Source organism: Nocardia anaemiae NBRC 100462 (genome assembly GCF_001612725.1).
Lineage (GTDB): Bacteria > Actinomycetota > Actinomycetes > Mycobacteriales > Mycobacteriaceae > Nocardia > Nocardia anaemiae.
On record NZ_BDAZ01000001.1, the window covers coordinates 1 to 115,343 of the forward strand.

Consider the following 115,343-nt stretch of genomic DNA (forward strand, 5'->3'; position numbering starts at 1 on the left):
AGCTAGCCGAGCACGCTACAGCAGCCAGGAACAGCGGCGAAGACCGTGCGTCTGGCGGGATAACGATGTCAGGCGTATAGCGGGTGGCGGCCCCGGTGCCCGGGAAACCCTCGCAGCTGCACGCTCCCCGAAATCGAGGCGACTGCCTTCACCCGTTGGCACGCTCTTGGCACACCGGGAAAACCGTACAACGTACGAAGATCTCCGAAAAGCCGCTGACCTGGGAAAGTGGAGCCGCCTGGGGGAATCGAACCCCCGACCTTTTCATTACGAGTGAAGCGCTCTACCGACTGAGCTAAGGCGGCGTGCCTTTCGGCCACGCGAGTCTATCGTCTCGGATGTCGGATCACGAAAACTGCAGGTCAACGCAGCGCATCGACAGACCTGACGGCTGTGTCCGACCAGCTCTTGGTCGGGCACACACCCGCAGAATCGAGCATCGAGATGGGTCGAACCACAACCATTTCACTATGGGTGAAGCGCTCTACCGACTGAGCTACGGCGGCGCGGCGACCCTATCGTTTCGGCAGCCGGACGGCGAAAACAGGTGGTCAGCGGCAGAATCGTCCGCCGACTTACACCGTCGGCTAGCGCCGTATTCGACGGTCCACAGCGACTCCGGAACAGCCTTGTCGGAACATCAAGCGGCGATTTCGGTAAAAGGTCGGCAACGGACCATAGTCCGCCAGCCGCTATTGCAAGAGCGCCGCGGCGACCGGAGCGGGCGATCCGGCGGTAGGTTTCGGTGGCATCCGTGTCGAGACTTCCACTCCTGCCTACAGCCACAGCCACCACCCAGTGGCCTGCAGCTTCAACTGATTTGGACGAAAACAACCCGGACTCGACTACCAGGTGGTCATCTCCACCTCGCACAAGCTCGGGGCGATGGGCGATGGGCGAAGCGGCTGCGCGAGCACCTCGGCCCGGGCCAGCACGAGGATTTCGTATTCGATGTGCTGTTCGTCGACGAGGCGTGGCAACTTCCGCATCATCTGTTCGACAAGGTCGCGAAGATAGCGCCGATCACGGCCGGGGTCGGCGACGTGGGGCAGCTGCCGCCTTTGAGGATCGGCACGAATCCGTGGCGCGGCGACCCCGGCTACAACCCCTACCGCGCCTCGCCCACCGATTTCGATGGGGACGAGCGCACTTGGTCGGTGGAGCTTCCGGCGGTGTGGCGACCGGCCGCCGGTCACCTCGATCTGTGGCGGGCGTTCTATCCCGAGTGGGCTGAGCTCGACTGTGTGGCGGCTCCGGGTGATCGGGCTCTGGTCGTCGGCGAGGGGTTGTCCGCGCCGGTCGCCCAGATCTGGCAGCAGGTCGGAACCGGCCTGCCGGACCCCGAGGCGGCGGATATCGACCTTCCGCTGATGCAGGCGTTGGGACTCTGGCAGTCACTACCGAGAAGGACTGAGGCAAGTGGTCACAAAACAGCCGTTGTGTCGCCGCCTTGGCGGGCAACCGTGCTGCGGCCAGCGCGGACTGGTCGGCCGGTAGGTCACCGATCGTCTGTAGGTTCGGCCTCGACCTCGCTGCTCAATCGCACCAGCGCGATCCACGACCGGTTGGTTCGATCGAGGCTGTGATACAGCGGCGCGCGCGATCCGCTGCGCGGCAGTTCGACCATGATATCGGCGTCGACCAGGCGTTTCACGATCTGCTTGACCAGGGCATCCGGGATCTGGGTCTGCGGGACCGTCGCCGTTTGCTTCGCGATCATGCGCACGGTGATGCCATCGTCTTCGGTACTCGCGGCGAGACGGGCGATCGCCGCGACGACGTCGACCATGTAACGGTTGCCGAAGATCGCTGCCGATAGGTTGCGGATCGCCTCCCGTCCTTGCCCTGACATGCTTACAATGTAACGCGTTACGCGATTCACGTAACGACCAAGGAGGCGTTCTCGGATGGTGCCGACCACGGCCGTTGCCGGACAGTGCGAGCTCGACCTGGAGGTGCCCGCACTCGCGCCGCAACACGCACTGAGCACATTGTCATCGATGGTTCGCGAGGAGGTACGGATCGCCGGGCGAACACTACGTCCGACACCGGTGTTCGACACCTACTGGCGCTTCGCCGCGCGCCGCCACGCGATCTACGAGGCGCGTCTGGAGGGACGGTCGGGTCCGTGGACTACCGACCCGGTACTGCTGAAGCACCGTTTCACCAACTGCTACCGTGCCGCGGACCGGGTCAGCCAGTACCTGATCCGAGAGGTCTCATACCAGGGCAGTCAACACCTTGAGGAAGTGGTGTTCCGGACCCTGCTGTTCAAGCTGTTCAACAGGGTGTCGACCTGGCGGCTGTTGAGCGAGGCGTTCGGGCAGATCAGTTGGCGCGAATTCGACCTGAGCTCATTCGACGACGTCCTCACAGCCGAGTTCGCGCAGGGACGGAAACTGTATTCGGCGGCCTACGTGGTGCCGCCGCCGCGTCTGGGCGCCGACCGCAAACACACCAACCACCTGCGGTTGCTGCAGCACATGATGACCACCGGCCTGCCCGACGAACTCGCTGCGGCCACCTCGCTGCGGCAGGTGTTTGAAGCCCTGGTGGCCTATCCCGCGATGGGAGACTTCCTGGCCTTCCAGTTCGCGATCGACCTGAACTATTCCAGCGCGCTGGACTTCGACGAGATGGAGTTCGTCGTACCGGGTCCAGGCGCGCGCGACGGCATCCGCAAGTGCTTCGGCCGAGCCGCCGACGGCATCGAAGCCGACGTGATCCGGTACATGGCCGAGCACCAGCACGAACATTTCCAGCGGCTCGGCCTGACCTTCGCCGGTCTGCGCGGGCGTCGCCCGCTGCAATTGATCGACTGCCAGAACCTGTTCTGTGAAGTCGACAAATATGCCCGCGTCATGCACCCCGACATCGCGGGCCACAGCGGCCGAACCCGAATCAAGCAACTGTTCGCGCCGGTCCCCGAACGGGTGACCGCGTGGTTCCCGCCGAAGTGGGGCCTGGACTGACCCGCCGGGTTCACCCCGCCTCGGCCGCCCGGGCGGACTTCTCGGCCTCCTTCTCGGCGATCGCGCGCTCGCAGACCTGCGCGTGGTGGCGACGTTCGGCGTCGGTGAGCGGACGGGTGGCCAGCGTGCGCGCGTCCAGGTCACACAGCATCACAGCGTCGCCGCGCTCGTGTACGGCGCGCCACGCACGGAAGCCGTCGAGGATGGCCTTCTCCCATTCCATCTCGGTGCACACGCCAACTTCGAGGTTCGCCGTCATCCGACGGCACAGGCGCAGGATCTCGCTGTCGACGACCCTCGCGCCGTCGAAGTAGCTGGCGCGCCCGGCGGCCTCGAACACGAACGCCGACAGGCCCTCCTCGATCGCGATCGCCCGCCCACCGTCCTCGACGTCATCGACGCGCGGCGTGGCTTTGCGCTTGCGTTTCAACAGCGCCCGCATCACCGGACTCCACCCGAGGACCGCGAGATGGGCGAGGTGAAAGACATCGTGGTAGCGGTAGCCGTCGTCGTAGTAGGAGTTGTCGCCGAGGGGATCTCCACACGCCCGATCCCCGCTGACCGGCATAACCAGCGGCGGCAGACCATCGACGCTGCGCGGCGAGGGCGCGATGAGGACCTCCAGCCGCCGCGGCAGCCGCTGGTGATCGGGGGTGTCTCCGCCGTCGAACCACCGCGCGGGACCGATCCGGTCCACCGGCGCAGAGGGCACTCCCACCGGCACCGGCGGCCCCGCGGCGGGCAGCGGTAGGTCCTGTCGTGGCCACCGGGACGCGATCTTCCACAGGTTCGCACTCGCCACCTCATCGAGTCGCACGCCCAACCAGGTCGCGGTATCAGCGACGTACCACAGGATGTCGCCCAGATCCTCCACCGCGAGTGCGCGATGGTCCTGGTGGATCGAGCCGTCGCGCACGATCTTCTTCTGGTTGGTCTGCAGGGTGCCCACCTCGCCACCGAGACCGAGTAGGGCGATCGTCAACGCCCGCTCGGGATTGTCCTGGTGCTGGTCGTAAGCCCACGCCTCGGACTGGTAGTTGTCGAAATCCATCATCCGCCCCATCTATGATTGATTTTCAATCACGCTGCCACTACCGTGGTTGGAAGTCAAGCGTCGAGGAGGTAGCGATGATCGACGAAGACACACTGCGCAACGCGTTGATCGCCGGGATCGCCGAATTCAACGTTGTCACCTCCGCCGACGTCGAAGCCGCGATCACCGCGGTCGGCGGCGACTACGCCTTCGAATTGGAGAGCCGAATGGCTGAATGGGTGGTCGCGCACGTCGAGCACGTGCTCGGCCTGACCAAGCCGCTGCCGAAACCGGCAGATCTCCGACGCGATCAGTTCGCCACCGTCGCAGCATTGCAGACCGCGATCACCACGGCCGTAGGCGGTCAACGATGATGAGACCCATGGCCACCTCCATCCACGCGAGCGATGTCGGCGACGCATGGCTGCAAGCCGCGCAGGCACTGGCCCAGGCTCCCCGCCGCACCCTGGTCAACCTGGCCGTCAGTATCAGTGACCCCCTCCACGAGGACTTGGGGATCCGCCGAGAACTCGAAGCGTCCCTGACCAGGCTGGCCACAGGCAAGGGCGGTGCGAAGGCACCGACCCTGCACAGCGTCCACACCGTGGCCAACACGATCTTCCCCATCTCGATGTACAACCCGAAACATCCTGATGCCGCCGGGAAATTCTTCGAAAGAGCCCGCCGCGTGGGATCCCTGCACGACGGGCGACGAAACGAGTGGGGTACCTACTTCGGGCGCCTGGTTTCCTATCCGCTTCCCGACGGGTCCGAGGTCAATCAGCTCGAGAGATTCCTCGCGGTGCTCGCCGAGGGCAAGACGTGGTCCGACCGCTACGAGGCGCCGCTGACCATTCCAGGCGAATCGACCGAGCTCACCGTACCGACGGACGCCAGACCGGTGACAACAGCCGACGCGCTGGTCATCGGACCGCAGGATCGTCGCGTACGGGGCAATCCGTGCCTGGCGCACCTGAGTTTCACGGTGCTGGATGGCGCGATACACCTGACCGCGCTCTACCGCCGCCACCACTACATTGCCCGGGCGTACGGCAATTTCCTCGGCCTGGCGCGCCTGCTGAACTTCCTGGCGCGCGAGAGCGGCCGCGAGGTCGGCGGCATGATGATCGTCGGTACCCACGCCGACCTCGAGATGGGGACGGTGGCCGCCACCCGGGATCTGCTTGCTCGAGCCGCACGGGCACAAGGCGATGTCCACACGATCGAAGTGTCCACCCGTCGGCTCGGCGCATCCTGGAGCGATCTGGAATTGCCGGTACCGACCCGGGTCCCGGCATCGTGACCCCCGCACCGGTCGTACCCCCTGATCCGGATTCCTTCGACGGTTTCGGTGACTCCGACCGCGCGCGGCGCGCGAGCGATCTACTCGCCGCCTGCGTCGATGCGCCGTCCGGGTTGAGCGTGCGCATCGGAGTCGACGCCTGTGACCTGACGCTGCTGGCGCGGCAACTGCAATCGCCGACCGGCCCACGGTTTCTCAGCAATACCTTCACCGAGGAAGAACTGCGATACTGCCAGGGCCGCGCCGACCGGCTCGGCGCGCGGTGGGCTGCCAAGGAGGCCGTGGCGAAGGCGGTGGGTACCGGATTCCGCGGGTTGAGCCCGCACCAAATCGAGATCCGACGCGAAGCCGACGGCAGACCATGGGTGCACGCCGCGCCGGGGCCGCCCTGGCCCGGCGACGCCCACCTGTGGGAGTGGTCGGTCTCCCTCGGCCACGAGACCGACCTGGCGATCGCAGCCGCGATCGCCGTCGTCCCCACGCAGCCCATCCGAGAACCCGTGCGAGGAAGGAGCCCGCGATGACCGACGAGGACAGCGGCCGCGACGACATCCGTGTCGACGACGAAGGGCGGCGTCTCGCCGAGAGGATCCGAAGCGAACGCGAATACCTGAACCTCAAACAGGAACAGGTCGCCGAAGTCCTCAAGACGTCACGCGCCGCAGTCAGCGCCATCGAGACCGGCCGCCGCAAGGTCAGCGGACAAGAACTCAAACGGTTGGCCGAGCTGTTCGGCACCAGTGTCGACCGCCTGCTCGGTAGCGGCCCGGAGGAGGACGAAACCACCACAGCCCTATTCCGTACGGCCAGGACCCTGTCCGACCACGACCGTATGCAGGTGCTGCGTTTCGCGGAATTCCTCCGCAACGCCGGTCCCGCGCCCCAGCTCGACGACAAGACCGGTCAGCCACGACCGAGATAGGTCAGCTGCACATGAACCTACCCATGCGCCGACAGGCCCTCGCTGAGGCCCGCATGTGCGCCGCGCGACTACACCAACAGATGCGCACACCCTTCGACCGGCCGGTGGACGTCTTCGCGCTCACCCAGCGCCTCGGGGTGTGGCTGGTAACCCAGCCGATGGACCACACCTACGGGTTCTACCTCAACGACAACGACGCCGCGGGCATCGTCGTCAACAGTCGCCACCCGGAGGTACTGCAGCGCTACACCTGCGCACACGAACTCGGACATCACCTGCTCGGCCACGGCAGTCACACCGACGACATCACTACCGTCGAACCTACCTCCGAACTGGCCGTGCGCGAACACCAAGCCCAAGCATTCGCCTCCGCGCTCCTCATGCCGGGCCCCCTGGTGACTTACACGCTGCGCAGCCTCGGAGCCGACGCCACTCCCACCGCCGAAGACATCTATCTCGCCAGCCGCGACATCGCCGTCAGCTACACCGCCATGGTGTGGGGACTGGCAGAGCTGAACAAGCTCGATCGCGTTGCCGCCGCCATGCTGTCGAAAGCCGGCGTGCGGCCGGTCAAGGCCGCGCTGCGCGGTGGCCCGCCGATCGGCGACGCACGCGCCGACCTGTGGATCCTCGACGGTCCCCTCCGGATCGGCGCCGAGGCCGCGCATTCGGTGGCCTGCCGCATCGGCGACGAGATCCACATTCGCCTGCCCGAAGACCTCGGCACCGGATACACCTGGAGCCTCGGCGACTCCCTCGCACAACCGAGACGCGATCCCGTGGTCACGGCACCGCGACTGCGCTGGGACGGGGCATCGCGCATCGACGTCGAACCCGCTGCGGCGCCGACAGGCACCACACCCCCTGCGAGCGGCCTCGACGTGCTCGCTGAATTGCACGCCCACCCCAACCAGCCCGCGCAGGCCGCGGCCGCCGAACCCAACGGGCAGTTCGACCGGTTCGGCGAACACGACAACGACGCGGATCTTGTCCTGCCCGGGCCTGGTACGAAGGTGTTCGTCGTCTCGCCCGGTGCGAGTGGGCGATACTCGCTCGATTTTTCCTTGCGTCGTGCGTGGGAGTCCGGACAGCCGGTGGCCAGTTACCGGGTCACGGTGACAGCAGTGCCGCGGCAAACGCTGCCCGAGCAGGGAATCGTGTCACGCCAGAACGACATTCGCGTCAAACAGTTGGCAGCCGCGTGACACTCACCTGGCTCGCCGACCTGCGCGCGGGCACTGAACCGGTCGGAGATCAAGGCCCCCGCCGAACCTGTATGTCGTGGGCCGCCACTGCGGCCCACGAACACCACGGCCGAGGGCCGCTCAGCATTGAGTACCTGCATTGGGCGTGCGGGCCGGGAGGTCAGGGCACCCTATTCGGGGTGCGGCGTGCGTTGCGGGATCGGGGCCAGCCACCGCGCCAGCAGTGGCCCTACGATCCCGCACGCAGCCCCACCACCGCCTACGACCCCCCGACCGGGGTCACCGGGCCGTTCCACACTGCGGCGGCGCGCAAGGTTCCTCACACGCCGAAACGGCTGGTCGACCAGCTCGATTCCGGGCTGCTCCCGGTGGCCGCTATCCGCGTCACCCAACAGTTCCTGCACCCTGTTGGAGGCATCGTCGATGGCACCGAGTCCGGAAGCGACGGCCACGCGGTCGCCGTAGTCGGTGTCGCTCAACTCGATCACGACCTCGACGCTCTTCCTGCCGGTCACCACCTGGTGTGTGTGCGCAACAGCTGGGGTACAGCATGGGGCCAGGACGGGCACGCACTCGTCACCGAACGCGCCTGGAATGCGTGCGCGATGTGGGCGGCTGTCGTCGAGCCTCCCGACGGCACCAAGTGAGGTACACGTGGGCTGCGTCGAGCGGCTGAATGCCCAATGACAGATCGATCTCGCTTCTTCATCACCGCAGCATCGGAGCCGCCCGATGCCTCCCAGATCCTTCTGCGCGAAGGTCCGGGTGGTGCTCGGCGATCCCTTCGACCCGATCGGTTACACGAGTGCGTGGGTGCTGGTGTTTGGCTGGATTTCGTAGACGTCGTCGCCGACCTCCACGGAGTCGCGTTCGATCTGCTCGAAGCACTACTCCGGCCCTGGTGGTCGGTGACCATCGCACGCCGCCCAGCGGGATCCCGCCCAGTTCGACCTCCCGCAGATCTGTACCGACGGAATCATTGAGGATCCCTTCCACGCAGCTCAGGTAACCGAGAACCTCAAGGAGCAGACGTTCGATCTCCTCGACATCACTGAGGTCTGCTCGATCGACGGTCCGCTGGAGGCACGAACGCGCGGTAGGCATCCATAGATCGCGTTGACCCAGAAAGGCGAAAGGATTCCAGGAAATTCGGTGTGAGAGCGGAGAATTTCGGTTCGGGCAAGGTACTCGGGAACTGCACCGTCTGAAGCGTTGTTACCGCGGACTGATGCGGGTGCCCCCACGAACGTGACGACCTCCGCCCTCGGATCGTTGCCACGGCTCGTTGGAGCGGCAGCAGCGGGATGATCCCTGTCGCTGGCTCAGCGGGCTCAACGCGTGGTTGACACATTGTGGTGACCGCACCGCGTTTGCGGCCTGGCGGCCCGGACCCCTAGTTCACAGTCATGTCTCTGACCACGTACAGGTCAGCACCGAGGCCCCGACACCCACGCTGGCACCCTACGGCGGACCGAATCACGGGGTCCCGTCAGGCCCGCGTTTGCTCGGGACCGAGGTTGACCGAATCACCGTCTAGGTTGGAGGGCCGTGCGCAGGGCCACAATATGGCTGCGCGGGAGGCCGTGGTCGAGCAAGAATGCGTCCGGGGCGCCGACGGCGGTAAGGGCGAGGTGGAGGGCCTGTCCACCCGTGAGGCACCGCCGGGTCAGCTGCGCGCGGGTTGTGTTGTGGTTCTGGACATATGCGTTGAGACCATGAGGACATGTGAGGATGGCGGCCCGCGCGCGCAGGTCGCGCTCGATGACGACGTCGATCGGGATACCGACGGCGGTCAGGATCAGCGCAACCGCCAAGCCAGTGCGGTCCTTGCCAAGCGAGCAGCCGATTACGGTGGGTTCCGGTACGCGTTCGGCGACCGCGCAGGCGACGTCGGCAAAGGCAGACCCGCAGTGGCGTAGCGTCTCCAGGTACACCTCCGCCAACTCGCGCTCGCAGGTGGCTGCCCGGATACGCTCTGCCGCGCCGGGCAAGTCAATCGATGCCCTGGTAGCGGGCTGCGCCAGCTGCGCGGCCTCCGACTCGGCGTCGCTCCGCAGATCGATTCGGTTGCCGACGCGTTCGATGAGCGGCGGTCCGGACGGGCACAACATCACCATGGCCCAGCCCGTTCGGTACAGCACACCCGATCGGCTGCCACCGGCCGTGACCTCTTGGAAATGCTCGGCGAAATGCCTCATAAATCGAAAACGTTGGGCAATGTGGCCGCCGCCAGCGCGCCGTGCGGGTCGAGAAGCAGCGGCGCGGCCTCCAATAGTGCATTTGTGTACACAGGGTGTGGGGTGTGCAGCAGCGTGAGATCGTGCTCACTCACTACGGCACCAGACAGCTCCGAAAGCCGCGGCAGCCCATGCAGGTCTTGTGAGCCGCGCACGAGCGGGTCGTGCCATCGGACATGGGCCCCGAGCCGGACGAGCTTCTCCGCAATAGGGAAGGCCGACGATTCGCGGACGTCGGCGACCCCAGGCTTGTAACTGATCCCCAGCAGTAGCACACCGCTGCCCCGCACGGGTTTCGCGACATTGTTGAGCAGCATGGTGATTCGGTTGACCACATGTGTCGGCATGGCGCGGTTCACCTGTTCGGCCGCATCGATGAGTCGCAGGCTGAACCCGGTGCGTTTGGCGCTCCAGTTGAGGTAGATCGGGTCGATCGGAATGCAGTGCCCGCCGACCCCCGGACCGGGATAGAAGGGCATGAACCCGAACGGTTTCGTAGCCGCAGCGGTAATGGCCTCGCGGAGGTTGATATCTCCGGTGCTACACATCATCGCGAGCTCGTTGACCAGCGCCAGGTTCACATGCCGAAAGGTGTTCTCCAGTATCTTGGCCATCTCCGCCTCGGATGGCCCTGACACAATGTGGACGCTTTCGAGAAACGTCCTGTAGAAGGCGGCGGCGAGCTCCCCGTCGCGGCGGGTGAAGCCTCCGATAAGCTTGGGAATACGCGTCAACGGATAGTCTTGGTTGCCTGGGTCTATCCGCTCTGGCGAAAACACCAGGTGGATATCGGATCCGGGCAGGAGTCCGCTCCGCTTCGCCAGCCGCGGCGCGAGGATATCGACTGTGGTGCCAGGCCAAGTCGTGGATTCGAGTATCACAAGGTCGCCGGGGCGAACCGTGTCCGCAACCGTGTCGATCGCCGCCAGCACCAAATTCAGGTCAGGGCTCCCGTCCGCTAGTGGCGTCGGCACGCAGATCAGGTACACATGCGCGGCAGCAAGGTCCATCGGATTTGCGGACAGCGTCAATGAGCCCGACTTTAGATGCGCCGCTACCCGGTCATGATCGAGATCAACCAAATCCGTTCGGCCCGATCGAATGTCGGCTAGACGGTCCTGGTCGATGTCGTAACCGAGGACGTCGTGTCCTGCGTCGGCCGCGGCCAATGCGACGGGGAGGCCAACATAGCCGAGGCCGAGCACCGCGACCTTCTCGGTTCTGCGTAGCGCCGCGGCAACCTCAGTCATGTGCGATCTCCGGTCCCGGCACGCCCAATTCCTCGGCCACCTTCGACAGCTCGGCGGCGACGGCGGCAGGCAGGGCTATCGTGCCGGACAACCCGGCCCGGTGCTGGCATTCCGGCAGGCCCGGATAGCTCACGGGCCGGTCCCGCTCGACAGGCCTGCTATCGATTAGTGCCTGTAGCATCCGGTCCATGCCGTCGTGAAAGTCCGTGCGGAAGTGGGTGACGCTGATGGCCAGGAAGAAGTGGCCGATATTCGCGTCGGCCCGGGCAACCGGATCGTCGTGCCGGACCGGTCCCACACCCGCCCCGCCTAGCACACCGCACAGCGTGTCGGCGAGGATCGCCAGCCCGTACCCCTTGTAGCCGCCAGTGGCCGGTGAGCCGCCGAGAAACTGGAGTTGGGCGCGGCCGTCGAAGTAAGCGGCGGGGTCGGTGACAGCGCGTCCAGCGTCGTCGGCAAGCCAGCCTGCAGGTACCGCTTCGCCCTCGTCGCGCGCCAGCCGGACCCGACCGGCGGCGACGACGGCCGCACTCATGTCCAGGTTGAACGGTGGCAAACTTGCCGCAGGGGCGCCAGCTGCGAACACATTCGTCCCCAGCAACCGGTCTCGGCCGCCGAGCGGTGGGATCAACCCCTGGGTACCGCAATTCGTCGATGCCAAAGCAAGCGTGTCGTCCGCTGCTGCTTTCGCGGTGTACCACCCCATGCATCCGCAATGGGAGCTGTTGCGCACCGCGACGGCGGCAACGCCGTGTTCTTTGGCGCGAAACACAGCCTGCCGCAACGCAAATTCGGCGGCGACGAAGCCGATGCCATTGCCGCCATCGACGACGCATGATCCTCCGTGCTCCCGCACCACTACCGGCACCGCCTCCGGATCTACCTCGCCGTCCCGCAGCATCCGCAGATACAGCCGGTTGAGTGCCTGGGCGCCATGGGTCTTGATTCCGTGCAGATCCGCGTAGTGGAGTCCGTCCGCGCAAACGACACTGTGCTCCGGCGCGACTCCCATCGCCTCGAAGGCCGCCCGATAGCATGTGTGCAGCGAATCTGCTAGGACCACAACATCACTCACAAAATCCTGCTTTCATTCGTTTGTTCCTGCTCCAGCGAACTGCATCACCAGCGCGGCGACGCGCTCGGCGAAGGCATCCAGGTCGGCCACCGCGACATATTCATCTTCGGCGTGAGCGTTGTTGGCCGTCAGATCTCCGGGACCGCACACGATCGTGTAGCTGTCAGAATCCGTCAACCAGATCGCGTCGCAGGTAATCGGTCGGGTGGCGTCGTCGTGCCGAGCGAAACCCGCCGCGCGCAGCAGGCGTTCCATCGCGGGGTCACGGTTGTCTAGCGTCGGCAGGCCTCGCTTGAGCCACTCGCCGCGCACGATGGTGTCGGCGGCGGCGGCGGTCTCCGCAGTGGTTGGGTGGCCGCCGTATACTGCGGCGAACTCGGTCAGTGCGGCCGAGAGCTCGCAGTCGACGGTCCGCTCAATTATGGCTGCCGTCTTCTTGTTCGGGTATGCGAAGTTCAGCAGCAACGAGCCACGCCCGTAGACCCGGTTGTGCGCGGTGCCGGTATGCAGTCCCGCCAGGCAACTACGCGCGCCTGCGTCATCGACAACAGGTAGTACCCGCTTGCCGAACCAGGCGGCAAGGAACCCGAGGAGTAGCGTGGCGTTCTGGGCAGCGTTCGGCTCGTCGTCGGTCCCTCCGCGCCCGGTAGCGGTGAGCCGCAGCGTCATGGTCGCGGTCGCGCGGTCAAAATACCGCTGCATCGTCGGCTCGACGACAACGTTCAATCTGCCGACTAATCCCATCGCGACGAGCGTGCGAGTGCCGTACACACCCATCGCGCCGCCCTCCTCGCCGCCGACAACGTGGATGAGGATCCGGACGCGGCCAGGGAGGCTGTTGTCGCGTTGCAGCGCGGCCCGGATCCCGGCCAACAATGCGACCCCGGGCCCTTTGTCGTCGACCGCGCCGCGGCCGAATACGACGTCGGATTTCTCGCGCACCGGCAGGTAGGGACTGACCGTGTCCATGTGGAAGTTGAAAACCAGGGTGCGCTCGTGCGGCGCATCACCCAGTGACAGCACGAGATTGGGCTGTGCGGCGAGGAAGTCGGCATCCATCGCGGCGGCCCTGTCGAACACCGCCTTCGGCACGGTCAGGGTGGTCAACTCTTGTTGCGATACCGCCGCGTGGTAGGTGATGTCAAACCCGAGCAGGCAAGCGGCGTCGGCGTAGCGCTGCTGCGCTGCAACCAGTTCCCCGGCCACCCCGGATTCCATCGGTGTGACCGTGTCGAACCGGAGGAGATCCAATAACAGCGCCTGGTCCTCGGTTGTCCAGATCATGACGTGAAACCAGATCCGGACAGCAGCGCCTGCAGACGGCGACCGTACTCGAGATAGGACTCGCGCATGAACCCACGGTCGACGCTACGGCCATGGATGTGCGGCTGCACCGTCAGATGCGGTTCGACGCAGAAGACGCCGTCGTAGCCCGCCGAAAGCAACTGCGCGACGCGGTCGGTGACGCAGGCAGCGCCTCCCCCGGGCATCGTGAAAACCGCCTCGCCCCCGCCTGACGGGGGCAGTGCGTCTTTGAGGTGGACGTGACGAACCCAGTCTACGGTGTGGGAGAGATAGCCAGCTCCGTCATAACCGTGCGCCACCGGATTGCCGACGTCGAAAAGTAGCCTTAGGTGTGGGCTATCCGCTTCCTCCAATAGCCGCAGCGCACGTTCCGGCGACGACGCCGCCCATCCCGAACAGTTCTCGTGCAGCAGCACGATGTCCAGCTCCTCCGCCCGACGCACCAGTACCCGGATTCGGTCTAGCACGTCGGCGGCCCATTTGGATTCGGACGCGGACGCGTTGGGAAAGGACATGATCCGCACGTAGCGGGTGCCGAGCAGGTGGGCGCGGGCGGCCACCGCGTCGAGCTCGGCCAGCTCAACGGCGAACGGTGTGTCGATCGGCCTCGACCAGTTGCCGATGCGTGAGTCGACGCAGGGCACAGACAACCCGGCGGAGGCAATGAGCTCGGCGATCCGCTCAACGTGGACCAGGGTTAGGTCCCCGACCGCGATGCCATCGACAGTGCGGAGCTCTAGCCAACGCCAGCCCAGCTCCCGGTGGACCCGCACCTGGTCTTCCACGGATACAGCTGCCTCGTCGCCGATTCCGCCGAGGCGGAGCAGACCGGTCACCGGTAGAACTCCAGTACCGAATCGGCAACGTGCTCCACATCGCTGTCGGTGAGCTCCGGCCAGATCGGGAGGGCGAGATTGCGTCTGCCTGCCGCCTCGGCATTCGGAAAGCGGTGGCCGCGCCCGAACCGAGCGAAGGCAGGTTGGCTGGGCAGCGGCAGCGGATAGTAGACGTGGGTGTCGATCCCGCGGTCGGCGAGGTGGAGGCGCAGCTGGTCACGCTGGTCGGTCAGAACCGCGTAAACGTAGTAGCAGCGCCCGTCGCGCCCCGATGGTGGCGGCACCAGCTCGCGCTCACGCAGCGGCTCAAACCGTTCGGTATAGAAGGCAGCGATGTCGGCACGCCGGTCCAGCCGTCGCTGCAGCCCGGAAATTCGGTGCATTAGGAATTCCGCGAGCACCTCGTCCATGCGGCTGTTGTAACCGATCTCGTCGTGCACGAATCGACGGCGCTGACCATGGTTGCGCAGCGCCTGGCACCGGTCGGCCAGTTCGTCGTCGTCGGTGAGGATGACGCCACCTTCACCGATAGCGCCCAACGCCTTCACCTGAAAGAACGAGAACGCGCCGAGGTCGCCCCACCGGCCTGCGGGCCGCCCGCCCAGACGTGCGCCCTGCGCGACAGCAGCGTCCTCGATCAACCGAATTCCGTGCCGCGTGGCCATGTCGAGGAAGGCAGGCATGTCTGCCATCATCGAGAACACGTGTGCCGGCATCGCGGCGACGGTGCGTTCAGTCAAGACACGTTCGGTGAGTTCCGGGTCCAAGGTCATCGATACTGGATCGATGTCGGCGAAGACAGGGGTGCCACCTCGATTGGCCACGGCGCTGGCCACCGGCTGGCAGGAAAAGGCGGGCACCACCACCTCATCTCCGGAGCCGATACCCAACGCGTGCACCGCGACGACAAGCGCGCCTGTACCGCTGCCGACAGCAATGACGTGCCGTGCCCCGGCATCTTTCGCGATTCGCCGTTCGAGCCGAACTACGGCGTCACCGAGGATGAAACGCTGTTCCGCGGCCGCGCCCACGGAACGAACGATGTCGATCGCGATCGCTTTGTCCTCGCCGAACAGTCCCGGCGGAAAGAACGGTACCGAGGCTCTCATCGCGCACTCCTCGCGAACTCGGCAATAGCTCGGCAAACCCAGTCCGCAGCCTCCTCGGTGAGGTCCGGATACAGTGGCAGCGCGAGCGCGCGCTGTGCCGCTTGTTCGGCGACCGGGAAGTCGCCTGCCTGATAACCCAGCTTCGCAAAACACGGTTGCAGGTGCATGGGTTGCGGGTAGTAGATTTCCGTGCCGATGCCGCGGTTGCGCAGATGTTCTGCCAGGCCGTCGCGGTCGTCGACTTCGATGAGATAGACGTACCAGACTTGATTGCTCTGGGCCTGAATGTGCTTGGCCGGTAGTCGGATTCCAGGGAGTTCGGCAAGCTGGCTGTCGTAGAACCGTGCCCACATCGCCCGTCGCGCGATCGCGCGATTCAGCCTGGGGATCCTGGCCAGTAGCACCGACGCCTGAACCTCGTCCATCTTGCTGTTGGTCCCCGAGAGCGATGCGGCGTTGGAGATTCCGGAGATGCGCCCGATGGTTTGCCCCATCCGTCCGTGGTGGCGCAGCACCGCGCAGCGATCCGCAATGAGGGGATCGTCGGTGATCACCATGCCGGCGTCGCCCAGCGCACCGAGTGTCTTGGTCGGGAAGAACGACAGCACGCCGCCAGCCCCGAGCAATCCTGCATGGACGCCGTCGTGGAACATGCCGATCGCCTCCGCACTGTCTTCGATCACCGATATGCCGTGCCGTGCAGCCACTGTGGTGACGGCGGCCATGTCAGCCATTCGATTGAACAGATGGACCGGTATTACGGCTTTGGTCCGCTCGTTGACCGCCGCCGCGACGGCCGTTGGGTCGACGGCGTAGGTGTCCGGATCTATATCGACGAAGACCGGGGTAGCGCCCGCATGGCAAATCGCGGATACCGAGGCGAAGAACGTATAGCAGGGCACGATGACCTCGTCTCCCGACCCGATGCCTGCAGCGCGCAGCAGCAACAGCAACGCGTCGGACCCGCTGTTCACCCCGATCGCGTAGCGTGCGCCGGTGAACTGCCGCACGGCCTGCTCGAGCTGCTCGGTCTTGAGGCCGTGGGAGAACTTGCCGTACTCGAACATCTCGCTCAGATGGCGTTCGATTTCCGGCCATTCGTCGGTGAATGACCGGCGCCCGTCGAAGAACGGGACCACCATCGTTTCAGTGTGGTCGGTCACGGCAGCCTCCGGTTTCCGCGCACAAAATCTGCAGGCATGGCCGTCACAGGCCCCAATTGCCGTGCCGCATTGATGATTTCGACAACCGCCGCACCGAAGTGGACGTCGCAACCCACCTTCGGTCCCCTATCGGCGAAGTACGAATAAACGGCTTGGAGGAACCTGCGAACGGTGTCGTCGTAGAAGAGCTCGGGCCCTGCCATCGGGCCGGCCAGTGACCCCTGGAACAGCTGCGCGTACCGATCGTCGCTACCGCAGGGATAGAATCCGACGAGGCGGCGACCGTCCGCCCAGTCGACGCGAATCGAGCGCTCCCGCCACGGCGCGGTGAGGTCGGAATGCAGCCACAGCGGCACCCCGTCCGCGCTGCGTAAGGCGATTGACGCCGAACCCATATCGTGTTGGCGGTGCTCGCCAACGACTAAGTCTGATGTCGCTGCTCCAACCGCCGCCAATGGCCCGTCGATCAGAGATAGAGCCAGTGCGACCATATGCGGCATCTCGACATCCAGTGCCGAGGTGTGCGCGCTGTTACCCAGGGTACGTTCCAGGCGCGGCTTGAACTGCGTGACAGCGATTTCGCGCACCTCGACGTCGCGGCGTAGTCCGAGTTCTCGGCGAATCCGGTCGGTCAGCAGACTGGCTGTCCAGTTAGCCACAACGAACAGTTCAGTGTCGCCGTCGCGGCATAGCCGGATCAGGCACTCGGCGTCGAAGACGGTGGTGGCCATCGGCTTCTCGACGACGAACTTCCGGTAGCCCAGGCGGTGTGCGGCCATCACGGTCGCGACATGGACTGCGGGGGGTGTGCATACATGCACGACGGTCCGATCAGGATCCGCGGCCGCAGCGAGCTCGCGGCGCAGCACTGGGCTGCCCGGCAAGTCGGCTGGATTTACGTCAGTGGGCTCGACAATGGTGATGTTCCCGGACGCCAATCCAGCGTCAACCAGGTCGGCTATCGCGGGAAGGTGGAACGACGTAGCAGCATGCCCGCACCCGACGACAACGGTGTGCAGCGCGGTCATCCGCGTTGCCCAGCCACGAAGTGGATCGTCTGTCCCACCGTGAGACCGAGATCCGTTGCTGTGTGAAGTCGGTCAGATTCGATGATGACGTTGTAGTGGTTCGGGAAGTGGCAGGCGTCGAACCCGACGACGGTACCTATTATCCGCTCGCCGATCACCGCTGCGTCGCCGACGTCGATAACGCCCGCGTTGCCGATCTCTACAAATCCGAGGAAACCAACGCGATCGACGCGTGCGCCTCCGGATAGGCCTCGGTGGTCTGTGGTGACAAGCTCGTGCACTTCGCCTACCCGAACGCACCGACTCGCCTCGGGGATCAATTCCATGCCGCGGTCATCGCGGCAATGAAACAGCAGCTTGACCACTGTGCCGTGCATGTCGACCTTCACCTGTGTCATCGGGGTGATCCAGCACGGTAGGCGGCGGTAACCAACTCAGCTACCGGACGCCCGGTGTCGGTCCTAGTGTGCTCACCGCGCACCGTATGCACGAACTCGTCGACGACGCCCCGGTATTCGTGCGACAGTGAGGATTTGAACTCGGGGAAGCCCGCGAGCATGTCGGTCCGGTCCACCAAGCCGTGATCCCACATCACCTCGACGGCTTTGTCCTCGCCGCGCTCGTAACTCCAGTCCAAGCTCACCTCTATCTGGGTTCCCGCGGCCGCGCGCAGCTGCACTCGCGCCCACCGGTCGACGCCGAGACTGTCGCGGCGGAGTTCGGCGTCCTCGACCCACATCGGGCCCACCAATTGCAGAGCCGTGTCGAATGCGTTCGGTCCGTTGTCGGCCAAGCATCCAGGACATTCCGCCGGGTCGAGGTACCACGAGTCCCGGCCACAGTGCTCTTCGATTCGCTCGCGGTAGACAAGCTTGAGGCAGTGCGGGGCCGGCCCATCGCGCAGCCGGTCAACAAGCTCAAGGATGTTCTGGTTGTAGCGCCGATGGAATGCCGTGAAGAGCACGCGGTCGACGTCGCCGCTTAGCTGCTCTAGCGCAGCGGCATCGACTGGGTCCGTGGCGAGAGGCTTTTCACAGCACACATGTTTGCCCGCCCGTAGGGCGGCTTCGGCCACCGACCCGTGCAGACTATTCGGCAGTGTGATTACGACGGCATCGAGTCCGGGGGCGGCCAGCAGGGATCGATAGTCGTCGTAGAAATTCGCGCCAGCGGGCGCGCGGGCGGCTTCGCGGTCGCACACACCCACCAGCCGCATGTCCGGTCTGTCCGCCAGCGCGGCCAGATAATACCGGGAGATCACGCCGAGCCCGATGACGCCGACGCCGACCATTGCGTCGTTGCTGGAGTGCGTGTCACTTAGAGAGATCATTGTCCTCACTTATCCCTATGGCCTGCCGCAACGGTCCGTTCAGCCACGCGTTCACCTGGCGCTGGCCCCGCAGGTGCACGATCTGCAGGTCCGGGTAGGGGATCTCGGCAATCAATTCTGTGACTTTGCGCCGGACGGCCGGATGGATACGCCACGCGAACCGGATGATGTGCTCGGGATCGGTGAACACCTCCCGAAACGGTCGCTCGGTATTGCCGTTCCAGAGCTCCCGGCCGAGGATCCGTCCGATCACCGTCCGTTTAATGACGCGGTAGGTGCACAAGGCGCGCGAGTGATCCAGCCAGATCAACACCTCGGCATTGCGGGCCAAATGGTCACGCACCGGGTCACCCTGCCACTCGATCACCCATCTGGGCCCGGACGTGAACTCGATGACGTCGCGCTCCCAAGAGTCGCGCACCGTCCACCCCGGACCGTGGTACAACGAGTCCAGTTCGACGTAGGGTATGCCAAGCAGTTCCCTGAGGGTTCGAGCGAGCCGGGTCTTGCCTGAACCCGACGAACCCGCGACTGTGATCCGCGACGGCCGCCCCCGCAGTCGATCGTCAGGCGTCATCAGCGGCACGGCGCCCCCTCAATTGGCTGCGGCTCAATTAACGGCAATCCGATGTCCTTCTCGAAGCGTTTTAGTAGGTCGTTGGCTGTGTGCATGGCTTCGCTCCAGGTCTGGCCCTCGACTACGAACCTGCCAAGCAGGTCCCGTTCACCTACAACCGTGCCAGGCTTAAGTAGGAAGCTTTCGAAGCTGACGAGTCCGCTGTCCGAGCCGGTGGCCCACGCCACGTCGACATCCGGGGGGACTGTGGCAGACCTGGCCGACATGAGCCGTCGCGAAGTGATTGTCCGGGTGGTGCTATCAAGCGGCGTGGGTCGCAACTTGCGCCCCAAATGCAGGTCGAGAATGTAGTCGCAGAAGTCCGTCCCGGTGAGGGTTTTGTACATGGGGGCCATTACCCCTCCCATCGCTCGCGGGTTGATCTCGACGAGCACCGGGCCATGGTCGGTGACCAGCATCTCAACATGGAAGACGCCGAACGTGAGATCGACTGCCCGACACACCGCCTCGGCGTAATCGAAACAATCGCGAGCCTGCTCGGTTGACATCGGGGCGGGAAGCACTGCGCCCACCTCGACGCAGTCGTCGAGTCGGCCGCGCGATCGGCCGCAGATGAGGAAAGGCCAACATTGGTCGCCATTCAGGGCGATTTCGGCGGAAACCAGTTCACCTGCAACGTATTCCTCGATTATGATCCCCCGGTCTATTAGGCGCCGAATCTTCAAAGGCGTATTCGGCGCCGCAGAAGCGTGCAGGATCGCGTCGACTGCATCTTGGGCGGCGGCCAGGCCGTCGACCTGACGGGCGAATACACTGTCGATGCCCCCCACGGGCTTGACCACAGCGGGATAGCCGACAGCCGCGGCGAGTTCGCGGACCCTGGACCGGTCGTCCACGACAGTATATCTGGCGGAGGCCAGGCCCGCTTGGGCGATGAGCGCACGGGTGCGCGACTTGTCGCGGACATTGGTTACCCCCTCGGGCGAGGCGAATGGCAGGCGGAAGCGCTGGCATGCAGTAGCGAGCGCCTCGAAAGTCGGGTCGTAGTGACCGATGACGGCGTCGACGCGTCGACCCGCGTGAACCCGCTCGATCGCGGCGGCGAGTATGTCCGCGTCGGCGGTGTCGGGGATGTCGATGACCTTGTCCAGCCGTGACAGCAACTCGAAGAACGCCGCGTCCGGGTGGTAGTAGCTCGCTGCCGCACCCCGGATGAAGGTCACTGCGTGCCCGCGCTCGACCGCACGACGCAGTACATGGATGCCCGCCTGGGTCATGTCGACGAAGAGGATATGCTCCACCGCCGGTTTACCTATGCCCGCCAGAATTCCAACATCATGAGCAACCGCTCGAACTGTCCACCCGTATCGACGGCCGCGATTCGGTGCCAACTGGATTCGGTTGGGGTGAAGGTTATACACCGACCGCCCATCGGTACGGTTTCACGAACCGGTGCATCGGCCGATTTGCGGCTGAATGCCTGAAATTCGCCACCGTACTCGGGAAGCCAAGTTTCGTTCAGGTAGAGCCCGAAAGTCAGCGCCTTTTCGAGTTTGCCGGTGTCGATTGTCGTGAAATCGCCGTCCTCGAAAACATACAGGCCTACGCCCAATGGGCAGGCGCGCAGATCTACCTGGACCTCATCGGACAGCCATTCCTGGAACGGCCTAGACAAGGCGCCGTCCACAAGATCGGACCATGGCTGCGGCAATCGGTCAGCTGCTGTGGTACGTTCGCCCTCGCTTACAGGCTCGCACCGCCACATCCGGTACTCTTTGCGCCACTGCGCCCCGCTTTTGATCTCCCTACTGAACACGGTTCTGTCGGGGACTGTCGCATTGAGCGCAGCCAAGTCTTCGCGCGACAGGAGCCCATCGCCCGAGTAATGGACGAAGGGCAAATCGTAGCGAGAGAGTTTGAGGCCTGTCCGAATCACGCTAGAGTTCCCCCTCCTAGTTCATACGGCAATCGAGTCGGGCCAGCGCGGCCACAAAATACGAATTACTCGGCAGCGCTTGAGAGTTCGAGGTCCCGATACCGGATCAACTATAGACCTACCCGCACCGCGGGCGTCAAGCCATTGACTGTTAAATCTGCTCGATTAGCATGTCGGCAAAGACCTTTGAGCCGCTTGGGGGCATCCGGTGATCGCATGGGTGATGAATTCCCCCTCGGCCTTGAGTCCGCGCCTAAGCTGGCGTTGTCGAACAAGTGCGAGAGGTTGACATGCTCATCAATACGGGGCGGCAATTTAATACGGCCACCGAGCCATTCGAGTTTCACCTGGTGGAAAATGCGCTATCGCAACGCGATGTGAATTCGCTAGAGTCCACGGCCCCGAAAGATGGGTTCAAGCGGATCGAGGTACACGATCCGAATCACGAGAAGCAGTACACGATGAATCTCCGATATCTCTTCCGCGACGACAACCCGTACGGGACCGTCGACGATCTGTCGCCGTCATGGCGCCAGCTGCTCGACGAACTTCGCAGCGAGGAGTTCATCAACTGGCTGGAAGAGGGGACCTCGCTGAAGCTTCGCGACCTGTCGACAGATATCGGCATCTACACCCACGACGACAACGACTACATCTCCGTTCACAAGGACAAACCGAACAAGGCGCTTACCGCCATCTTGTATCTCAACTCGAGCTGGCCGTCTGACGGTGGCGGCCATTATGAGGTCAGGGTGTCGCCGGATCCTCGGATCGATCCGGTTCGACGTATCGCGCCCGAGGGCGGCCGTTTGCTGGTCTTCCCGCCCACCGACCAGTCCTGGCACTCGGTCTCGCCGATCTCTACCGGTGGGAAGATCACAAGATTGACGGTGCAGCTTGAGTTCTGGCTGACCAATGTCGATCGCAGGCATTGAGGGGGTCCGGCCTTGTCTCCTCAGGAGTTCCACGGTGGCGTGGACACGGTTTTCGTCAACGGTGCCGGTCTGCAGGGGCCTGTCGTCCGCATTCCACCGCCCGGTCCGCGTAGCAGGGCACTGCTAAACCGACAGGCGACGACGGAATCCAGCGCGCGGTCCTATCCGCGCCGCTTGCCGATCGCCATCAGGCGTGGCGAAGGCAGTCTCGTGGAGGACGAGGACGGCAACGTCTTCATCGATTTCCTCACTGGCGCGGGCGCCATAGCACTTGGCCACAGTCACCCCGAGCTCGTCGAGACGGTGCAGCGTCAGGCGATGCAGCTAACGCAGGCACTGGACTTTCCGACGCGCGTCAAGGACGAGTTCATCTCCGCGCTGCTCGGCATCTTGCCCGCCGAGCTTTCAGAGACGACCCGAATCTTGTGCTGCGGACCGACTGGAGTCAACGCAGTGGAGGCGGCGATCAAACTCTGTAAAAAGGCAACCGGCCGTAGCGAGATCATCGCCTTCCACGGCGGGTTCCACGGCATGTCACATGGAGGTATGGCGCTGTCCGCCGATCCGCGTCCGCGCGCTGGTATTGCCAACACGATGCCCGGTGTGCACTTCTTCCCCTTCTCGTATTGCTACCGCTGCCCGATTGGGCTGAGCCCTGACACGTGCGAAACGAACTGCGTCCGCTACCTCGAGCAGACACTCTCGGACACCCACAGCGGAATGACGAAGCCTGCTGCCGTGCTGCTCGAGCTGATCCAAGGAGAAGGAGGCGCGATACCCGCCACGGTCGACTTCGTTCGTCGCGTTCGCAAGTTGACGAGCGATCTGGACATCCCGCTGATCGTCGACGAGATACAGACTGGGTGTGGCAGAACCGGGCAGTGGTTTGCGTTCGAGCACTACGCCATCCGCCCCGACGTCGTCATTCTGTCGAAGATGTTGTCCGGCATCGGAATGCCGATCGCGGTGGTGTTGTATGACGAGCGGCTGGATCAGCTGGAGCCAGGCGGGCACACCGGAACCTTTCGCGGCAACCAGCTGGCGTTCGCAGCCGCAACGACCCTAATCAAGGTCATGGAACGCGACGGCGTACTAGACAATGTGCGCGAACGCGGGCGTCAGGCACGCGAGCACCTGGAGCGCGTCTGCTCGGATCGTGCGGAGTTCGTCGCCGATGTCCGGTCGACCGGTCTCATGATCGGTGTCGAGTTGGCCCGGCGCAGCAACCATGCGCCATGGCCTGAGGTCGCCGCCGCGGTACAGGCCGAGGCACTGCGCCGCGGTCTGATTCTCGAAATCGGCGGCCGCAGCGGCAGCGTGGTGCGGATGCTGCCGCCGCTTAACGTCTCGCGCGACACTATGGCCACCGCGCTCGCAATCTTCGACGCCGCGCTCAATGCCGCGGTGCGTACCACAGTCGATCCACATGGGCTGGCAGTGTGACACCCGCGAAAACGCCGAGCGCGGAGCTGCGCGACATGTTGGCGAAGGCGTATGACTGCCGCATCACGCTGGCGTCCCCGCCACGGGTCGGCTCGACACCGGTGGCGCGGCTGCTGTGGGAACATCCGTCCGTTACCCACCACTGCCATGAGCCGTTCGAGGCACTCTATTGGGGCACGGCCGACGTGGCCAGTGTCGAGCGGAATCTGTTTTCGCCCATGCTCGTGGCAACCGGTGAGCGTGCCACACTGCCTGACGGCGGTGGTCTGCTGGCCAAGGAGATGAGCTTCCAGCTCGACGACGATCAGTTCCTCTTCCTCGCGCGGCTCGCGACGTCGCCCGTGTTGTTTGTCATCCGCGACCCTATCCTGGCGACGACATCGCGACTGCGTGTTGTGCAAGAACTGTACGGGCGGAACACGTTCGAGCCATGGGAAAGTGGATGGGATGCGCTGACCCGGCAGGTCGAGCTCTGCCTGCGAGAGGGAATACCTTACGTCGTACTCGACTCGAACGACTTGCGGTCTGAACCTGCCGTGGTCGCGTCGGCTCTGCTTGACGCGCTTGGCCTGCCGCAAGTACCGGGATTGAATCGCTGGCGGGCACGGCCAGGCCTGCAACTGTGCACGCCGGAGGTCGGCGCACTCATGAGCGACAAGAGAACCTCCGATGATCCGTTCTATCGACGGGTGCTGGCCAGTGTCGGGGTCCAGCCGCCGGATACGCCGGATGAGCAGTCCCAGCGGCAGCTCATCGCCGCAGCGGGCTTGATCAACCACGTCGCGCGATGGAACGACGTGTACAGCCTGCTGCGGCAGCAGCGTTTGCGACCCGAGGAGTGAGGAAAGATGGAGGAGAATGGCTACGACGTTCTTGGTATCGGCTTCGGACCGGCAAACCTGTCGCTGGCGATCGCGATACGGGAGGACTCCTCGCCCGTGCGTCCTCACTTCGTCGAAGCACGTACCGATCCGAAGTGGCAGGGCGGAATGCTGCTGGACGGGTCGAACATCCAGAACCATCCTTCGAGAGACCTTGTGACCCTACGCAACCCGCAGAGCAGATACAGCTTTCTCAACTACCTATTCGAAAACGACCGGTTGGTTGAGCATCTGAATCTTCCTATGGAATTCCCGTTGCGCAAGGAGTATGCAGACTACATCAGCTGGGCGACACGCCAATTCGACGACTGTGTGACCTTCGGGGCCATGGTGACGGACATCAAGTTTGACCGGCACCGCAGCACGCCCGTCTATGTCGCGGTTACATCGGACGGCGCAGAGTACGTGGCGCGGTCGCTGGTCCTTGCCACCGGGAGGACTCCATACGTGCCGTCCCTGTTCGACGGCCTGAGCACGAAAATGATCTTTCACCTTACCGACTACCTATACCGCATCGAGGAATTGGATTCGCCGCCGAACCAGATCGCCGTGGTAGGTGGGAGCCAGAGCGGCGTGGAAATCGTGTTGGACCTGGCACGCAGATACCCCGGTGCACGCGTCTCCCAGTACGTCCGCGCGCATTCGCTGCGACTGAAGGACACCAGTCCCTTCAGCGAGGAGGGATACTTTCCCGAGTTCACCGACTACTACTATCGGGCTAGCCGTAGCGGGAAGCGGATTCTCGATGCATACATGCGTCCAACCAACTATTCATCGAGCGATGCGGACGTGTTGCATCAGCTGTACAACCTGATCTACGAGCAGCGCATCGACCGAGCCCAGCGCCTGTTCGTCGAGGGGGACAGCGAGATCTCTGCTGTCGCGGAAGTGGAAGACGGAGTGCGCCTACGCATCCGCGATCTACAAAGTGGAGCGACACGCGACGACGAGGTCGATATTGTTGTACTAGCCACCGGTTTCCGGGATCTGGGACCCGAGGATCATCAAGAACCTTATCCGCCGTTGTTGGCGGAGATCGCCGATAGTTTTCGCTTCGACTCGGATGGCTACCTGGAGATCAACGACGACTACAGTCTGCGCGCGGTTCGTCCCCAGACACCCCCGATATTCCTCAACGGGTTGTGCGAATCAACGCACGGAATCGGTGACGCTGGGTCGTTCAGCCTGTTGTCATTGCGCGCAAAGCGGATCCGAGACGGCCTGCTGAAGAGTGCCGTCGACCTTGCCCGCATGGGCGACGAATGAGCTTCCGGAGCCAACCCCTGTGCGGTGATCTGTTGTGTCAGTTCGCGCGAGTCGGGGTTCTAGGTGGTTTTCGTACGCCGACTGGCCCAGATGAGGTGCGGACAGGTGCGGACAGGCTCCGCAAGGCGTCCGGGTGTCACTGCTTGGCGGTCGCAGCCGTGGGTGCCGTAGCGGAAGGTGGCCGTGTGGGTTTCGCCGCAGGCGCGGGTGACCGGGACGACTCCGATCTCGGCGCGCCGCCGGTCGAAGCCGGTGGCGTCTCCCAGGATCGGCCGGACCTCGTCGATGAACTAGGCCAGGTTGCCTGTGCCGACACGGGGCCAGTCGGTCAGCAGCTGGACGCAGCGACGCGCGGACACCGCTGTAGACACTCATTCTGCTCATCGAATGGCCCGCGACCCAAGCTATGCAGCCGACGGGACCGAGAGGGCAGAAACCTGTCTGCCCGGGTGGCAGGAAGAATGGTGCCCAAGTGAATCAACGCCCAGGCCTCTGGACAGGAGGGTTTGCCTCATTCCTCGTCGGCTACGGTCTGTCCTCCGTCGGCGACGGGGTCCTATTCGTCGGGGTGACGTGGTGGGTGGTTGAGCGCAGCCACTCGCCGACAGCCCTTGGGCTCGTGCTCACTGCCGCTACACTCGGCACGCTCCTCACGCTCCCGTGGGCCGGCGTGCTCATCGACCGCGGCGATGTGCTGAAATTGCTTGCAATCGCGGATATCTGGCGTGCTGGCATCTTGTGTGTGCCGCTGATGATCATGTGGACCCTCGGCTCGGTGGACGTACTGGTGCTCGCCTTGGCGTGTTTCCTAGCCGCGCTCGGTTCGGGTGTTGCTCGACCGGGCGGTCTGGCGTTGATTCCGCGATTGGTCGGCCGAAATGAATTAGTGCGGGCGAACGGCGCATTTGGCACGGTCAGGAAAGTTGCGTTGCTCGGCGGACCATCGCTCGGCGGCATCATTGTCGCGGCGTTGGGCCTGGAAGGTGTACTGGTCTTCGAGATCTTGTCGTTCCTCGTCTCGGCGGTCATCGTCATCGCCCTTCGCAGGACAGTGCCCGCAGCGACGACGACCCGGAACCAGCCGACGACACTACGGGCAGGCCTTGCCGCGCTGAGGAGCTCCCCGTCATCGCGGACCAGCGTCGTGGTGGTCGCGGTGGCCAACGTGGCCCTGTCCATGTACACCCTCGCGGTTCCGATCACCGCGTCACACATTGGGCGTGGGGCGGGTGGTCTGTGGGCCTATGCCGGTGTGCAGTCAGCGTTCCAGGCGGGCATGGTTGCAGTCGGAATCGTCACCTCAAGCAGGGGTGGCAGGCGGCTCAGCCCATCGACTGGCGTCATAGGCCTGTCGCTGGCCTGCATGACCATAGGCGTATTGACCGGCGCACTAGCGCGATCCGCGCCGACGCTGATTGTGAGCGGGTTCCTCGTTGGCGTCGGAATCATGACCAGCTCGATTCTGTGTGATAGTTGCCTGCAAACCGGCATCCCCTTGGAACTGCAAGGACGCGTGCAGGGACTATCGCAGTTCGCGTCGATGGCCCTTCGACCCTTCGGCTCGACGATGGCCGGAGTAATGGCGGCGGGGTTGGGACCGGGTGCTGTCTTTGTGGCCGCCGCGTCGCTAACCGCTGGTCTCGCAGCCGTGGTCGTCGTGTTCCGCGCCTACCACACCGACGTACTTGAGCCGGAAACCCCGTCGATCTGACATCCGAGACTTGGAGGCTTTCATGGTGGTCGTGTCAAACGAGTCGACGATGCTGGAAACCGTTGTTCTACGCATGGCCGGATACCCGCATTGGCTGCTGCGGTCGGTCGCTGCGCCGCAAACCTGCACTGAAGCCGAAGCGGTCCTTCGCAGATGGGACCAGGTAGGTGGCCTCGTGTCAGACGTCGTGAAGGCCCTCCGTGCCGACCTCGATGGCACGTCGTCGGTCGACAACCGGGCCGTGTACGACGTCGGGATGCGCAGACCGGTGGCGCCCAACGGTGCATTGAGCAGCCGCACCAGCACCTTGATTGGCGACTACAACCGCCTCGTCGGCGATCTGGAACTGTCGCTGACACGTTTCGAGCACAGCCTTGCAACTCAGCTCGCCCGAACACGTGATGCCATCCGGCTGGTTTTCGCTGACGAAGATCTACAACAGGTGATCTTGCTGTCGAGCGGCGCGCTCTACCCGGATTTTGTCGACTGGATGACGTCCCAGAACCCCTCGCCGTCGCGGACCCGCAAGATGACCGACGTGCTAACGATGTATCTGCAGCGGATCGCGGCGAAGAATGATACGAGTTCGCATTTCGGCCCGTTTGCCGTCGGAACCGTGACGGACACGATCGCAGGCATTGACTGGACACCAGGAGTACTGCAGCGGCGGGCGTTCCTGTCGCACTGGGCGGCGACGGCGCTCGCCCGCTCAGCGCTCGCCTCGGACTCAGGCGCAGTCGTTCCGCGACCGGCCCCATTGGCGTTCGTGGAGACCAATGGTCTTACGGTCTATTCCTTCGGCGGTGATGCGTCATCTCTGTCCGAATTGCGGGTCGAACACACCATGCCGCTGAGCCAGGATGATCGCCTGGCGCTGTCTTTGGTCGACGGGCGAAGGACGACGGCGCAAATCGTCGCCGAACTTGCCGCCGCAGATGTACCCGCTCCAGATGTCGTCCTAGAGAACCTTGTCGAGGCGAAGGCCGTCATCGGCGAGGTCGAACTCCCAGCAGGCGAAGCCGATACCGTCGCCACGCTTGCCCGGACGATTCGGTACACGCAGATGGGCGCGCCAATCGTAGATGGCATCCACAACACCTTGCGATCGTTTGAATCCGCGCCTGCTGCCGAGCGGGTGGTATTGCTGGACCGACTCAAACGCGAATTTCATGAGCGCACCGGCGTTCCGGCGGACCGAGGAGAAGGGCGGCATTATGCCGACCGCGCCCTGATCTTTGAGGATGCGACAGCGCCGATGCAGGAGTTAAGGATTGGCTCAATACTGCGAGATTACATCGTGGGCGATCTTCGGATTTTCTACCACATGATGCTCGTCGGCCCCCGGATCAGGTTCGCCAACGAGCGCGAAATTCTACGAGCCTGGGTCGTCGACACCTTCGGCCGTGACCGGGCTGTTCCGTTAGGTCGGCTGCTGGAGCGGTTCATCGACGCCCGGCCTGAGATCGCCGCCCGCGTGGCGAATGTGAACCGCTCAGCACGTCAGGTCGAGGCTGAGTTGCTGACGCTATGCCTCGATGGGTGGGACGGGAGGGCGGCAGAGGTCGAGATTTCCGCGGACGATATCTGGACATTCCTCGGCCGGCAAACCAAGGGGATTCCGGCGGTGTGCAATCCAGACGTCATGATCGGCGCTGACAGTGCCGATGACATCGCCGAACGTCGCTTCTACGGGGTAGTCGGGGATTGTCATGTGCTTCGTGACGTCATCTCCCATGGCGGGTTTGCCGCATTCTGGGACGAGGTATCGACTCCTGGCCTGCGACACGAACTGGCTCGTGCGTACCGAGCCGTGCTGGCACCGGATGAGACTCTCGTGGACGTCGTGCGACGACATGAATCGAAAACGTCGTCGCAATACGACTTCGCGCTGACGCATCTGGAGCTAACTGGACGCTCGCCAAAGGACCGCGCTAACGTCCTCCTGCCGAGCGGATTGTTCGTCGTTGCCGACGACAGCCAGATTGCACTGCACTCGCCGCAATTCCCTGGCCGTATCAGGCTTACCGCAGGAATCTCGCGGTCCGGGACGGTTGCCCACGACCCGACTGCCGCGTTCTCATTTCCACGCTCGCGGGGCGGAGGATTGTTCGACGGCGTCGATATGGATTACATTCCGCGCCTCCGCTGCGGCAACACCGTGCTTCGCAGGCGGCGATGGCTGCTGCGAGCGCCAGTTTTGCGGCCCATGACACTCAATCGACGCACCATCTCTCAAGATGCGGCGAACTATCTCTCGGTGATCGAGATGAAGCAACGCATGGGATTTCCCGACCACTGCTTCGCAAAGTTCAACTTCGAGCCAAAACCGATATATGTCGACTGGTCCTCACCACTGCTGGCCAGACAGTTCGCCAAGCTCTGCCGGATCATGACCAAGGATGACTTGGTGCAGGTATCCGAGATGCTCCCAGGCCCCGATGACCTGTGGCTCACTCGCGACGGCCACCGCTACACCTCTGAACTCCGCTGCGTGGTCATGGTCCAATAGGTCAGCAGTTCAGGTGCCGGATTTCGACATACTGCTGCGACATCCGCGACTCCTGTCCGAACTGCCCCGACACATCGCCTCGCCGCGTTCATCTATCGGTGCCTGGGGCGCACTTTGGCCGAATACGGCCTCCCGCGCAGCCATTTGTGGCCCTGCGTACGACCCATCAACCTAGACCGTGATTCGGTCAACCTCGGCTCCGAGCGAACACAGACGCTCTACCAGGCCGCCGTAACCGCGGTCCAGGTGGTTCACCCCCTCGACGACCGTGCATCCGCGCACGCTCATGGCCGCCGCGACGCAGACCGCCGCGCTCCTAGTGTCTGCGGGAGTCAGCCTCTGCGAGGTCGGCCGCAACGGCACGGGGTTGACCTCCAATCGACCGTCGTGCACCGTCATCTGGGCACCGAGCCGATTCAGTTGCTCGGCGTAATCGAAGCGATGACCCCAGATCAGGTCGCGAACCGTCGACCGGCTGGTGGCGCCGTTGAGCACGAGTGCGAGTAGCGGCGTGATATCGGTGGAAATACCAGTCGACGCGGCGACCAGATCCCTACCCAGATAGGGGCCATTCGCGGTGGCAAGTGCGACGCTTGTCGGCGACACCGACGGTCGGATACCAAGACCGCCCAAGAAGTCCAGCTCGCGGTGTACGGCTGAGAACAGCCGTGGCGTCTCCGCGCACCGCGCGACGATCGTGCTGTTGGTGACCGCTGCGATGACCTGCCAGGTCGCGAATTCGACCGGACACGGCATCAAACGATGGCTCGCCGCAGTCCCAGCTGTCGCGCCGGTAACCACCCAGCAGGCGTCCCGCTGTTCGATCTCGATGCCCAGTTTGCGCAGGATGCTGATGAGCTCATGCTGAGCTTCCCGGCTGTGCGGATGCAGGACGATACTGGTGCCCGGTGCGACCGCAGCCATCAACAACGCGGTCTTCGAGGCACCGGAGACGTGTGGTCCCTCGGGTGACGTTGGATCGGTCGACCACCGTCGTAGATCCACGGTCGCGGGTACGAGTCGGTCGGCCCGGACTCGCACAGTACCGTCGCTCGACCACTCCCACCGGGCGCCAAAAGCTTCCATAACCTCGAGCATGTGCCGCATAGGTCGGGCAAGGCCGCGCTCGAACCGGCCGAGCCCGTCGCCACCTGCGCCGGGGAACGTCACCGCGCCTCGGTTGGCCACGACCGCCGGCAGCATGTAGAGCGACCCGTGGATGCGACGGGCGAACTCGGCAGGGACTGTGTCTGCCGTGATCGCGCCGTCGACGACGAGGCCCGCGTCGGTGGTTGTGACGGACCCGCCGAGGGCGCGCACGATCTCGGTCAGCGCGAAACGGTCCGTGATCGCCGGAGCGTCAAGCAGAGTCAACGTTGCCCCGGTGGCGATGGCAGCGGCGAAGGCGAGCACCGTGCCGTGCTTGGTCCCGGGAAGATCGACGGTTCCCCGCAGCTGGTTTCCACCAACTATTCGCAGCGCCTGATCATTGGTCACACCGCTAGAGGCTATGGGTGGAGCGGCTACGACAGCTACGTCGGTTCCATCTGGCAGAACCACGCGCACAGATATGGCATGAAGGGGCGCACACTGACCGAGTGCCCAAGCGCTTTTCAACCAAGACATTGACCGTTGTCGAAGAGCCCAGCGAGAGTCGGCCTGGCATAGGGATTTTCGAGTACACCGACGACTACTCCGTCTTCCACTATGGCAAGATGCCCGACCGGATTCCCGGTAAGGGCGAAGCAATCGCGCGGATGGTCGCGTTCAACTCGGAGCTGTTGAAAGAGGCTGGGGTACAGACACATTTCCGTCGGTTCCACCCACCCAACCACATCGAGGTGGAGCTGGTTCGGGTACTCGATCCAGCCGTCGCGCCGATAGCTGCCGACGAGCGCAATTACCTTGTGCCACTGCAGGTGATCTTCCGTAACGAACTGCCTGCGGGCAACTCGCTGCGACGACGTCTCGCGGGGGGCGCCGTGAGCCTGTCCGACCTGGGTCTGGATACGCTCCCTGCCGATGGCGTGTGCTTCGATCCGCCACTGATCGAATTCACCACCAAACTGGAGGAAATCGACCGCTTCGTCACCGCCGACGAAGCGCGCCGAATCGCCGCGTTGGATCAGCAACAGCTAGCGCGCGTGCGGGAGCTGACCCAGCTCGTGGATCGGGTGATCACTGCCCACGCCAAGTCAGTCGGCTTGGAACATGCCGACGGCAAGGTGGAGTACGGCATCGATGGCAACGGAAACGTCATGCTGGTGGACCAGGCCGGCACGCCTGACGAGAACCGGCTGACTTTACGGGGATTCCCTCTGGGCAAGCAGGTGTTGCGCGACTTCTACCTGGCCCGCGACCTGGAGGCGCAGGTACAGCGGTGGGCCGCCAATGGTGTCCCGCGCAGTAGTTGGGCACGGCCGGAACCGCTGCCCGTCGGGTTCGTCGCCCCCATCGCGGACATGTATCGGTCGCTGTGCGAGGCATGGACCGGCGAGCGGGTGTGGGGCGCACCGCCGCTCGACGAAGCCTTGGCGACCGTCACCCTACTCAATACTGGAGCGGTGGCTTGGTGATCTTGGGGGGCGGGGGATGGGGTATGCGCGTGCAATCGGCGGCCCGGCTGAGCTTCACTTTGATCGACCTCAATGGCGGGACGGGCCGTCGCAACGGGATGGCGTCGCTGTCCCTGCGCGACCCGGCGTTTGTGGCGACCCTGCGACCCGCAGCACGCACCGAAGTGGCGGGCGGCGACACTGGGCACACAGCAGAGATCGCCAGTCTCCTCGACGCACTGCGGGAGCGCTGCGGCGGCCCGCCGGTGCGGTGCGACATCGACGCCGCACTTCCCGCCCATCACGGGTTCGGCTCGAAAACGACAACGCTGCTGTCTGTCGCGAAGGCATACGCGGCGCTATCTGACACCACGGTGCCGACCGAGGAACTTGCGCGGCTGTGTGGGCGCGGTGGAACGTCGGGTGCGAGTGTCAACCTCATTGATCGAGGCGGTTTCCTCGTTGACGGCGGTCACGCCAACCCACCGGACTTCGCCGAGGATGCGCATCGGTACCTTCTGCCCAGCCGGTTTGCAGGTGCGGCGGTCCGCAAGCCGCCGCCGCTGGTAAGTCTCCCTTTCCCGCCATGGCCGATCCTTGTGATCGTCGGTGCGGGAACAGAGCTGCACGGCAAACCCGAACTGGAGTGGTTTCGGCGTACCCTGCCAATCCCCTTCGAGGAGGCGGCAATCACGGCGCACCTAGTGTTGATGAACCTGGCTCCCGCTATCGCCGAGAGTGACTACATGGCATTCTGCCGTGCGCTGAACCGGCTGACCTTCGAGACCTACTACAAGCAGGAGCAGGTGCGCACCCAATCGGACGGCGTCAAACATCTGCTGAAGGAGGCGCGCCAGTCCCCAGCAGTCGACGCGATCGGGATGAGCGTGACCGGACCGATGTGCTTCGCGTTCACCCGCACGCCAGCAGCCGCCGTTGAGTGGATCTCCGGTCTTCGTCACGATGGCGTTGTCAAAGACTTCTACTTCACCACTGCACAAAACCACGCGGCTGTGCTGGCCGCGATACCGATTCTGGAGGACTGATGCGCGCCTTGTTGAGCGTCACGGACAAGCGTGGCATCGTCACTCTTGCCAGCAATCTGGCAGCGATGGGGTGGGAGTTGTTGGCGACGGACGGCACCGCGTCGGCGCTGGCGGACTGCGGTATCGAGGCAACGCGCATCACGGACTGGACCGGGACCAAGCCGCTGTTCGACGGCCGGGTGAAGACCCTGCATCATCACGTGTTCGCGGCGCTGTTGTGTCGACAGGACTCACCGACGGACGCGACCGAGGCGGCCGCGCACGGTGTCGTTCCCTTCGATCTGATTGCCGGAAACTTCCACACCTTTAATCCCCGACTAGCCGACCCGGTCGACTCCATCGATATCGGTGGCCCGGCCATGATTCGCGCGGCGGCCAAGAACCATCGATGGGTGATTCCGCTGGTGGACACCGCCGACTATCCTCGCATCGTCGAGTTGCTCCGAGCCGACTGCGGGTCCCCGTCCGCGATATCGCAATCACTGCGCCGCGAGTTGGCTGGCAAAGCATTCCGCGTGCTTGGCGTATTGGATAGCCAAATCTCCGACGCGCTCATTGCCTCCGATGCGGGATGAGCGGATGCCATCCGTAGGCGGAGAAATGCACGGCGTTGCGTTCCATCGTCCTTTCCGCTGACTCGCGAAGGCTGGGATTGGCGGCTAGGCGGGCATCCAGTTCCCGCCTCACCGCATCGGCACCCTCTGCTGTGCGGATGTCGATCCGATCACCCAAGTCGAGGTCGTATTGGTAGAGGAACAGCTGCAAGTCCGTCAACCCGTGGGGATTGGCCTCACGGCGGACCTTCTCGGCGACAGCGTCAGGCACGTGAGCGAAGGATCGGGAGTTGCGCGGCCACGGGTCTCGGCCACGAAACGACTCAAAGTCTCGCAGACCGATCCGCTTGCCGTTCAGATAGGCCACCTGCACTCGCCTGCGCAGACAGAAGGCGAGTGCCTCGACCATAGTGTCGATGATCGGCTCACCCTTATCGTTGAGCGAGGTGTTACATAGCATCGGCACTCCGGTCTGCCGGTCGAACGCGGCAATGAGCCGATGTAGCGCGGGGTTCTGCAATACGTTGACCGACTGGATGCGCGCAGAGTAGTCCAAATGCGCGACGGCAGGAATGCGCCCGCGCGCCTCCGGGCGGATCATGAAGGTTTCCAGCATGTAGGGTGACGGGCGGGCGTCGATGAACCACTCAGCGAGCCGATCTTCCAAGACCGTCGGTGCGACCGGCCGCCACCACTCGCGTCGCTTGATCGTGTTGAGCTGGTCCTTCGTGTCCTCCGAAGTCGGGTCGGCGAGCAGACTGCGGTTGCCAAGTGCCCGGGGACCGACCTCCGACGCACCGCTGAACCAGGCGATCGGTCCTGACCGCAGATCCTGCACCGCGACGTCGTCCTGATAGTCGTCTACCGCGTCGATGTGACCGTCGAACTGTGCCAGGGCAGCGGCCAGATCGTCATCGGCCCGCCCGAGATAGGGCCCCGGGTAACGGAAGTTGAAGCGGCCGCCGAACTTTTTGTGAAATGCGGTCAGGCCGATGCCAACTGCCTGACCGTCGTCACCGACGCTGGGCGGCGCGAGCAGGCCCCGAAAACCGTACTCGGCCATTAGCAGGCTGTTGGTGGGACAGTTGAGTGCATATCCACCCGCGAGCGCCAGATGGGCCTGAGTCGGGTCTATGTCGTATCGGCGCAGGATTGTGTCGACGTTGCGACGCATCACCATCACCGAGATCGCCTGCACCTCCTTCATCACAGCGCTGGCGAATCCTTCGACCTCGGTGAAATTTGGGTCCGTGGTGAGAGTCTGCCGGACCTGATCGCAAACGATGTCGAAAGCACGTCGTGACTGGTCGATTACGTCCCTGCCGTCGAATCGAAACTCCGCCATGATCGCATCGCAATCACACTCGCCAAACGCCTTGGAAGCGGTCGCTAGCGCCATGAGACTGCCCTCACGCATGCCGAAGTAGTCGCGTCCTTCACAGTAGAGCGAGCCTGGCGACTCCACTGGGAAAATCTTGATGTCGCCTTGGCGCACTACGCATCCGGCGAACCAGCTGTCTCGGATTCGGCGGTCAAGCAGGATATCCGGCCCCCGATCGATGGCTAGGCCAACGATCGTGCCGTCAAAAAACACCTCGCTGTCCAGCAGGACCGCGCTGTACAGATGCGCAACGCTGTGAAACGCAATATCCGGCACCTCGCGCACGAGATGGTAGTCGTCAGTCGTGTCGATATCAGGAGTTCCCCACACCTCGACAAGGTCGGATATGCCGATACCGACTGAGGCGAGCAGTTCGTTGATAAAGTTCCGCTCGTCGTCGAGCGTGGAGAACGGCGTGCGATGCATCTTTTGCCCGCTCAGCCGCTCTAACTCCCAGTGATGTACCAACTCGACCAGTTTGCCGGACTTACGCCACAGCGCGATGTTGTTGTCATGACGCATGCGGACATTGAGCACGCGATGAATCCCCGCGGGATTGAGATACGTCGAAAGGTAGAAACCGTCACGCATATCGGGCCTTTCACGCCGTCGATCGGTAGCCGTGCAGTAGTAGAGCGCGTCGCGGTATGGTCGCGCTGTCGGAAACGGCCGCCACCTCATGCCATGAGCGGTCACTGGGCACGAACGCGACCGAGGTGCCTGCGCCAGGTTGGTAGGAGGCCTGCGGTTGCACTGCGGTCTGTTCGTGGTACAGCAGCAATTGGCCACCCCATGTCGGACGCCACTCCGGGCACAGATATATGTTCTGCGAGAACACTTTGTCCGGCCGGTCGGTGTGTCGCGACATCCAGCCGCCACGCGGATACTCGCTGAGTCGAACCTCCAATTCCACCCGGCCTTCGTTGGCGCCACCGAGCCTGCCCACTAGCCGATCACGGTAGGACGAATCGACAAGGCGCGACAACAGATTCCGCCAGCAGCCCGGCAGTTCCTCGCGGCGTACCAGCCATCGGCCTCGGTCGTGCAGCAGCAGCGTGTTCATCGAGTAAGTCTTATCGCTGCCCTTCGTCCGCACCGACTCGGTCATCGCCGCCAGGCTCGGCAACGTTGCGGCGAGTCGCTCCGCCTCGTCGCGCCTCAGCAGCGTGTTCTCGTCAAATACAACGTGCGGGAACGGCTCGTTTACAGTTATGCCTGCCGCGGTGATGTCGAGTTCGGACACGGCCGCTCAGATCCGATCCCGAATCACGTCGGCCACCCTGACCATGTCGCGTCGATCCGCCATCGAAATGCGCAAGCATCCGCCCATACCTGGGATGTCGTCCAGGCCCCGCACACGGATGCCGTCTTCCCGTAGGATCTTCTCGGCACGCTGGCCTTCTCCCGATCCGCCGAGCCAGAAGGTCGCGAAGTTCGCCACCGAGCCAACAGCAATCCATCCCGGATGGTCAGCAAGAACCCGCTCGGTGAACTCGTCCCGTATCGCCGCAACGTCGGTCCAAATCGCGCGGATTCGCTCCAACCGAGCGGATAGCCCGTGCGCCAGCGCGACTGCCGTCCCCGACACCGCGCTGTCGGTGCGGAACCGCCTCAGATAGTCCACAGTCTCGGGTGCCCCGAATACCGCGGCCAACCGAGCACCCGCGAGCGCCCAACTCTTGGACAGCGACTGCAGCACAATGACATTTGGGTAGATCGCGATCAATGGTGCATGGCTGACTCCGCTGAAGGCGGCGTAGCACTCGTCGATCACCAGCGTATGTCCGTACCGCTGGGCAAGACGGGCGAGATCGGCGACGTCGTTGAGTGCCATGACCAGGCCGCTGGGATTTCCCGGGTTCGTCAAAGCCACGACTGCTGGCGGCGACGCGGAAAGCACGGCCTTTAGTGCAGTGGCGCTCAGGATGGGCGGAGAGCCGACGAGCCCGGCAGTTCGTGATACCGCCACGCCCCGCAGCGCCGCATAATAGGTCCAGCTGTCAAAAACCGGTTCCTGGGCGATGAGCAACCCGGCTGGCTCGGCGAGTCCGTCGACCGTCATCGCGATCGCGCCGCACGAGCCCGCTGTGAGTAGCACGCAATCGGCGTCGACCCCGTTGAGTTCAGCAAGCATACGCATCAGGTCCACGTGATAGGGATACGAGCGGATATCCTGTGCCCTCACTCCGGCGAGGACGTCGGTTAGCAACTCGTCGGCCCAAGGATGTTGCATCTCACAGCTTTTCAGGTTGAGCATGCCGCGGTAGTCGCCGCGGGGTTCCCACCGCGCGTCTAGCACGCTGGGGCGGTGGGTGAATCGTGGCGTGGTCATTTCTGTCAGGCTCGCTGCGGAATCCGGTTATAGACGGTGGTCAGCTGATCATCTGCACCAAAGATGAACCCGTACAGTTCCTCGACGTCGACACCGTGGCCTGTCGATTCAGGATGGATCATCTGGCGGTTGAAACGCGCGATCTCCTCGACTGACATCGTCGGCAGCATCAGGTGAAATGGTGTGTACATCGTCGGCCGGAAGCGGGCGCCTGCCGCCCGCACAACCTCGTGGGTGCGCTGAACTCCGGCCGCTGTCGTATCCGGCAGACCGACGATTACGAAGGCGTTGAGTTCGACACCTGCGGCCCCGCACCATTCGCCGAGTTGCAGAAATTGCTCTTCGTGAATACGTTTGGCGCGCGGAAGTCCGCCGTGCGCAGCAGGTTCGAGTGTTTCCAAACCCACCGAGATGCGTATGCATCCCGAGCGTCCCATCAATGTCACCAGATCCTCATCGAGATGGTGCACGGTGGTGGAACATTTCCAGGGCAGTGAATCGTTGGTTTCCACCAGCGCCGACGCGAGCTCGCGGACCCACGGCTTATGCAATGTGAACGTTGGGGCATAGAAAGCGACGTAGTCGAAGACCATTACGCTTCGAGCCCACTCGATGTAATTCAGCACCACGGGAACCGGCAGGCGCCGCTCCTTCAAACCTGCCAGCTGGTGCACATCACAATAGTCGCAGCCGATAGGACATCCGCGGGCCAGTGGTACGACCAACTCTCGTCGCAAGGGGATGCCACAAAACTTGTGCGCGTCTTCAAGATACAGCTGGTGGTACCGGTCGTACGGGATCTCACGGACGTCCGGAAGCACCCACTCAGCAGTGGGAAGGAATCGCCCCGGCTCGGACTCCGGCTCCCAACGATCGTCGACCTGCACCGCGACTCCTGGCAGTCCACCGTTCGGACCGCTGTGGGCGAGGGCGTTGACATACGCCGCCACGCCCGCCTCGCAGTCACCGCTGGTGACTACCGCGTCGAAATCGAGGTTGGCGAAGAAACCTGGAAGCATGCTACTGAGCCTGCCGAAGCTGACTAACTTGCTTGCGGGGCTCAACTGCCGTGCGTAGTAAAGGAATCGAGTCAAGCAATCAACGGTATCGATGTCGTTCACTACTGCGATGACGTCATAACGCTCCTGGAAGAGCAGGTCGCCCAGAGCCTTCCAATTGACATTCAGCAGGCCCGCCTCGTGGGTATCGACTTGGTCGACCGTGGACAACGTACGCAAGTAGGCCGCTGTCTGGTAAAGCACCGTGTGATGTCCGGCATTGAAGTAACTGGGCACATGTGGTGGCCAGAGGACCAGTATCCGCATTAGATTCCCCACTGCAGCTCGACTGAAAACCCATCATGGACTGTTGCCCTGCACCGTGAAAGCGCAAGTTTCTCCTGCCGAAACCGGTCAGCTCGCGATCATCTTCTTGCCGGTCCCGTTAATCAACGACAGCCTCCGGGCGATCCCGCCAGCCGCCGTCCGTAACGGCACGTCGTAGGCGGGGGCATTGAACAGACCAGCGTGCCCAACTACCGAGAGGGCGGCGACTGTCAAGCCATGCACCCGGACCGGCACTGCCGCGCTAGCCAAATCGAGCTCGTCTTCGTTCACCACAAAGGGATTGCCTTCGGCGGGGGGAACGCACAGGACGTGCGCGGCGGCAAGGCTCACCGCCTGCGTTCTCACATCGGGCGCGACGTGCCGCCAGACTGGCGGACCCGCCCACGCCGCGTCGACGGCCCGCTCGCCGCACATTATCGCCAAACCCGCGTACTGCCGCGTCAATCCATGGAGTCGGTCGAGGTATGGCTGGCCGACCGCTCGCAGCAGCCTGATGTCCGGGACATGCTGACCCAGTCGATATAGCCACGGGCCCAGTCGAACTCCGTTGTCGGTCCTTTCCAGCGCCCCCCACTCCACTAGCTCGGCGACCAGCCGGTGGACGGTCGGCTTCGGTAGCCCGGTGCGACGGCATAGTTCCACCTGGGACAAATCGCGATCATCGGGTTGGAACGCCGAAAGCAACGCCAGACCGCGGGACAGCATGGATCCTCCGGATTTGGCGCTCATCGGGTCGCCCCGACCGAGAAGACGCCTGCCACCCGCACATCAGGATTGATCGAGTAGCCTACGACAGCCGACGAGGACTCCGGCGCCGCCCGCACAAAAGCTCCGGCATCCCCCTCCGGGGTTACAAACAGACCCCACGCTGCAACCCAGTCCTCCACCGTCCCTGTCGATGGATCCACAACGGCCTCGATGCTCGGTACGATCCGCCGTTGCACGACCCACCTATCCACGACGCCGAGATCGCTCGGGACAGCCGGCGCCAAGGCATCCATCAGTGCCGCTGTCCACACACCGTCATCGCAGGCCCAGCCCGCCGTTACTCCGCTACCCGCAGCACCGTGTAATGGCTTAAGCACCAACTCCTCCCGGTGTAGACGGCAGTGGTCGACAAGGCCCTCATCGAGGATCCTTGTCCACGGAATCAACCGGTTGACCACTGCCCGCTCATCAGCCGACAGCAGCGCCGAATCCGCTGCCGCTGAAGCCAAGGCGAGTGTTCCCTTATTGGATACCAGCGCGTAGTTCATCGGTGTCCACAGGACTGCTAGGCCATCTTGATGAGCCCGGAACAACAGCTCGGCCTGATTCATCATGTCCGGGCGCACCAGCAGATCGCCCATACTGAAGAACCGGAACGCCACGTCTATCTGAGTATCTTCGAGTCCAAGTGTCCCGTTCGACATCGACAGTTGGCCGAGTTCGCCGCACGTGGTCTCCACACCGACTCGCCGCATCATCCCTGCGAACGAAGTCACCATCCGATCATGGACTTCGATCTCGCCTGGGGCGCATACGACTCCGACCCTGGGCGCCCGGCCATTGGTGATCGACGCTGACGCGACTCGTAGGGCCTCCGCGATCCGTTCACCCGTATGCGTGTATTGAAGCTCGGACTCGACCGCAAAAGCGGCAAAATGAGGATTTCGCAACAACGAGCTTTGGAACTCGCACATGTCCATGCCGCCCAGCTTGCTCGACAGATTGAATTCCAAGAGTTTGAAGCCCGCCCCGTCCTTATACAAGTCGGCTCGACCGAAACACAGCGGAGGAGCCGAGCTGAACCTCTCTAGGAGCGCAAGCCGCTTCTCGCCGATGCCGATTGCCGCGCAATAGGCACTTATATCGCCCTCGAACAGCCGTCGAGGAAGCGCCGTCATCAGTGCGAATAACTCGACGAGGTCATCCACTGTTTGCTGCAGCTCAGAAGCCTGCGCGAACATCGGCCGATTTAGCATTCTCGGTCCCCAGCACCGCTCCAGCTCAACCGGAAACTCGGTTTCCCCGACGGCCCCGAAAAGCCGCTCATTCTGGATATAGGAATCGGTGACGCAAGCAGCGGTGACGGACATCGCGTATTCCCCTCAAGCTCAAAGCAGAACATTTATCGGTTTGGTACGGAGTGATGAGGTGCAGTCGATCCATCCAGGCAACTGATGTTGGATTTGAAACGCAGCAGCAACAGGGCCGAAGGATGGCGGGCAGAGCACTTAACTTCGAGGTCTGTGACAATTCTCCCGCTACGGGAACATAACCCTGCATCGTTTAACTGCTGCACGCCCATACTTTTTCGTTATGACCTACACGACGATCGGGTCGCCGTATACTGCGACCATCTCGTCATCGATCTTGGATTTCGCCGATACCCTCACATAGGAACGGAGCGTAAGTCCGGTCAGGCAACCCTCGGCTTTGATACTGGTTCGAACAATATCGATGCGCGGCTCGTGATCCTTCAGGGAAATCTTTTCGATAACTATGTCCGATATCGTTCCCGCTGCAAGACTAGCGGTTATTTTCGGTTTCACCTCTATTTTGGGTGACACGTTCGACCGCCGATCGCTCTCCGACTCGAACACTTGTGGAGTTATCACAAGCAGGCTTGGCTGTACGAGCCCAACATCGACGCCGAGGGACGCGGTGATCGACCGCAAGGATGCCGCGCATCCGACGTGATAGCCGACTATCAGCTCGGCGTCCTTCAGGTTCTTGAATACAGAACCGGTGATCCCGGCGTAGGCCGAATTGCTCACCACCGCTTCCCGAGTCGGGATAAGTCCGGGACCGGTCGCATTGACGACTTCCTCGTCACGGTGTCCGACGACCAATGTCCGACCGTCCACGGTCCGGACCGACAGTTCATGTCGATCACTCCGCGAGGCGTCGGCTGAGGCGCTGGGAGCAACCGTGATCAGGGCGACCGCGGTGAGCGATGCGCACAACCAGGCACCACGAATTCTCTGTTCTACCTTCACTTCAGCGCGCCTATGCTACAGCGGGACCGGATCACCATAGACCGCGACCGAGTCGTCGGCTTGAGTGGATTTCGCGGCGATAATCGTGTACGAGCGGATACTTGCCGGCCCCACACAGCCGTCGATCTTCACATGGGCGTTGCGGGTGGTGATGAATGCCTTGGTGTCCTCTATCGGCTTTTCGCCGGTAGGGAGATCGGCAACCTTGCCTGGGGCCAGCGTGACCTGGAAGCTCGGCGAAATCGAGGCGGTCGGACCGATATTCGCGCCGACGGTGGGGGTCGGGATGCCGGGGTAGATGACGATGCCCGGGGTGAAGCCGACGTTCACCGAAGCGCCGAGGGTGATCGATGTCAGATCTATCGCACACCCGACGTGGTAGCCCGTCCGTAGCACCACACCTTGCAGTTTTGTGCCGTGCCCTGCGATCGAGCCGTATGCCTGGTTGGTTACGAAGACTTCACGAGTGGTGCCGATGCCGTTGAGCGGGGGGACAGTGTTGGCTTCCTCATTGTGGTGGCCGACCGCCAGCTGCCAGCCGTCCTCCATGGTTACCGAGCTTTCGTGGGGCGGCAGCAATAGCCCCTCCGCCTGGGCATTGGTGGCACTGGCCAGCAGAGCGGCGCCTAAGGCTGCCATAGCTGGGACCAACTTCTTGGTAAGCATCAGGCTCCCCCCTTTTTTCGATCGAATGAGCCGAGTTGACCAAACTCTTTGGGCCGCTCAGCATTTGCGTCCGGAACGCTAAGCACTGCTGGCGGGCACCGCAATCCCCGATCGGGCCGTACATAGCGACCGTGCAGGTCAAACCCAGTGCAAATGACGTCCGGTCCGGACAACGAACCGTCGGGTCATGGACGAAAATGCATGCCGGACTGGGCGATCAGATGCTGCCTTCATAGACGTAGCTTTCGCAGGCGGAAACCTGCGTGCCGCAAGCAGGCGACGAGGAACGACTGCCTGAAACTGGCAGGCGTCGATCTACCGTGGTAGAGAGAAGATACGAAGAACCCCTTTTCCGCCGCGTCCGACTTCTCGCAGCAGCACACGAGCGAATACACCGAGATCGAGGGATGCCGCAATATCGCCGGATCTGTTGGGTATTTCGTTGATGCGGGTTCGGTCTCACCCAGATGCAGCCAACCTAGCCCCTTTGAGTATCAAAGATTCTAGAGACAATCGACCATCCAACCCAAGCAAGCAAGCAGAAAACCATCTGCGGAAAACCGCTCCGGAGCACTTGGAAATAGTGCATCCACCAGCCTGATTCGGCATGCGTGTTGTAAAGACCCACCTGGCTGAGATGTTTCCCGCCAGGACTACCATCGCAAATCTGTAGACAGCTATCTCAGTCCCGCCCCTGGCCTTTAACTGGGAGCCCGGAAACTCGGGTAGGACGCGACGCTCAGGGCGAGCATTCGGTAGCTGCGGATGGTCCGGAACCGGACACCGTTTCGGCCGCCGCATCGGCGATCATCGCGACATCCAGCCGCGCTGGAACAATACCCGGTCGCTGTGTGTATGCCCAATCGGAATCTGGCGGGGACGTCGGAGCCAGAATCATCGAACGGGGCCGGTCGGGCACGTGGGAGTGGTCAATTGTCGGCGGCCGGACTCAGCTAATTGTCTTGAATAGCGTGTGGTTCAACTAGCACCACTTGCGACGTATTGCACAGTCCCGGTCTCACCGCACAACCCATCTACGTCAAGTTGATGATGATTATCAAATCTGAGGCGGTGAGGGCCCTCGGTATATCAGGGAGCGAACCCATGGGGCAATCGTGAGGTTGAGTAGGCAGTCGACTAGGTTGTGTCTCCCAATAGCTTTGCGCGACTTGCCTCGCTGTGTGGGGTGAGTCGGGCACCATGTTCGCCGTGGCGACACTGAATGGTGATCGGTATCAGGTGCTGACGGACAGGCAGTGGGAGCTGCTGGAGTTGCTGCTACCGAAATCCGAAGGGCACGTGGGCCGTAACTTCACCAACAACCGCCTGGTGGTGGAAGGGATGCTGTATCGGCTGCGGACCAGCTTGCCGTGGCGGGACCTGCCCGAGCACTTCGGGCCCTGGCAGACGGTGTGGAAACGACACCGCCGCTATGCCGCGGACGGCACCTGGGACCGGGTGCTGACCGCGCTGCTGGCGCTGGCCGACACCACCGGCGATCTGGACTGGGTGGTGTCGATCGATTCGACGATCGTGCGGGCGCACCAGCACGCCGCTGGCGCGGCCGCCGACTCGGTGAGCGGGCTATGAACCGGCCGACCACGCCATCGGGCGCTCGCGCGGCGGGTTGACGACCAAAATTCATCTCGCCGTCGACGGAGCGGGTCACGGCCTGGCCGTGCTGCTCACACCTGGACAAACCCACGACTCACCGGTGCTGGCGCCGTCGCTCGACGCGGTCGCGGTGCCGCGCCTCGACGGCGGTCCACCGCGGCGCAATCCGGATGCGGTGATCGCCGACCGCGCCTATTCCGCGGCATCGAACCGAACTCTGTTGCGCCGCAAACGCATCCAGACCGTGATCCCGGAACGTCGCGATCAGGTCGCCAACCACAAACGCAAGGGCCGCGCGGGCGGCCGGGCACCGAGCTTCGATCCCCAGACCTACAAGCGGCGCAACGTCATCGAACGTGCCTTCAACAGGGCCAAACACTGGCGCGCGGTCGCCACCCGCTACGACAAGCTTGCCAGCACCTACCGTGCCGGATTCGTCCTGGCCCTCATCGTCGAATGGCTCAAATCATTGGGAGACACAACCTAGGCCGATCATCTACTCAACGCACGTGTTCCGCCGTCCGGTTGTCCATTCAGCTATGACAGACAAATGGCGGCGGATTCAGCAGTTCGCACGGAATCGACGGTTCGCTTGCATAGATAAGTTGTAAAAACAACACGGCCTCCCAGATATTGGGGTTGATAGGTTCCAGTCAGATAGTTCTGTACAACACCTTTACGATGCAACAGCAGTTCCGCTTTCGCAATAGAAACGTGGGCTACTACTGCAATAACCGCATGTCATCGACACAATACCGTTGTCCGGACCGGACACTGCATTCGATTTTGTGCAACGGAATCATCTCGTGCACGTCATGACGCAGAACGGATGGCCCGCTGGATCGAGCAGGACCCTCGGCTGAGACCCGGGTTGCACCGACGCGGGCTTTGCTCCGATTTTAAGCGCGTGCATTTCGCATTCTTTGGGATCTACCCCTTCGGGGAGACCGAAGTAGACGATCGGCGTATTCGGCCATGACGGTGTCGTGTAGTTTTCGACCCTCTGAGCAACAACTGTGAACCCAGAAGGAGTGCGAATCCCCGCACTGTCGTCGTTACTCCATAGCAGGCAGCCGCCTAGCAGCTCAAGGTAGAAACCGACCACGGTCGCAGGTTCGTCGCAGCCCAGGGAGATCCCCGCGGGCCGAGAGGATTCCGTCATCGCCTCACCCCGCTTCTGCCGTTCAGCCCCAGAATCGACCAAATCCAACCGAGGCGAACATCGTCGAACGGCCTCAGCACGTCTACCCTCTCTTGGGCGCTGCGCTGCGCGCCATAGCAGCCGCCAGGCACGGAGGTCGAGTAATCGCGAAGCTACCGGGCCCCTGCGTCGTGCCCGTTCGCATAACACAAGAAGTACCGGCTTCAGTGCTTCAAAACGTGCCGGTACATTGCGTCCAGCCTTCCAGTCACTTATACGCTGCGCTGAAACCGAGATCGGAGTCTCGGGGCTGACACGTCCCCGCGCGGATGACGCGACCACACGCAGAGAGGGGCTCCCTGCCATTTCGTATAAGCTCGCAAATGACTGCGCAAACTCCTGACGTGCCGCCCCTGAACGTCCTACCTCGTGCGGACTCTCTACTTGTCTGGATGTCATGTTACCCCCGGTGTCTCTTCATGTACTCGTTGGCCGCCGGACTTGTTTGGCCGGTCGACCTCCTTCTGTGTACTTGGACGTCCCAAGTACCTCTTCGGTTCCATCGAGAGGGACTGTCCAGTGGTGAGCGGCTCTGTCCGACACTTTCGACTGTGTCCCACACACTTTCGGTGGCGATGCCTCCGTGACGGCAGGATGTTGCCATGTTCGAGTGAATACGCCTGCCGCAGTGGCGTTTTTCACGTTGCTGCCACTGATGGTGAAGGGCGTGGTCGACGATGGTGAGCAAGTCGCGGTTCGGGCCCGGACGTCCGTGGCCCAGCCAAATGCCCAGGGTGGGGACCGAGTCCGCGAGGTGCACGGGACCACCTGCGGACGGTGGAGGGCGTGCCGCTGGCTGGACGACCTGTCGACCGGCCACGTCCGATCAGTCGCGGCAGTCCACGATTCGGGTGCTGTTGCGCATTCCGCTGCCGTCGCGGCCGATTCCGAGCGGTTGGGGTCAATGATTTGGCGCTGCACCGTCGCCACCGGTATTCAACGGTCGTTCGCTATGCCGAGACCCACGACCGCATAGGCGTCCTGTCCGACCGCAAGGCCGACACAACCGGGGACACCCCGGCGTCGAGATCGTCAGCCGCGATGGGTCCACCACCTATGCCGAGGCGGCACAGGTCAGTGCGGCAGTCGCTGCCTGCGACGATCCAAGCGTCGAATCGGTTGCATCTGTGCCACGGGCTGGCTCAGACGGCGAAGAAGTTGAATGTCGCAGCCTGCCTATCGGTTCCGTTGGAAAGCAATAAGTTTCAGTTCACAGCCGACGAATGTGGAAGGCAACTCGTGGGCCGTTGGACCGCATGCGCCGCGGCTCCAGCAGTGCTAGGGCGGCCGCACCTAGTCACCTGCGCACACGACGCAGGCCCTCAGTGCTCCCCGACCGCAACACACCACCGCGCACAGCACCATCGCGGATCCGGCCGGATGGCGCATGCAGGCCGGATGTGGTCAACGATCGTCCGCCGAACACGAACCCTCGTACTGCCCGAGCCGTCGTTCCCACAGGACGAGGTCGGATATCTGCACAGTGTTCCGGAAGATCGGCTGCTGCATCTAGCCAGGTAGGTGGATCGAATGGCTGGGATCAGGAGTGGTCGCCTCAACAGATTGCCCGTCGGCTGCGCCACCGGCATCCCAGACGAGCCCGAGATGACCATCAGTCATGAGACGATCTACCGGTCGATCTACACCAGCCGGCGGAAACTGATCTCGAAACCGATGTGCAAGAAGCTGCAGACCGGTCAACCGATACGAAAACACAAGCGGCACAGCGCGAAAGGGCAATGGCGCTTGCAGATCATCGCCGCACGCTCAATCGGCGACCGGCCCGCCGACGCTTTGCTGGTTCGCTAGACCCGCAACACCAGAGTCGACTACGCAGCCACCACTGGGTCTTGCTTCTGCAGCTCTTCAGCGCGCAGGCGCAGCAGTCCGTTCAGCATCGCAACCGGTGAGGTTGGGCAGATTTCCAGCCGCCAGTCCAGTGCGTCGTGCCACTCCTGAGTCAAGTCGGCCATCAATTTCTTGACCATCGCGTCGGTGACCTGGGTGTAGCGGTCCTGCATTGACGAGTCTTGGTGGCCGATCCTTTCGTTGATCAACTTCTGCGGCGTTCCCAACTCCTCCAGCAGGGTTCGGTGAGAATGCCGATTCCCGTGCGGTGTCATGCCTTTCGCGATCGGCAGCCAACATGAATCAGCACGACCATGGGCGTTGCGACCCCGAACCGGAATCCCGGGGAAGGCTGTCGCACTTACCGGGACGGCACGGGCCGGTGACGCCTTTCCTCTCTGTGGATACCAGCCTGACACTGCAGGCGTGTACAACCAGGCGTAGAAGCCCGACCTTCGCCAATGCGTAGCCTCTTCGCCAACTACGGGCTCGGTGTAACCCAGCTCGTTGGCGGCCCGCAGGACCCGGTGGCGAGTCAGCTGAGAAACGTTGCTGCACCCGCGCAGCACCAGCGACACCGCATTAACAGTCACCTCAGCATGCTCAGCAATCATCTTCTGTGTAATCCCGCTGGAGCTGCCCCGGCTGCGGCGCTTCGCCTGCCCTCGGAACACATAGATGTTCCCGTGGCACTCGCAGGGCTGTGGATTCGATTGCGCGATGAACGAATCGAGCATGCGCCACAGGAACTCTGGCAGGTCGATTTCACGTTGTGACCCGTTCTTCGGTTCGCACTTGACGTGCTTGCCCGCGACCTCGGCCAGCTGCCATTCCACGCGCAACCGATGCTTGGTCACATATTGAGTTTCCAGACCGACCAGCTCGCCCATCCGCATGCCGGTGAAGAACTTCAGGATCATCGCAACGAATTCGTCATCGCGGCCTGACAGCAGCGCCATCCGTTCGGCGATCAATAGCGCGCCGCGTGTGTTGGTAATCACCTTCTGCGGGGGACGCCGCGACTTGCGGCCGGTGCGACGCCCCCGATTGCGTCTACGTCGTGCCGGATTGACGGGGATCTTCTTGGCCTCGACGGCGTCCTCCAGAATCACATGCAGGACAGCACGATAGGTGTTGATGCTGTCGGTGCTGTACCCCGCTGCACGCAGAGCCCTTTCCCAATCAGCGACCGCCCTGCGAGTGATATCCAGCAGCGGCATCGGTCCGAACGTCGGCAGCAGATGGCACTGGATATGGCTCTCATAGTTTTGAACCGTGTTGTCGGCGAGATCCTGATCATCCAGCCACTCTTCGACATAGTCCTGGAACGACTGCTGGCCGGGATCGACACTCCAATCGAGCACCTGGGCGACCCCATAAGGCTCACTGCGGCCATTGACAGCCCCCGCAGCGACGGCGGGCCGTGTGCTCAGAACCCGATAGACAATCTCCTCTTCCTTGCAAGCGGTTTCGGCCAGTTCCTTGGTCGTGTACCGCCGAGGCTTGCCATTCTCGTCCCGGATCGTCTGATACTTCCCCGGGCTGGTCTTGAATCTGGCTTCGAAGTACAGGCCGCGATTGATTGCGGGCATTCGGTAAGCACTCCTGGCGTCATGCGCGTGTGTACGCGGCGGAGGGACGACGACAACCGCATGCAGACATAGGGCAGTGATTGTCAGGATTCGCGCCGATCAAGTCCCTCGACGCCGCTGCGATGGATACACCGACAGCTCAGATAGCCACGCCAGGCTATCTGCGGATCGACTGTCGCGCAATAGCCTTCGTGCCGCAGCGGCTCACACCAACCGACGCACGCGCGACACGGTGCGCGACACGCCGTGAATATCAACAAATTTCCATCCAGCGCCGGACCACCATCGCTGACCGGTAACCAGCGAACCCGAAGCTAGGCGATCGGCTCCCGAAAGTCGGCAGAATCTCGGTAAAAATTACCCTGCCGAACCAAGCCGAATCGGAGCGAAACACACCGAACCCGACTGAGACACAGCAGCGATCGTGAACACACTGCGCACGCCCGTCCCACGGCAGATCAAACATGTCTTCGCTGGTTGAACGCACCCAACGCACGTCGCACCAGCAATCCAACGTCGAAGAAAGAGCTTGGATTCGAAACCGAAAAGGAAACAACGAGTTCGGCATTGGCGTACTTACGAGTGAAGCGCTCTACCGACTGAGCTAAGGCGGCGTGCCTTTCGGCCACGCGAGTCTATCGTCTCGGCGGTCTGATCGCGAAAACGGGTGGTAGCGGTCACGCGGATTGGGCGGAGATGAGGGTGGCGACCATGGCGGCGAGGGCGAAGCGGGGTTTGACGTTGAGGTCGAGGGCCTCGCGGCAGGCGAGGACGGCTTCGATGGAGCGCAGCAGGCCCTCGGGGCGGACGCGGTCGGCGAGGTCGTGGATCTGGTCGGACAAATCGGGGTGGGTGAGGGTGACGCCGGAACCATTGCGGGCGGCGCCGAAGCGGACGGCGAGCGCGTCGCGGTAGACGCCCGCGACGTCGATGAGTGCGCGGTCGAGGGCATCGCGTCCGGTGCGGGTGGCGCGGGATTTCTGCCTGCGCTCCAAGTCCTTGAGCACACCGGCCGAGCCCCGGGTCGCGCTGGCGGCGCCTTTGCCGGTGCCGCCCGCGCCGAGTGCGGTCGCCAGCTCTTCGCGCTCGCGTTCGTCACGCGCCGCACTCATCTGCTTGGCCTCGTCGTCGGCGGACTTCACCAATTCATCTGCGGCCGCATAGGCGGCACCGGGCCGCGAAACCGCACCAACCAACGCCAGCGCCCGCTGCCGACGAGCACGCGCCTGCTCATCGGTGGCCAACCGCCGAGCCCGCCCGACGTGACCGCCGCTCACCGACGCCGCCCAGGCGGCGGTCTTCTCGTCGAGCTTGTCGCGCTCCCGCAGCACCTGCGCGATGGCGGGCACCGAGGGCGTCACCAGATGCACATGCCGACAGCGCGACCGCAGTGTCACGGAGATGTCCTCCGGGTCCACCGACGGCGCGCACAGCAGGAATACCGTCCGATCCGGCGGCTCCTCGACCACCTTCAACAGCACATTGCCCGCCGCCTCGGTCAAACGGTCAGCATCCTCGATCAACACCACCTGCCAGCGACCGGTGCTGGGCCGCCGCGAGGCGATCTGCACGATCTCGCGCATCTCCTTGGTGCTGATGCTCAGCCCCTCCGGAATCACCCGCCGCACATCGCCGTGCGTTCCGGCCATCGTGGTGGTGCACGCATGGCACCGACCGCAGCCGACCGTACCCTCGTCCGTGCACTGCAGCGCGGCCGCAAAGCACAGCGCCGCAACGGATCTCCCCGATCCCGGCGGCCCGGTGAACAGCCACGAATGGGTCATCGCACCATTGCCGGTCCCCCCGCGCGCGGCGACCGCGGCCGCCCGCAATTCGGACTCGACCGCATCCTGCCCAACCAGCCGATCGAAGACACCCGCCACGTCGTACACCCTAACCGCCCCCACCGACAGTCCCGGCCGGACGGATCCGAATCAGACTCGCTGGTAGGTGGTATTGGCGCCGTCGAGCGCCTCGCGAATGATGTCGCCGTGCCCACTATGGTGGGCAATCTCGCGTAGAACGTGCAGCAGCGTGAACCGCACGGTCCACCACACGCGGTCGGGCGTCCACGGTGTCGTCGGTGTCGGGATGGACGTGCTCAGATCCGGATCGCTGCGAATCAGCTTCGCGGTCGCCTCCGCCACTTCGTCCCAGGTGGCCAGCAGACCCGCAACCGTGTCCTCGGGCGCCATCACATACTCGCCCTCGAATTCGGCCATTTCCTGCTTCGCCGTCTCATCGCGCTCGACGATGACCTTGGTCCAGTGCCGCTCACAGTTGACGACATGGTGCAGCAGTCCACCCAGAGTCAACTCGCTGACGGTGGTGCGCCGCCGCGCCTGCTCCTCGTCGATACCCCGCAGGGTGATTCGGAACAGCTCGCGCTGACTGTCGAGTGCGAGGATGAGATCTTCGCGCTCCTGATCCATCGCCATGGCGGTCCCCTTCCCGATCGAGCTTCGATACCGTGGCGAGGCTACGGCAACGCACCGACGAAACCGTCAGGCCTTCTTCGCGGCCGTCTTCTTGGCGGTGGTTTTCTTGGCGGCGGTCTTCTTCGCCGCCGTCGCCTTCTTGGCCGGAGTCTTCTTCGCCGCCGCCTTCTTGGCCGTCTTCTTCACCGGACCCCGCGCGCGCCGATCGGCGAGCAGTTCCGAGGCCCGCTCGTCGGTGATCGAATCGACCTCGTCACCCTTGCGCAGGCTGGCATTGGTCTCACCGTCGGTGACATACGGACCGAAGCGCCCGTCCTTGATCACCATCGGCTTACCGGTGGCCGAATCCTTCCCCAGTTCGCGCAGCGCCGCGGCACTGGCGGCCTGGCGTCCGCGCCGCTTGGGCTCGGCGTAGATCTCGAGCGCCTCGTCCAGCGTCACGGTGAAGATCTGATCTTCATTGGCCAGCGAACGAGAATCGGTGCCCTTCTTCAGATATGGGCCGTAGCGCCCGTTCTGCGCGGTGATCTCCTCACCGGAGGCCGGGTCGGCTCCGACAACACGCGGCAGCGACAACAACTTCAGCGCATCGTCGAGCGTAATCGTCGCCAGATCCATATCTTTGAACAGCGATCCGGTCCGCGGCTTTGGCGCCGCAGCCTTTTTCGCGGTCTTCTTCGCGGGCGCGGACCCGTCCTCGGCCACGGGTTCCGGCAGGATCTCGGTGACGTAGGGCCCGAAACGTCCTTCCTTGGCGACGATTTCGTGTCCGGTCGCCGGATCCTTACCGAGCAGTCGACCCTCCTGCGGTGTCGAGAACAGCTTCTCGGCGACCTCCGCGGTCAGCTCGTCCGGCGGCAGATCATCTGGCAGATTCGCCCGCTGCGATATCGAATCCCCTTCGGGGTCATCGGGATTGGCGACCATCCGCTCCAGATACGGTCCGAACCGACCGACCCGGACCACAACGTCGCGCCCTTCGTCGTCGACGAACAGCTTGATCGAATTGACCTCGCGGGCATCGATATCGTCGAGCCGCTCGCCGACCATCCGCTTCAGACCGCCGGAGCGCGCGACCGAACCCTCGACACCGTGATCGCCACCGAAATAGAAGCTGGACAACCAGTTTCCGCGCTGCTCGCGTCCGCCCGCGATGGCATCGAGATCGTCCTCCATCGCGGCGGTGAAGTCGAAGTCGACCAGCCGACCGAAGTAGGCCTCGAGCAGACCGACCACGGCGAAGGCGACCCACGACGGCACCAGCGCACTGCCGCGCTTGTACACATATCCACGGTCGAGAATCGTCTTGATGATCGACGAATACGTCGAGGGGCGACCGATACCGAGGTCTTCGAGCGTCTTGATCAACGACGCTTCGGTATACCGCGCGGGCGGATTCGTGCTGTGCCCATCGGGATTCAGCTCCACCGCGGTGACGCGCTCCCCCTCGTCGAGTGCGGGCAGCCGGGATTCGGCGTCATCGGACTGACCGCCCGCCTCTTCGTCGACACTCTCGACGTAAGCCTTGAGGAAGCCCGGGAAGGTGATGGTCCGACCGGAGGCCGAGAACACGCATTCCTCGCCGGTGCCCGCGACACCGGTGATTCGCAGCGTCAGCGTGGTGCCCCTGGCATCAGCCATCTGCGAGGCGACCGTGCGCTGCCAGATCAGCTCATAGAGCCGGAACTCGTCATTGTCCAACCGCGCGTGCAGCTGCCCCGGGGTCGCGAAGGTATCGCCCGCCGGACGGATCGCCTCGTGCGCCTCCTGCGCGTTCTTCACCTTGCGGGTGTACTGCCGCGGCGTCGGATGCACATACTCCGCGCCGTACAGCTGGGTCGCCTGAGATCTGGCCGCGGCGATCGCCGACTCCGACAGCGTGGTCGAGTCGGTACGCATATAGGTGATGTAGCCGTTCTCGTACAGCCGCTGCGCGACCCGCATGGTGCGCTCGGCATTGAACCGCAGTTTGCGGCCCGCCTCCTGCTGCAGCGTCGAGGTCATGAACGGCGCGTACGGCTTGCGCGAATACGGTTTCGCCTCTGCGGAGGAGACCACCAGATCGGCGCCCTCGAGCGCCTCGGCGAGGCGGCGGGCATAGGGCTCGTCGAGGACGACCACGCCATTGCCCTTGAGCTGCCCGTCCGGTCCGAAGTCCCGGCCGGTGGCCACTCTGGTCCCGTCGACGCTGACCAATCGCGCCCCGAAGGTACGCGGATTGGTGGCATCGCCGTTGTCCCCACCCGCGTCCAGCTTCGCCGCGATATCCCAGTACTCGGCCGAACGGAATGCCATCCGCTCGCGCTCGCGCTGCACGATCACCCTCGTCGCGACCGACTGCACCCGGCCAGCCGACAACCGCGGCATGACCTTCTTCCACAGCACCGGACTGACCTCGTAGCCGTACAACCGGTCCAGGATGCGGCGGGTTTCCTGCGCATCGACCAGATCGTTGTCCAGATCGCGGGTATCGGCCGCGGCAGCCAGGATGGCGGGCTCGGTGATCTCGTGGAACACCATGCGCCGCACCGGCACCTTGGGCTTCAACGTCTCCAACAGGTGCCAGGCGATGGCCTCGCCCTCCCGGTCGGGGTCGGTGGCGAGGTAGAGCTCGTCGGCGTCGGCCAACAGGCTCTTGAGCTCGGAGACCTTGGCTTTCTTGTCCGGACTCACCACATAGATGGGCTCGAAGTCATTGTCGACGTCGACACCGAGGCGTGCCCAGGACTGCCCCTTGTACTTGGCGGGCACGTCCGCCGCACCGCGCGGCAGGTCCCTGATATGACCGACCGACGCCTCGACCGTGTAATGGCGGCCCAGGTAGGGCGCTATTTTGCGGGCCTTGGTCGGGGACTCGACGATCACGAGACGACGCAGGGGACGGCCCTGGTCGGCTGCACCGCGGTCTCGTGTTGCCACCGGCGAATACACCTTTCCTTATCGACCCGCGCGGCGCATTTTCGCGCTGTGCGCGGCTGGGGCAAGCGGCGGCGACGGGGAGGACGTTGCCACCAGACACGTTTATACCTTGACGCGACGTGTGGCCGAGCGCTTGCGACTCGAACCACAGAGCGTACCTGCGTCGCTGGTGATCAGTATGCAGTGCCTGTCGCGATACCGCCGCACCGCAGGTCCGCGTCGGTTTTTGTCTTACCCCAGATATAGCTCGTCCCTCACCACCGTTACCGGTGGTGAGGGACGAGCGGATTGTTGCGTCGCTCAGCTGAGCGCGCGAACTCCGGTGGCCTGCGGGCCCTTGGTGCCCTGGCCAACCTCGAACTCGACCTTCTGGTTCTCCTCGAGGGTGCGGAAGCCCGACCCTTGGATCTCGGAGTAGTGGACGAAGACGTCGGCGGAGCCGTCCTCGGGCGCGATGAAGCCGAACCCCTTCTCCGCGTTGAACCACTTCACAGTTCCCTGTGCCATTCTGTTCCTTCTCTTTTCTTACCGGAACGGCGGACAAGTAGGTTCATCCACCGGGTCCGTTCCGACCGCTGTACTGTTGGTTCCCCCTGCAGGAAAGCACCAAGCACACCGTTCGCAACATCGATCCTGCTGACGGTTTGGACTTTGGATCCGTCCCTCGAACACAGAAGCTTGCGACCAGGAACTAGTGAACCATGTCTTCGAGCAATTCAACAGTCGAGTTACCGACAATTTGCAAAAAAGTTGATCTTGCGAATGCGCAGGTGAGGGACACAATGCCGGAATCCAGACTTGTGGTTCGTTTGCTTAGGGATAACCGAGCCAGTATCTGGCAAACAGGCTGTGACCCAGGTCGCTATTTGGTATCGAAAAGGCAGGTAGGGCTTCACAAGCGCACACGTTTCACACTTTCTGTGCGTGTCGCGGAGTCCGAGTCGTGAATCCGACCGGACCGGTAAGTCGGCCACGCCCCAGCAACGGCCGAAGTTATGGGCGATCGTTGCTGAATCGTGTCCTGGACGGCGGCCCCGACGATGACTCCCGCCTGACCCATGTCGTCGAGCTCGCCGCGCGCCCCGCGACCACCACTACCTGGCCCGATTGGGCCTCGTCCGATGTCGTCGAGGCGCTGCGAGCCGTGGGAGTCGAGGCGCCGTGGAGTCATCAGACCAACACCGCCGACCTGGCCGTGAGCGGCCGACACGTGGTGGTCAGCACCGGTACAGCATCCGGGAAATCGCTCGGCTACCAACTGCCCGTGCTCACCGCATTGCGCGAAGATCCACTCGCCACTGCCCTTTATCTGGCGCCGACCAAGGCATTGGGCGCCGACCAACTGCGGGCAATAGCGGAATTGACCCACGAGGGGCCGTTGCGGGATGTCCACCCGGCCACTTACGACGGCGACACACCGGCCGAGGTCAGGCAATGGGTGCGCGCGAATGCCCGGTTCATCCTCACCAACCCCGACATGTTGCACGTCGGCATGCTGCGCTCCCATCAGCGCTGGGCCAGAGTGCTGCGCAGGCTGCGCTATGTAGTTGTCGACGAATGCCATGCCTACCGGGGCGTATTCGGTTCGCATGTGGCGCTGGTACTGCGCAGACTGCGGCGCATTGCGGCCCATTACGGCGCGGACCCCGTATTCATCCTGTGCTCGGCGACCACGGCCGAGCCCGCGGCCGCGGCATCCCGGCTGATCGGAGCGCCCTGTGTCGCGGTCACCGAGGACGGATCGCCGCAGGGCGCGCGCACCATCGCGCTATGGGAGCCGCCGCTGTTGACCACTCTGACCGGCGAGAACGGTGCGCCCGTTCGGCGATCCGCGACCTCGGAGGCGGCCAGGATCATGGCCGATCTGGTGGTCGAGGGGGCGCGCACGCTCGCATTCGTCAGGTCGCGGCGGGCCGCCGAGCTGACGGCGATCGAGACTCGCAGGCTGCTCGCGGATGTGGATCCGGCCCTGAGCGAGCGGGTCGCCGCATATCGGGCGGGTTATCTCGCGGAGGATCGACGCGAATTGGAGGCGGCGCTGTCGGACGGGTCGCTGCTGGGTGCCGCCACTACGAACGCGCTGGAACTCGGGGTCGATATCGCGGGGTTGGATGCGGTCGTGATCTCGGGCTTTCCGGGCACGGTCGCCTCGTTCTGGCAGCAGGCCGGGCGCGCGGGACGGCGCACACAGGGATCGCTGGTGCTGCTGGTGGCCAGGGACGATCCGCTGGACACCTACCTGGTCCACCACCCGGAGGCGCTGCTGGACAAGCCGATCGAGGCCACCATCACCGATCCACGTAATCCCTATGTATTGGGCCCGCAATTGCTGTGCGCGGCGCTGGAACTGCCGCTCACCGACGATGAGGTCGATGCGCTCGGCGCGCGCGAGGTACTAACCGATCTCGCAGGTCAAGGGTTGATTCGTCGCCGGAACGGCGCGGTGCGCGACGGCAGCGCACGCTGGTTCGCGACGGCCGAGGCGCAGCCGCACGACGCCGTCGACGTGCGCGGGGGCATCGGCACACCCATTGCCATCGTCGATAGCGAGACCGGCAGATTACTCGGCACCGCCGATGCCGGGCGCGCGCGGGCGACACTGCACGAAGGTGCCGTTCACCTGCATCAAGGCGATATCTACCTGGTCGACGAGCTGGACCTCGATGGCGGAGTGGCTTTCGTGCGCAATACCGATCCCGGCTGGAGCACCAGCGCCAGACAGGTCACCTCGATCGCCATCGACGCGGTCACCGAACAGCGCCGACACGGCCGGGTGACGACCGCATTGGCGCAGGTCAGCGTCACCAGCCAGGTGATCGGTTATCTGCGCACGCTACGCACCGGTGAGGTGTTGGATCTGGTCGAGCTGGATATGCCGGAGCAGACGCTGCCCACCCGCGCCGTGCTGTACACGGTGACGCCCGACCTGCTGGTCGCCGCAGGCCTGGATACGCCGCGGGTGCCGGGCGCGCTGCATGCCGCCGAACATGCGGCGATCGGCCTATTGCCGCTGGTCGCGACGTGCGACCGGTGGGATATCGGCGGCGTTTCCACCGCCGAGCATCCCGATACCGGACTGCCGACGGTGTTCGTCTACGACGGCCAGGCGGGTGGTGCGGGCTTCGCCGAACGCGGGTTCGCGCAGCTACGTCGCTGGTTGTCGGCGACGCTCGCGGTGATCGAGACGTGTACCTGCGCGGTCGGGTGCCCGTCCTGCGTGCAGTCACCGAAGTGCGGCAATGGCAATCATCCGCTGGACAAGGCGGGTGCGGCGCGCCTGCTGGCCGCGGTTCTGGGCGAGTTGGCCGCCGATCCGGGCGACTGAATGGCGTGGTGAACGCCGCCGCAGTCGGTTCGTGACAGCGCCGAACTCCGAATGTGATCGCTTGTCCACCTTGTGGCCGGTCACCAGGGGTTATCGGCGTGCCACACCCCGCGGCGCCGGTTGTGTTGGATCGCCGAATAAAGAGGATTGGATTCATGTTAACTGAGGCATTGCCACGGGCATTAGCACCCGACGTGCAGATTCATTTAGATTGCCCTTCTATGTTTACTAAGTAAATTGAGCAATGCGCATTTATTCGACCATCGCAATTACCGAATTCCGGCATCGCGAGGTACCACTGGCGAGTGCATGTACGTACCGGTCACACTCCATCTTCTACGGGTCCGGCACGAGCAACCGCGCGAACAGTCCGCTTTCCTAACAGACCCATTGGTACATTCGCTTCAACAGTGACGGTCGCATCCCACTGCACGACTTCACAGTTCTGAATGCGCACTCCCATCTTTCGCGCGATCTCACCCGCTTCCGCACATCCGACATCGGCCCCACGCATCAGTTCTCCTGCTGCCGCCAGGGCCGCCAGATCCGCCGCCGCCTGCGCCCGATGCCGCGCCACAACCACCACCCCCACATGAGCGATCAATAGCGTCGCGCCGATCAGCGCCGTCAGCGCCAAACAGGCGAACACCGTCGCAACACCCTCGTCCCGCCGCCACACCGCGCCGACCGCGTCGGTCCCGGGGGAATGCTCCGCTACATCGAGGCCATACCAGCCGGTTCGGGCGCCCGCCGACGTCCACCGGACCGTGGCGCCGTCCCCTGCTGCGCCACCCAACTCGGGGACACGGCGGCCATCGGCAACTCGGCTGCCGCTGGATGGGAATGCTCGGCACCCGTGGTCGGCTCGGTTATCCGCCCGGACTCGCCGCGCGAAACCTCGCCGCCACCTGCTGCTGGAGAGAATCGCGCTGCGACCACCCTCGATTCGACCGCCCGCCCTGACCCGCCGCCCAAGGACGCCGTGCCAACAGGCACCAACTTCCGCAAGGGCACCGCGGGCATCGGCAACTCGGACGCCTATTGCTGAAAATGCTCGGCAGCCGAAGCCGACGCGACTGCCCCAGGTTCTTCGCACGGCGACACCCCGCTCTGGCGTGCCGCCTCCAGGAAACGGACCGCGCCCTGATCCGGGGTGTCCGCCAGAGGAGCCGAAGGGTCGGCACCTGCAGCCGACGCAACCGTGCCAGATCCGTCGCCCAGCGACACCCCGCGCACGCGTGCCACCTCGAGGAAACGCACCGCGCCCATATCCGGCGTGCCCGCGACGGGAGCCGAAGGTTCGGCACCTGTGTTCGACTCGGCCATCCTCGGCCTGCCGTACCGAGAAGGCCGTTTTTCCTCCTGATCTGAAGGCGCTGCGCCGATGGCCGAGTCGGCTGGCTCTGATGGCGCAGTGGTGAGGCACTGTCCGTGTGGCGACGATGCCATGCCCCCGCGGAAACACAATGCGCCCGTTGCCGATTCGACCACCGGAGCCGAACACTCGGCACACGCGGTCGACTCGGCTGTTCCGGGTCCGCAACACTGCGACGCGATGCCCTTGCGTGCCGTCTGACGTAAACGCTCTGGAACAACGGTCGAGTTGGATGGCCGCAGCGGTGCGGCGAGGACGTGCGGTTCGCCCGTCGGAGATGTCGGTTCGACTGTGGTCGCCTCGTTGGCGGCGTGGGCTGTTCGACGGGGCTGCTTCTATTGCTTGGTCACTCGGCCTCCTTACTGCCGCGCTTTGCTGGCACGGCACGTCGCTGTACTTATTCGGTGTTGTACCCGGCGGCACGTCGCGGGCCGTTCGGCGGCCGCTGCGGATCACGGCTCGGCTCCCGGCTCGCGGGTGGCGATGGCCTCGGCGTGCAGGACCAGTAGGGGTAGCAGGGGTGATCGGGCGGAGACCGCCGCGACTACCCGGTCGCCCTCACTGCGCAGTGCGATGTCGGCGGTCGGCGGAGCTACCCGCCGCGCCGCCGACACCGCATTCGCTTGATCACCGCGAGCAGCCAGCCGGGCCGCTTCGCGCGCGGCGTCGACACAGCGCACCTGCGTCGACGCCGCGAGCAAGGCGCCGACGCACAGCACCACCGCAACCACGATGGCAGCGAGCGCGATCGCCGCCTCAACCGTCACCGCACCCCGATCGCCACCGAGATGCGTTGTACCGCAGTAGTTTAATCGAAAACTACTAGCCGCTACACCGCGGTATTCAACGCCTTGTCGATGATCTTCGTCAGCGCGTTCACAATGCTGTCCCCGGTCACCACCCCGTACAGCACCGCCCCGAACGCCGCGGCCGCGATAGTCCCGATCGCATACTCCGCCGTAGTCGTTGCTTTACACGCATGTCCCATTAGGCCAATCGCCTTGGGGGAAACCACTTTTGAGTGTTTGGCGGCCGGGGTTGTCCCCCGCGTACGCTGCGGGCGTGCTGTTGATTAACTTCTCAGCGACCGGGTGGGAGAAGTGGGATGTATCTCGCCGGCCGCTGATCCGCGAGCGGATGCCTGTCGTGATAGACGACGATTTGGTTTTCGACGATGGGCCGGGCCAGCCGCGGCCGACGGTCACCGTGAATCGCTGGCTGCGCGAGCTTCCGATGAACGGCGCACCAGCGGAGAACACCTGGCGTAACTATGCGGTGTGCCTGCGTGACTGGATGACATTCCTGAACGACCGCGGTGTGCACCTGCTCGACGACCGCGCGCAACTGCGCTCCGCGTTGAGTATGTACGCCGAATATCGGCTTGCAGGTGAGCTCAAGCACCGGTGGGATCGGTCGACGTGGAGCCTGAACATGGGGATCTTGTCGTGCTTCTACGGGTGGGCCCGTGACGAATCGTTCGTGGCGGCGGTGCCGTTCAGCTACCGAATGACAGTTCGGACGGCCGACGGAGTTCGGACGGAGGTACGGCGAAACATGGCGAAATTGCGTAGCCCGCATCCGCACACGACGATCAAGTACCTCGAGCGCGACTTCGCTCAGCTGCTGGTTCGGGCTCTGGCAGGGCTAGGCATGAACGGAGAGGTAGACGCTGGCTATCGGCGACCCGGTGAAGGTGCCCGCAACTCCGCGATGGTGGACCTAGTGTTATCGAGTGGCCTGCGCCGACAGGAGTTCACGCACCTGACGATCCATGAGATTCCCCCGCTGCCGTCGCGGCCAACGACGCTGCCGGTGCCGTTCCCACTTGCGCACGCAACCACCAAGGGCCAAAAGCCTCGCGAAACATGGGTCCACTACGGACCGCTGGCTGCGATCCACCAGTACATCGAACTGGATCGGGCCGCATCCGCCGATGGCTTCATCTGGCGCCCTCCGGCCAAGCTCGGCGTACCCCTGCTAGTAGAGGAGCCGGACTGGGAAGGAGCACGCATCAACGGGCAGCGCCGTTCCTGGCGGACGCTACGGCCGACCGAGCGTCTGCGTCTGGTCACCCCCGATGGGCAGTCGCCGATCTTGGGCCTGCAGTCCACCGGCGAACCGTTCGTTGATTGGGCCACCGTTCTGCGCAGGACGTCCAAGCGAATCAGGGAGCGCTACGAGTCCCGATTCCCAATCGTATCTCCACACTGGCTGCGACATTCGATGGCTATGCACACCCTTGAGGACTTGGTGAAGGGCTACTACGCCCAGGCTGCGAAGGTAGTTGCCGATGCAGGTGACGACGCGGCGATGGCTCTTTACCTGCGTAAGAGCGACCCGATGATGGTATTGCGTGACCTGCTCGGCCACCAAAGCGTCACCACGACCCAGATTTACGTCGCGCGCCACGACACTAGCCGGATCTTCCTGGACGCCTACAAGGAGTTGTTCAGTCGCGGCGGCGACAACCGCACCGATGACGAAGACGAGGGCAGCTGATGCCAGCGACTGTCCTCAATGATCCGCTGGCGGTTCGGTTCGTCTTTCCCGACGGCAGCACATTGACCGCATCCTTTGCAGGACTGCCCAATCCTGTTCTCGCACATGACCTGGCAGTGGGTCTCGCAGCTAATGCTCACCCGCACGGTGGCATCGGTGCCCGCAAGACGGCAGTGACGTATGCGAGCTGCCTGCGGCAAATGGTGATCAAGCTATCGAGTGCTGGATTCACCGGAGGAGCAAACGACTTGACCCGTGCCATGCTCATGCGGCTGTGGTTGGCGGGCACTCGGGAACGCGAGAGGAACCTGCGTTTCATGCTCAAGGGATTTGATGCGGAGGTGGGCACACTCAATCCCGGAGTGAGGGACTACCTCGCTGGATCTCACATACAGCCGCGCCCTCGCAGTCGGCCGTACCAAGCCTATACCGACGGCGAGTGGGCGCGACTGGAGATCGCACTCAAGACATATCTGGCGGAACAACGGGCGCTGCATAAGGAGGCGCAAGCGGCCGCCGCCGACGGGATCGACCCTCGCCTCAGACCGGCCCGCTTCGAGGATGTGTGCTGGTTACTCGTCAGTCAGGGGCCAATGCGTTTCTACACCGACTACATCAAACTTCTCTGCGCGCACAGGGGCGGTCTGAACCGAGAGCGACCCATGTTCAGCCGGGCAGTCGCCGCGCTGTTTCCACGGCGCGACGTTCAGGTCGCCTACGCCACACTGTTCGGGATGTACTCGGGCATCGTCCCGGATGGCATCGACGATCTGACCGTGGGCGATATTGATTGGGCTGGCGATACATCGGTACTGCTGAGCTACGTCAAAGGCCGTACATCACAGGAAAGTTCAGCTCTTCCGAGACAGGCTGTTCAGCTGCTGCAGAAGTGGCTTGAGCACAGTGAGCTGATGCGATCCTTCGCACCCAAGGAGTTGCGTGATCAACTGTGGTTCTCCTACAACGACCGGGGCTTTCTCGGTCTGCCGCCTAATAGGAGGACCCAGCACAGACTCGTAGTGAACCTGGGTGCGGTCGATGACTCGGGGGAACCCTTGGTAATTCACCGCTCCCGGATCCGCGTCACCTACATCGAGCGGCTCGCGCGTCGCGGCTGGACTGGACGCGTCACAATCGATCCAAACCATGCTGCTCGAACCGAGGGTGACCACTACGCCACTCCTACGAGTCCCGTGGAGCTAGATGCCGTCCAGTCGATCATCGAGGACGGCCAGGTCGACCTATTGCGCAAGGCTCTACCAGCCGTCGTACTGTCCAGCGACCAGACTGCAGAACTGGTCAAGAGTTTGCCGGATGAGGTTCGTCGACTCGGGTTGGATGCAACCGCGCTGCAGGAGCTGGTTGGCGGAGAACGTGACGTTTTCACTGCAGCCTGCGCGGACCAGCTCGCAGGTATGCATGGGCCAGCAGGGCAGCCGTGTCCTGCGCGGCCATGGGTGTGCCTGTTGTGCCCACTTGCGGTGTTCCTTCCCAGGCACGCACCGAACCTGCTGCGGCTAAATGGTTACTTTTCACGACAGTTCCGACAGATGCCCGCGGATCACTTCATGCGCGTCTTCGGCCCTTACGCCGAGCGGCTGGCCAACGAGATTCTGCCCAAGTTCTCCGACACCGTGAAGTCACAGGCATCCGTCGAGGTAGCCGACAACGATGGCGGCGTTCCGCTCCGACCGGAGGAGACAACCGCGTGATCAGTGATTCCGACGCCGAACGGAAAGCCTTTTTCCACCAGTCATGTTCGATATTTTCCGGGGCCAAGGTCTGCGAAACCGCGGGGCTGCGATTGGCCGCCGGAGCGCACGACGCCTACTTCGACAGCGATGTCTGGGATCTGTCTCGGCTTGCCGATGCTCACCGGACTATCTACACCCGTGAACTGGTCTGGGATTTCACCCTGATCAGCACGCCCTTCTGGCGAATTGTCGCCAAGGAGATGCTGTTGGCGCTGATGGCTCCGCACCACGAGCAGGTGCTGGTCACAGCGCACGCGTTGCGGACAGTGCACAGTCCGCGGACCTGTTACCGAATGCTGCGCCAACTCACCCGATGGTTCAATTGGCTTGCTGAGCAGGGTATTTCAAGCTTACACGCAGTCACGCAGGATCTCTGTGACCGCTACTTAGAGCTCACATGTTGGAGCGCCCAACAACAGGCCAAGCCCGGGCGCCGACTTGATCCCGGGACAACTGCTGAAGTTGTACGCACCATGAAAACGCTAGCCCTCTACACCGAGGTGCTGTCGGCCGACAGCTACCGTCCGGGGTTCGTCCCTTGGCCAGGCAAGACGGCCGCGCAGGTGGTCGGCCGCACAACGTGGGGCGGTAACCGAATCCCGCCTGTGCCTGATCACGTGCTCGAACCACTGTTGACGACATGCCTTTTCCTGGTAGAGGTCATAGGCCCGAATCTCGCCGACGTCCTTTCCGAGCTCCGGGTACAGAAGGCTGCGGAGCAAGCACTACCGAACCTTACGATCGCTCGCATTCCGGACTTACTGAACCATCTTCGGATGACTGGAACCGCCCTGCCCGCAGCGTCATCGACAAAGATAAAGGCGCGGCTCAGTCGCGGTGAGGACGCAGATCCCTTGGTTAATCTGTCCTGGGAGAGCCTCGCGAGACTGATCGGCTGCGGCACGATCCCGTTTGAGTCTCGAGAGCAGCTCAAGCCAAAGCTGATCGAGATCGCCTCCAAGGTCGGCTTCGAGCGGACCTGGGCGCGTAACGCTGTGCACATCCCCATGTTCGGTAGTGACAAGTTGGTGCCGTGGACAGCACCTTTGGCCGAGCAGGATCTGAAGGCTGCGGCCGGCTACGCCGTCACCGCCAGCCTTGTTTTGGTGGCCGCCCTCAGCGGCATGCGCCGCAGCGAACTACGCGAGTTGTCGGTCGGCTGCTGCAAATCGGAGCTCGTGGCTGCCGGCACCGGAGTCCGCTACAAGCTCACCGGAAGGTTGATCAAGGGACAAAAATTCGGCGGTGTCCCCGACGAGTGGGTGGTGATCGAACAGGTCCACCGCGCCGTTCAGTTGGCCGAGAAGCTGCAAGACATCGCCTCCGGCGAACCGTTGTTCACCGGCGTTGAGATGAGCAAGCGAATTGCGAATCTGCGCCGCTGGCTGAATGACTCGGGCAACCTTGATCGTTGGGGGTTGCCAGCCATCCCGCCGGGACCGGTCAGCCCCCGCATGCTTCGTCGTACATTAGCGCTGTCTATAGCTCAGCGGCCTGGCGGCCTGCTCGCTGCGAAGGTCGCACTGAAACACATTTCGGTGGCAACTACAGAGGGATACGCGGCGCGACCTGGTGGCTCCCAGAAAGTGTTTCTCGCCGAGATCCACGAGGCAGAGCAGGAGCACCACCTCGCACTCACTGTCGAGGCATTCCGCGACACACTCGCTGGCAAGATGCCCTCAGGTCCCGGAGCCCGGGGGTTGATCAGTGCCTTTCACCACGTCGATGCCCAGTTAAAAGACGCCGCCCGCACCGATCCGAAGGTACTCAACGACGATCGCCATCTGGAGAGTCTGCTGCGCAAGTTGGCTGGATCGCTGCACGTTGCACCAGCCAACTTCTGCTGGTTCCTCGATCCATCCAAGGCGCTCTGTCTCAAACTGGCTGGCACGCCTGAAGCGACGAAACCGCTAGCGGGAATGTGTGATTCGGCTCGCTGCCCCCAAGCGACACACCACCTCTCGCACCGACCCGTATGGGCAACGCAGGCCCAGGCGGTCAAGGTGTTTCTCGGCAGCCCGCGCATCGCCAGGGGGGAGAAACAACGACTCGCAGTCGAACACGACCGCACACTACGCGTCATCGCTGCTATCGATGCAGCCAATTCCACAGCGCAAGAAGGGGACTAAAGCATGGCTCGGATCAGTGATGGCGACAAGACTCGCAACGAGCAATCCATCCGCGCCGCTATGGACCGACTCTTGAGCGGAGATCTACCACCAGGCAGGCGCTGTGATCTAAAATCTCTGGCAGCAGAAGCAGGTGTGACCCGCACCGGGTTCTACCCCAAGAAGAACCGTGACGGCTCCTCGCGCCCGGGCCCCTATCAACACCTGGCCGACGAGTTCGAGCGGCGCCTGCATGCCCTTCAGAACGCAAGCGCTGCACCCGATCCACGGGTCCAACAGATCGAACGGCTCAAGAACGAAGTCGGAAACCTCAAAGCCCGTGTTGCCCGCCGAGATGTCGTGGTGGCCGAGCTGCAGCAGTTCAAGTCTCTGGCGATCTCCCGGCTCGCCGCCCAACATGACGAAATCACTCAGCTCCGCGCACAACTCGAACATCCCCACAACGTCTCGCAGTTGCGATAAGCAAGGCCCCAGGCGAACGGCCTGATTGGCGGGTGCTGGTGGGGGAAGCGCGCGTAGGTCGTGGACCTTGTCATGCGCCGGGCGAGCGCTCGCGCCGGTGGCAGATACGGCCCGCGGCGCCAACTACAACCTGTCGTCGCACGTATCGGTGCTGGGTGACGAACGGAGACAAGGAATGTCGGTGGTTGTCGCTATCGTCGGTGCGGTGAGTTGGTATGGCGCGGGACGATTTCTGAGACCCGGTGACAGTCCGCCTGGTGAGTCGGTTATTGAAGGCGATATCTTCGCGATCCTGAACTTTGTGCTCGGCAACGGCGTTCGCCACTACAGAGTGGCGGGACGCTACGAACTACGAGCCGACATGATGTTTCTGGTGGGCGCTCGCGAACACCCGCTCGTCATCGAATACGACGGCGGGTACTGGCATCGCGACCGCGAGGACACCGACCTCAGAAAGATCTGCGAAACTCTGCACCTTCGTGGCTTGCACGACATCATTCGCCTTCGCGTGCACCCACTGCGGCGTCTGCGACCTGCCGATATCAGCATCCCGCGGCGAGCCGATGCCATGACGTGCTCCCGCCTGGTGCTACTTCACATCGCGCATCGCCCCGAACCCTACGAGCTCGACGACGACACCCTGGACAGAATCCACAAGTTCCTCGCGTTCAGCGCCACCGAGCTCCCCGACGACAACATCCATTGTGACTTCTGTCTGGAACTGAACTTCGTTCTGCAAGAACATCGTTCAACGACCAGTCGGAGGATGCATCGCCTACACAACCCAGGCGGCATCTCCTTCAGGAAGTTGGCGGCCGAGCTCGCACAACGCAGCGAACAGTACGAGGGTGTGTGGCATCCGGATAATCGCGAATGGGAGCAAGCAGAAGCTGCTGCCCATCAACGGCACGGTTTCAGAGGCTGGTTGCAGCAGCAGCGAGCGGTCGCGCAACACGTGGCGCAGTCCAGCGAGGTGGGCTCCACTATCCCTCTGCTTACGAAATATGAAACCGGTTGGATCGAAGCCAGCTAAATCGATGCGAACTGTGAGCCACGAATCGACAAGCAGGAGATCCGATGCCAGCAGATCCTCATGAATCGCACATCCGGGAGTTCCTCGCGCACCGACTCGATATCCTGGAACCTGGCCTGCGCCTTGTCGATCAGGAGTACCGACTGCCGAACTCCAACGGGACTGGCGGCAGGATCGATATCCTTGCCCGCGACCAGCACCAGATGTGGGTAGTAATCGAGCTGAAACGGGCGAACAGGTCAGCCCGAGAGACGGCCCAAGAGCTGACGAAGTATGCCGAACTGCTGCGTCGCGAAAAAGGGCTACCGCAGCATCGGATTCGAACGATGGCCGTCGCGCTCGAGCCGCAATGGCGGGAACTTCTGGCTCCCCTGAGCAACCTTGCTCGTAAGTGGGACCACGATCGAACTCGTGTGCACGTAACGACTGCGATCAAGGTAATACGCGATGTATGGTGGGCGCGCGTTATTCAAGATGAATAACGTCGTCGAATAAATCCCCTGAGATGGTTGTTGACCGCAACCCTGATGCGACCAGCCGCGAGGTACATCCGATTACCTAGCCCGTCTGCAGATCGATCCCCCTCGCGGCTGGTTGAGGGTCGGCGGCGAACACCCCTGTATGGCCTAGCCAGTCGCCGATACCTGAATCTCGTACCTGCAACGAATAGAACGAGGTGTCAATGACAGCAGGTGGTCCCCCGGGCACGGACGACGGCTCACAACAGGCGATCCCTGATCCCGTGACACCAGCCATGACTGTGTCGGTAGCTGAAGGCGCCGAGCGCCTTGGGCAATCAACCCGCTGGTACATGCAGCAGCTGCGGGCACTCAAGCTGCCAGGCCACAAGATCGGACGATCATGGCGGTTGACCGAGGAAGACATCCGAGAAGCATTGCGGCTCACCGCCAGACCTGCATTCGCTCCGCCGCCGGACCTAGCTGGATTGACGCCAACCAGCCGCAGACGACCGAATCGCAGAAGGCGAACCACTTAGTACCGCCGATCACTATGCGCACCGCGGAGGGATCTATCGCCGTGACAACGCCGTAATTGGACGAATACGATCATTGCCTGGCACCGCCAATGAATCCTCGCCGTTCTAGTCCCGATTACGTCGCCATTCCTCCGCTTCACGCAGCAGCCGCGCGGCGTTCTCCTCCGTCATCGGCGGCGGTATGTCCTCGGGCGCAAGCGGCTCGTCGACGAAGACCAAACCATCCAGGAACCCCTGCGGGTCCCTGGAGAGCTCATCGAGCGCCCGTTCCCACGGATCGTTCATGATCACGATTGTCCCATGACGATCCGCGCAGGTGAATGCCGCAACGGCTGAAGCAGGGTAGGACTCAGTGGGCTGGAGTTCGTCACATGGGACCCGGCGGAGGTAGGTCCGGTGTTCCGAGGTCTGGTGTTGCGGAATCGGTCAGAGGGCCAGCGGGTTTCGATCGTGCTTGGATAGGGTCTCGACTGGCTCAGCACGGAGGCGGATCGGACAATGATGGACCGGACGCTGTGCCGGCGAGGCGGAGTTCGTCAGCCTCATCATCGTCGCAATAGCGCAGCTTCCCGTCTTCATCCAGGTAGGCATCGACTGGTGGCTCGTCGACCTCGTATCCAAACGATTCGGTGCAGCCATCACAGAACTCAAGCATCGAGGTGACCGGTCCCGAACATTGGATACACGTGAAGAACTGGCACTTCTGGCAGATCATGGACGCGCTGCCGTCGGAGGTGTGATCGGGTTTGCAACTGCCGGTGCAGCGCACGCGGAAGTGGGTGATGCCCGCACAGGTGCGGCAGATGTCAATGCCGAGGGTCTTGACGTAGGGGTCGTCGTAGTCGACTGCGACTGCGCGGCTATCGCAGTGGCAGGTGTTGCGCTCGACAATCTCGAGGAATACGGCTTCATAGATCGGCGCGTGCGATGCCTTCCATGCATCGCGGGCGCGTTTCCAACCGTTGGGGTAGTGCTGAGACATCGCTGCTCCTCCGCGTGGCTGATGTCGGCGCCAAGTATGACGATGCGATGCTCGACGACCGCAAGTGCGAATGCGGTCAGTGTGGCAGGCGGGTACGACACGTTTGCCGAATGTCAGTGTCGTTTGTCCTGAGCCTTAGTGGATCTCGTCTAATACCGAGTGCTGGCGGCCACCTGACTAGAGGTGGCCGCCAGCAACGCGACGGTGTGACGGTCGGCAGCACTCGGGTTTCAGGCCGCTTGCATTGAGGCGGAAGCCTTTCGCAGGGCCGTGCGGCGGTAGGTTTCGGCCTTGGCGCGATCGCCGCGCCGGAGTTGGTCGTCCTGGATCCGGATCCACCCCTGGGTCATCAACCATCGTTGCTGCGCCCGGCCGTCGGTGGCATTGAAGAACAACGGAATACCCTTCGGATCGGCGGTTGACGTAGCGATCTCGTCCCAGGTCGGGCTTCGATCCTCGTGTAGCCGTCGATAGATCCCGATGTACCGGGCGACCAGGTAGCCGACGGTTGCCGCGGAGGCGGGTGAAACGTGATCGCCATGGAAGCGGTTGTAAAACCGTCGGCCAGTGCACAGCGAGCGAGGCCTTCGATTCGACGCGATCCATCCGGCGCGGTCCAGGATTGTGAATGTCGGTTTCCTGGCCAGCCGATACTCAGGCAACTCCCCGAGTGTCGCGATCCACCAGTCCACGACGGGGTCGGATTGCCATGCTTCCTGCCAGGTTGGGCCGATGCCGTGATTGGCCCAGTGCAGCGCGACGGCCGACGACAACGCCTCACCGATTGAGTCGACATCGGCGCGAATCATCGCCTCGAACTGTTTGGTCTCCGCACGCACCTCGTCGCTATCCGCGGCGGTTTTCATGCCTGGTGGGTTGGTCATCGCGGTGCTCAGCGCACCAGGTGTCGGTACCTGCCCGGCCTTCAGCAACGCGATGATCATTGCGGCGGCCTCCCCGGTGTACTCTGCCAGGTCCAGTGGCGCACGCTTGGCGAAGCCGTAGCGGACCGGGTCGACCGCTCGCGACAACCGTGCCGCGGCATTGGTATCGCCGGCCAACTCAGTGCCAGCCAGCCACAATTGGGCCGCGTGGTCGACGCCCTCATGGCGCCCTTTCAAGATCACTGTGGACAACGCTCTAGCTCCGATCTCGTGTGATGTGGTCATTCACTCGAAGCGAGTCGATCCACGACGGACGCTCGCCGAGTTCGGATTGCGCGGACTGCTCGGATTAGCCCGGTCGTGAGGGTCGCACGTGGCGATCAGGTCGAGCATAGTACGACATTTACGCATGGGATGGAAGAGCATAGGACGTTTACGCTCTGGATCATTATGCGCTGGACGTATGTGGTTGGTTCTGTATGTCCAGCCCAGGCAAGCCGCCGCGCAATCCGACCGCTATGGCGTTCGGAGCGCGGGTGCGTGCCCGGCGAACCGAACTCGGATGGAGCCAGGAAGTCGCTGCTCACGAATGCGGCGTGCACTGGACCTATCTGGGCCAGGTCGAACGTGGTCGGCGCAGCCCACGGGTGGAAAACATCATCAGGTTCGCGACAGGGCTACAGACGACGCCGGGCCAACTGATGGATGGCCTGCCCGTGCCGCCGCCAGTCGGCGATCCGAGTTGAGCAGAACCTGTCATCACGTTGCGCATCAGTCTGGGGCCGGCACTACCGTTTTCCTGGCTGCATTCTGGCGCGGCCGCCACTCGACAGCCGCTGGCTGCTGCATCGGCGGGAAGCAAGTGCTAGCTACCGTGCCGCCGTCGCTACCCTGCGTCGTGACTATCGCGGCGGCAAACGTCGCGATAGCGGCGCACAGAGGTGCGGTGCATCGCATGCATCAGCGAGCACGGCCCCGGGCTCCGGTATCTCAGTTGGCCGCGCAACTGGTGCCGTGGTCGGGGGCACTGATGGTTGGCGGCACGTGCAGGCAGCTGACGCACGGCGCACCGTGTAACTAGCGGTTGGCGCGAGAGACGGTGAATTGGGCTGACGTGCGACATGGGTGCCCGGTGACGGGGCATCGCAGTACGTCGAATCCGTCGTGGAGGGTGCTGATCAGCTTTTTGTGGTCGCCCCAGTCCCAGCGCAGCCATCGGGCGACACACAGGAGGGTGACCGTGGCCGCCCCTGCGCGTTTGGCAGCGACCGCAGCTCCTTGGGCACTGGCCCCGGTTGTCCATGTGTCATCGACAATCAGCACGTTCCGACCTTCGACGCGCTTACGCCAGCGTTGGTCGATCTCGTACCGGTCGCTGGTCATCTCATGCTTGCTGTCACTGCCGCGACCGGGGGTCAGCAGGAATTTCTGCAGCTTAGGTGCCGGCGCGAAAGTCGGTAGTGCGGCGTTGGCCAGTGCTGCGACCGGGTGGGTTCCGTTGGGTCGTTCCTTGGACGGAACGAAGGTCAGTGAGTCCCATTGTGTGCCGAGCCAACTCTGCAGGCACGAACGATGCATGTCCATCATCACCGAGATCATCAGCTGCAGGTCTTCGGCGCACCGCGGGACTGGCGGTGTTCCGCGGTATCCCTTGTAGGTCAGCATGTGGTGCGCGGACTGGTGGCGTGCGCCTTCCCGGTTGCCGAGTGCGTACGTGAGCAGGATCGTCCGGTCCGCCAGCAGGTCGCCGTGGGCCTCCTGTGCGGCTTGGCACCGTCCGCATAGGTCCTGGTCGGCGGGCCCGCGGCACACACTGCAAATGTCGGGGGTGCCCGGTGCGTAGGCGTTTCCGAAGAACCCGCCGACTCGGTCGCGCACCAGTCCTCGAAACAGCAGGGCGTGGTGTGTCGCGTCGTGAACACCTTCCGCGCTTGCGCGGTGGGTCTCTCGTCTGAGAATGTCGGCGAGCTGGCCGATCAACAGATCAGGTGCAGAGTCGGTCACCGAATGCCCAGCAGCTTGGTCAGCGTCGTACGCTCGTCATTGAGGCGCACTGCGTGCTCGACGGCCTCATTCGCGGACTCGGCGACGTAGACGCCGGGCTGGTCCTGCAGTGCACGCCCCCAAGTGGTTGCTTGCACGACACGGGCGTTCAGGATGACGGGGCGGCCGTGTGCGACGGCTTCTCTGGCTTGAATTCTGGTGCCGCTTTTCTCGCCCGCTTCCACGACTACCGTGGCGATCCCGTAGGCACTCATCGTGACGTTGCGGGCGGGGAAAGACCACCGTGAGGGTCCATATTCGGGTAGGAAGTGGGTCAGCAGCATGCCGTGCTCAGCGATCTCGGCCTGTAGTCCACGATTCTCGCGGGGATAGATGTGGTCGAGACCGTTACCCAGGACGGCGACGGTTCTCCCGCCTGCGTCCAACGTGGCCTGATGGGCTGCTGTGTCGATTCCTCGCGCCAGACCGGCGATCACACTTACGTTGTGTGCTACCAGTGCTCGCGCCACGGTGCGAGCGAATTGCAATGCGTCGTCGGAGGCATCGCGAGACCCGACAACGCACACACCGGCGTCGTCGTCGACGAGCTGGCCGTGGGTGAACACCGCGGGGGGCATTTGCCGCACCGAGCGCAGCTGGGCTGGGTAGGTGTCATCCATGAACGTGTGAAGCCGAAATGGTGCGTGTTTCCAGGCGGCAACATCTTTGGCTGCCTGATCGAGCACCATGGATTCGTCGCTTGTACCGAACAGGTCGCTGGGGTGTTGGTCATCCCAGAGTCGCCGGGCGCTGCCGCAGTGATTGCTGATCTGCTCGGTCAACTTTGACCACTCGGTGAGCTTGGGTGTCAGCCGCATCATCGCCACCAGCGCGGCACGATCACGATCATCCCAGTTCAACCTGGGATCTTCTGAGGTATCCCCCCAGCTTGGGTGAGTGTGTGTGTGTGTCACCTGCCCTCCTAAGCATATGGGCATTCGAACATTTATTCGAATCCTTGCACAGGGTACCGACAGGTTTTCTGTATTCCTGTAGGTGCGGATTCCTGTAATCCTGTAACCCGCCGGTTGACGCTAGCGTAGCCCTGTCATTGCGGGGGTGTGCGGTCATCGCGACAGTGGTGACAGCGTGTCTTGGCCTGTCGGCTCGCTCGGCGTGAAGCGACTCGCACATAGTCCGCCACCCTTGCCGCTGCATGATTGTCGATGGCGGGAGAAGTGTTGGCGCGCATGACTATTGGAATGCAGTGCGGCTGTCGCGATGGCTGCCGGCTCGGAAGATCCGGCCAGGCCGATCGCCCTCAAGCCGGTTGCCGTGAACACCACGGCAGCAGCCTGGGCCGCACGTGGCAGCGCCATCGCCGATATGTCATTCGCGATGCGCAGGTTCCGAACGCGTGCGTAGTGCGGATCGGGTCGTAGGTGGGTGAGTTCGGCTCCCGCGGCGGTCACGGCTCTGTCCTGCGTTGCGTTGTCGTTGTGAATAGTGATCGCTTGCGTGGTGCTGTCATCGAAGATCAAGCTCTCCAAGAAAGTGGGGAACCTCATCCCCGCATCCGCAAACCTACAGGCCGGCAAATAGTTTCAGCACAGCGGCAGACGGGTATGACGACAGCGATGCGACACCGTGAGCCAACGAAATCGGCACTAATGCCCCCTCATGCTGGTAGCTGATGATCCTGGGCAGCGTCGCCAAGATTCGGTCGAGTCCGATCATGTCATCCTTACCTGAAGGAAAATCCGGATTCGGACTGTAGGCACCAGTCGGCACTGAGAGCACCATCGACGTGTGTGGATCCAGTTTGACCAGTACCTTCTCGCCGTAGTTGGTCTTGAGCCCGTAAGGATTGACGCGGTCGGCGGCGTGGTCCACTTCTTCGCGGACATATCGGTGAGACAAGACGGCATATCGGGCTAGGTCGCCGCGAGTTTTCGGTTTGGTGAACCGCTCAATTTCTCTGAGGTGATCGACGAAGCGACCGCCTTTTTCCTGTCCCATGAGATGGATTGGCCATCCGTGGGCTTTGGCGTAGGCAAGTAGGTCGCGGATGTTGTCGACCAGCTTCGAGTACTGGCCGCGTAGCGACAACGGCCCGTCTTTGATCAGCAGTACGTTGCTCAGTGACGACTGGTCGCCGCGGTCCCAGAAGTGCCGGATCACCGAGAACAGCAGCAGCGTTTCATGCATCAGCATGTACGCCGAGGCCACACTGTCAGGCGCCTGGTCTTCGCCCATTTCGAGGTGGAAGCCGATCATGTCCGACAGGTACACATCGCCGCCGCAGTGATCGCAGGTGCCAGTGTCCGCGTCGTAGGGGAGGCCGCTGACGTCGCTCGGGCAGTGTGGGCAGCGGAACTCGGGTGATGCCGATCGCTCGCCGGGCCGCCATTTGCGATACGCAAGCCATTTCAGCGTCTCGTGGACCAGACCGTCGGACTCGATCTGGAAGGAATCTCGGACGATAGTGCGAACGAGATGGTAGTTAGTGGTGCCGGGAACGCGGATGTTGCGCAGGGGCAGCACCGTCGATGATTGCAGTGCCGACTCGGACATCAGCGCCTTCATCAACACCGGGTGCGGCAGCTCCTTGTCGATCCGGTCGAGCCGCCGCCTATCGATTCGCACCAGCGCAGTCTTGATGAAGGCGACCGACCGAGGGGGGTAGTCGTCGGAGGTGACGGGTTGGAAAGAGCCATCGACGGCGAGCACCAGACTTAGCGGTTCGACGCCTTCCGGATCGAATTCAGTCCACAGGTCCTTGCCGGGCTCTGTATCGGTGGGTTCTGGCCGTTCGAACTGGTCTACCAATTGCTTGACGAACGGACTCTTCACCACCTCCAAGTGTCCGAGCTTGCTGGCCCGCTCGGTCGACGTGAGGCGTTCTCCACCCTGATATGGCATATCAGCGCCCACTTCCGGCTTCGAACAGCTTCGCCTGGACAGGGACAACGAACCGGTGTGATTGAGTGAGCATGCGCATGAAACCTGGTGTGCGCGAGCGCATGATCTCTTCTTCGACGCCAACGAAAGCCCGCTGCAACCGGCCCAGTGCCCGCGTCTCGTCGGAGGAGGACAAGTGGCCAACGAAGAAGTTCTCGGTCTGGCTGAGCAGCTCTCCATAGATCGTCGACGGTGACTGCGTAGAGTAAGTCATGCCGATGTGGAACTTTGCGCCCTCCTTGGCAAATCGGGCGTATACGCCTTTGAGGTCGGCCTTGGCGGGGAAGAGGTTATGGGCTTCCTCAAAGTAGAGTTGTACGTAATGTTGGCCGAGTGCCGCAGAAGTAAATTTACTTTCTTGGTGGCGAAATATCGCACGGGACAAACTATCTGCGAAGAACTCACGGATCTCGTCGGTTGCGTTACCTAAATCAAGAATGACCGTCTTTCCGGTATCGAGTGATTCCAGAATCTCACGTTCGAAATCGGATGCGTGTGGGTGGTGATATTTCCGGTAACGGTTCAGAAGAGTGGCGCCGGTACTGGAAGATCGCCGCGGCACTAGAAAATCGAAAAGAGCTCTATCGTCAGCACTGAACTTCCGAGACAGTTCGTCATGAACCTTCTTACGCTTGTCGTCATCCTTTAGTTCGAGGCGATAAAACTCGATAATAGTGCGGAACTCGTCAACGAGTTCGTCGAGAGTTTGCGGCTTTTTTGGTGGCTCGCTGCTCCCATAAGCTGCAGCTCGGGCATCCTGACTGAATGACGGGTCCAGAACGCCAGCCGAGGATCTAATTGTGAACCATTTTCCGTCCTCGGACTTACGCAGCTTCGCCAGACGGCCCTCGTCAGCTCGGTATCCGGCAACATGAAGGATGGCCCAGAACGCTTGGATGCGGCGCATACCTCTGGTATGACTGCTTGGGTCGCTGTCATTCTGCACCTCCTCGATCGACGGCAGGTCGACGCTCGCGAAACCCTCAATATAGTCAGACTTCTTGTTATCCTGTGACAACAGCGATCCAAGGATATTAATTGCTGACGCTGGCTGTTCATAGAAATTCAAGCGCAATGGCTTCGAAGGTGTACTCTCGCGCTGTGTTAGCGCGTAGACTTCAGATACATGCTCGTTGGCACTCCGAATGGACTTCGAGTTCTCCCATTCATTGTCGTTGGCGTACTCCCCGTTGATATCAAAGATCAGCTGGCCGACAGATCGATCGATCGCAGTGGCGTCGATGATTGCCTGAACCAGGAGCTTGACGACGTTCGACTTCCCGAGCCGCGTCTTGCCAAACATGGCCGTGCGAGCGCCCTTGAAGTCCTGCACCGACACCTTCACCGTGGTGGACACCGATTGTCCCGCGTCATTGTTGAGGATCGCGGCCAGCTCGTTCTCGGTGGGGCGCAGTTCCCCAATCGCGAGTGGCTTGCCAGCTCGCCGTTGAACCAGTCCGTTGACGATGAGATCCAGCAGCGCCTCGTTCGGTGCGTAGACGCGGTATCGATGCGCACTCACGACCGTGTTCACGTCCCCGGAGAAGGCAACCTTGGTCCGATCGCCCCTGTCTGGATAGAACATCCCGAGCACCGCGCATCTCAGAGCCCCCCATTGCAACTCACTCTGAGTCCACACATCCAGTTCAGGCATGGACTTCTTGTGAAGCTCGAAATACGTTTGCTGCACCTGCATCGACAAGGGTGTCGGCGCGGTCTCGCTGACCCGCAGAAGGGTGAAGTGCGGCGGCAGCCCCTTGAGATCGTTGGGCGCTAGAATGAGAAAAGAACCTCTCGGAATACCGCCCACCGCAACCTTATATGGGTCGGAGGTGATGATGGTCGCCGTGTCGTACCCAAGTTCGAGCACGTAACCGACAAACCGCATCTTATCGACCTGTTGAGCGTGTTCGAAGCGCCCCTCAGCATCCAGGAAGTCGGTCAAGGCGGCGAGCGGCGTCTCCTGATAGTCAAGGCGTGCAAAGAAGTCATCTGACTGCACGGCCTCCCCCTTTCGATCTGCTATTGTGGTTTGCTGATGATGATCAATTCTTCAAAATGCTTACGGCTATCACTCGACGCAGAGATCGAAGAGAATCGGCTCACGCGCCTGGCCCTGAAATAGCTGGTTGGGTAGAGCTTTCGAACCGTATGATGGTTCGCGTTGGTCACAATGACATAGGCACCGCGTTCCGCAGCTCGCGTCGCAGCCTTCGCCAATCGCTCTTGATCGTCCCATGAGAAAAGCTGTTCGTTATATTTGATAAAACCGTTTGTGTTGTGCCGAACGGTATATGGTGGATCCAGGAAGACCAGATCGCCTTGTTGCGCATCATCTACGAGCGGCTCGAAGTCACCGTGCCAAAGCTCTGCACCTGCCAGCAGTTTGGATACTCCAGCAAAATTATCGGAGTCTCGCACCACCCGGCTTCTCGTTCCGATCGGGACATTGAACTCGCCGCGCTGGTTGACGCGGTATATTCCGTTGAAGCAAGTCCTGTTTAGATATATAGTCCGCGCTGCACGTGCGGCCAGTGAGCGGGGGACCCGCTGTCGCACCTCGTAATAATACTCCTTATTGTGAGAACTGTGATGTTTTTCCAGCAGCATCTGAATGGCATGCGGATCCTTTTGGATCCCGCGATAAACCGTAATCAAATCCTCATTGAGATCACCCAGAACAGCGCGTTCTGGCTTTATATGAAAATACACCGATCCTGCCCCCAGGAAGGGTTCGATGTACCGGTCGAACCGGCGACTGCGGAAAAGGTGTGAATGCATCTCGACAAACCAGCGCTTACCGCCAGGCCACTTCAGGAAGGGACCGACCTCTGATTGGCCGTCATCGACCTTGTCTATCCGATTCCCCGCACCGGACGAGGGTAATGAGCGTGGCGGCACCAGAACAGGGTATCCCATTGGCGCGGAACATTTCTCGAAGCTCATGCGCGTCCGATAGATTACGCAACGAGCTCTCGCCGCCCAGGAGGTGCTCGCCTGTGCCCGCTATGTCGCGCCCGAGTCGTGCAACGTGAAGCGCTCACCGCAAAAGCGCGGATCACTCTCTGCCCCTTCGTGGAGCATGGTCCGAGAGCGCTATGGCCTAGTCGACTCTGCACGGCTTATCGTCCGCCGCCGCCGAGGCAACACATACCGAGCGGTCTAATATTGTTGAGTGCCAAAGTTTCTGATCGGCGATGCAACTGTGCAGGGAGTGATGAAGTCTGTCGCACGAGCGCTCGATGCCGATCAAGTTCGCAGGGCCTTACTACCAGAGTGGTCCGTTCGGGCCATGCGGGCTCCAGCCTTGAAGGAAGGGTTTGAGGTCCTCTGGCTTCGGCTCTGACACGTTGGGTGCGATACGTGACAGTTGCAGGACCGGGTCCAGCGCGTCGAGACTATGTTCAGCGTCGTCGAGGTGTCGCAGGATGGCGTCGCGGTCGTCTCCGCTGTACCGTTCAGCAGCGTCCCTTGCCGCGGCAAGGAAGCGCCGGTGCTGGTTGACGGCCTGCCATTCGCGTGAGCAGTCTTTGAAGTGCTCCCACCGAGCGTGCTCGAAGTACTTCCCTTTCGCGACCGCCATCGCCGCTTCCCAGCGGCTTCGGCGTTCGATCTCCTCATGCTCACGTTTCTGCTCCTGCCAGTCGGCGCGAAGCTTATGGATCTCGAAGGCACGGAATACCTCGGGGAGCTTGTCCTCCACCGTGACGGTCTTCGCGTCACGATAGTGGTCCCCGTTGTAGCTACTCCCTCGCCCTTGAACTACGAGCTCGAGCTTTCCTGTGCCGATGAACTCCCAACCGCGGTGTCTAATCCACGCAGGCATCCTCTTGCGTTCCCGCCACTGCCTTGGATCTACTTTCGGTGCGCCTGGGGTGGCGATCTCCTTGATCTGGAGCCCGTAGACCCCAGCCGGTGTCCGTAGTGCCAGGTGACATCTGTTCAGGGAACGGGCTTCGTATGCGTCCGTGTCCTTCGCGGCAGCGGTGGGCGTTGCGGTGTCGATGCCGCGGGCGGTGGCCTCGGTAGCGATTGCCTGCAGTATCCGCGCAGCGCGCGCAACGTGGTCGCTGCTGACAAAGTGCCAGTCCTTGTCCGCCACATATGCTTTCACTGCCGGGTGGTACTTCGTGATGCGCTCGGGAACGGGGACGGGACGCGCGTCGACCAGATCGTCGAAGTGTTCGGTGAAGACGATGGCTTTCGGGCCGGAACCCCATTTCCCGGTCGAGATCATGTCCAGCTTCTTGCCTCTGGGTCGGGCCGGGGACTTCAAGCTCATAGCGACGAGCCGTCCATAGGATTCCTCGATCGCGCGATCCTGCTCCAGAACGAGACGTCCGCCCGCCTCCTGAACCTGAACGATCAGTCTGTCCGCGTCCGCCTCATCGGGCATTACCTTCGCCGGTGCCTCATGCCACTTCCGGCCGACGTCAGTGATCGCCGCTGCCCAGGTGCGCCCTTTCCCGCTGATGGTGATGAGGCCACGTCGTTCCAAGGCGCGCGCGATTGCCCGGTGTTCGTATCCGGTGAAGACGCCCTCGGGACACCCATTGAGGATCCATTCGAGGACGTCGACCTGCTTCTGGTTCAACTGTGCGGGGTTCTTACCCATCTGCTCATCATGTACAACACTGGACTTCCCAGCTGACACTTCCGGACAACGCGCTACCGGCCATGCGGTCTTCCGGGGGATCGGGGTCTGCGCCCATGCCGGTAGGAGGCGCACCCGCGCCGGCGGAGACGAGTGTCATGCATGCGCACCGCACCCACAGCGCCCGGTTCGGACGCTGCGTCGTCGGCTGGTTCTGTCTGGCGGTCGCCATCAGCAATCGCTACCTGTTGCAGTACTGCGGGTACCGACGGGCCCGATCCGAATCTTCGGACCCTCCACTACCAGCGGGTTCGGGATCTGGATCGTTAGCCTCGGCCGGTCATTCAGATTTGCGGCTGATGCTGTCCTGAAATGGTGAAAGGTGCTCTGAGCTGTGATAATTCGATTTGCTTAGGATCGAAGTCAAACGAAATGGGTTGATTCAGGGGCATATCCCGCCGGTGACTGGACACTGCAACGGCTCGTAGTCGTTGGTGAGGTGCGTCGAAATGAACGACTTGGTGGGCGTATGGCTGGTGTTGAGCCATCGGCCAATGGCCAAGATGCTGACGTTCGCGGCACCTGCGGCGCGCAAGGCCAGCGTTGCCGATTGGGCGCGGGACCCGGTGACCCAGGTGTCATCGAGGACGAGCACATGCTGGCCGCGTACCGATCCAGGCTGGTTGACGGTGAACAGGGCGTTGTCGATCGGACGGTCGTCGTGCACACAGGTGGCTGCTGACAGCCGCACTGATGGGTCGAGCGCGTTCATACCGGTGGCCAAGTCGTCGAGCGGGTGGGTTCCGGCGCGTTTGCGCAGCGACGGTACGGTGACCCGCAGTGTGACCGGGGAGCCTACGACCTTCCCGATGCAAGGCTCGTGAAGAACGATGCCCAGGAACAGGATTCGGCTGATGACAGTCTGCAATCGCCGTCGTACCGCTGGCATCGGATCGTCCTTGTAGTGGCGCAGCATGTTGCCCGACTGCTGGGAATTGATGCCATAGGCCAGGCAGGCCACGAGGTCGGCGATGCCGGCGGTCGACAGCGCGCTCTGGCAGCGGTAGCAGCGGTTATAGCCGTCGACGGGGCCCGCGCAGACCGAACAGGTCACGGTAGGGATGTGGAGAGTGTTGTGCAAGTACCCCCCGGCGGAACTGATCAGCTCTATACGTGTGCGATTGACGAGTTCAGCGCGACTTGCGGACGTCATGGCAATCTGAGGTCCTTCAAGCTCGGTGCCATCGTTGCGGTGTTGACGGGCATATCGAGGATGTCGTCGATGATGCCGAGTACTTCGGTCACACTTCCGGCCTCGTATACGCCAGGTCGGCCGAGCAGGGACTTCCCCCAATCTGTTTTCTGCACTACGAGATCACTCAGGACAACTGGTCGGCCGTGCTCGACCGCCACTCGTGCTTGTATTCGGGCACCGCTGATCTCTGATGCCTCGACCACGACTGACGCTCTGCCCAGACCCGACATGGTGGCGTTGCGCATCGGGAAGGTCTGCTTGTTCGGTGGTGCGTCGGGCCAGAACTGCGATACCAGCGCACCTGCTTCTGCCACCTGCATGTGTAACTGCTTGTTCTGAGCGGGATAGGTACGGTTAATCCCTGTGCCGATCACACCGATAGGTCGACCTCCACGGTCGATTGCGGCCTGGTGCGCGGCAGTGTCGATGCCCGCGGCCAGCCCTGACAGGACCGCGATCCCTCGATCGGTCAGCCCGTGTGCGACGCGGCTTGCGATGTCTAGCCCGCGCGGCGAAGCGTCTCGAGATCCGACCACCGACACCCCGATCTGTGCGGGATCGAGGTTGCCCCGGACGAACAGGACCGGGGGTAGCTGATGGATCTCTCGTAGTGCCAACGGATAGCCGGCGTCGAGGACGGTGACGAGTGTGAAGTCGGCGTCGGACCACTCGGCGAGCTGCTTCACAGCGGCCGCGATGTGACCGTTCGGGTCTGAGTGGGCCTCGTGGCCGCGAGGATAGTGTTCGTCCCACAGCGCGGTAGCCGATTGCCGCAGCGCCACTTCCGAAGCGATCTCGGGCCATCGCATCTTTGCCGGGCGGGCGTTGAGCAGCGCGAGCAAAACCGCTGTTTCGATGTCGGTGTGCGCCACAACGGTCAGCATAAGGTCTGCGTCGCGGCCTGATGGGCTCTTGATGATGCTGGACGAAATATGTTGCTACACAGATAACTTCGCGCCGCCTAGCTCCAGCAGCAGTGATGGTCCAGTTGAGGAGAGGTGAGGTGATCGATCTGGCAGAGGCCACGAAAACTCCAGCTCACAGCAGCCCTCGACGATCTGAAGCGGCCGGATGCCGAGTCGCGCCGCTGCGCTATCTCGTGGCCTCCGCACACAGACATATCCGAGGTATCTATCGAATAGTGAGCGATTCGCTAGTGATCCATCACGACGCCGACGACAAGATCTCCTTCGAGGTCGAAGTAATCGACCCGAACACCACGGTCGATCGGCATATCCTCCACCGCACGAATTGCTATCTCGCACACCGCAAGCCGCGCGCCCGTAACCTCATCGGGTATCTGTAACCGCGCGCTTGTGGAGAACGACGACGGCATGCTCGCGCCGGTGAAGAACGCCTGGCTGATCAGGTCGCCAGTAACCCCGGCGACGGTCAACGCGTAGAGATTCAGTGCTCGAGCCATCCCTGGCGCCGCTTGCGCGCGTAGTAGTCGTCTTCTTCATCCCAGTCGTCATCGTTTCGGGTCGTGGCGGGTCCCGTTGACGTCGTACTGGCTGGCGGCGGCGATAGTGGCGCACGAGGAGGACTGTCCACTCTGGATGTTGCCGTGGGAGTGGTCCTGCGCGTATCGGGCCCGCCCGGTTGCGGTGTCGACGGCTGCACCATTGGGATCGGCAGCACATCTGGCTGAACAGTCATATCCACTACTCGCGCGACCTGCGGATCGTCCATCAGTTCCTGCATTGCCGCGGCGGCACGCGGTTCGGCATCCTGAACCGCTTGCCGATACGCGTACAGGATCAGGTCGGATAGTCCGCTCGGGCCCGCGGCGACGGCTTGGGTATCTACCGAAATCGCCTGCAGGTGTCCTTTCGAATCGACCTCGATCGTCACGCCACCGACTCGCGCCAACCCGCGAATCTCGGCCAGCGCCTGCTGTGCTCGCAGGACTTTGACACCGACCTCGTCGTAATGACTCGCCACGATTAACCTTCCGTCACTTGGCGGGTGGGATGTGTTTTTCCAGCACGGTTACTACGCGAGTCAAATCGCCGCATAAGTCTTTCAGGCCACCGAAAGAGTCTATGAACTCGAACTCGACATAACCTCCGCGCACATCGAGTCTCATAAGGCAGTCGAACAGTCCAGGGGTGCCCGTACGATGGTCCAGGTCGCCAAGATGGTCGCCGATCGTTATCGACTCCAGGTCTCTGGTCTTGCTCTTCTTCCATGCAGCAGCACCGTCCCCGGCCTTGTACTCAATGTTTATTGAGAAGGCTGGATCCGCGCTGAACAAAGTGCATGTTTGCTTTGGAGGCTGTGCTCTTGTCTTGTGTGCGGGATCCAGACCAGCTTCCGTTAGCGCGGCATCAGAAAAATCTGAGCAGGGATCCCATTTCGGGAGATCGGACACTGATGGATTATTCGCACTACACCCTGCCGAACAGATTCCGAGCGCGACGGTCGCGACCACAAAAATGGGCGACCTGGTTCGCGGGCGAATCAATTGAACCTCATTTCCATTGATTGGCGGCGGTCGGCACCTTGTCGCCTCTGAGGACTGATACGAAGAGCTGTTGGTCAGCAGTAGTCATGTTGCCGCCGAACACAATCTGGTTGACTTCATTATCCCCGCTGTGGGCATCGTCCATGTACTGGTTGAGGCGGTTCGGGTTTACTCCCGCGCCTTCAAGGATCTGCGGAATGAGTGTCGCGTCAGCGCTCTTGATTTGTTCGAACGGTTTGAGTGTGCCGTTGTCGGCCAGGTTGCCCGGGAGCGTATGGGAGTCAATGCGGCCCGAGTCGACGAGCGCTTCGAGCATGGTGTAGCGGCGTCCCGCGCTCGCTCGTGAGTCGGTTTGTACTTCGGTGAGGTCGAGGTTGTCGTAATTGATCGCTGGGTAGGGGGTGGCAGGCTTGTCGTTGATCGCGCCGACGGTGGGGTCTTTGAGGAAGGCTTCGATGGAGTTGGCCATCGGCGACCACACGTACTTCTCGTACGGCAGTGCCTTGACGCCCAGGTTTATGTACTCCTTGGCGGTCATGAATCCGGCACCGAGGCGCTCTTTGCGGTGGTCGCTTGCCGATTGATCGTCGTAACCGTGAAGGCCGCTTTCGGCCGCGATACCGCCCTCGACGAGACCACGTAAGCGCCCCGAGTCCAGAGCCAACTCCGGGCCGCCCTGTCCGAGAGCGAAGGCACTGTCGAATTGGTGGGCTTGGGCGATGGCGGCACCGTTGATGATGGCGGCCGCTTTCGGGTCGCCGTCGAGGAGGGTGAAGACACGGGTGGATTCGACCGGATTGAGGGTGCCGAATCCGTGTGTGCCGGTGAGGTTTTCCGGAGCGCCTGCCATGTTGCCGACGTACGGCGCGAGGGCGCCAGCGACATGCTGGGCGACTTGCGGGGTCATCTGCCCGCCGTGGGGCATCTTGACGTCCGCAGAGTTCTCACCGGTCGACAGGACGTTGAAGTTGTTGGTGCCGTCGGAGGAATGGGTGGTGGACAAGATCTGAGCCAGACCCTGCGCGGACCTCCCGGCAAGGTTGGCATTGTCGAGCTGCGACTGATAGTGCGGGTCCCCAGGAAGGACGGTGACTTGCGCGTCCTGGTGGATCCAGTCGAGCATCGAGTTGATCGCTGGACCGTTGGTTCCGTCGGGCCAATGCCGTTGCAGCAGCGGCATCACATCGGTGTCCGGATGGTAGCCACTTCCGAGTACTTCCGGTCCGCCTTGACCGGTGAGGATGGCGGTGGTTCCTTCGTGGTTGCGTGAGGCAATCTCAACCGACTTGCTGATCGAATCATCCAGCGGGTAGCCGGAATCCGGGTTCAGCTGGTTGTTATGGGTCTGCTGCCAGGCCAGGTGCGATCCCTGGCGGTACAGTTCGGTCGACGTCTTGGTGCCCGGTTCGATACCTTGATCGGACATGCCCAGCGCATCCAGGAACTTGTTCTGTTTGGTGAGGAACGCGTTCATATTCGCGCTCTCGGGGCGCTGTCCCATGTCGGGGTACTGCTGGGTATTGGCATCAGGCCCCTGAGTGCCCGCGCGGGTGGAGATCAATTGCCTGACGTCGGGGGGTAACCGGTCATACCCGCCGGGCGAGGTTGGTTTGCCGTTGGCGCCCACACCGGTACCGACCTTCTCATCCGACAGCATCAACAGTGCATTGCTCATCGCCGCCGCGCTGGCCTGCCCGCCGGGTCCCTGCGCCTTCAATTGCTCACTCGCAGCGATGAAGCCATCCGCACCCGCGCTGTTGAAGAACTGCTGGGCGAACTCCTGCGTCGCGGCCGGGATGGTCGCACCGTTCCCTTGGAGGTACGCCGTGAGCTGCTCGGGCGGGATACCGGAGGCTTTCATGTCCTCACCGAGTTCGGTCAGCAGCTCTGGGGGAATCGGCTGCCCCGAGGCGACCGCGTCGTGGATCTTCTTACCCAGAGCCGCGCCCGCTGGCCCGCTCAGAGCGGTGCCGCCGCCATCCTTGCCCCCACCCGGGCCGCCGTGCGCGGCAAGGTCCGCTAGTCCGGCGGCGATGGTGGCTTTCGCCGCCGCGACAGCCGAGCCGGCATTGGCCAACTGCTCTTTGAGGCGGGTCTGGTAATCGGCGGCGGCGCGGTTCAGGTTGCCCTGCACCATGGCGGCCACTGCGTCGGTCTTGGCGTTCGGGAACTCCGGCGCCGTCACACCACCATCGGGCCACACCGACATCCCGGCACCGGTTGCTTCGCTATAGATCTTGACCACCGCAGCCTGGTACCCAGTAATAGCCGACCCAGCGCAGGTGAACGATTGCGCGACAGCATCGGCGGCCCGGAATGCCTTCGAGGCAGCGAGGAATTCGGTCAGAGCTCGCGCCGAGGCCGCTGAGGCGGCGTTGCCCTGCCAATGCAACGCTGTATTGTCTACTGCGCGTTGCGCTTCGGCCATCCGGTCGGAGAAGTTCTTCCCTGCAGCCGCGATATCGTTACCGGCCTGCGTCAAGGTTTCGGGCTTCCAACTGAAGACCTGGGAAACGGTCGGAACCTGAATCGTCATAGCTCAGCCCGCAGCTTGTTCAGCTGGTCGGTAAACGCCTGCTCCACGGCCTCATAGTCGTCGGCGCTGGTACCGGCAGCATCCGACATCGCCCGCAGACTGTCGGCCTGGCGCCCGAAGGCGGCCGAGAACTTCTGTGCAACATCGGTGGCGACCTCGCCAAGATCGGTGTCGGGCATCACCACCTGCTCCAGACCGGGCATCGGTATGTATGCGATCGCATCGGCCTTGCTCGACAAGTCCTGAGCCAAGCGGCGAAGCGCGTCGAAGTCGGCCTTGAGCATCTCCCCCAACAGACTTACCTCCCCATCACGGACATCAGCCTCGGGGCGACGCTATCACAGCAACACCGGGCAAGCCCGGCCGAGATCACCCGTAAATATGTGGCTATCAGACCGGTGAACTGGGTAAATTCAAGACGCAGGTATGCAGGCCGTCAGCGGATTCCAGCGAGATGAGTGATGTGCTGGGCAAGCTCGCTATCGCCGACAGGGGTGAGTGTCAGGTCGTGGCCGATGGTGAGCAGGTAGCGACCATCGCCGGTGAAGTCCAGCCACGTGCGGTGCCGTGGTGGCGGCGACATCGGATCCTCAGGGTTCACCGTGATGGTGAGGTAGCCGCGGGCATCGATCGGGCGGCGCAACACGTGCCGAAACCGCTTGGCACGGCGGCTGTCCTCGGTCTCCTGCCACTGGCCGGGATCCGAGAACAACACCGCCCGCCGAGGCTCCCGCATCACCTCCAGCGTGCCCACCGGCACCGAACCCATCGCTGCGATCAGGTGTTTGGCGACGTTGCGAGCATGACAGGACACCAACGTGACAGTGCCGACGGTCGCGAGCACGGCCGCGCCCCAGTCGGAGAACACGGCCCCGAGAGCCAGGATCGGGTCGGGCAAACGCTGCCCATCGGCGAAGCGGTCACCGAACACGGCGATCGTCGTGACATCGGTCCGGGCGAGAAACTTCAATGTCCCAGTCAGGTCCGGGTCACCATTGAGCGGAAACCGCTCGGCGAGTTTCAATGCGGCCCTTGCACTTTCGGTGCCCACCGTGCCCCGAGGCGCGAGATCGATCGGGTAGGGACGGCGATCGCGCCTGGTCTCGGTCGCCCAGACATGACTGAACTCGTCCGGGGTGAACACCCACCGCACTACCCATCCCCTCGCGGCCTATTGTCAGACCTCCTGGGTGGGGGTGGTGGCGCGTCATCGGTTGCGTCCCAACCGATCACGGCGGGCATCGTCGGATCAACCTTGCCCAGCTCCTCATACTTGCGCCGCAAATAGTCGGGGCTGCCCTTGCCGCGGTCGGAATCCGAACCCTGCCCGCGCCCGGCCCCCGGCATCCCGCTCATCGGCGCAGACGAGCTGCCCGTCGTCGGGCGCGCGCCAGCCGTGTTGGACGGGTTGGTTCCCACAGGTGACGGTTGTTGCCCCGGAACCGATGTCCCCGGTCCATTCGGACGGCTTCCGGGCGATCCTGGGACGCCACTGGCACCACGAGGAGAACCCGATACGCTGGAGCCGGGCGAGCCCGGGGTGGAAGGCGCCGCGCTCGCAGGTGATGCCTGCGTCGCAGGGGTAGTGCCGGCAGAGGCCGTTGGTGTGTTCGAGGTCGACGAAGGTTTCGTTGCGGCAGGGTCATCCAGCGACGACGACTTCGTCTGTGTAGGCGTCGATTGGCTGTCTGGTTGCGGGTTTTCGGCAGATGGCTGCTCAATTGACTGCCCGTCACCGGGTTCACCATTCTTGCCGTTCTCGCCGGGACTAGCGCCAACATCGACTTGGCCGGGGTCACCACCCGGCTGCTTACCTGCATCGCTGGGGCTGAGGGCAGCGGGGCCGGGCGGCAACGGAACGAACCGTGGAACACTGTCACCTGACGCAGGCAAGGTCGGGTTGTACACGAAGTTCATCGTGTCCTGTGCGGTCGCCTCGGCCTCGGCTGCCGCGACGTTGTATGCCGTGCGCCGGTCCGCCCCGTTCGCGGCTTCCATCGCCGGATCGGTATCTTCCTGATAGGGCGGGGGCGGTGGCGGGATCGCGGCTTTGACCGTTTGTGCGGCGCTGGAATTCAGGTCCATCAGGCGCTGAACCGTCAGGGCTGTGTCGTGCTGTTCGCCTCCCGCGGTTACGAACGCGTCGGTCGACTGTTGGGCGGTGGAGGCGAATGTTCCCGACCAGGACGCGAATTCGCTCTTCACGTCTCGGGAGAATGTATCGAAGAGCTCGTGAAGCTTGTCGGCTCGTTTGCTCCACTCGCTTGCGATCTGTCCCATAGCACCGGGGTCCAGCTTCTCGTGCACCAGATCCCAGATCTGCTGGTGCCCATAGCTGTCGAACGACTCCCGATCGGGAACATAGGCCGGATCGACGCCAGACGACCCGAACCCACTCACATGAGCGAGCTGGCTCTGGTGCTGGCTGATGTCGTCAGCGATCTCTTTACTCGTCCGTCTACCCACGCCGCCCTCCCGATTCAGCTGTCCCCGATACGCGGAATGATCCCATGCACCAAATCGACCATCCCCGAACACCTTTCGGGAGCTGGTCCGGCGAGGTGATCCGCGAAGATGATGCGGTCGAAGTCGATGTACCCCACCTTGGTCTGCAACAGAACAGTGCATCCGGTGCTAGGCGCCTGCGGCCGCACGATCAACGCAGCGTGACCATCGATGGTCGTGTCTTGGATCTGAGCGCTCTCGTCGGTGAACTTCGCCCGGCCCTCGTCCAAGGTGCGGTTGCCCGATAGGACACCCAGGGTGTAGGCCTTGTCCGGTGACTTAAATGCACAACCCAGGAACGTGTACTCGGCGTGGATGTCGGTCGACCGTTTGCGTGAGCGCGGGTCATATCCGAGATGGCTGATCGTGTCGTCATCGATCCAGGTGCAGGGGTCGAACGCGACGTCCGGGCGGTTCTGGTTCTGCTGCTTCGGTGGCTGCAGGTCGGGCGCGGTCAACGTCGGAAACGGTGGCCGGCCTGCCGTGCTCGCCGCGGTCGAGCCTGATCCGGAGGCCGTCGCGGCAGAGGAACTGGCCACCGGGTTTCCAACTCCTGATGTGGAGCATCCAGCTACCGTCAACGCACCCAAGGCCAGAATCGAGACAGCCGAATAGCGGCGAAAGATCTTGGGTAGCAATGCTTTTACTACTGTCACGCGGGATCCTCGAGTTGGTCGGTCGCGACTTTGATCGCTGCGCGGTTCGCGGCGTCGGCGTCTTCGAACTGTTTTCCGGCCGCCAAATACGCCGCCTTGTACCGCAAGACCGTCTCCCGCAACGCGGTCAACGCCTCGATGTACTCGCGCCCTTTCGCGCTGAACCCCTTGGCCAACGCATGCCCGGACGGAAGATCGGGAAAACCCGTCACGTTGACCAGACTCCAGGCCGCCGCGATCTCGTCTTGCAATCCATCCGCCAGCGTGTCGCAGGAGGCTGCGAGCCGTTTGGCGCCATCCTCGGGCAACTGAAACAGTCCGGTCTTGGCGGCATCATAGGCCGCTTGAGCGTTCTTCTGCCCCTTGTCCGGTAGCGCCATGACCGCACACCCCCTCCGGTCTCGACCGCCGGGCATGGCTGACCCAGCTTCGGTGGGAAAAGCGTATCAGTGCGCGCGTGCCGACATTCGGCGCTGACCAACCGCCCAGATCGGGCTAGTTTCTCGTTCTCGTACTCAGCGCGGCAGCAGCGGGACCACGGCGTTCGCGACCTCGATAGCGCGATCGTCGGACGCGACACGACTTCGTGGCTCCAATCGCAACACCTCGATGCTGAACGAGCCGAGGATAGATGCGAAGATCAGGTTGCAGTGATCGCCGGCCCTGTCGGACGCCGGGCGGTACCGCAGGCCGCGCCGGTCCGCGATCCTGACCGGGACAAACTCGACCCCGGCTTCCTTGCGTGTGAAGTCGTCGACTGTGTAGACCTGCGACCACACATCGATCGAGTAGGTCCGCGGATTATCGTGACCGCCGCATCGCCTGAACCCGTCGATCCGGTCGATGCCGCCGATGTCCGAGCTGAGTGTGGACGGGTCGACGCCGATCTGCCGCCAGACATCGTCTCCGATCAGGGAGGGATTCCACAGTGCATCAGCGGCCGCCTTTCTGTCGGTAGCACTGCCGCGGGCGACGAGGGCTGCGCTGGTTTCTGCTTTGTCCTGCACGCCGTGCCTCCTAAGCGCTGCCAGCCAGGAAGGCGGCAATCCGGTGTTATCCCGGCGAGAATATGTGTCCTAACATGCTCTTTGTATCGCATGCGATACATTCACGTTATCGTACATACGTCCTGCTGCACAGCGAGCTCATGGGATTGGTCAGGTGAGGCATGCGATGATGCGGCCATGCCGGTGCCGGAATCCTCGCTGTCTCCGCAACAGAGGAGGGTGCGCAAGATGAGGCGGGACGCGGTCGGCGCAGCCATTCGCCGTGCCCGTGAGTCGGCTGGGATGACCCGAGACGATCTGGCAAAGGTCTCCGGTGTTTCACAACCCGCTATCGCTCGCATCGAGCTGGGAAACAGCAGCGTCCAGATCGACCGATTGTGGGATCTCGCCGAGGCATTGTCCACCACGCCCTCAGCACTCCTGGCCGACGCCGAGAAGCACCTGCCGCCGGCGGCAACGACTGCACGCCGTTGATTCTTGCCGGGATGGCCTGTGTGGCGACCGCGTGAAGGTGAAAATGAGCTGCGATCGAATCGCGTTGCAAAACAACGTGATTCGATCACGATTAGCTTGGCAGAGTTAGCTACCGCAGCCCATTCGGATTGCTGGGAGTGCACGGCGGACGGTGCTCGCCGGTTCGATGTCCCTCTAGAGCCTGTGCTTGGCGCTGCCCATCAGGAAGGTGCGGATCGGGTCAAGTGCGTTGACGAGGCGTCCGACTTGGCGGGGATCGAGTGTTTTACCTACGACCGCGCGGTGGACGAGGTCGTTGATGTTGCGCAGCAAGTGCTCAATGGTCTGATCGCCGGTTGGTACTTCGGGCGGGGGCGCGCCGTGGCTGAGTATGGCGATTTGGTTTTGCGCGATGAGCATCTCGGCTTCGGCCATTCCGGCCAGTGTCGCGGCGCATCCGCTGACTCTCGATGTCACTCGCACCCGGTCGTAGCATGAGCATGAGCGGTTGAGCAGCAGGATGCGCACGTGGTCCGGTGGCCCGAGTGTCTGCCCGAAGCGGTGTTGGATCTGTTCGTCGCTCATTTCGGCCTGGTTGGCGAGGTAGCGGGCGATGAGGTAGTCACCGGGGCCGCGGAACCGCAGGGCACGGAGCAGTTCGATGGCTTCGACGGGCTTGTCGTCGACCATTTTGAACAGCGAAAGGGCGTCTCGTTTCAGCTGTTTCGCCTTATGGCCGTCCATCTGAAACAGCCGCAGCAATTCGGCCCGGGTGTCAGTGAGTTCATCGTTCTTCAGTAGCTCCGGGTAGGCCAGGCTCACCCCGGCCAGACGCGCGACGAGCATCACCACATCAGCGGAAGTCGGACATGCAGGGTGCTCGTCGTCCTTCTGGAGGGCCCGAAGGTCGGTGACCACCTTCTGCAGTGAAGCGATTTCGCCCTCGGGCTGCCGTCCGATCATCGCTTCGGCGCGGTCGATGTGGAACTGCGAGAGCACGGCCCGCACCTTCAGCCCCAAGCGCTCGCTGATCTCCTTGTCCCAGCGTTTGATCTGGATGATCGCTTGCATGTGCTGCGGTTCGTAGAGCGCTTGGTCGAGCATCCGACGGGTCCGCTCAACAGCGCCTTCGCTGCCACCATCACCTGCCTGCAGGATCAGGCGGGTCTGCTCGGAGGCGGTGTTTCCACTGCCTCCCGGGCCCGCGGCGAGATGCCGATGTGCCTGCACCGCCGCGTCATTGAGGCTCAGCGTCGCTTCGGTGGCCTCGATCGAGCTGCTCGCACCGACCCGAGCACGCACATTCTTTGCGCACTCGATGATCTCGCCCGCGTGCGCAGTCAGGTTGGCGGGTGTCCCAGAAAGCTTGTCTACCAGCGCTTTCGCCGAAACAGCTAATTCGGTGTCATCGTCGGCGGTGCTGGCGGCAGCGAATCGATCCCGAAGTTCATCGGTCCCTGTGGGGGCGGCAACAAGCCGGGCGCCGGCCTGTCGGTCGTAATATTCCTGCGCCCAGGTGCGCACATTGGCGGGTGCATTCATTCCTGGGGTCGTCCGGTATCGCTCGCACAGCGCCGCGCACACCGCGCCCCAAAAGTGATCCGGGAAGTGCCGGCGCACCGTCTGATCGTGCACCCCGGCGAGCTCGGCAAGTGTCGATCGAGCGGGCTGGGGGAGGTACCGGCCCTCGGCGGCAGCGCTTTTCACGAGGTCATGTGCCGCGTCCAAGATCTTTTCGCGGGTGTTGTGAACGCGTGCTTTGTCCGACGGTCGTGCACTCGAATCAGCCATGAGACCTGCGATCCCCTCGTCGAATTAGCCCCAATGTGAAGCCAATTCACCGTGCCAGCGTGATGGACGGCGCCCCACCTTCGGTTTTCGCCCTCAACATCACTTTCGAGCATTGAAGCGTAGCTGCAAATGCGCCTACCCAGAAGTAATCTCATCGATGTGACGCCCGAGTCGTCACAAAAAAAGTGGCGTCTCCCGTCCCGGGGAAACGCCACTCACGGCAACACACCAGTTAGTTCACCAACGCCAGTCAGATCACCGTAGGAGGGTGCGCCACATGGGCAACAGTACGCCCAGTACGTCTCGTTCTGGTAAAAAATTCCAGAACACCGAGGTCGGCACCGTGAATGCTGCCATCGACCGGCTCGGTCCTGCGGCTGCGGCCGCTAACACGAATATTCCAGCAGACCGTCGGAACCCGAATGCCGATAGCAGCGATATCGCGGCGGACATCACCGTCCGGGGCACGTTCACGATCAGCGCACGTCAGATCGCGAAGAAGCTGAAGTGGCCGACAGTCATCGCGGGATACATCATCTGCGTACTGTTCGTCCCGCGGGTCGACGTCGACTTCGAGTTCACCCCCGGATCCCGCACTCCGACAGTGGCAGTCCACACCCAGCAGTAGGACATCAACGAAAACGAGCGTCCCTCCGATCGGAGGGACGCTCGTTTTCATGTTCACGGGGCATGGTCTTGATCTTCGCGGACAAGAAGTCCGGCAAGGAACGCCGAGAGCGAGGAACTGTGGCGTTGCCTCGAGTACCTACGACCTGGCGACACCCGCGTGGTGCCCGCCCTGGACCGGCTCGGCCGACTTCCTGCCCGCGAAGGCTGTCAACGCGGACCCTACTTGAGAAGCACGACTGTCAAGAGTTCTTGGCATCTCACTTGAGCGAGTCGACGATCTTCATCGTCTCGACCGCGACGTGGGTGACTCGTCGTATGAGGTCAACGATGTAGGTGGGGCTGTCGTGCTCGTCGCACCAGTCGTTGGGGTCGTTGATGATCCCGGATGCTGGGTCGGACTTGACCTGGTAGCGGTCGATGATCCACGCTAGCGCCGAGCGGGGACCGAGCATATAGCGTTCGGCGTCGGCCGGAATACCGGCGATGGTGATCTTAGGGTTGTAGATGATGGTGGTGCGGTCGTCGACGTTCTTGCCAGTCTCGGGATCTTTGGTCTTGCCCCACTTCATCTTCAGCACCCGCCATGTTGCGGGGTCTTCTGCGTTCGCACCTGGCTTGAGCTGCACATCGAGGTCGTAAGGTGCAACCTTCTCGTAGTCCACGTGCAGGTTCGACAGCGCGCGACCGGCGGTGGCGAGTTGCTCGAAACGCTCCCGGGTCTTCGGGGTCGGAATGTGCGGGAGCATCTTCTGCAGATCAGCCGCGTAGACCTCTCGGTACGCGGGATCGTGCAGCAAGCCGTATACGTAGAAAAAGATGTCGTCCCTGGTGACCTGCTGGCCCATCGTGTCCTGATAGTGGGTGAGGATGTCGTCGGTGATGTTGTCGATGCGACGGTAGCCGTGAGCATCGATTGCATCGTCGCTGTCGCAGGTGAGGTCAAGTTCACCTTCGCGCGGGGTGGCCTTCTCGTAGGTCCATCGTGGGAAATACTGGCCGGTGTCGAGCAGGTGCAGGTCGGGCAGCAGATCGGTGATAAACGGGGTGAATTCGTAATGCGACGATGGACCCGTCAAGACGATCCCGAGGTTGGTGTGGTCCGGGGTCGGGAATATCGAGGGCAGCTTGTAGACCATGTTGTTCAGGTTTCGATGGAAGTAGGACACTTGCTTGGTCCAGGGACGGTAGGCCGAGATCCGCTCGCTGTCGGCGTCGAATGAAATGGCGCGGTCTCGGGAAAGACTGGTTTTGAGATCGCGTCCCCAGCTGACTCTGCGGTCGGCGTTGTCGATGGCTCCTGCTTTCAGCAGATCTCCGATGTTGGCGGGGGTGAGTTTCGCGATGCCATGTGCGCTTTGGTAGGTGCGCAGCTCAGCGCGGGTGGCTTCGTAGGCGTCGATCATGGTCGTGACGGACTTGTTAAGAGTGGTGCGTGAAAAGTTGTAACACCACGGGTCGCGGTTGGTGCCGAGACCGAGGGAGTACATCGCGAACACGGCTGGACTGAGGTCGACGTTGTCTTTGTTGCCGATCGCTGGCCACGATTCGAACTCGTCACTGCGGTGGTTAATCCAGTCGCCGTGGGCGTTGGGCGTAATGGTTTGCCAGTCGATGGTGTCGAGGGTGCTGTCGTTGACGATGCGAAGTTTGTCGTCGCGGGTGCGGTAGTCGCCGATGTCGCGGTAGTGGATTTGGCATGGGCCGGTGTGGGATGGGTTTTTGACGCCGACGAGGATCGCGACGGTGTTGCGGCTGCCGGAGCCGAAGACTTTGCCGCCCTCTTTACGGGAAAGTTCGCCAGCGGTGCGCTGGTTTCCACGCAAGTTGTAGACGTAGATACGGGAGTATTCGTCTGCGAGGGAGAGTCGAATGCCGTCGCCGCTGTTGGAGTCGATCCAGCCGCCATTGGACACGAACGCGACCACGCCGGATTCGCCGATACGGTCGGTTGCCCACCGGAATGCTCGGACATAGGAGTCGTAGAGGTTGCGTTTGAGTCCCGCGCTGGATCGGGCGGCATAGGTGTGCTCGATGCGTTTGTCCAAAGTGGGGTAGGCCAAGTTGGCGTTGGCGTCATTGGCACTTGTCTGGCCGACCGAGTACGGAGGATTGCCTATAACGACATTGATGGGGGTGGAGAGTTGCCTGACGATTCGGTCGTTGTTCTGGGGGAACATGACCGCGTCGAGGCTGTCGCCGTCTTCGGTGATCTGAAAGGTGTCGGCGAGGACAATCCCCTCGAAAGGTGTGTACGCCGAAGGGCTCTCGCGGTTGAGGAGCGCATGATAGGTGGACTCGATGTTGACAGCAGCGATGTAATACGCGAGCAGCATGATTTCGTTGGCGTGCAACTCATTGGTGTACTTGCGCGCCAGGTCGTTGGGCTGGATGAGCCCTGACTGCAAGAGTCGGCTCATGAAGGTGCCTGTGCCGGTGAAGGGGTCGAGGACGTGGACACCTTCGTCCGTCAGGCCGCGGCCGAAAGCAGCGCGGGAGGCGTCGTCGGCGGCGTGGAGGATGAAGTCGACTATCTCGACCGGGGTGTAGACGATCCCCAATGCCTCGGACTGCTTCTTGAAACCGATGCGGAAGAACTTCTCGTAGAGTTCGGCGATCACCTTCTGTTTGCCAGCGGCGGTAGTGACTTCTCCAGCCCTTACCCGCACAGAGTCGTAGAAGCCTTGAAGTTTCGCGGTTTCGGCCTCGAGGCCGGAGTCACCGAGGCGGTCGACCATCGTCTGCATCACACGAGAGACGGGGTTGTGGGAGGCGAAGTTATGGTCGGCGAACAATGCATCAAACACCGGTTTGGTGATCAGGTGTTGACTCAGCATGCTGATCGCGTCGTCGCGGCTGATTGAGTCGTTGAGGTTATCGCGGAGGCCTTGGAGGAACTGCTCGAAGGCCGCCGCGACGGCCGGGTCGGCGGTGTCGAGGAGGGCGCCGATGCGAGTGATCTGTGCGGCGGCGATGTCGGCGACGTCGGACGCCCAGTCTTCCCAGTAGGCGCGTGTACCGACTTTGTCGACGATCTTCGCAATGATCGCTTCCTGCCACTCCGACAGTGAGAAGAGCGCCATCTGGGTGGCCATCTGCCCGCCCGAATCCGGTGTGGACTCCGAGGTGTCGGAGGTGGTGGACGCCCCGTGGCCCACCGATTCGTGACCGTCGGTGGTGGGGCCGATATGCCCGCCCATCAACTGGTCGCTGCCCTTGCCAGTCTTAGTGTCCGATTTCGCATTCAACGCGATGGAGTTGACCATCGCGTTGAACCGGTCATCGTGGGCGCGCAGGGCGTTGAGAACCTGCCATACCACCTTGAAGCGGCGATTGTCCGATAATGCCTGCGAGGGGGAAACCCCTGCGGGGACCGCGACGGGCAGGATGATGTAGCCATAGTCCTTGCCGTCTGACCTACGCATTACCCGGCCCACAGACTGGACGACGTCGACCACCGAGTTGCGCGGGTTGAGGAACATCACAGCATCCAGAGCGGGCACATCCACGCCTTCGGACAGACAGCGCGCATTGGTGAGGATCCGGCACTCGCCCTCGGGGACCGGCGCCTTGAGCCAGGACAATTCGGCATTGCGCTGCAGGGCGTTGAAAGTGCCGTCTACGTGGCGCACCACGCAGCGTAGGTCGCGGTTGGTGTTGTCGGCGGCTTGGCCGTCGTTCTCGTTGTCAGCGAGCAGATCCCGGTAGGCATCGACCACGGCGGGGAACACGTCGGCGACCTGTTTGGAGGCGGCGATATCCTTGGCAAACACAACCGCCCGGCGCATCGGTGGCTCGCCGGGAGCGAATCCGATGCCGTCCGGGGTCCTCCCGGCCCGTTTGGCCAGACCGTTCCAGCAGCCGACGATTTTCGACGCGTCGTCCAGGCGTAGCTCGCTAAATTCTCCGGCGAGCTGGGTTTGCATCGGCGAAGCGATCAGTTGCTCGTCGACGGTCAGCACGATCACCTTGTAGTCGGTGAGCCGACCATGTTCGACCGCCTCCCCGAACGAGAGCCGATGGAACTCAGGACCGTATTTGGTCTCATCATCCATGGAGGTCACTTCAGCCGAGTGTTCCTCGGCCTGCTCGCGAACCTTCTCGTCGAACAAGCGCGGGGTCGCGGTCATGTAGAGGCGGCGATCGGCGCCGAGGTAGTCGGCGTCGTGGACGCGTTGGAAGTTCGACTCTTCGACCCCGAACAATTTCACACCGGTAGTGCGGTGTGCTTCGTCGCAGATAGCAAGGTCGAACCGATCTACCCCGTTCTGCTGCGCGGCGGCGACGACGGGCAGGGACTGGTAAGTGGTGAACACAACCGTCAGGCCCTTGGCGCGCTTGCGACGTCCCATTTCGGTGGCGAGCTTGCCGGGATCGGTGGTGACCGGGATCGCGACGTCATGGATGCCCAAGTCCTCGGCCGAGCGCGAAACCTTGGTATCCGAGCACACTGCGAACGCCCGTAGGTCCAGCTGCGTCTGCGCGGTCCATTCCCGCAACGTTTGCGCGAGTAGCGAAATCGAGGGCACCGCGAACAAAACCCGGGCACTGCCTCCATTTTCGACAGCGGTGCGTTCGGCGATCTTCAAAGCGGTGAACGTCTTGCCGGTGCCGCAGGCCATGATCAGTTTGCCGCGGTCACTGCCGGCCTCGAACCCGGCGAACACAGCGTCGATAGCGTCTTGCTGGTAGGGGCGGGGACCATGACGCTTCGCCTCCGACAAGTCGACGCGCAGCTCACCAGCTGGCCAGGCGATGTTCCAGTCGATCGGGGACTCGGCGATCTCGGCCAGCCCGATCCGCTGCACTGGAGTGATTTGGTCTTCGAGCGCGTCCTCTGCGTTGCGGCTCCACCGGTCGGTGGTGGAGATGATCACCCGGTTTGTGAACGGCTTCTTCCCTGACGCGGTGAAGAACGAGTCGATGTCGACTTTGGAGAGGGTATGGCTGGGCTCGTAGAACTTGCACTGGATCGCGGTGTACTCGCCAGTATCTCGTTCACGGGCCACCAGGTCGATCCCGGTGTCCGGTTTACCGGCGCGGCCCGGCCAATCGATCCACCGCCACACGGCATCGTACTGCTGGGCCAGCATCGGGTCCAGCTCGAAGTAGCGGACCATCAAATGCTCGAACTTCGTGCCCCGCTCCGAGTTCGACGGCGCCTGCCGGAACGCCTCGATGACTTCGTGGACAGAACCCATGAAAGACCGACCTCCCGCACCGACAACCGTGTTCAGATCATCTTGCCCAACCTGACACACGCATGACCGCACAGGTTCATATTCCGCGAGCCTCCGCAGGGTCTCGACCCCCGACTACGGAGCATGAAACTGGGCGCAGCTCGTCCAGTGTCCTCCCTCAGTGCTTCGGCGTAATCAGCTACGCCATCTTGCTTTGTTCTGGGCGGGGCAGGCCCATCACGCACAGCCACACATGAAATCATCAGAGACGCAACAACGCTCGCGATTCACAGAATCAGGTCAACCGGTATCAATCCGGCGTCATCCCCGGCACCCGCCGTCGCCGACGCACTCAGCTTCTCCGCCACGCACATGACCTGGGTATGGGCCGAGGCCAGCGGAGGCTGGACGACCTACTCCGCACGAGAAATTAGCCCCGCTCAACCAGGCGAGCAGAAGGGAATACAGACCAGTTGGAGACGGGTCCTTACTCGTAGAACCTGCGTTGGCGATAGTGTGCAGGGTTTATCGGTCGTTGACGACATAATGGCGCTCGTGATTTCTGGAATCTCACTCGACGATATGACCGCTGGCGATGCGCCAATCGTCAACTCGTGGTTCAGGCATGACGAGGCCACCGTCGATGAGCTCTGGGTTCCACACGGCTATCGAGTCGATGACGAACGGTCTCAGGCTCATCAGGCCAAATCGCTGAAGCGCAAAGACCGCAGGGGCGAGATGGTTGAGCTGATCAGTACACACGCGTGGGTAGTCCGAGATCCTCACACAGATGCGCCGATCGGGTGGATCGCGGGGAAGGTGTGGCCGTGCCATGACCACTACAGCGACATCACTGAGGGCCAGATGCCCGGGGATGCCGACGATCTTCCGTCCGGGACATTCGAGCTGAATGTGGCTCCGTCGCACCGCGGTCAGGGATATGGGCCAGCTATGCTCACCGCAGTGGGGAACCACCGCATGCTGCGGAACACACAGCTCTGGCTAGGCATCGCTGTCAAGAATGTGCCCAGCCAGACCGCCGCCAAGCGCGCCGGATTCAAGCATGAATTCACGACGGCGCACTACCGGATCGAGGGCGGCGACGACCTCCGGATCGATTTGCAGAAGCACATGATGCACTTCCGTCGTATCGCGGCGGCCTAGATCTCTTGCCTGCATCTCCTGCCTCCCGTGAGATCAGGCATGCGCGGCAGCTGGAGCTCAACGGCATCCCTGAGCTTCCATGTCGAGGACAGTTGCGGTTCAAATGGTGGTGGATGGCGGTGGCGCTGATCGTGTCCGCTCCAACCCGGATCACGTTTTCGATGGTGCACGGTGCACCAGGTCTTGGCCAGTTCGGTCAGCGCTCTGCGAAGGTGTTTCTCGCAGTCAATGCTGGGTCAGCCCGAATGCTGCCGCTGGCAACAGCGGCGGACAGTGTCGCAACTCACTCGCGTGTGATCTTAATCATATATGTGGGCGATCTTGGCTACGAAAAGGAACATGGTGCCGATCTGCGACGAAACCAGCGTATCCAGAGCTTCGCTGCGCTAAAGCGACACGACCTGCGGGGGACACGGCCTGTGCCGCGACTTCGCCGGTACTCATTCCGTCGTCCGCGACCAACACCCGCAGCACCCGAGCCCGCACTTCCGCACCAACGTCTCGGACGCGGCACCGCTGACCTTCGAGCAGGGCGCCAATCCGTCGGTGCGTGCCCAAGCGCCGCATCACCCGGTCCCGCATCATTCCCATTCGCACCGTCTTCCCCTCTCATTCCCGCCCGCGCGGCCACTCCGCGCCGACACGCTTTTCCCCGCCACGCACTGCCCAGCTCCGCGCCACACGGCCCGACCCTCCGGAGCGCAGCACTACTGCGCGGCGGGATCGTTCGCAGCTCAACACCGGTTCGCCCAGGCACCACCAGGTCGACAATGTCTTGCGGAGGTGGCCTCGGATCGGTGCTGTTTCGCACCGCGAATTCCGGCTCGGCGGTTCCGCGCTGCGGCGTGCTCGCAGCAGCCCACCTCACAGAAGTCGGCAGAAGAGGCGGGTGACGAGGCCGACCAAGACAGAGGCCACGAGGCGGCAGAGTTGCGCCTCGCTCAGTTATCTCCGAATCGGTGGCGCATGGCGCTGCGGCGTCCGTAGTAGCCGCGCGGTCCGGGCGGGCAGTGCCTCGCTCGATCGTGCGCGTACCCGTGGCTCGCGGTGCGGTACTTCCCTGCCGTGCTGTTCTCATAGCAGTCCATCTCCGAGGACGCGGCTGGCGAGGCCTATTACTACGGGGACGATGCCGAGGCAGACGAAGGCCGGGAGGAAGCAGAGGCCCAGGGGGCCGCCTATCAGGACTCCGGCACGTTCGGCGCGGGCGGCGGCCGCGTCTTCTACTCCACTCCGGTGCTGTTCGGCCAGTTCGCCGACGGCGGTGGCGAGTGAGGCGCCGGAGCGGGCGGAGCGCCTGGCCATACGTGCCAGCGACTCGACCTCCTCGGCCCCCGGTTGGTCTGCGCCGTCGCGGGCCACCTGGTCCCAAGCGGTTGCCGCGTCCGCACCGAGTGCCAGCAGCTCGGCTGCCTTGCCCAACGCCGCGCCGAGAGCTGGCGGCGCGCTGGGTGCCACCGCACGGGCTGCGGATGCCATCGGCAGCCCAGCTCGCAGGCAGGCGGCCACCAGGTCGAATACCGAGGCTACGGCCAGCGGATCGCTGTTGGCACCGCGCGAAGATGCCGAGGCGACCGGCTGCGGGCCAACCACTCGTAGTGCCCGCAATCGCCGATTCACCGCAACTCGTCCAGGCGACACGACCAATGCCATCGCGAGCAAAAGCACTGGAGCACTGGTGATTTCAGTCATTCGCAACTCCTTCACATGGGTGCGTCCAGGAGATTTTTTTCACGCGAATACCTTTCGCGTGATCGCGTCGGTCCACAGCAAGCCGATGCACGCCAGTGCTGCGCCGAGTGGCAGCAGCACTGTCCCGGCGCCCGGGCTCAGCAGTACGTGCAGTGGCGCGGCACCCATCAATTGGCCGAGGCCGATACCCAAGACCGGCAGGCCCGCCAGGACCGCCGCAGTGGCGCGCGCACCGGCCAGTGCGGCAGTGGTGCGCGTGCGGAAGCGAATGCGCCCCAATAGGTCCATGCGAGCGGCCGCGAGTAGCTCCGCAAGGGCGAGACCGTGATGCTCGGCGACCTGCCAAGCGTCGGCAATCCTGGCGAGTTCGGCGGCGACGATGGAATCGGGATCGCGCAACCCATCCGCGCCGGAGCCGCCGAGCCTGCTGCGCGCCGCGCTCACCGCGAAGGCACGTGCGGCCTCCCCGCGCGACTCCTGCGCGGCAACCTCCGCCGCCGCACTCGGATGCGCACCTACCCGCAACTCCCCGATTACGGCCCCGAGCGCGTCCAACAGATAGGCGCACTCCGCACTGCGCCGCCGCTCCCACCTCGCCCGCCGCACCCGAAAACCGACGGTTCCCCCGACCAACACCGCCGCAACCAACGGCCCGACACCAACGGCCGATGCCCCCACGATGACAACCCCGAACGCCACTCCAAACGCACTGCCCCGCCAAAGCTTTCGAGCATCGCCTGACGCCGTGAACAGTCTGACGAACCGGCGCCGCGAACTCGGCGGCGGCACCAGTAAAACCCCGATCGCCAGACACACCAGTCCCGCGATCATCGACCCAGCCGTTCGCTGGCCAGCCCTCGCGACCGCGCCATCCGACTAGCAATTCCCGAGTGCATCGCCGCCGTCATCATCGGTCGAGCCGCCCGCGAAACAGGCACGGCGTCAGTGCGGTTGAAGCTGAGCGCATGCTCGACAACGAAGCCCTCCACGCTGAACGCGCCCAGCGCGCCATCGCCGCATTCATCGGTCGAGTCGTTCGGAGAGGAGACGGGTGAGGGCGGAGGAGGCTGGGGTGGGGGCTCGGTCGGCGTGCCAGGCGGCGGTTATGGTGACGCGGCCTTGGCGGTCGCGCTCTACGATGCCGATTTCGCGGAGGCCGCGGGAGCCGTCGGCTCGGCGGTGGACGTGCAGGACGACTTGGACGGCGGCGGCGAGTTGGCTGTGGAGGGCGGCTCGGTCCATACCGCCCAGTGCGGCAAGGGCTTCCAGGCGGGCGGGCACCTCACGGGGTGAGTTCGCGTGGACCGTGCCCGCGCCGCCGTCGTGGCCGGTGTTGAGGGCGGTCAGCAGGTCGACTACCTCGGCACCGCGGACCTCGCCGACGACGATTCGGTCGGGACGCATGCGCAGGGCCTGCCGGACCAGGTCGCGGACGGTCACCGCGCCGACGCCCTCGACATTCGCGGTGCGCGCGACCAGGCGCACGACGTGCGGGTGCGGTGGCGCCAGTTCGGCGGCGTCTTCGACGCAGATGATGCGTTCGTCGGCGGCGACCTTGGCCAGTAGGCCGGACAGCAGCGTCGTCTTGCCCGCGCCGGTTCCGCCGACCACCAGGAAGGCGAGTCTGGCCCGAATGATCTGCTCCAGTAGGAGTTTCGCTTCGGCGGGTACCGCACCCGCCGCGGCGAGCGCGTCCAGTCCCTGTGTTGCCGGACGCAGCACGCGCAGCGATAGACAGGTGCCGCCGTGCGCCACCGGGGCCAAGACGGCGTGCAGCCGGACTCCGAACGAATCCCCCAGTGCCGCTTCCCTGCCGGACAATCTGCCATCCACCCACGGCTGCGCATCGTCGAGGCGCCGCCCGGCCGACAGCGCCAACCGCTGTGCCAGCCGACGCACCGCCGCCTCATCAGGAAAGACGACCGAGGTTCGTTCCAGCCCATGGCCCCGATCGATCCACACCGCATCCGGCGCGGTCACCAGGACATCGGCGACCCGCGGATCCTGCAGGAGCGGCTCCAACAACCCCGCCCCGGTCATCTCGGTCTGCAACAACCGCAATGCTCGCAGCAGATCGGTATCACCGAGCACGCCACCGGCCTCGGCCCGGATAGCCGCCGCGACCTGCGCCGGATCCGCATCCCCCGACGCCCCGGACAGCCGCTCCCGCACCCGGTCCAACAACTCCGACGTAACCAACGCACTCACCGCGAACCCCTCCCCACCGAACCGTCGGCAATGGTCTCCCCCGACATCCGGCACATCGCCCACAGACTCGGAATCACAGATCGCCCATCGCCGAACACTTCACCCGAGAGCGCAGACCGCCCTATGCCGAGCACCGCACCTGACAGCGCAGACCGCCCAAGAGCGAACACCGTCGGAACTGCATGCGCGGCGCTCCGATACCGCTGCAGCAGCATGTATTTCACCGGCCCCACGCGCCCCGGCACCGCGCGCCGCATTTCCATGCCCGCAGCGCTGAACCGATCCAACAACTGCTGCAGCAGCTCGTACTTCACCCGCCCACGCGCCCTAGCGCCACACACCAGAGTCCCGCATCCGCGGCGCAACGACTCGGACGTGACCGCACTCATCGCAGCCCCTGCCCAGCCGGTGCGCTGAGCACCCCGAGTACGGCATCCGCGGCATCGCGCAGCGGCCCGCGGCGCAGAGTGAGCCCGCCGCGTTCCAGGCGGGCGGCCAGTCCGGGTTGAGCTCGCACGGCGGCTAGTAGCGGAAGGTCGAGGACCTCGGCGACTTCCGGACCGCGGAGCCCGCCGGGGGCCGGGCCACGGACTACCAAGCCCTGGTTGGGATTTCGTCGACCGATGTGGGCGGCGACCGATTCGGCGGCGGCTACTGCGCGCAGGCGGGCGGGGACGACCAGGACGACGAGGTCGGCAGCGTCGAGTATTTGGTCGGCATGCGGGCCGCGTTCGCCCGAGATGTCGCATATCACCAAATCGCCTGCGGCACGGCCCGCTTCGATGACGGCGCGGATGGCGGCGGGACCGATCTCGGCGGGCAAGCGTCCGGCGCCGCCGCGGCCGCAGGACAGTACCGCCAGTCCCGGCGCGGCCGCGGGTAGTGCACTGTGCAGTGCGGCGGCGGAGACCCGACCGTCCTCGATCACCAGATCCGGCCAGCGGAGTCCGGCCCCTGTTTCGATGCCGAGCAGCAGGTCGAGGCCACCGCCGAGGGGTGCGCCGTCGACGAGCACGGTGTCGCGACGGAACCGCTCGGCGGCGGATCGCAGTCCGGTCGCCGCGGCCAATGTGGAGGCGCCCGCACCGCCGTTCGCACCCGCGATCGCGACGACGACACCGTCGCCCACGCGGTACTCGCCGTGCTCAGCAAACTTCTCGATAAGCCCGACCGCGGCACCCGGCAGCGCGATGACGCACTCGGCACCGACTGCCGCGGCCGCCTGCCAATCGGCCAGTCCGGGTTCCCCATCCGTCACCAACACGATGCCGATTCGCCGGAGATAACCGGCCCGCGCACAGCTCTCGGCCGCCACTGTGTCGAGGACCACCAGAGGCGCCGCAACCCACGTGTGCCGACCGACAGCTAGCGCACGCTCGTCGAGCTCGCGCTCGGCAGCCGCCGCGACCCGGCGTACCTCGTCGAGCAGCCGGGTGTCCTGGATGAGCACGAGCGCGGGTGGCGGCGTGAGTGCCGGAGCGGCTTCGAGATTCATGCAGGTCAGCCTGCTCGAAGACAAAGCCGGGCAGAAGACGCAATATGCCGAATGTGGATAACTCGGGGGGTGTGGATAAATCCGGAGGGCCGAATCCGGGAGAACCTCCCCCGAAATAGAGGACGGCCCCAGCCGGGGGGGGAGGAGGCTGGGGCCGTCGGGTTCAGCCCCGGGGGGTCGGGCTGAACGCGCCTGGACTATGTCCAGGTGCCAGCAATACTACACCCAAGCCCGGGCCACAACGCAAGTCTGTCGTCGGAGAACTTTATGGCCACCACCGGCCCGGCGTCTGCGGGGCAAACCCGCCGAACGAACCGGACGTGCGACCCGTCGGACACCGTCGCCTCGGCATGCATATTCTGAACGAGTGACGGCCGATGGCGACCAGACAGAGCTCGCGAACCAGACGGCACGGGACGTGACGGCAACGAAGCGACCGGGCGCCGGGGGCGAGCGCGTGGCCGCCTTCTTCGATCTCGACAAGACGGTGATCGCGAAATCGAGCACCTATGTGTTCAGTAAGCCCTTCTACGCACAGGGCCTGCTGAACCGGCGCGCGGTGCTGGAGAGCAGTTACGCCCACTTCCTGTTCATGCTGTCGGGCGCCGACCACGATCAGATGGAGCGCATGCGCGCCAATCTGACGAATATGGTCGCGGGCTGGGACGTCGAACAGGTGAAATCGATTGTGGCCGAGACACTTCACGAACTCGTCGACCCGCTGATCTACGCCGAGGCCGCGGATCTCATTGCCGACCACAAGATCCGGGGACACGATGTGGTGATCGTCTCGGCCTCGGGCGAGGAGATCGTCGGGCCGATCGCCGAGGTGCTCGGCGCCTCGCATACCGCGGCGACCCGGATGGTGGTCGAGGACGGCCGCTACACCGGCGAGGTCGAGTTCTACTGTTACGGTGCCGGTAAGGTGACCGCGATCGAAAAGCTCGCCGCCGCTGAGGGTTACGATCTCACGCGGTGTTATGCCTACTCCGATTCGGTGACCGATCTACCGATGCTGACCGCGGTGGGGCATCCGACCGCGGTGAATCCGGATCGCAATCTGCGTCGCGAAGCGGTGGCCAAGGGATGGCCGATCCTCACCTTCTCCAACCCGGTCTCGCTGTGGGCGCGTTTCCAGAGTCCGTCGTCGACCACCCTTGCCGCGACGGCGGCGGTGGGGCTGAGTGCGGTGCTGGCCGGGGCGATCAGCTACCGGCTGCTGCGCCGACGCCGCTGAGGCGTAGCTGCCCGGTTCGGCCCGCATCGGAGGGCTGTTCAGGGGCGCGGCGGACGGCTTGCCGACCTACCACAGAGGCCGCCGCGACCAGGGATTCAACCACGAAACGCCGGTAGACACACCGCTTATTGAATGTTTTCCGAAGCCTTGATGTGAGGGCAGTCACAGTGTAGAACTGTAACTACGGAAGGACGGAAGGCCAGAGCGGAGCCGGAAGAGAAGGCTCAGCTCCCCGACCCACCCTTCCCAGCACGGGCACCAGGCACCCACGCGGAGCGCGCCGCGACAAGGGCAGAAGCGTTGTGGGCCTGCGAGATCCGGGTTTTCGACGGCGAAGGCCTCGCACAGGTTGCGGGGATGAACCGGCGGAGTTCGGATAATCGCCGAGGCCGCAGAACACAACCCACCTAGCACGCTTGGTAACCGGGTATCCGTGCTAGCGGGCGGTGAGGTCGTCAACGACAACGCCGCCCGCTTTGATGTGTGTGGGTCCCTATCCGGATGCCGCGTCGGCGATCGATGTCGCCTCCCGCGCACCGTCTTCGAAGGCGCCGCAGCACAGGATCACCCAGCCGCCCACCGCATCCGGAGCACTCGAGCCGAATCCGGTCGCCGCATCCAGATACTGCTGACGCCGCCGCAACCAGAACACCTCCGGCACGCCGAGGCTGTGCGGGTCCAGCCCACTGGACGCGGCAACGAGTCGCGAGGCGGCCCGCGCCACGATGCCGTCGGCCGTACCGAACGGCCGCAATGTCAGTAGCTCGCCGTGCACGACCGCGGCGATGACCGGGGCCGGCGCCTTGGATCCGAGCACGGTCTGCGCCAGCAGGTCGAGCCGTTCGGCCACGCCGCCGTCAGAGCGCGGCCGCCCGAGTAGCGCCTCGTCGGTCACCAGGTCGGCGGCGGCCAGCAGGTGCAGCCGGGCCAGCGCCTGCAGCGGCGCACGCTGCCAGGTGCCGATCAGATTCCGCAGCGCTTCACCGTCGAGTGCCTGCCCAACCCGCAGCGAACCGGCCAGGATCGGATCCGCGACCCGGCCGTCGGCGGGCAGCTCGGTGCTGCCGCCCTCGATCGCGGCGGATGAGCGCGCGGCCCGCACCGCCGCCTCGGCGGCCGTGGTCGGCCAGCCCCGCCGGTTCGCCTTGTGCCGATGCACGGCGGCGAGCGCGTCACGCGCCTTATCGGCGGCTTCGCGCACACCTGGCAGATCGACGAGGGGCTGTAGCGGATCGGTCACTGTGCTGATTTTGCCGCGCCCGCACCGCGACCGATCCACTACCCCCTGGTCAGCCCGCCAGCAGGTCCCGTCCGGGAATGGCGTCGAGCAGGCGGCGGGTGTACTCCTCCCTGGGGTGCTGGAAGACCTCGTCGGTGGTGGCCGCTTCGACGATCCTGCCGGTCTGCATGACCAGGACGTCGTCGGCGATCTGCCGGACGACGGCCAAGTCATGGGTAATGAACAGATAGGACAGACCCAGCTCGGCTTGTAAGTCGTTGAGCAGCTTGAGGATTTGCGCCTGGACCAGGACGTCGAGCGCGGAAACCGCTTCGTCGCACACCACGACCTCCGGGGAGAGCGCTAGCGCACGGGCCACCGCGACGCGCTGACGTTGGCCGCCGGAGAGTTCGTTGGGGTAGCGGCGCATTACCGAAGACGGCAGCGATACCTTGTCCAACAGGTCGCGCACTGTCGCCTCACGTTCCTTGGCGGTGCCGATCTTATGCGTGCGCAGCGGTTCTTCGATGGTGCGGTAGATCGAGTACATCGGATCGAGCGAACCGTAAGGGTCCTGGAAAATGGGTTGCACCCGACGGCGAAAAGCGAACGCGCCCTTGCGATCCAGCTTCGCCACTTCGCGGCCGTCGAAGGTCACCGAGCCCGAGGTCGGTTCGAGCAGGCCCAGAACCATCTGTGCCACAGTGGATTTCCCCGAGCCGGACTCGCCGACGATGGCGGTGGTCGTGCCGCGCTTCAACCGGAACGACACATCGTCGACCGCGACGAAATCCGTGGACTTCCACGGTGTACTACCCCGAATCTTGAACGCCTTGGTCAGATTCTGCGCGACCACCACGTCATCGGAGAGCGCGGCGATGTCGCTATCGCCCGCCGCGACCTCCTCGGCGACCTGTACCGCCTGCTCGCGCACCGCTATCCGCTCCCGCACCGAGGACAACCGCTGCGAGGCGAGCGAGGGAGCCGAATTCACCAGCTTCTTGGTGTACAGATGCTGCGGTTCGCGCAGAATCTGCAGTGCCGGACCGGATTCCACCACCCTGCCGCGATACATCACCACCAAGTGCTCCGCACGTTCGGCGGCCAAGCCGAGGTCGTGGGTGATGAGCAGAACCGCGGTACCGAGTTCGCTGGTGAGTTCGTCGAGGTGGTCGAGGATCTGCCGCTGCACCGTCACGTCGAGGGCCGAGGTCGGCTCGTCGGCGATCAGCAGTTTGGGGCGGCAGGCCAACCCGATGGCGATGAGCGCGCGCTGACGCATACCGCCGGAGAATTCGTGCGGATACTGGTTCACCCGGCGCGCCGCATCGGACATACCGGCTTCCTCGAGCAGTTCGACAGCGCGCTGTTCGGCTGCCTTGCCTTTGGCAATACCATTGGCCTCCAACGTCTCTCGGATCTGGAATCCGATCTTCCACACCGGATTCAGATTCGACATCGGATCCTGCGGCACCAATCCGATACCGCTGCCGCGGACCGCGACGACCTCCTTCTTCGACGCCTTCGCCAGATCCTTGCCGTCGAATCTGATCGAGCCCGAGGTGACCTGCCCGGTGCCGGGCAGCAGGTCGATAACGCTGTGCGCGGTTGTGGACTTCCCGGATCCGGATTCGCCGACGATGGCGACGGTCTGTCCCGGATACACCGTCAGGCTGACATCGCGCACCGCCGGAACCTTCTTGCCCTCGGCGGAGAAGCAGACGTTGAGATCCTCGATCTCGAGCAATGGTTCATCGGACATCGCCGCGGTCACCTCTTCCTCGACTTCGGATCGAGCGCGTCCCGCAGCGCGTCGCCGAGCAGGATGAAGCTCAGCACGGTCAGCGCCAAAGCCGTTGCGGGATAGAACAAAATCGGCGAGCCGCCGCGAAGTTCGTGCTGGTTGGTATTGATATCCGAGCCCCAGGACACGATCGTCCGTGGCAGGCCGACACCGAGGTAGGACAGTGTCGCCTCGGTGACGATGAATGCGCCGAGCCAGATGGTGGTGACCACGATCAGCGGTCCGGCCGCATTCGGCAGCACATGACGCAGCAGCGTGCGTATTCGGGATACCCCCAATGCCTTTGCCGCCGTGACATATTCACTGTTCTTCGCCTCGATGACCGCACTGCGCGCGATACGTGCCGCCTGGGGCCAGGTGAAGGCGGCAAGAATCAGGATGACGGTCCAGATCGTGCGTGAATCGAGCAGCTGCATGATGACGATCGCGGCCAGCATCAGCGGAATCGCGTAGAAGATCTCCGCGATGCGCGACACCACCGAATCGAGCAGCCCGCCGTAGAAGCCCGCGAGGGCCCCGAGCGTACCGCCGACGAGCAGGAATACCGTGGTGGCGCCCAACCCGGCCATTACGGAGGCGCGTGCACCGTAAACCGTTCGGGTGTAGACATCGCAGCCCTGTTTATCGAAACCGAAGGGGTGTCCGGGCCCGCGCGGATCCATGCTGAAATCGCCGTTGCAGTAACGCGGATCCTGATCGGAGAACAGGCCGGGCCACAGCACCACGATGGCGATGAACACGATCATCACCGCGGCCACGATGAAGATCGGATTGCGACGCAATTGCCGCCACGCGTCCTGCCAGATGCTGGTCGGCGAACCGGTATCGACGACCTGATCGGTGGCGAGCACCTCGACTTCATCGGGCGGCGCGACGAAATGTCGTTGCCGGTCCCGAGCTTTCTTCTCCAGCTCAGGCATATCGGATCCTCGGGTCGAGCGCGGCATAGAGCAGATCGATGATCAGATTCGAGATCAGGAAGATCACGATGAGCACGGTCACGAACGAGACCACCGTCGGCGGCTCACCGCGGGTAATGGCCTGGTACAACGTGCCACCTACACCCGGAATATTGAAGATGCCCTCGGTGACGACCGCGCCGCCGATCAATGCACCGAGATCGGCGCCGAGGAAGGTGATCACCGGAATCATCGAATTACGCAGAATGTGCACGGTGACCACGCGTGGGCGACTGAGCCCCTTCGCGGTCGCGGTGCGCACGTAATCGGCGGACATGTTCTCCGCCACCGAGTTTCGGGTCAGCCGCAGCACGTAGGCGAACGACAGTGAACCGAGTACGAATGCGGGCACGAGCAATTCACCGACACTCGCCTTACCGGTGACGGTCACCGGGGCGATACCCCACTTCACACCCAGTACGAACTGGGCGAGGAACCCGATCACGAAGATCGGCACCGCGATGATGATCAGGCTGACCACCAGCAGTGTCGAGTCGAACAGTTTGCCTTTGCGCAGTCCGGCGATCAGACCGAAGACGACACCGAAGATGCCCTCGATGAGCACGGCCATGAATGCCAATTTGATGGTGATCGGGAATGCGCGGGCGAGTTCGTCGCGGACCGGGCGGCCGGAAAAGGCCGTCCCGAAGTCGAGGGTGAAAATGCCCTTCAGATACAGCAGATACTGCACGATGAACGGACGATCCAGGTGATAGCGCGCACGCAGCTGGGCCTCGACGGCAGGCGTCATCGGCTTGTCCCCGGCCAGCGCGTGGATCGGATCGCCCGGAACTAAGAAGACCAGTGCATAGATGAGCAGCGTCGCCCCGAGGAAGACGGGGATCATTTGGAGCAGACGCCGCACGACATACCAGGCCATTTCGTCTCCTGGGTGAGCGGTGCGGCCGTGCCCGTCGGAACCGGCACGGCCGCGCCGGGCGGCTACTTCTCGATGTTTTCGAAGTCGAACAGACCGTTCCAGGCCAGGTCGGCGTGCTTCACCTTGTCCGAACGTCCCGCCGCGGCAAGGTAATCGAGCACCGGGATATCGGCCATATCCTTGATCAGCAACGCCTGTGCCTGCGCCACGATCTTGTACGACTCGTCCAGCGTCGGCGCGGCCTGTGCGGCGTCGAGCAGGTGGTCGAATTCGGGGCTCTTGTAGTCGACGTTATTGGTCTCGGAGTAGCTGTAGTACTGCGAGGTGAGGAACTGCAGCATGGTCGGGTAGTCGCCCTGCCAGCCGTAGCGGAACGCCTTGCCGATCGTCTTCTGGTTCACCAGATCTCGGATGTTCTTGAACGTCGGATACGGTGCGCCGACGGCATCGATACCGAGGGTGTTCTTGATGCTGTTGGCCACGGCCTCGATCCACGCCTGGTGGCCGCCGTCGGAGTTGTAGGCGATCTCGTAACGACCCGACCACGGCGAAATGGCATCGGCCTGCGCCCAAATCTTCTTGGCCTCTTCGGGGTTGTACTTCAACACCTCCGAGCCGGGCAGGTTGCCGTTGAATCCGGGCAGGGTGCTCGAAGTGAAGTCGCGCGCCGGAATCTTGGTGCCGTTGAAGATGGTGTCGCAGATCTGCTGCCGGTTGATCGCCATCGAGATCGCCCGGCGGCGCAGCAGTCCTTCCTCGCCGCCGAAATGCGGAACATTGGCTTGGACGCCGATGTGCTGGTTCTGCGCGGAGGGGTCCAGGATCGCGCGATCGCCGAGGTCCTTCTTGTACGACGTCAGCGCGCTGTCCGGAATCGTGTCGAGGGTATCGAGATTGCCCGCCTGCAGATCGGAGTAGGCGGTATCGAACGACTGGTACATGACGAACCGCAGACCCTTGTTCTTGGGCGCGCGTCCGCCCTTGTAGTCCGGGTTGGGCACCAGGTCGATCTTGACGTTGTGCTCCCAGGTCTGGAACTTGTACGGGCCGTTGCCGATCGGGTTCTCGCCGAAGGCCTTCATATCCTTGAACGCCGCATCGGGCAGCGGATAGAACGGCGCGTAGCCGAGTTCGGTCTCGAAGTCGATCGATGGCGACTTCAGCTCGACGGTGAAGGTTCGGTCGTCGACCACCTTCAGCCCCGACATCGTTTGTGCCGTGGGCTTTTCGGCCGACACCTCATCGAATCCGACGATCGGAGTGAACACGTAGCTCTGCAACTGACCATTGGTGCCGAGCGCGCCGTAGTTCCAGGCGTCGACGAACGACTTCGCGGTCACCGTGGTGCCGTCGGTGAACTTCCAGTCCGGCTTGATGGTGATCGTGTAGGTCTTGCGGTCGGTCGTCTTGATGGACTCGGCCATCTCGTCGTGCGCAACGCCCTTGCCGTCGTAGTACTTCAGACCGGCGAACAACCGGTCCACGACGCGACCGCCCATATTCTCGTTGGTGTTGGTCGGCACCAACGGATTCTGCGGCTCACCACCGTTCGTGGTGACGATGTCGGCGTCGGCACTATCGCTCGACGAACATGCGGACAGTCCCAGGCTTGTGGCCAGCAGGACTGCCGCGATCAACGCTGTAGCTCTGTTGAATCTCAACGCGTTCTCCCGATTTCGAGACAGGCAAAGGGGATCGGAGACGACGCATGGGTATCTGCCCGGACTCGATCCGCCTTGGAATGCCTGGGACGTTAGCTATTCGAAGCAGCCTTGTCACCGGATTGACAGAGGTTCGTTCCACTTGTTACCAATCCGGCAACATCGTCGTAACGCGCTAAACATTAATGAGAAAACAGGCATCCGCCGGAACTATGCCTCCGTTGGGGCTTCCGGTATCCGGAGCTGGTTGGTCTATGACGATAGCTACCGAAGGCCCGGTTTGTCAGCGGATCGCGCAGGATACCCGCCGCGCTGACGCGATGGAAACCCATTGGACACAGCAGGCGCGGGCTGGATCACAGTTGGTTACTGTCGAAATCGACTGCGACTGCCAGCACACGGGGCCACGTGAGGAAGAGACGAGATGACCGAAACCACCGACCACCGGGACTCGTACCCGCCGACCGCGGAATTCGCCGCGGCGGCGAATGCCGACGCGTCGTTGTACCAGCGGGCCGCGGCGGATCGCGACGCGTTCTGGGCCGAGCAGGCCGAGCGGCTGCACTGGGAGCAGCCGTGGACACAGGTGCTCGACTGGAGTGACGCGCCCGTCGCGAAGTGGTTCGTCGACGGCAAGCTCAATGTCGCCTACAACTGCGTGGACCGCCATGTGCTCGACGGGCACGGCGATCAGGTCGCCATCCATTGGGAGGGCGAACCCGGCGACTCCCGCGACATCACCTACGCCGAACTCCTCGCCGAAGTTTCCCGCGCCGCAAACTATTTGACCGAACTCGGGCTCGAAGCGGGCGATCGGGTCGCCATCTATATGCCGATGGTTCCCGAGGCCATCGTGTCGATGCTCGCCTGCGCCCGACTGGGACTGACGCATTCGGTGGTCTTCGCGGGCTTCTCCCCCACCGCATTACGCCAGCGCGTCGATGACGCGAGCGCACGGTTGATCATCACCACCGACGGGCAGTGGCGACGAGGTAAGGCGGCACCCCTCAAGGAGGCCGTTGACGACGCGCTCTACGCCAACGGCGATGTGCCGCCCCGCCCGAGCGGTCAGGGCCCGGAGGAGGCAGCTGGCGTAACCACGGAGGGCCCCCGCTCGGGCGAAAGTGGACACAGCGTCGAACACGTGTTGGTGGTGCGCCGCACCGATATCGAGGTGCCGTGGACCGAGGGTCGCGATCTGTGGTGGCACGAGACCGTCGCGCAAGCCTCCCCCGAACACGAGGCGCAGGCGTTCGACGCCGAACATCGGCTGTTCATCCTCTACACCTCCGGCACCACCGGTAAGCCCAAGGGCATCCTGCACACCAGCGGCGGATACCTCACCCAGGCGTCCTACACCCACCACAATGTCTTCGACCACAGGGCCGGAAGCGACATCTACTGGTGCACCGCCGATATCGGCTGGGTCACCGGGCACACCTACATCGTCTACGGACCGCTGTCGAACCGAACCACCCAGGTCGTCTACGAGGGAACGCCGAACTTCCCGGATGAGCACCGGCATTGGAATATCATCGAAAAGTACGGTGTCACAATCTATTACACGGCACCGACGCTGGTGCGTACATTCATGAAATGGGGCAGGGAGATTCCGGCCGCCCACGATCTGTCCAGCATTCGGGTGCTCGGCAGCGTCGGCGAACCGATCAACCCGGAGGCCTGGCGCTGGTACCGCGAGGTGATCGGCGCGAACACCGCGCCCATCGTGGACACCTGGTGGCAGACCGAGACCGGGTCGATCATGATTTCCCCGCTGCCCGGCGTCACCGCCGCCAAGCCCGGCGCGGCGATGACACCGCTGCCCGGTATTTCGGCGAAGGTCGTCGACGAGGAGGGCAAGGCGGTCGAGCTCGGCGAGACCGAGGCCAACGGCTATCTGGTGCTCGATCAGCCGTGGCCGTCGATGCTGCGCGGCATCTGGGGCGATATGGACCGCTACCGGGCCACCTATTGGGAACGCTATGCCGAACAGGGCTGGTACTTCGCCGGTGACGGCGCCAAGCTCGATGCCGACGGCGACCTGTGGGTGCTCGGCCGGGTCGACGATGTGATGAATGTGTCGGGGCACCGCATCTCCACCGCCGAAGTCGAATCCGCGCTGGTCGGGCACTCCGGGGTGGCCGAGGCCGCCGTGGTCGGCGCCACCGATGCGACCACCGGACAGGGCATCGTCGCCTTCGTGATCCTGACCGCCGAGGCCAAGGACACCGGCGACGCGCTGATCGACGAACTGAAGGCGGAGGTGTCGCGGGAGATCAGCCCGATCGCCCGGCCGCGCGAGATCCACGTGGTGCCCGAACTGCCCAAGACCCGCAGCGGCAAGATCATGCGGCGACTGCTGCGCGACGTCGCGGAGGGCCGCGAATTGGGCGATACCTCGACGCTGGTCGATCCGAATGTTTTCGAGGCGATTCGGGCCAGTCGCGCCTGAATCGGCATATCGCGTACGGCCGGTGACGGAATTCGTCACCGGCCGTACCCGTTAGAATTGCGTAAGGTGTGCCGGGAAGCCTGGTCGGCATGCGGTCGTGTACCTGAAAGCCGGATCGGTGGGATTGCGCGTCCGCGGTCCAGTCCACCCCGGCGGAAGGTTTCCCGTGATCACCCAAGTGCGCTCGGAGCTGACGCGCTACCTGCGCACCGAAACGGTTGGTGGCGCAATACTTCTGATCGCGGCTGCTGTCGCGTTGCTGTGGGTGAACTCGCCGTGCGGGGCGAGCTACTTCACCGTCACCGAGTACACCTTGCCGATCAAGGCACTGCATCTGGATCTGACCGTCGCGGACTGGACCAAGGACGGTCTGCTGACCGTCTTCTTCTTCGTCGCCGGACTGGAGCTCAAACGCGAACTAGTGGTCGGCGAGCTCGCCGACCCCAAGCGGGCCGCGCTGCCGATCATCGCTGCGGTCGGCGGCGTGGTCACCCCGGCGCTGATCGCGTTCGCGGTCGGATTCGGCGTCGACGGCATGGACCGGGGCTGGGCGATTCCGGTGGCGACCGATATCGCGTTCGCACTGGCCGTGCTGGCCATGACCGGCTCCCGGATCCC

General features: G+C 63.3%; 101 protein-coding genes and 1 tRNA gene (1 of these 102 running past the window's edge). 33 read left to right on the forward strand and 69 right to left on the reverse strand.

Annotated elements, in window-relative coordinates; genetic code table 11:
* Window positions 1-229 precede the first annotated feature (229 nt).
* The 3 genes from NA5_RS00005 to NA5_RS40030 form a co-directional block, all read right to left on the reverse strand.
* Window positions 230-305: transfer RNA gene (locus NA5_RS00005), tRNA-Thr, on the reverse strand.
* 540 nt (window positions 306-845) lie between these two features.
* Window positions 846-992 carry a hypothetical protein gene (locus NA5_RS40025; protein ID WP_157110147.1) on the reverse strand — a complete coding sequence of 49 codons (147 nt, stop codon included), beginning with the start codon at window positions 990-992 and terminating at the stop codon, window positions 846-848.
* Window positions 993-1,498: 506 nt separating this feature from the next.
* On the reverse strand, window positions 1,499-1,921 hold the full coding sequence (locus NA5_RS40030) for a hypothetical protein (RefSeq protein ID WP_157110148.1): 423 nt from the start codon (window positions 1,919-1,921) through the stop codon (window positions 1,499-1,501).
* Between NA5_RS40030 and NA5_RS00020 the strand changes: the two genes are divergently transcribed.
* The gene (locus NA5_RS00020; protein ID WP_245672014.1) at window positions 1,908-2,972 is read left to right on the forward strand and encodes a nucleotide kinase domain-containing protein; all 1,065 of its coding nucleotides are present in this window, start codon (window positions 1,908-1,910) and stop codon (window positions 2,970-2,972) included. The genes NA5_RS40030 and NA5_RS00020 overlap by 14 nt on opposite strands.
* A 10-nt stretch (window positions 2,973-2,982) precedes the next feature.
* Here the strand turns inward: NA5_RS00020 and NA5_RS00025 are convergent, their stop codons facing one another.
* Window positions 2,983-4,023, reverse strand: coding sequence for a nucleoside triphosphate pyrophosphohydrolase family protein (locus NA5_RS00025; RefSeq protein WP_169811248.1), 1,041 nt, complete (start codon window positions 4,021-4,023; stop codon window positions 2,983-2,985).
* A gap of 77 nt (window positions 4,024-4,100) precedes the next feature.
* Between NA5_RS00025 and NA5_RS00030 the strand changes: the two genes are divergently transcribed.
* Genes NA5_RS00030 through NA5_RS00055 form a run of 6 tightly spaced genes read left to right on the forward strand, consistent with a single transcriptional unit; the run spans window position 4,101 to window position 8,082 of the window.
* On the forward strand, window positions 4,101-4,379 hold the full coding sequence (locus NA5_RS00030; protein WP_062980490.1) for a hypothetical protein: 279 nt from the start codon (window positions 4,101-4,103) through the stop codon (window positions 4,377-4,379).
* Window positions 4,380-4,387: 8 nt separating this feature from the next.
* Window positions 4,388-5,308, forward strand: a complete 921-nt coding sequence (locus tag NA5_RS41120) for a thymidylate synthase family protein (RefSeq protein WP_062980492.1) — start codon at window positions 4,388-4,390, stop codon at window positions 5,306-5,308.
* The gene (locus NA5_RS41125) at window positions 5,305-5,832 is read left to right on the forward strand and encodes a 4'-phosphopantetheinyl transferase superfamily protein (protein ID WP_062980494.1); all 528 of its coding nucleotides are present in this window, start codon (window positions 5,305-5,307) and stop codon (window positions 5,830-5,832) included. Before NA5_RS41120 ends, NA5_RS41125 begins: the two co-directional genes overlap by 4 nt.
* A complete protein-coding gene (locus NA5_RS00045) occupies window positions 5,829-6,230 on the forward strand; it encodes a helix-turn-helix transcriptional regulator (RefSeq protein WP_062980496.1) in 402 nt (133 codons plus the stop codon). Before NA5_RS41125 ends, NA5_RS00045 begins: the two co-directional genes overlap by 4 nt.
* An 11-nt stretch (window positions 6,231-6,241) precedes the next feature.
* Entirely contained in the window at window positions 6,242-7,435 is a 1,194-nt protein-coding gene (locus NA5_RS00050; protein WP_084483758.1) for an ImmA/IrrE family metallo-endopeptidase, read from the forward strand.
* Window positions 7,432-8,082: a C1 family peptidase gene (locus NA5_RS00055; RefSeq protein WP_062980500.1), complete on the forward strand. Its 651-nt coding sequence runs from the start codon at window positions 7,432-7,434 to the stop codon at window positions 8,080-8,082. The genes NA5_RS00050 and NA5_RS00055 overlap by 4 nt, the downstream gene beginning before the upstream one ends.
* An 879-nt stretch (window positions 8,083-8,961) precedes the next feature.
* Here NA5_RS00055 and NA5_RS00060 read toward each other — a convergent pair.
* From NA5_RS00060 to NA5_RS40035, 13 genes are all read right to left on the reverse strand, one after another.
* A complete protein-coding gene (locus NA5_RS00060) occupies window positions 8,962-9,633 on the reverse strand; it encodes a tyrosine-protein phosphatase (protein ID WP_062980502.1) in 672 nt (223 codons plus the stop codon).
* The gene (locus tag NA5_RS00065; RefSeq protein ID WP_169811232.1) at window positions 9,630-10,877 is read right to left on the reverse strand and encodes a nucleotide sugar dehydrogenase; all 1,248 of its coding nucleotides are present in this window, start codon (window positions 10,875-10,877) and stop codon (window positions 9,630-9,632) included. Before NA5_RS00065 ends, NA5_RS00060 begins: the two co-directional genes overlap by 4 nt.
* A 37-nt stretch (window positions 10,878-10,914) precedes the next feature.
* On the reverse strand, window positions 10,915-11,997 hold the full coding sequence (locus NA5_RS00070) for an Ldh family oxidoreductase (protein WP_157110149.1): 1,083 nt from the start codon (window positions 11,995-11,997) through the stop codon (window positions 10,915-10,917).
* Between the two features lie 12 nt (window positions 11,998-12,009).
* Window positions 12,010-13,203: a M20/M25/M40 family metallo-hydrolase gene (locus NA5_RS00075; protein ID WP_169811233.1), complete on the reverse strand. Its 1,194-nt coding sequence runs from the start codon at window positions 13,201-13,203 to the stop codon at window positions 12,010-12,012.
* A gap of 74 nt (window positions 13,204-13,277) precedes the next feature.
* Window positions 13,278-14,138: a sugar phosphate isomerase/epimerase family protein gene (locus NA5_RS00080; protein ID WP_062980510.1), complete on the reverse strand. Its 861-nt coding sequence runs from the start codon at window positions 14,136-14,138 to the stop codon at window positions 13,278-13,280.
* On the reverse strand, window positions 14,135-15,247 hold the full coding sequence (locus NA5_RS00085; RefSeq protein ID WP_062980512.1) for a DegT/DnrJ/EryC1/StrS family aminotransferase: 1,113 nt from the start codon (window positions 15,245-15,247) through the stop codon (window positions 14,135-14,137). Before NA5_RS00085 ends, NA5_RS00080 begins: the two co-directional genes overlap by 4 nt.
* Entirely contained in the window at window positions 15,244-16,410 is a 1,167-nt protein-coding gene (locus NA5_RS00090; RefSeq protein ID WP_218020022.1) for a DegT/DnrJ/EryC1/StrS family aminotransferase, read from the reverse strand. The genes NA5_RS00085 and NA5_RS00090 overlap by 4 nt, the downstream gene beginning before the upstream one ends.
* Window positions 16,407-17,438 carry a Gfo/Idh/MocA family oxidoreductase gene (locus tag NA5_RS00095; RefSeq protein ID WP_084483759.1) on the reverse strand — a complete coding sequence of 344 codons (1,032 nt, stop codon included), beginning with the start codon at window positions 17,436-17,438 and terminating at the stop codon, window positions 16,407-16,409. The genes NA5_RS00090 and NA5_RS00095 overlap by 4 nt, the downstream gene beginning before the upstream one ends.
* The gene (locus NA5_RS38935; RefSeq protein WP_084483760.1) at window positions 17,435-17,836 is read right to left on the reverse strand and encodes a DUF6917 domain-containing protein; all 402 of its coding nucleotides are present in this window, start codon (window positions 17,834-17,836) and stop codon (window positions 17,435-17,437) included. The genes NA5_RS00095 and NA5_RS38935 overlap by 4 nt, the downstream gene beginning before the upstream one ends.
* Window positions 17,833-18,768 (reverse strand): Gfo/Idh/MocA family protein, encoded by a 936-nt coding sequence (locus tag NA5_RS00105; protein ID WP_084483761.1) that lies wholly within the window; start codon window positions 18,766-18,768, stop codon window positions 17,833-17,835. Before NA5_RS00105 ends, NA5_RS38935 begins: the two co-directional genes overlap by 4 nt.
* Window positions 18,752-19,354, reverse strand: a complete 603-nt coding sequence (locus tag NA5_RS00110; protein WP_062980522.1) for a P-loop NTPase family protein — start codon at window positions 19,352-19,354, stop codon at window positions 18,752-18,754. The genes NA5_RS00105 and NA5_RS00110 overlap by 17 nt, the downstream gene beginning before the upstream one ends.
* Complete coding sequence (locus NA5_RS00115; protein ID WP_062980524.1) at window positions 19,345-20,646, reverse strand: ATP-grasp domain-containing protein; 1,302 nt, start codon at window positions 20,644-20,646, stop codon at window positions 19,345-19,347. Before NA5_RS00115 ends, NA5_RS00110 begins: the two co-directional genes overlap by 10 nt.
* A gap of 11 nt (window positions 20,647-20,657) precedes the next feature.
* Window positions 20,658-21,281, reverse strand: a complete 624-nt coding sequence (locus NA5_RS40035) for a 2OG-Fe(II) oxygenase (protein ID WP_157110151.1) — start codon at window positions 21,279-21,281, stop codon at window positions 20,658-20,660.
* A gap of 290 nt (window positions 21,282-21,571) precedes the next feature.
* On the opposite strand from NA5_RS40035, the gene NA5_RS00125 reads away from it, so the two are divergent.
* The 6 genes from NA5_RS00125 to NA5_RS00150 all read left to right on the forward strand — a co-directional run bounded on the left by NA5_RS00125 (window position 21,572) and on the right by NA5_RS00150 (window position 30,026).
* Entirely contained in the window at window positions 21,572-22,216 is a 645-nt protein-coding gene (locus NA5_RS00125) for a 2OG-Fe(II) oxygenase (RefSeq protein WP_062980527.1), read from the forward strand.
* A 39-nt stretch (window positions 22,217-22,255) separates the two neighbouring features.
* Window positions 22,256-23,659 (forward strand): aspartate aminotransferase family protein, encoded by a 1,404-nt coding sequence (locus NA5_RS00130; protein WP_218020023.1) that lies wholly within the window; start codon window positions 22,256-22,258, stop codon window positions 23,657-23,659.
* Window positions 23,656-24,501: a sulfotransferase family protein gene (locus NA5_RS00135; protein ID WP_062980529.1), complete on the forward strand. Its 846-nt coding sequence runs from the start codon at window positions 23,656-23,658 to the stop codon at window positions 24,499-24,501. Before NA5_RS00130 ends, NA5_RS00135 begins: the two co-directional genes overlap by 4 nt.
* Window positions 24,502-24,507: 6 nt before the next feature.
* A complete protein-coding gene (locus NA5_RS00140) occupies window positions 24,508-25,806 on the forward strand; it encodes a lysine N(6)-hydroxylase/L-ornithine N(5)-oxygenase family protein (RefSeq protein ID WP_062980531.1) in 1,299 nt (432 codons plus the stop codon).
* Window positions 25,807-26,212: 406 nt separating this feature from the next.
* Entirely contained in the window at window positions 26,213-27,517 is a 1,305-nt protein-coding gene (locus NA5_RS00145) for an MFS transporter (RefSeq protein WP_084483762.1), read from the forward strand.
* A gap of 49 nt (window positions 27,518-27,566) precedes the next feature.
* Window positions 27,567-30,026, forward strand: coding sequence for a lantibiotic dehydratase (locus NA5_RS00150; protein WP_169811234.1), 2,460 nt, complete (start codon window positions 27,567-27,569; stop codon window positions 30,024-30,026).
* A 171-nt stretch (window positions 30,027-30,197) separates the two neighbouring features.
* Here NA5_RS00150 and NA5_RS00155 read toward each other — a convergent pair whose 3' ends face one another.
* The gene (locus NA5_RS00155) at window positions 30,198-31,523 is read right to left on the reverse strand and encodes a carboxyvinyltransferase (RefSeq protein WP_062980539.1); all 1,326 of its coding nucleotides are present in this window, start codon (window positions 31,521-31,523) and stop codon (window positions 30,198-30,200) included.
* Between the two features lie 101 nt (window positions 31,524-31,624).
* Here NA5_RS00155 and NA5_RS00160 point away from each other — a divergent pair, with 101 nt between their 5' ends.
* From NA5_RS00160 to NA5_RS00170, 3 genes are read left to right on the forward strand one after another with little or no spacing between them, the layout of a single operon-like run.
* Window positions 31,625-32,602, forward strand: coding sequence for a phosphoribosylaminoimidazolesuccinocarboxamide synthase (locus NA5_RS00160; RefSeq protein WP_062980541.1), 978 nt, complete (start codon window positions 31,625-31,627; stop codon window positions 32,600-32,602).
* 23 nt (window positions 32,603-32,625) lie between these two features.
* Window positions 32,626-33,627 (forward strand): beta-ribofuranosylaminobenzene 5'-phosphate synthase family protein, encoded by a 1,002-nt coding sequence (locus NA5_RS00165; RefSeq protein WP_063813091.1) that lies wholly within the window; start codon window positions 32,626-32,628, stop codon window positions 33,625-33,627.
* The gene (locus NA5_RS00170; protein WP_062980545.1) at window positions 33,627-34,202 is read left to right on the forward strand and encodes a hypothetical protein; all 576 of its coding nucleotides are present in this window, start codon (window positions 33,627-33,629) and stop codon (window positions 34,200-34,202) included. The genes NA5_RS00165 and NA5_RS00170 overlap by 1 nt, the downstream gene beginning before the upstream one ends.
* Here NA5_RS00170 and NA5_RS00175 read toward each other — a convergent pair.
* The 8 genes from NA5_RS00175 to NA5_RS00210 form a co-directional block, all read right to left on the reverse strand.
* The gene (locus tag NA5_RS00175) at window positions 34,180-36,153 is read right to left on the reverse strand and encodes a carbamoyltransferase C-terminal domain-containing protein (protein ID WP_062980547.1); all 1,974 of its coding nucleotides are present in this window, start codon (window positions 36,151-36,153) and stop codon (window positions 34,180-34,182) included. The genes NA5_RS00170 and NA5_RS00175 overlap by 23 nt on opposite strands.
* A 10-nt stretch (window positions 36,154-36,163) precedes the next feature.
* Window positions 36,164-36,805 carry a 2OG-Fe(II) oxygenase gene (locus NA5_RS00180; protein ID WP_062980549.1) on the reverse strand — a complete coding sequence of 214 codons (642 nt, stop codon included), beginning with the start codon at window positions 36,803-36,805 and terminating at the stop codon, window positions 36,164-36,166.
* Between the two features lie 6 nt (window positions 36,806-36,811).
* Window positions 36,812-37,894 carry an aminotransferase class I/II-fold pyridoxal phosphate-dependent enzyme gene (locus NA5_RS00185; RefSeq protein WP_062980551.1) on the reverse strand — a complete coding sequence of 361 codons (1,083 nt, stop codon included), beginning with the start codon at window positions 37,892-37,894 and terminating at the stop codon, window positions 36,812-36,814.
* A gap of 5 nt (window positions 37,895-37,899) precedes the next feature.
* Window positions 37,900-39,189: a B12-binding domain-containing radical SAM protein gene (locus NA5_RS00190; protein ID WP_169811235.1), complete on the reverse strand. Its 1,290-nt coding sequence runs from the start codon at window positions 39,187-39,189 to the stop codon at window positions 37,900-37,902.
* 117 nt (window positions 39,190-39,306) lie between these two features.
* Window positions 39,307-39,969 (reverse strand): helix-turn-helix domain-containing protein, encoded by a 663-nt coding sequence (locus NA5_RS00195; RefSeq protein ID WP_084483766.1) that lies wholly within the window; start codon window positions 39,967-39,969, stop codon window positions 39,307-39,309.
* Window positions 39,966-41,318 (reverse strand): hypothetical protein, encoded by a 1,353-nt coding sequence (locus NA5_RS00200; protein ID WP_062980557.1) that lies wholly within the window; start codon window positions 41,316-41,318, stop codon window positions 39,966-39,968. The genes NA5_RS00195 and NA5_RS00200 overlap by 4 nt, the downstream gene beginning before the upstream one ends.
* Window positions 41,319-41,546: 228 nt before the next feature.
* A complete protein-coding gene (locus NA5_RS00205) occupies window positions 41,547-42,221 on the reverse strand; it encodes an MspA family porin (protein ID WP_084483767.1) in 675 nt (224 codons plus the stop codon).
* A gap of 15 nt (window positions 42,222-42,236) precedes the next feature.
* Window positions 42,237-42,860: an MspA family porin gene (locus NA5_RS00210; RefSeq protein ID WP_062980562.1), complete on the reverse strand. Its 624-nt coding sequence runs from the start codon at window positions 42,858-42,860 to the stop codon at window positions 42,237-42,239.
* Window positions 42,861-44,087: 1,227 nt separating this feature from the next.
* Between NA5_RS00210 and NA5_RS38940 the strand changes: the two genes are divergently transcribed.
* Window positions 44,088-44,988 (forward strand): IS5 family transposase gene (locus tag NA5_RS38940; protein WP_371856357.1). Its coding sequence is split into 2 segments (ribosomal slippage): window positions 44,088-44,470 and window positions 44,469-44,988, totalling 903 coding nucleotides; the frame shifts between segments, so codons are not numbered across the junction.
* A gap of 312 nt (window positions 44,989-45,300) precedes the next feature.
* Here NA5_RS38940 and NA5_RS42985 read toward each other — a convergent pair.
* Window positions 45,301-46,101, reverse strand: a complete 801-nt coding sequence (locus tag NA5_RS42985; RefSeq protein ID WP_307188852.1) for a VOC family protein — start codon at window positions 46,099-46,101, stop codon at window positions 45,301-45,303.
* A gap of 1,131 nt (window positions 46,102-47,232) precedes the next feature.
* Between NA5_RS42985 and NA5_RS00230 the strand changes: the two genes are divergently transcribed.
* Window positions 47,233-47,511 carry a hypothetical protein gene (locus NA5_RS00230; RefSeq protein WP_157110152.1) on the forward strand — a complete coding sequence of 93 codons (279 nt, stop codon included), beginning with the start codon at window positions 47,233-47,235 and terminating at the stop codon, window positions 47,509-47,511.
* 20 nt (window positions 47,512-47,531) lie between these two features.
* Here NA5_RS00230 and NA5_RS00235 read toward each other — a convergent pair whose 3' ends face one another.
* The 5 genes from NA5_RS00235 to NA5_RS00255 all read right to left on the reverse strand — a co-directional run bounded on the left by NA5_RS00235 (window position 47,532) and on the right by NA5_RS00255 (window position 55,006).
* Window positions 47,532-49,142 carry a tyrosine-type recombinase/integrase gene (locus tag NA5_RS00235; protein ID WP_062980569.1) on the reverse strand — a complete coding sequence of 537 codons (1,611 nt, stop codon included), beginning with the start codon at window positions 49,140-49,142 and terminating at the stop codon, window positions 47,532-47,534.
* A gap of 677 nt (window positions 49,143-49,819) precedes the next feature.
* On the reverse strand, window positions 49,820-51,025 hold the full coding sequence (locus NA5_RS00240; RefSeq protein ID WP_062981214.1) for a DNA polymerase III subunit delta': 1,206 nt from the start codon (window positions 51,023-51,025) through the stop codon (window positions 49,820-49,822).
* Window positions 51,026-51,076: 51 nt separating this feature from the next.
* Entirely contained in the window at window positions 51,077-51,580 is a 504-nt protein-coding gene (locus tag NA5_RS00245) for a DinB family protein (protein ID WP_062980571.1), read from the reverse strand.
* A 66-nt stretch (window positions 51,581-51,646) separates the two neighbouring features.
* On the reverse strand, window positions 51,647-54,445 hold the full coding sequence (gene topA, locus NA5_RS00250) for a type I DNA topoisomerase (protein WP_245672042.1): 2,799 nt from the start codon (window positions 54,443-54,445) through the stop codon (window positions 51,647-51,649).
* Window positions 54,446-54,799: 354 nt separating this feature from the next.
* Window positions 54,800-55,006, reverse strand: a complete 207-nt coding sequence (locus NA5_RS00255) for a cold-shock protein (protein WP_011206895.1) — start codon at window positions 55,004-55,006, stop codon at window positions 54,800-54,802.
* Between the two features lie 499 nt (window positions 55,007-55,505).
* On the opposite strand from NA5_RS00255, the gene NA5_RS00260 reads away from it, so the two are divergent.
* Window positions 55,506-57,824, forward strand: a complete 2,319-nt coding sequence (locus NA5_RS00260) for a DEAD/DEAH box helicase (RefSeq protein ID WP_062980573.1) — start codon at window positions 55,506-55,508, stop codon at window positions 57,822-57,824.
* Between the two features lie 322 nt (window positions 57,825-58,146).
* Here the strand turns inward: NA5_RS00260 and NA5_RS00265 are convergent, their stop codons facing one another.
* Complete coding sequence (locus NA5_RS00265) at window positions 58,147-58,503, reverse strand: Rv3654c family TadE-like protein (RefSeq protein WP_062981218.1); 357 nt, start codon at window positions 58,501-58,503, stop codon at window positions 58,147-58,149.
* Window positions 58,504-58,680: 177 nt separating this feature from the next.
* Here NA5_RS00265 and NA5_RS40040 point away from each other — a divergent pair, with 177 nt between their 5' ends.
* Entirely contained in the window at window positions 58,681-58,872 is a 192-nt protein-coding gene (locus NA5_RS40040) for a hypothetical protein (protein WP_157110153.1), read from the forward strand.
* Between the two features lie 779 nt (window positions 58,873-59,651).
* On the opposite strand, the gene NA5_RS00270 is transcribed toward NA5_RS40040, so the two are convergent.
* The gene (locus NA5_RS00270) at window positions 59,652-59,966 is read right to left on the reverse strand and encodes a TadE family type IV pilus minor pilin (RefSeq protein ID WP_062980576.1); all 315 of its coding nucleotides are present in this window, start codon (window positions 59,964-59,966) and stop codon (window positions 59,652-59,654) included.
* 62 nt (window positions 59,967-60,028) lie between these two features.
* Window positions 60,029-60,187 (reverse strand): DUF4244 domain-containing protein, encoded by a 159-nt coding sequence (locus NA5_RS00275; protein WP_157110154.1) that lies wholly within the window; start codon window positions 60,185-60,187, stop codon window positions 60,029-60,031.
* On the opposite strand from NA5_RS00275, the gene NA5_RS00280 reads away from it, so the two are divergent.
* From NA5_RS00280 to NA5_RS38955, 6 genes are all read left to right on the forward strand, one after another.
* Window positions 60,166-61,698 (forward strand): tyrosine-type recombinase/integrase, encoded by a 1,533-nt coding sequence (locus NA5_RS00280; RefSeq protein ID WP_157110155.1) that lies wholly within the window; start codon window positions 60,166-60,168, stop codon window positions 61,696-61,698. The two genes, NA5_RS00275 and NA5_RS00280, sit on opposite strands and share 22 nt — an antisense overlap.
* Window positions 61,698-63,410 carry a hypothetical protein gene (locus tag NA5_RS00285; protein WP_063813104.1) on the forward strand — a complete coding sequence of 571 codons (1,713 nt, stop codon included), beginning with the start codon at window positions 61,698-61,700 and terminating at the stop codon, window positions 63,408-63,410. The genes NA5_RS00280 and NA5_RS00285 overlap by 1 nt, the downstream gene beginning before the upstream one ends.
* A complete protein-coding gene (locus NA5_RS00290; RefSeq protein WP_062980585.1) occupies window positions 63,407-65,581 on the forward strand; it encodes a site-specific integrase in 2,175 nt (724 codons plus the stop codon). Before NA5_RS00285 ends, NA5_RS00290 begins: the two co-directional genes overlap by 4 nt.
* Window positions 65,582-65,584: 3 nt before the next feature.
* Window positions 65,585-66,043 (forward strand): hypothetical protein, encoded by a 459-nt coding sequence (locus tag NA5_RS38950; RefSeq protein ID WP_084483768.1) that lies wholly within the window; start codon window positions 65,585-65,587, stop codon window positions 66,041-66,043.
* A gap of 97 nt (window positions 66,044-66,140) precedes the next feature.
* Window positions 66,141-67,076 (forward strand): hypothetical protein, encoded by a 936-nt coding sequence (locus tag NA5_RS00300; RefSeq protein ID WP_157110156.1) that lies wholly within the window; start codon window positions 66,141-66,143, stop codon window positions 67,074-67,076.
* Between the two features lie 44 nt (window positions 67,077-67,120).
* Window positions 67,121-67,558 carry an endonuclease NucS domain-containing protein gene (locus NA5_RS38955; protein ID WP_084483769.1) on the forward strand — a complete coding sequence of 146 codons (438 nt, stop codon included), beginning with the start codon at window positions 67,121-67,123 and terminating at the stop codon, window positions 67,556-67,558.
* Window positions 67,559-68,178: 620 nt separating this feature from the next.
* On the opposite strand, the gene NA5_RS00315 is transcribed toward NA5_RS38955, so the two are convergent.
* The 3 genes from NA5_RS00315 to NA5_RS00325 form a co-directional block, all read right to left on the reverse strand.
* A complete protein-coding gene (locus NA5_RS00315) occupies window positions 68,179-68,358 on the reverse strand; it encodes a hypothetical protein (RefSeq protein ID WP_157110157.1) in 180 nt (59 codons plus the stop codon).
* A 190-nt stretch (window positions 68,359-68,548) separates the two neighbouring features.
* Window positions 68,549-69,055 (reverse strand): hypothetical protein, encoded by a 507-nt coding sequence (locus NA5_RS00320; protein WP_062980603.1) that lies wholly within the window; start codon window positions 69,053-69,055, stop codon window positions 68,549-68,551.
* Between the two features lie 230 nt (window positions 69,056-69,285).
* Entirely contained in the window at window positions 69,286-70,191 is a 906-nt protein-coding gene (locus NA5_RS00325) for a hypothetical protein (RefSeq protein ID WP_157110158.1), read from the reverse strand.
* A gap of 266 nt (window positions 70,192-70,457) precedes the next feature.
* Between NA5_RS00325 and NA5_RS00330 the strand changes: the two genes are divergently transcribed.
* Complete coding sequence (locus NA5_RS00330) at window positions 70,458-70,685, forward strand: helix-turn-helix domain-containing protein (RefSeq protein ID WP_307188856.1); 228 nt, start codon at window positions 70,458-70,460, stop codon at window positions 70,683-70,685.
* 331 nt (window positions 70,686-71,016) lie between these two features.
* Here the strand turns inward: NA5_RS00330 and NA5_RS00335 are convergent, their stop codons facing one another.
* From NA5_RS00335 to NA5_RS00415, 19 genes are all read right to left on the reverse strand, one after another.
* Window positions 71,017-71,943 carry a hypothetical protein gene (locus NA5_RS00335; protein WP_062980608.1) on the reverse strand — a complete coding sequence of 309 codons (927 nt, stop codon included), beginning with the start codon at window positions 71,941-71,943 and terminating at the stop codon, window positions 71,017-71,019.
* Window positions 71,940-72,803, reverse strand: coding sequence for a DNA-processing protein DprA (locus tag NA5_RS00340; RefSeq protein WP_063813128.1), 864 nt, complete (start codon window positions 72,801-72,803; stop codon window positions 71,940-71,942). The genes NA5_RS00335 and NA5_RS00340 overlap by 4 nt, the downstream gene beginning before the upstream one ends.
* A 246-nt stretch (window positions 72,804-73,049) precedes the next feature.
* On the reverse strand, window positions 73,050-73,472 hold the full coding sequence (locus NA5_RS40045; protein WP_157110159.1) for a hypothetical protein: 423 nt from the start codon (window positions 73,470-73,472) through the stop codon (window positions 73,050-73,052).
* Between the two features lie 34 nt (window positions 73,473-73,506).
* Entirely contained in the window at window positions 73,507-74,784 is a 1,278-nt protein-coding gene (locus NA5_RS00345) for a hypothetical protein (protein ID WP_218020024.1), read from the reverse strand.
* A gap of 61 nt (window positions 74,785-74,845) precedes the next feature.
* Window positions 74,846-76,885, reverse strand: a complete 2,040-nt coding sequence (locus NA5_RS00350) for a helicase HerA domain-containing protein (RefSeq protein ID WP_062980613.1) — start codon at window positions 76,883-76,885, stop codon at window positions 74,846-74,848.
* 20 nt (window positions 76,886-76,905) lie between these two features.
* A complete protein-coding gene (locus tag NA5_RS38960; RefSeq protein ID WP_218020025.1) occupies window positions 76,906-77,829 on the reverse strand; it encodes a DNA adenine methylase in 924 nt (307 codons plus the stop codon).
* 322 nt (window positions 77,830-78,151) lie between these two features.
* Window positions 78,152-79,498: a hypothetical protein gene (locus tag NA5_RS00365; RefSeq protein WP_062980620.1), complete on the reverse strand. Its 1,347-nt coding sequence runs from the start codon at window positions 79,496-79,498 to the stop codon at window positions 78,152-78,154.
* 421 nt (window positions 79,499-79,919) lie between these two features.
* On the reverse strand, window positions 79,920-80,690 hold the full coding sequence (locus NA5_RS00370) for a phosphoribosyltransferase (RefSeq protein WP_062980622.1): 771 nt from the start codon (window positions 80,688-80,690) through the stop codon (window positions 79,920-79,922).
* Window positions 80,687-81,604: a DNA-processing protein DprA gene (locus NA5_RS00375; protein WP_218020026.1), complete on the reverse strand. Its 918-nt coding sequence runs from the start codon at window positions 81,602-81,604 to the stop codon at window positions 80,687-80,689. Before NA5_RS00375 ends, NA5_RS00370 begins: the two co-directional genes overlap by 4 nt.
* A gap of 281 nt (window positions 81,605-81,885) precedes the next feature.
* Window positions 81,886-82,128, reverse strand: a complete 243-nt coding sequence (locus tag NA5_RS40050) for a hypothetical protein (protein ID WP_157110160.1) — start codon at window positions 82,126-82,128, stop codon at window positions 81,886-81,888.
* An 11-nt stretch (window positions 82,129-82,139) separates the two neighbouring features.
* Window positions 82,140-82,676 (reverse strand): YbaB/EbfC family nucleoid-associated protein, encoded by a 537-nt coding sequence (locus NA5_RS00380; protein WP_062980625.1) that lies wholly within the window; start codon window positions 82,674-82,676, stop codon window positions 82,140-82,142.
* Window positions 82,677-82,689: 13 nt separating this feature from the next.
* Entirely contained in the window at window positions 82,690-83,106 is a 417-nt protein-coding gene (locus NA5_RS38965) for a DUF3558 family protein (protein WP_169811238.1), read from the reverse strand.
* Window positions 83,107-83,206: 100 nt separating this feature from the next.
* A complete protein-coding gene (locus tag NA5_RS00390) occupies window positions 83,207-85,735 on the reverse strand; it encodes a TPR repeat domain-containing protein (RefSeq protein ID WP_062980629.1) in 2,529 nt (842 codons plus the stop codon).
* Window positions 85,732-86,019, reverse strand: a complete 288-nt coding sequence (locus tag NA5_RS00395) for a hypothetical protein (RefSeq protein WP_062980631.1) — start codon at window positions 86,017-86,019, stop codon at window positions 85,732-85,734. The genes NA5_RS00390 and NA5_RS00395 overlap by 4 nt, the downstream gene beginning before the upstream one ends.
* Window positions 86,020-86,171: 152 nt before the next feature.
* Window positions 86,172-86,888 (reverse strand): ESX secretion-associated protein EspG, encoded by a 717-nt coding sequence (locus NA5_RS00400; protein ID WP_062980633.1) that lies wholly within the window; start codon window positions 86,886-86,888, stop codon window positions 86,172-86,174.
* Window positions 86,888-88,201, reverse strand: a complete 1,314-nt coding sequence (locus NA5_RS41590; RefSeq protein WP_174555174.1) for a hypothetical protein — start codon at window positions 88,199-88,201, stop codon at window positions 86,888-86,890. Before NA5_RS41590 ends, NA5_RS00400 begins: the two co-directional genes overlap by 1 nt.
* Before the next feature lie 14 nt (window positions 88,202-88,215).
* Complete coding sequence (locus NA5_RS00405) at window positions 88,216-88,896, reverse strand: DUF3558 domain-containing protein (RefSeq protein ID WP_084483774.1); 681 nt, start codon at window positions 88,894-88,896, stop codon at window positions 88,216-88,218.
* A complete protein-coding gene (locus NA5_RS00410) occupies window positions 88,893-89,276 on the reverse strand; it encodes a hypothetical protein (protein ID WP_062980637.1) in 384 nt (127 codons plus the stop codon). Before NA5_RS00410 ends, NA5_RS00405 begins: the two co-directional genes overlap by 4 nt.
* Window positions 89,277-89,411: 135 nt before the next feature.
* Window positions 89,412-89,903 carry a hypothetical protein gene (locus tag NA5_RS00415; protein WP_062980639.1) on the reverse strand — a complete coding sequence of 164 codons (492 nt, stop codon included), beginning with the start codon at window positions 89,901-89,903 and terminating at the stop codon, window positions 89,412-89,414.
* Between the two features lie 177 nt (window positions 89,904-90,080).
* On the opposite strand from NA5_RS00415, the gene NA5_RS00420 reads away from it, so the two are divergent.
* Window positions 90,081-90,377 carry a helix-turn-helix domain-containing protein gene (locus NA5_RS00420; protein ID WP_062980641.1) on the forward strand — a complete coding sequence of 99 codons (297 nt, stop codon included), beginning with the start codon at window positions 90,081-90,083 and terminating at the stop codon, window positions 90,375-90,377.
* Between the two features lie 174 nt (window positions 90,378-90,551).
* On the opposite strand, the gene NA5_RS00425 is transcribed toward NA5_RS00420, so the two are convergent.
* On the reverse strand, window positions 90,552-91,991 hold the full coding sequence (locus NA5_RS00425; protein WP_157110163.1) for a hypothetical protein: 1,440 nt from the start codon (window positions 91,989-91,991) through the stop codon (window positions 90,552-90,554).
* A gap of 433 nt (window positions 91,992-92,424) precedes the next feature.
* Here NA5_RS00425 and NA5_RS00430 point away from each other — a divergent pair, with 433 nt between their 5' ends.
* Window positions 92,425-92,775, forward strand: coding sequence for a hypothetical protein (locus NA5_RS00430; protein WP_157110164.1), 351 nt, complete (start codon window positions 92,425-92,427; stop codon window positions 92,773-92,775).
* Window positions 92,776-93,034: 259 nt separating this feature from the next.
* Here the strand turns inward: NA5_RS00430 and NA5_RS00435 are convergent, their stop codons facing one another.
* Complete coding sequence (locus NA5_RS00435; RefSeq protein ID WP_062980647.1) at window positions 93,035-97,975, reverse strand: DEAD/DEAH box helicase; 4,941 nt, start codon at window positions 97,973-97,975, stop codon at window positions 93,035-93,037.
* Window positions 97,976-98,536: 561 nt separating this feature from the next.
* Here NA5_RS00435 and NA5_RS00440 point away from each other — a divergent pair.
* On the forward strand, window positions 98,537-99,118 hold the full coding sequence (locus NA5_RS00440; protein WP_169811240.1) for a GNAT family N-acetyltransferase: 582 nt from the start codon (window positions 98,537-98,539) through the stop codon (window positions 99,116-99,118).
* A 1,074-nt stretch (window positions 99,119-100,192) separates the two neighbouring features.
* Here NA5_RS00440 and NA5_RS00445 read toward each other — a convergent pair.
* The 5 genes from NA5_RS00445 to ssd form a co-directional block, all read right to left on the reverse strand.
* Complete coding sequence (locus tag NA5_RS00445) at window positions 100,193-100,810, reverse strand: type II secretion system F family protein (RefSeq protein ID WP_062981220.1); 618 nt, start codon at window positions 100,808-100,810, stop codon at window positions 100,193-100,195.
* Window positions 100,811-100,849: 39 nt separating this feature from the next.
* Window positions 100,850-101,488: a type II secretion system F family protein gene (locus NA5_RS00450; protein ID WP_307188853.1), complete on the reverse strand. Its 639-nt coding sequence runs from the start codon at window positions 101,486-101,488 to the stop codon at window positions 100,850-100,852.
* A gap of 342 nt (window positions 101,489-101,830) precedes the next feature.
* Window positions 101,831-103,018, reverse strand: coding sequence for a TadA family conjugal transfer-associated ATPase (locus tag NA5_RS00455; protein ID WP_062980653.1), 1,188 nt, complete (start codon window positions 103,016-103,018; stop codon window positions 101,831-101,833).
* The gene (locus NA5_RS00460) at window positions 103,015-103,407 is read right to left on the reverse strand and encodes a hypothetical protein (RefSeq protein ID WP_062980655.1); all 393 of its coding nucleotides are present in this window, start codon (window positions 103,405-103,407) and stop codon (window positions 103,015-103,017) included. The genes NA5_RS00455 and NA5_RS00460 overlap by 4 nt, the downstream gene beginning before the upstream one ends.
* Window positions 103,404-104,513, reverse strand: coding sequence for a septum site-determining protein Ssd (gene ssd, locus NA5_RS00465; RefSeq protein ID WP_062980657.1), 1,110 nt, complete (start codon window positions 104,511-104,513; stop codon window positions 103,404-103,406). The genes NA5_RS00460 and ssd overlap by 4 nt, the downstream gene beginning before the upstream one ends.
* Window positions 104,514-104,880: 367 nt before the next feature.
* On the opposite strand from ssd, the gene NA5_RS00470 reads away from it, so the two are divergent.
* Window positions 104,881-105,750, forward strand: a complete 870-nt coding sequence (locus NA5_RS00470) for an HAD family hydrolase (RefSeq protein WP_371856358.1) — start codon at window positions 104,881-104,883, stop codon at window positions 105,748-105,750.
* Between the two features lie 493 nt (window positions 105,751-106,243).
* On the opposite strand, the gene NA5_RS00475 is transcribed toward NA5_RS00470, so the two are convergent.
* The 5 genes from NA5_RS00475 to NA5_RS00495 form a co-directional block, all read right to left on the reverse strand.
* The gene (locus NA5_RS00475) at window positions 106,244-106,990 is read right to left on the reverse strand and encodes a Fic family protein (protein WP_062980659.1); all 747 of its coding nucleotides are present in this window, start codon (window positions 106,988-106,990) and stop codon (window positions 106,244-106,246) included.
* A gap of 49 nt (window positions 106,991-107,039) precedes the next feature.
* Window positions 107,040-108,731, reverse strand: coding sequence for a dipeptide ABC transporter ATP-binding protein (locus NA5_RS00480; protein WP_062981224.1), 1,692 nt, complete (start codon window positions 108,729-108,731; stop codon window positions 107,040-107,042).
* Between the two features lie 8 nt (window positions 108,732-108,739).
* Complete coding sequence (locus NA5_RS00485; RefSeq protein ID WP_062981226.1) at window positions 108,740-109,693, reverse strand: ABC transporter permease; 954 nt, start codon at window positions 109,691-109,693, stop codon at window positions 108,740-108,742.
* The gene (locus NA5_RS00490) at window positions 109,686-110,612 is read right to left on the reverse strand and encodes an ABC transporter permease (protein WP_062980661.1); all 927 of its coding nucleotides are present in this window, start codon (window positions 110,610-110,612) and stop codon (window positions 109,686-109,688) included. The genes NA5_RS00485 and NA5_RS00490 overlap by 8 nt, the downstream gene beginning before the upstream one ends.
* 62 nt (window positions 110,613-110,674) lie before the next feature.
* A complete protein-coding gene (locus tag NA5_RS00495) occupies window positions 110,675-112,273 on the reverse strand; it encodes a peptide ABC transporter substrate-binding protein (RefSeq protein WP_245672016.1) in 1,599 nt (532 codons plus the stop codon).
* 424 nt (window positions 112,274-112,697) lie between these two features.
* Here NA5_RS00495 and NA5_RS00500 point away from each other — a divergent pair, with 424 nt between their 5' ends.
* Window positions 112,698-114,725: an acetate--CoA ligase gene (locus tag NA5_RS00500; protein WP_062980666.1), complete on the forward strand. Its 2,028-nt coding sequence runs from the start codon at window positions 112,698-112,700 to the stop codon at window positions 114,723-114,725.
* A 169-nt stretch (window positions 114,726-114,894) separates the two neighbouring features.
* Window positions 114,895-115,343: the 5' end (the start) of a Na+/H+ antiporter NhaA gene (nhaA, locus tag NA5_RS00505; protein WP_062981228.1), read on the forward strand. It continues 811 nt past the right edge of the window; the window shows 449 of its 1,260 coding nt (coding positions 1-449); the start codon lies at window positions 114,895-114,897; its stop codon lies off the right edge, out of view.

Excerpts from the sequence above, each read along its gene's own strand:
- NA5_RS40025 (WP_157110147.1), bottom strand. The coding sequence starts at position 992 with ATGATGCGGAAGTTGCCACGCCTCGTCGACGAACAGCACATCGAATAC.
- NA5_RS00020 (WP_245672014.1), top strand. The coding sequence starts at position 1,908 with ATGGTGCCGACCACGGCCGTTGCCGGACAGTGCGAGCTCGACCTGGAG.
- NA5_RS00025 (WP_169811248.1), bottom strand. The coding sequence starts at position 4,023 with ATGGATTTCGACAACTACCAGTCCGAGGCGTGGGCTTACGACCAGCAC.
- NA5_RS00030 (WP_062980490.1), top strand. The coding sequence starts at position 4,101 with ATGATCGACGAAGACACACTGCGCAACGCGTTGATCGCCGGGATCGCC.
- NA5_RS41120 (WP_062980492.1), top strand. The coding sequence starts at position 4,388 with ATGGCCACCTCCATCCACGCGAGCGATGTCGGCGACGCATGGCTGCAA.
- NA5_RS00045 (WP_062980496.1), top strand. The coding sequence starts at position 5,829 with ATGACCGACGAGGACAGCGGCCGCGACGACATCCGTGTCGACGACGAA.
- NA5_RS00050 (WP_084483758.1), top strand. The coding sequence starts at position 6,242 with ATGAACCTACCCATGCGCCGACAGGCCCTCGCTGAGGCCCGCATGTGC.
- NA5_RS00060 (WP_062980502.1), bottom strand. The coding sequence starts at position 9,633 with ATGAGGCATTTCGCCGAGCATTTCCAAGAGGTCACGGCCGGTGGCAGC.
- NA5_RS00085 (WP_062980512.1), bottom strand. The coding sequence starts at position 15,247 with ATGAGAGCCTCGGTACCGTTCTTTCCGCCGGGACTGTTCGGCGAGGAC.
- NA5_RS00095 (WP_084483759.1), bottom strand. The coding sequence starts at position 17,438 with ATGACCGCGCTGCACACCGTTGTCGTCGGGTGCGGGCATGCTGCTACG.
- NA5_RS38935 (WP_084483760.1), bottom strand. The coding sequence starts at position 17,836 with ATGACACAGGTGAAGGTCGACATGCACGGCACAGTGGTCAAGCTGCTG.
- NA5_RS00105 (WP_084483761.1), bottom strand. The coding sequence starts at position 18,768 with ATGATCTCTCTAAGTGACACGCACTCCAGCAACGACGCAATGGTCGGC.
- NA5_RS00125 (WP_062980527.1), top strand. The coding sequence starts at position 21,572 with ATGCTCATCAATACGGGGCGGCAATTTAATACGGCCACCGAGCCATTC.
- NA5_RS00140 (WP_062980531.1), top strand. The coding sequence starts at position 24,508 with ATGGAGGAGAATGGCTACGACGTTCTTGGTATCGGCTTCGGACCGGCA.
- NA5_RS00145 (WP_084483762.1), top strand. The coding sequence starts at position 26,213 with ATGCAGCCGACGGGACCGAGAGGGCAGAAACCTGTCTGCCCGGGTGGC.
- NA5_RS00150 (WP_169811234.1), top strand. The coding sequence starts at position 27,567 with ATGCTGGAAACCGTTGTTCTACGCATGGCCGGATACCCGCATTGGCTG.
- NA5_RS00165 (WP_063813091.1), top strand. The coding sequence starts at position 32,626 with ATGCGCGTGCAATCGGCGGCCCGGCTGAGCTTCACTTTGATCGACCTC.
- NA5_RS00170 (WP_062980545.1), top strand. The coding sequence starts at position 33,627 with ATGCGCGCCTTGTTGAGCGTCACGGACAAGCGTGGCATCGTCACTCTT.
- NA5_RS00175 (WP_062980547.1), bottom strand. The coding sequence starts at position 36,153 with ATGCGTGACGGTTTCTACCTTTCGACGTATCTCAATCCCGCGGGGATT.
- NA5_RS00185 (WP_062980551.1), bottom strand. The coding sequence starts at position 37,894 with ATGACCACGCCACGATTCACCCACCGCCCCAGCGTGCTAGACGCGCGG.
- NA5_RS00195 (WP_084483766.1), bottom strand. The coding sequence starts at position 39,969 with ATGAGCGCCAAATCCGGAGGATCCATGCTGTCCCGCGGTCTGGCGTTG.
- NA5_RS00200 (WP_062980557.1), bottom strand. The coding sequence starts at position 41,318 with ATGTCCGTCACCGCTGCTTGCGTCACCGATTCCTATATCCAGAATGAG.
- NA5_RS00210 (WP_062980562.1), bottom strand. The coding sequence starts at position 42,860 with ATGGCAGCCTTAGGCGCCGCTCTGCTGGCCAGTGCCACCAATGCCCAG.
- NA5_RS42985 (WP_307188852.1), bottom strand. The coding sequence starts at position 46,101 with ATGACATCCAGACAAGTAGAGAGTCCGCACGAGGTAGGACGTTCAGGG.
- NA5_RS00230 (WP_157110152.1), top strand. The coding sequence starts at position 47,233 with ATGGCTGGGATCAGGAGTGGTCGCCTCAACAGATTGCCCGTCGGCTGC.
- NA5_RS00235 (WP_062980569.1), bottom strand. The coding sequence starts at position 49,142 with ATGCCCGCAATCAATCGCGGCCTGTACTTCGAAGCCAGATTCAAGACC.
- NA5_RS00245 (WP_062980571.1), bottom strand. The coding sequence starts at position 51,580 with ATGGCGATGGATCAGGAGCGCGAAGATCTCATCCTCGCACTCGACAGT.
- NA5_RS00255 (WP_011206895.1), bottom strand. The coding sequence starts at position 55,006 with ATGGCACAGGGAACTGTGAAGTGGTTCAACGCGGAGAAGGGGTTCGGC.
- NA5_RS00275 (WP_157110154.1), bottom strand. The coding sequence starts at position 60,187 with ATGGGACATGCGTGTAAAGCAACGACTACGGCGGAGTATGCGATCGGG.
- NA5_RS00285 (WP_063813104.1), top strand. The coding sequence starts at position 61,698 with ATGCCAGCGACTGTCCTCAATGATCCGCTGGCGGTTCGGTTCGTCTTT.
- NA5_RS38950 (WP_084483768.1), top strand. The coding sequence starts at position 65,585 with ATGGCTCGGATCAGTGATGGCGACAAGACTCGCAACGAGCAATCCATC.
- NA5_RS38955 (WP_084483769.1), top strand. The coding sequence starts at position 67,121 with ATGCCAGCAGATCCTCATGAATCGCACATCCGGGAGTTCCTCGCGCAC.
- NA5_RS00315 (WP_157110157.1), bottom strand. The coding sequence starts at position 68,358 with ATGAACGATCCGTGGGAACGGGCGCTCGATGAGCTCTCCAGGGACCCG.
- NA5_RS00320 (WP_062980603.1), bottom strand. The coding sequence starts at position 69,055 with ATGTCTCAGCACTACCCCAACGGTTGGAAACGCGCCCGCGATGCATGG.
- NA5_RS00330 (WP_307188856.1), top strand. The coding sequence starts at position 70,458 with ATGGCGTTCGGAGCGCGGGTGCGTGCCCGGCGAACCGAACTCGGATGG.
- NA5_RS00340 (WP_063813128.1), bottom strand. The coding sequence starts at position 72,803 with ATGATGCGGCTGACACCCAAGCTCACCGAGTGGTCAAAGTTGACCGAG.
- NA5_RS38960 (WP_218020025.1), bottom strand. The coding sequence starts at position 77,829 with ATGAGCTTCGAGAAATGTTCCGCGCCAATGGGATACCCTGTTCTGGTG.
- NA5_RS00365 (WP_062980620.1), bottom strand. The coding sequence starts at position 79,498 with ATGGGTAAGAACCCCGCACAGTTGAACCAGAAGCAGGTCGACGTCCTC.
- NA5_RS00370 (WP_062980622.1), bottom strand. The coding sequence starts at position 80,690 with ATGACGTCCGCAAGTCGCGCTGAACTCGTCAATCGCACACGTATAGAG.
- NA5_RS00390 (WP_062980629.1), bottom strand. The coding sequence starts at position 85,735 with ATGACGATTCAGGTTCCGACCGTTTCCCAGGTCTTCAGTTGGAAGCCC.
- NA5_RS00395 (WP_062980631.1), bottom strand. The coding sequence starts at position 86,019 with ATGCTCAAGGCCGACTTCGACGCGCTTCGCCGCTTGGCTCAGGACTTG.
- NA5_RS00410 (WP_062980637.1), bottom strand. The coding sequence starts at position 89,276 with ATGGCGCTACCGGACAAGGGGCAGAAGAACGCTCAAGCGGCCTATGAT.
- NA5_RS00420 (WP_062980641.1), top strand. The coding sequence starts at position 90,081 with ATGCCGGTGCCGGAATCCTCGCTGTCTCCGCAACAGAGGAGGGTGCGC.
- NA5_RS00430 (WP_157110164.1), top strand. The coding sequence starts at position 92,425 with ATGGGCAACAGTACGCCCAGTACGTCTCGTTCTGGTAAAAAATTCCAG.
- NA5_RS00435 (WP_062980647.1), bottom strand. The coding sequence starts at position 97,975 with ATGGGTTCTGTCCACGAAGTCATCGAGGCGTTCCGGCAGGCGCCGTCG.
- NA5_RS00440 (WP_169811240.1), top strand. The coding sequence starts at position 98,537 with ATGACCGCTGGCGATGCGCCAATCGTCAACTCGTGGTTCAGGCATGAC.
- NA5_RS00445 (WP_062981220.1), bottom strand. The coding sequence starts at position 100,810 with ATGACTGAAATCACCAGTGCTCCAGTGCTTTTGCTCGCGATGGCATTG.
- NA5_RS00460 (WP_062980655.1), bottom strand. The coding sequence starts at position 103,407 with ATGAGTGCGGTCACGTCCGAGTCGTTGCGCCGCGGATGCGGGACTCTG.
- ssd (WP_062980657.1), bottom strand. The coding sequence starts at position 104,513 with ATGAATCTCGAAGCCGCTCCGGCACTCACGCCGCCACCCGCGCTCGTG.
- NA5_RS00480 (WP_062981224.1), bottom strand. The coding sequence starts at position 108,731 with ATGTCCGATGAACCATTGCTCGAGATCGAGGATCTCAACGTCTGCTTC.
- NA5_RS00485 (WP_062981226.1), bottom strand. The coding sequence starts at position 109,693 with ATGCCTGAGCTGGAGAAGAAAGCTCGGGACCGGCAACGACATTTCGTC.
- NA5_RS00490 (WP_062980661.1), bottom strand. The coding sequence starts at position 110,612 with ATGGCCTGGTATGTCGTGCGGCGTCTGCTCCAAATGATCCCCGTCTTC.
- NA5_RS00500 (WP_062980666.1), top strand. The coding sequence starts at position 112,698 with ATGACCGAAACCACCGACCACCGGGACTCGTACCCGCCGACCGCGGAA.